Source organism: Legionella quateirensis, assembly GCF_001467955.1.
In the GTDB taxonomy this organism is placed as follows: Bacteria; Pseudomonadota; Gammaproteobacteria; order Legionellales; family Legionellaceae; genus Legionella; species Legionella quateirensis.
The window spans coordinates 270,699-367,530 of sequence record NZ_LNYR01000031.1 but is presented as its reverse complement, the minus strand read 5'-3'; the positions used below and the strand labels follow the sequence as shown (position 1 = coordinate 367,530).

Here is a 96,832-nt window from a genome sequence, read left to right as displayed (position 1 = left end):
ACGCCGGTCCTCAAGGGTTACAAGGATTAAAAGGCGATACTGGACCAGCTGGTCCTCAGGGTATCCGAGGGGAAGCAGGTCTTCAAGGAGCACAGGGACTAAAGGGTGATGCAGGTCCAGCTGGTCCTCAGGGTATGCAAGGGGACGCCGGTCCTCAAGGGTTACAAGGATTAAAAGGCGATACTGGACCAGCTGGTCCTCAGGGTATCCGAGGGGAAGCAGGTATTCAAGGAGTACAGGGATTAAAAGGCGATACTGGAGCAGCAGGACCTCAGGGTATGCAGGGAATAAAGGGAGATGTTGGAGCTACGGGTTCCCAAGGAGTTCAGGGCTCAACTGGCGCTGATGGCCGCGGAGTGCCAACTGGCGGGATATCAGGACAAATATTAGCTAAATCTGATGGTCTTGATTTCAACACCATGTGGATTGATCCGGCAAATTCTGGTATCAGGCGGCAAATAGGCGACACTGTTCTAGGGGGAACGGTAATTTACGTCAACTCCACAGGAATCCATGGGTTAATCGCAGCGAATACCGATCAATCCTTTGCTATAACCTGGTGGGATGCTCCGAACATAGTAACAAACCCTGCAGCTTTTGATAATGATGGTAAATCACAATCCGATTGGCGTTTACCAACACTGTATGAGCTTTCGTTAATCTATGCGATGAGAAATGAATTAGGAAAATTCAACAGCGATAATTATTGGTGTTCAACGGAAAAAACCTCTTCCAATTCCTGGGTGCAAAGTTTTAAAACCGGGACTCAGACAAATATTAGTAAAGGAAAAACTGCTGGAGTCAGGGCAATACGTTCTTTCTGATTCTTATCCACCAGGGAATAAAATCCAATTCGGCATCTCCAAGTCAAAAAGCTATTGATGCCGAATCCCGAATCCGCTAAAACAGCATATGCCAAAGTATTATCCAGTACGCCACTCCACGTCACCTGCAATTGAATCCAATTTATGAATTATTTTTAATCATCTCTGAATTTCACTACTGTTTTTATTTTTTACTGTAATTAATAATTTATTAAGGTTTTTCATGTAAAATAATCACACAATTGTTTTTAATTTGTTCTCATAGCATTCAGGATGTCCAATATGTCAGGTGCCGTAAAAAAACTATATCAATACAATCCTCATGTTCATGTCAAAATTTGGCTTAGTAATAAACCAGGTATTTTTATGAATACTGAGAATCAGATGCGATTAATCACCATGCGTGAAAAGAACCCTACTGATTCAATTAACCTGATTTATGACTCTTCCTTGCTAAATGAACAAGCAATCAAAAATTTACACCGCTTTTGTGCAGAACATAGAATTACTCCCGTTGATGCACATTTATCTCCAGACACCCTGAAATCAGAAAATGAAAAAAAATTATATGAATATTATAAAGATGAAATTTCTCATTTCAATGAAGGAGGAAACCCTGCTCTTGCCAGTGACATTCTCAGATGGTTATCACCAGTTTATACAAAAGGGGCATATACTGATTTTGATGTTCCAGTCGACACGTCAAAACTCCCGGCACGAATCAGTGTACAAGCACCGTTATTATTGAATATTGGCAGTTTAAGAACCCAAAATAAAGACGTAATACTATCAAATAATGATTATATTGCCGTAGTTGACCCAATTGCCGCGCAAGAAGTAATAGAAAAAATTCAACAAGGAATGATAAGTGTCCTAGGTAAATACACGAATGATTTTATAGAAAAAACTGAAGAAGAATTTGGCAGAGACAGTTTTCTAAATAAATACCTGATCAGTTTCATGAAAAATCGTTCCGAGTCAATTTATATAGCACGCTCCAAAAACATATTCGCCGAAGGAGAGGAGCGATCTTCTCGAGAACTGAGGAAGTACATCAATGAAATTATGACTGATCAAGTCAAGTTTCTAGAATTCAATAAGGTTTCTGCCGATGAAACCCATCAATCCGTAGTTCAAAGATTAAAAAGAGAATTAAAAGAGCAACTCGGATTCTTTAAATGGTTATTCTTTAGAAATGAATACTATGAAATTAAAGGGATACTTCAAAAATCTGATGAACAATTATTGGATTATCTCATGAAAAAAGAACGTACCCTGTACTTAAAGTCCATAGTAGTATGCACCACGGGACCAATAGCAATAGCGAAATTCTTATTTAACGGTTATGTTTTTGATTCCAGTTATTTTGATCAAAACATTCAACCTTATTCCTTCAATCATTATGGATTAAAGAAAGCATTTCAATCACAAAATTCCATTTCAATGCATGAAAGCATCTTTGGGATGATGAGTTTCCTAGGCGCAGAAGATGGAAAGTTAAATGATTCCTCTTGGCTGGAAACGGGAGCAAAATTACAAAAATCCCGCGGAGAACTTCTGGAAATTAAAAAAGGTGAATTTGAAAAGAAATTACCCAACATTTTAAATACCACCAAAAAGAACATTGAAGAACACATCAAAAAGCTTGAAACTAGTTTAAAGGGGTTTTGGGGATTGTTTTTTCCACAAAGAAAACAGAACAAAATACAAGCGCTCCAACGGGTTTTAGACTGTTTTCAAAAGGATACATTTGATACGAATCAATTCAGAGAGGCACTAGCGATCATCAGATCAAATAAAAGAGAAGTATATGCTGGCCTCTTTTACAGTCATACACAACACCTCATAGAAACCTTAGAAAACAACTGTCTCACTGCGATCGTTTTTGGTCTGACTACCAACAGAACAATTGCACTTAAAGTTGACCCCACAATTGCTTCTGTTCCATCGCAAGCCACTGTAAATCCATCTGAAACTGAGAGAGAGCCTGTTTACTCTCAAGGACTTGGTTTTTTTGAGACGAAAGACGATTCATCGACCCCCAAACCAACTTTGGGCTCAAACGAATACCGGTTAAAGGTATAAAAATGAATACTGATTCAATCCTGTTTGAGCGTTTTGTAACAGGGTTGTCTAAACTCATAAGAATAAATTACTGTGATTTTAGCAAGGAACAATATCGTGTCATTACATTCTGAAACCCAAAACGAATTAAAACGATTAATAGATAGTTGCAATGAATTCGAAGGCAAATATTATTTATTGCCTCTCTTTGAAAATCTCGCGACATCAGATCGTTCTGCAGAACATCTTGAGCCTATCGCGCGTCAATTAATTTCGCTCATTAAAAATATAAACGACATTAAAAATACTGAATTATCATTAAAAGAGCGATACGAAGCTATAAAACAAATTTCTGTAAATTACAGTGCTCTAACTAAAGAAACCGGGGCAAATGGTATTTTGTATAAATCCAGACAAGCGCTCCTGAACCTGGGCGGATTTATAATTGGCTTAATCACCGGTATTTTTGGCGCTGTGGTAGGTTCCATCTCGCTAACCGTTAGCGATATTATGAATTATCGATTGCCTACCGGTTTATTTATAGGAGCATTCACGGGATTCGTTGTTGGACTGGTTATAGGTAAGCGCGTTCCTCACTCACTACTTAAAGAGGGTGAAACTCGACTGATACGACATACAGTCAGGAAACTGGAAACTTCTTTTGAATCTCTATTGACCTCAATACAGCATGACTACATGGAGGAGATAAAAGATGAGGTACTGAAGGAGTATTTTTCCGGTAATGCGGAGCAATTTAACGCGTTCTTGATAGCAAAACAAAAATATGAAATTTTGGGAATCGAAGCTGAATTTTTAAGTCCCAAATTGAAAGGTTCACTAGGGCACCACAGCTTCATTAAATTTACAATAAATGATGTTGTTGATAAGCCAAAACTGATAGAACTGGGAATACCATCTAATGATGTAACAGAATTCTCCCAACAAGAATCCAGAGAAACTACAGGAGAACAGTTAATCAGGATGCTTGCCATGCACAAAATTTTACAAGAACAATATGAAGTTCGCTTAAGTAATATATTAAAATTTTATAATCTTTATGAAGTAGGCATCAATGATTGTCATACCTATATCGATAAAATTTTAATTTCTGTTGATGAACCCGTGAGTCAAATTAAACGCTTTACTTCATCTGATACCATCTTTGGGTATATGATTGGCAACTTACTGAATTTTTTTAATCCCATACCTGCAAAAAAAGAAAATTCGACCCCTGATTCGGATAAGTCTCAGGATGAGCAGAATAAACCTAAATGAGGCAGTTGATAGCCTACTATCCAGTAGGTTAACCATGAAAATACTGATAAATCCGTATCGCTAAATGTTCACTGATGCCCTGAACCTTGCTGATTTCTTCTATAGATGCCTTGGACAATTCCCGCAAACCACCAAATCGATGCAGTAAAGCCTGTCGGCGTTTTGCGCCTACGCCCTCAATACTCTCAAGGGTAGAATCGAGCCGGGCTTTTTGTCTTTTTTTACGATGAGCCGTAATCGCAAAGCGATGTGCTTCATCTCGAATATGTTGGAGGAGATGCAGGGCTTTCGAATCCTCAGGTAAAGTAAACTCCCGATCTTCATTAACCAAAATCAGTTTTTCCCAACCGGCTTTACGGGATGGTCCTTTTGCAACACCCAACAAAATAATGTCATGAACATTCAAGGACTCTAAAACCCGTTTTACCACGGCAACCTGACCTTTTCCACCATCAATAATTAATACATCAGGTAATGATTGAGCTTCTATTAAACGCTTGAATCTGCGTGTAACGGCTTGATTCATTGCAGCATAATCATCACCAGGTGTTATCCCCTCAATATTAAATCGCCTGTATTCTTTAGTGCATGGCCCTTCTTCATCAAAAACCACACAGGACGCTATAGTTGCCTCTCCCTGGGTATGACTTATATCGAAACATTCCATTCGCCGGATGTGCTTTTCAAGCGATAATAATTTCTCCAACGCCTGATATCTGGATCTAATCGTGGCATGTTGACTGACGTATTCTGCTATAGAAATTCGGAGATTGTTCACAGCAAAATCCATCCATCGGGATTTAATACCGCGCGGATTGATTCGTATCGTACAGGATTTACCCCGTTTATCGGTCAGCGCTTCCTCTAAAGAATGATGGTCCAACAGCGTTTTGTTCGTAATAATTAAAGCAGGGATTCTGTCTATAGAATCCAAATAGTAAAAACCAACAAAGGCTTCAAATGTTTGTTGCCATAAATCCTCAGCGTCCAGCTCCTCATTCAAGCCCCTATTGGGAACTGTAGGAAAAAAACTACGGCTGGCTAATACCTGTCCTTCTCGAATCGTAACGCACTGAATACAGGCAAAACCGGGACGTGCTTCGATGGCGATTACATCGGCATCTCCCTTAAGCTGAACCACAGCTTGCTGCTCCTGTACCAAACGCAGATTTTTAATCTGATCGCGGTATACTGCGGCTGCCTCAAAATTAAGCTGCTCTACGGCTTGTTCCATACGTTCCGTCAGTTCATCCAGGATTACCTGACACTTACCTTGCAAAAATCGCATGGCATCATCAACAGATTGACGATAAGCCTCAGGACTAATATATGCGACACAAGGTGCAGTACAGCGTTTAATCTGATATTGCAAACAAGGGCGTGAACGGGCATTGAAATAACTATCCCGACAATTTCGAATCTTGAATACTTTTTGTATGGTCAGAATGGTATCTTTTACTGCAGTGCCATTGGGATAAGGGCCAAAAAAAAGACCTGATACTGGCTTTTTTTTACTTCGATAACTTTCAATACGAGGAAATTCAGGATGACTCGAGATATGAATGTAGGGATAAGACTTATCATCACGAAGCAATATATTGTATTTTGGTCTCAAAGATTTAATAAGATTACTTTCCAGCAATAAAGCTTCTGTCTCACTTCTGGTGACTGAAATTTCAATTGATGCAATTTGACTTACCAGGGATAGCGTTTTAACCGCCGTATTGTGTTTACTGAAATAACTACTCACTCTCTTTTTAAGATTGGACGCTTTACCTACATATAAAACCGTACCTGCCTCATCAAGCATGCGATAGATTCCTGGATCACCAGGTAATTTACTAAGAAATAGAGTTAACTCAGCGGAAGGCTGCCTAATATTCATAAACTACAAAAATAAGATAATTATATAGCATCATAGCTTATTTTAAGGGGCTTTGTTGCTACTTAAAAACACAATTAAACCGGAACTCCGTTACACAATTTGCTTTGAATTTCCAGTTTAATCATCTTGGATTATATCATTAGGATGTTCAATGACTCTGTGTTTCATCGCCAAATAGGTCAGCTCCACATCGTTTTTTATGCCTAACTTTTCAAACATACGGTATCTGTAACCATTGATGGTTTTACTGCTTAAAAATAATCGATCGGCTATATCCTGCACATTCATACCGCTGGTAATCATGAGCATGACTTGCATTTCCCGCTCTGACAACATATCAAAGGGAGAGTCCTGAGCATCCAGCAGACTATTAATTGCCATTTTTTGAGCAATTTCAGCACTAAGGTATTTTTCACCTTTAGCTACTTTACGAATTGCAGCTGCCATTTCTTCAGCTCCTGACTCTTTAGTCAGATACCCCATGGCTCCTAATTGCAAAACGCGGGTAGGCAGAGGATCAGTACACATTGCAGTCACCGCAATTACCTTTATGTGAGGATTTGATTTTTTTAGGCGACGAGTAACTTCCCATCCGTCAATTCCAGGCATCTTCATATCTAAAAGAACTACATCAGGGTTATGAGTTTTGACAAAAGCCAAGGCCTGCTCACCGCTCTCAGCATCCGCAACTACATCTACATCCGACATGTCTTCAAGCAATCGTCGAATACCCATTCTAACCAATGCATGGTCATCAACAATTAATACTTTAATCAAATGATGCTCCTTGACCAACCAGTCAATGAACAAAGTGTGTTGGTCGATGTTAACAAGACTCTTCTATCATTACAATACATAGACATCCTATTCCTTATGCTTCGTAACCAATACAAAAAGCGTCAGCAAATTCTCAATAAGTCAGGGAACCAGGATCTTGCCGAACATAGTGAAGCAGGAGGGCATCACATTCATGAGCTCCCTCACTGCGTTCGGAATGACGTTTTCCGGGGTTATTAAAAAATTACAACGTTACTCTTCACTCCATGATCATGAACTGAGACGCCTGCTAGCAGGCTCTGATATGAATATTCGGATTATCAGTATCCACATCAAAAAACGGAGGATACTCTCCTAACTGTCGTGTTCGCTCCAATAATTCATTGATATTAGACGATACAAAAGTATATAAAGTCTGATAATCATCAATAACAAAGTAAACCGGTTGTAACATGTCAATTCGATAGGGCATTCGAAATGCAGCAACAGGTTCAAACCGGACACGAAGAGGAATATCGCTTTCTACACTATAAACGGTTTCACTAATGGACGATAAAATTCCTCCGCCGTAAGCTCTTAAACCTTTCGATGTATGAATCAAACCAAACTCAACTGTAAACCAAAACATGCGTTGCAATAAGGGCCAATCAGCTTCTGGAAAGGTTAAAACCTTACAGGCATAATCATGAATAAAATCAGCGTATACCTTGTCAGTTAACATAGGGCAATGACCAAAAATTTCATGGAATATATCGGGTTCCTGTACATAATCCAATTCTTCTTGGCAGCGTATAAAAGTGGCTGCAGGAAAGTATTTATTAGACAAAAGCTCAAAGAACTCTCGTGCTGAAATCAATGCAGCGACCGGAGCTACCTGCCATCCTGTTTGTTCCTTTAATTTTTGGCTCACTTCCGGAAGTTGGGGAATTGCATTCGCAGTGATTCCCAAAGTAGTTAAACCAGCCAAAAACTCATCACAGGCTCTACCTGGTAATAATTTCATTTGTCGTTCAAATAATATATTCCAGATTCTGTTTTCTTCTGCCGAATAATTTACTATACCCTGAGCGTTAGGAACATGTGCAACGTAACGACTTTCAAACTCCATAACTTCTCCTTCACTCATTTATATTTCAACTACACCAAATACTTTTTATTTAATATCTACACAATAAGGCCAAATTCTAGTCTTTAAGAATAATCTCAGTCACACGCTGGAGAAAACCCAAAATGCATTCGGAATGACAACTTAGGGAGATAAATACAGGAAATAAGAAAAAAACCAAGTGCATGATAAAAGAGATTTTTAATAAGGAAGTTTAGATAAACTAAATAACCAAATTAAAAATACCTTTTAACTAGGGTGTGTTGACAATTCATCGATTTATTCTCAACGTCCCGCGACTTGTTCGCGGGATCCAGGAATTCAGTAGCTTTAACGAACATTATGTGTTCATCAAGATAGAACTGGATCCCGCGAACAAGTCGCGGGACGTCGAAATCGGAATTGTCAACACACCTTAGGTGATTGGGAGCTTTTCATCAGTCCTGAAATAAAAATCTTGATTAAGTAATTACCCAACCAGCCCCTAAATGTCAACCTCCTGTTAATAAATATTACTTATTTTTTAAATTCTGCTATAGAATTCTAATTATCAATTTCAACATTGGAAAAATAAATGACCATTGCCATTTTAGCTACAGGAGATGAAATAGTTCATGGTGACACCCTGAATACCAACAGCCGTGATATCGCGCACATCCTGAGCTCAGAAGGTTTATCACTGGGATTACAGATGGCGTGCAGTGATAAAAAAACGGACATTGTAAACTGTTTGGAATTTTTAGCAAAAAACCATGAGATTATTATTATAATTGGTGGACTTGGACCAACAACAGATGATCTGACCCGTTTTGCGTTGGCTAAATACACCGGGGATGTTTTAGTCCAGCATCCTGAGGCTTTGGATCATATCAAGAAGCGGCTGCACTCCTCCCAGGCAGTCATTAACGAAGGTAATTTACAACAATGTCTTTTTCCACCACAAGCCAAAATACTGCCCAACCCTAACGGAAGTGCTGTGGGATGTTATTATCAATGGAATAATAGAATTTTTATCTTGCTGCCTGGACCTCCTCGGGAATGTCTGCCAATGTTCAATAACCATGCCCTTCCTTTCCTTCTTAAAATGGAACGCAGTACCAAACAGATTATTAAATGGCGTATTTTTGGATTGGCAGAAAGCGAAATAGCACAAACTCTGGAAGAGGCTCTGGCTGATATAGATTGTCAAACCGGATACCGCCTGGACGTGCCCTATATCGAATTCAAAGTTCGTTGTACCCGTGATCTGGTTGAGACAATTAAAGGAATTATCGATCCAATTCTGTCCCCGCATATTATTGCTTCCGTTGACAAAAAAGCCTCCGATAATCTAAGAGAACTGATAATAAAAAATAATGAGCCTATAACCATAATTGATGAAGCCACTGAGGGTTTATTACAATCGCTCTTAATAAAACCAGGCAATCAGCACCTAATCAACTTTCACAATCTGAGATCCACACAAGTACATTTTCATCTCAGTGGTCTGGAAGAGTACTGGTTACAACAGCCGCCAAAAGGTACAACGCAATTAACGATTCACTACAGCAATCAAATCCAGGAGGGAGGAGAGACACACCAGATACCTTATCGCAGTCCTCTGGTAGTCTATTATGCAGCTGAGTGGTTAAGCTTCCGACTCTTTCATCTCATCAATCAATTGCATCAATGAGTAACAGAGTTGTTGAGTTCCCTGGCCACTAATCGCTGAAATTGCAAATACTTTGTCTTTCCAATTCAGACCTTTTACGATGGTCTCAACTCGTTCCTGTCTGCTGGCTTCATCAGGTAACATATCGATTTTATTCAAAACCAGCCAGCGAGGTTTATTCAGAAGTTCGGGGCTGTATTCACCTAACTCATTGATTATGGCCTTTGCAGACGCTACCGGATCGCTATCATCGAGAGGAGCAACATCGATTACATGCAATAAAACACAGGTACGAGAAAGATGTTTTAAAAATCGATGCCCCAGTCCTGCGCCCATTGCAGCACCCTCAATAAGTCCGGGAATATCGGCCATCACAAAGCTCTTGTGTGAAGAAACACTAACAACACCTAAACCGGGATGCAATGTAGTAAAAGGATAATCAGCAACTTTAGCTTTTGAACTGGAAACAGCGCGAATTAACGTGGATTTTCCCGCATTTGGAAGTCCTAACAAACCCACATCAGCCAAAACTCGCAATTCCAGCCGTAAATGCCGACACTCTCCCGGACTTCCGGGACTCGATTGTCTTGGCGAACGATTAACACTGCTTTTATATCGCGTATTTCCCAATCCGTGAAATCCACCCTGGGCAATAAGAACGGGCTCTCCGGGTTTATTAATATCGCCCAGCAACTCTCCTGTATCGATATCATAAACCATAGTGCCTACCGGAACCTTGATAATCAGGTCTGCCCCTTTTTTTCCACTGCAGTTACCACCCATCCCTTGTTGACCATTCTCTGCTTTATAATGGCGCATATAGCGAAAATCAACCAAGGTGTTTAAATCACTGCTCGCTTCAAAATAAACACTACCCCCATCCCCACCATCACCACCATCGGGACCACCACGAGGTATAAATTTTTCACGCCTGAAACTGACGCAACCATTTCCACCATTACCGGCGTCTACCTTAATAATTGCTTCATCGACGAATCTCATGACCAACCTTAAAACTAAAAAAAAACCCCGTTACCGGGGTTATAAACTGGATGACAAATATCGTAACGTTTTAGATACCATCAAAAATAGGTACTACAAACAAGCTGCTATATCCTATACATTGAAATCACTTTTTAATACATCTAAAGTTCTGCAATTGTCTTGCAGTTAATGATGTACTGATGCAAATTAACTTGCAGCTTCTTCTTTTTGTTCGGCAACTATAGTGACGTATTTGCGATTCTTTTCACCCTTGACGGTAAATTGTACCAAACCTTCAACCAGGGCATACAAAGTATGATCACGGCCACAACCAACCCCTGTTCCAGGATGGAAACGTGTACCACGTTGTCTTACAATAATTTCACCCGCATTTACAAATTGACCACCGAAACGCTTTACACCAAGAAACTTTGGATTCGAGTCGCGGCCATTACGAGTACTACCACCTGCCTTCTTATGAGCCATTGCTATCCCCTCTTACTTGCTTATCGCAGTAATTTTAACTTGCGAATAATATTGTCTATGCCCCATTTGTTTCATGTGGTGCTTACGACGACGGAATTTAATAATTTTTACTTTCTTGTGACGACCATGATCAAGTACTTCAGCCTTAACTACTGCTTTAGCAATAAATGGAGTGCCGCACACGACTTTATCGCCATCTGCCAACATCAGTACTTCTGAAAATTTGATCTCATTGCCAACATCTTCAGGCAGCAATTCAATTTTTAAAACATCACCTTCTTTTACGGTATATTGCTTACCGCCAGTCTTGATTACCGCATACATAACTATTCTCCAACTCGCCTGATTGGCTATCACAATTTCAATAAAGTGCCATATTCTATGAAATTATGGCTATGACTTCAAGTTCATTTTAAAATATTGTATACTTCTTCACCCTTTCCCGGTTAAATTACTCATTTTTAGTGAGTATTCGGGTATTTAATCTGGTCGCGGATTAAATAAGGGATCCTTAAATTTATTGGAGTATATAATGTCAACAATTCTTTTAGAAGCTGAATCAAGAACGGATATGGGGAAAGGTGCGAGCCGCCGCCTACGTCGTCTTGAGAATAAAGTTCCCGCTGTAATCTATGGCGGCGATAAAAAACCAAAATCAATACACTTTCTACACAATAAAGTTATTAAAGCCTTGGAAACTGAAAGTATTTACTCCAGTGTTTTTGATATTTCTGTTGACGGTAAAGTTGAACACGTGATTTTGAAAGCATTACAACGTCATCCGTACAAGCCAATCGTGATGCATATGGATTTACAACGTGTTTCTGCAAAAGACATTCTTATCAAACTCGTTCCTATTCATTACACTAATGAACAAAAATCTTCTGGCGTAAAAGCTGGTGGTATCATTAACCACACTATGACGCAGGTTGAAATTCGTTGTCAGGCTAAAGACTTACCTGAGTTCATTGAAGTGGATATGACTAATGTAGGTATGAATGATGTAGTCCACTTATCCAATCTGAAACTGCCTAAAGGCGTTCATCTGACTGTTGATGTTACAGACGGAAGTCATGACGCTCCTGTCGTGAGTATTCATGCACCTAAAGTGGGCTCAGTTGAAGAAGAAGAATCATCAGTTCCAGCTTCTGCTGTACCTACTACTGATGAAGAGGAAAGTGCAGAGTAAGATATACTCTGGATTAATTTCTTGCAGATAACCAGAGTTCGTTCAACCTGGTTATCTGTAAAGATACGTACATGAAAACACGTTCTACTGCTACCCGATTAATCCGATAAACCTAATTTAAGAAATTACAGTCTATGGCCATTAAACTTATCATCGGTTTACGCAATCCAGGCTCTGCCTATGAACAAACAAGGCATAATGCCGGTGGTTGGTTGGTTAATTCTCTGGCACAACGGCATAGTGCGCATTATAAACCAGATAAAAAAATGCAGGCAGAAATTGCTGATCTGGAAATCAATAAAAATCAGTGCAAATTGGTTTTACCCTTAACTTTTATGAACCACAGTGGATTGCCAGCCAGGGCAGTCAGCCAATTTTATCGAATTCAACCAGAAGAAATAATGGTCGTGCATGATGAACTGGACTTACCTGTAGGGCGTATAAAATTAAAAACCGGTGGTGGCCATGGTGGTCACAATGGTTTAAGAGACATTATAACGCAGTTAGGAAGTAGTGAGTTTCACCGATTACGAATTGGCATTGGTCATCCTGGACACAGAGACTTGGTACATCAATTTGTACTGAGCAAACCTTCAGTCGATGATAGACAGCAAATTTATGACGCTATAGATAGAGGCATTGCTGTCATGCCTTTGGTATTGTCTGGAGATATAGCCAGAGCAATGAATCATTTAAACACTTAATTCTAAATGAACACATCCAATCTGCACGATTGCAGCTTAATTTAGAACATAGCCAAGAGGTAGTTACACATGGGATTTAAATGCGGTATCGTTGGTTTACCTAACGTTGGAAAGTCAACACTATTCAACGCTCTGACCAAAGCAGGTATAGAAGCGGCTAACTACCCATTTTGTACCATTGAGCCTAATGTGGGCATAGTTACTGTACCTGATCCACGTCTGGATGCATTAAGTGAAATCGTAAAACCACAACAGGCTCTCCCTGCAACCATGCAATTTGTCGATATTGCAGGCTTGGTTAAGGGCGCTTCCAGCGGTGAAGGGCTGGGCAATCAATTTCTGGCGAACATTCGTGAAACTGACGCGATTGCTCATGTAGTTCGTTGCTTTGAAAATTCAGATGTAATACACGTCGAAGGACGCGTTGATCCGCTCAGCGATATAGAAGTGATTAACACGGAACTTGCTTTAGCAGATATGGAAACGCTTGAAAAAGCCATGTTAAAAGCCGGAAAAAACAGCAGAAGCGGAAATAAAGAAGCTATTTTTGAAATGAAGACTCTCGAAAAGATTAAAGCTCATCTGGATGCTGGATATCCCGTTCGAACTTTAGGCCTTTCTTCTGAAGAAGAACAAATTACGCGTCGTCTCTTTTTACTCACAGCAAAACCTGTGCTTTATATCGCTAATGTTGATGATGATGGTTATGAAAATAATCCTTTACTGGAAAAAGTGCAAAAACTTGCTGCTGAGGAAAATGCACGCATCGTAGCATTATGTGCTGCAACTGAATCGGAACTGGTAGAACTGGAAGATGCTGATCGCAAAGAATTCATGGCAGACTTAGGATTAACTGAACCAGGATTAAACAAAGTCATCAGAGCTGGTTATGATCTTTTAGGTTTACAAACCTACTTTACGGCTGGGGTAAAAGAAGTCAGGGCATGGACTATTCATAAGGGAGCAACAGCACCGCAGGCCGCTGGTGTAATTCACACAGACTTTGAAAAAGGCTTTATCCGTGCAGAAGTCATTTCTTATGAAGCGTTCATTAGCTGTCGTGGCGAACAAGGCGCCAAAGAGGCCGGGAAATTACGTCTGGAAGGGAAAGACTATGTTGTATGTGATGGCGATGTCATGCACTTCCGCTTTAACGTGTAACGATTAAAGAGTAACAAAAGAGCCCTTTTTTGAAGCGGTATTTTAAACCCCTAACACGGGACTTAGGAGCTGATGTGAGTCAGTTATTAGCTCCCGTTTGGGGCGCACTGAGCCGACAACCTAAGTGAAGGTCGGTTTTAACATCAATTAAAAAAGTCCTGACTTTAAAAAGCAGCTGCTCTATAAACTCATAATTCAATTCCACTGACCAAAAGCCATACCGTAAATAACACCATACTATACAAATAATATTCTATACTTTACTTATTGATATGAGGTAATTCATCTCTTTTGTATCAAGGATCTGAGGTCATTAAATGATGCCGGGTAAAAAGGAAGTTATCAAACATAAAGTTAAGCTGCCTCTTCCCAGTGAATATGATAGAAAATACCGTCTATTAACTATCATCACTGTTGAACTCTTAATCATTGGCATCAATATCACTGCGCTGAATATTTATTTGCATTTTTGGATTATTGCCTATTTATTATTTTTTGCCAGCTGCATTACTTTGTTCAATTTGATATTACTTAAAAAGAAATTCAACCTCATAATTTGCGGTCATATACTTAACAGCTTATGCCTTTTGGTAATGACTGTTGGAAATTTATATTTAGGGGGCGTATCCAGTTCCTACTTCGGTTGGTTTTACCTGTCGCCCATACTTGCCGCTGCTACAATAGGACTGGAAGGATTAATTTTCTACAGCATCTTATCTGCTTCAATAGTGACAATTTTTATATATCAATTTATTTCGCCTGTTTATCATGTTTCCGCAGCGTATCTTCCCTACATCGAAAATATAAATCATATCTTTATTTTTTTACTCACTTTTACCTTACTATACAATTTATTGAAAGAAAATAAACTGTATGAAACCGTATTAAAAGAACAAAACTTCCTGCTCCATGCAGATAAACAAAAATTTCATTACCTTTCAAATCACGATTCGTTAACCAATTTGCCTAATCGTTCGTATTTTAATACCCAGCTTCAACATATTCTGGATTTATCCCAAAAAACTAAAAACGCAGTAACTTTATTTTATATGGATCTGGATGGATTTAAAAAAATAAATGATGAATACGGCCATGAAATAGGCGATATTCTATTATTACAGGTTGGAAAAAGACTACAGAATTGCTTCAGAAATAATGATATTATTGCCCGTTTAGGCGGAGATGAATTTACCGCGGTTATCAGCTATAAACCAAAGGATTTGATATTGGATGTTATAATCAATCGGATAGAACAGGAATTTTCTCAACCCTTTCACATTAAAAATATGGACTTAAATAGTACGATTAGTATCGGTACAGCGAATTTCCCGGATGAAGCTACTAATGCGGAGAGTTTATTAAATCTTGCTGACAAAAACATGTATAAAAATAAAAAAATGAAATCGAAACACAATAAACATAAACAATAGATCCCTCATTCTTCTTTTAAATTTAAAAAGGACTTAAGTACAAATAGAGTACTTTTCAGGAACGGAGTGATAACACCCAATCCTCTCGTTGATAAAACTACAAGTTCCCTCTTCCACTTGACAATTAACATATCCCACCTTAGCATGCATTGATTAATTGGTAGAGGATATAGAATGACTATTGACCGTATACGCGCCTTGGTTAGTGAAGATTTTGACGCGGTTAATAACTTGATTATTGATAAAATTCAATCACAGATCGTTTTAATTCATGACCTGTCTCATCACATCGTTGAGAGTGGTGGCAAGAGATTACGCCCCTTACTGGTACTTCTGGCCAGCAATGCCTGCGGCTATAAAGGAACAGATCATATATCCCTGGCTGCCATGGTTGAATTTTTCCATACGGCCACTTTACTACATGATGATGTAGTTGATGAATCCACCTTACGAAGAGGTAGAGAAACTGCAAACAGCATTTGGGGCAGTAAAGCCAGTGTATTGGTCGGAGATTATTTGTTTACCCAATCAGTACAATTAATGGTGGAAGTAGGTATTTCGGCGATTCTCAACCTATTAGCCAATACATCGCATCAGATTAGTTGTGGCGAAGTCAAGCAACTTGCAAATCGACATAATCCCTCTTTAAGCCTTGAAGATTATTTTGATGTTATTCGTTCGAAAACCGCTCTACTATTTGCAGCTGCTGCCTGTATAGGACCCATTCTATCTGATTCACCAGTTGAAGTACAAAATAGTCTGTATGCTTATGGCTTGCACTTGGGAAATGCGTTTCAACTTATTGATGATGCTCTAGATTACTGTTCCGATGCAGAGACACTGGGTAAAAATATTGGTGATGATTTAGCGGACGGTAAAGCAACGCTTCCTTTAATTCATGCATTGCAGCATGGTACCCCTACTCAACAGGAACAAATAAAAAACAGCTTGAAAATGGGAAGTCTAGACTATTTACCCGAAATTCTTTTGGCAATTGAACAAACAAATGCCATAGCCTATACCAAACGAATCGCAGCAGAAGAAGTAGACAAGGCACTGTCCTCCCTGACTGTCCTTGCAGATTCAGAGTATAAAACTGCCCTGATTGATCTGGCCAATTTTGCTTTGGAGCGAAATTACTAGAATATCTAAAACCCAATTGTGCAAGACTGGATTTATTAAACGGTTGTGAGAAAAAACGATATTCTGTGGACTGTTTTTGTTATTTCATTTCTTATTCAGGAAATTCTTCAATCTCCTTGCCTATTTTGAGTTGCTATAAAAGCAAGGAAGATTGGAGCAAAATAATGAACACCTTCCCTGGCGAGTTTAGTACAAATGATTCTGTCTCAAAGTAATAGCCCTGATTATTCAGTGCATCTAACCTAATCGAGATAAACCAGGATGTGGTGACCAGTTCTGGTCAACAAAGCCTATTGAATTAATTCCTTAACCACATCCATCTGATAAGAATCCGGTTTCACTCTCAGGTTATAATTCCCCCAACCATGTCCTGCAGACCACAAAGTCCAGCCTACAAAACCATATTCCTTATTTTTAGCTGAGTTATCTTTTAAATAAGTCATAAATTCACTCAATGGGGCTTTACAACTTGCTGCATTTCTTCCTGTACCCAACTCTGTCACTATAGCTTTTAACTGATTCTCATTCAGGTAATCAGCAAATTCATTCAAATTAAAACCATTATCGCCAGTGGTAGTTAAATCCTGCAAACAATCATCATGAGTTCCACTATAATCACTATCTAAATATTGGTGAACATTAATAAGAACTTTTGATAAATCGGTAATACCTGCTTTCGCAAAATGTTCTCGAGTAAATAAAGTTGCATTGGAATATATTTGATTATCACTTCCTTTCCACTGATAACTACTCCAGGAATGAAGACCCGACCAGCTGTTGCCTTCAACCATAATATAACCGGTAAAATTCTGGTTACGTAGCATATTTATTAAAGATGCTTGAATGGTGAATACCTTATCATCAGGAACTGCAACGGGTTCATTAACCAAATCAATTAATAGATAGTCTTTATCTATTAATGGATCGTGTTGCATCAACTCAGCTAATTGACTCCAGACTGATTGATAAGCCTTTTCATCCAGAATCAACGTTCCATCAGGACAAGGACCACTACCACTGCATCCAGAGTATTCTTCACCAAATTTTGAATAGCGCATATAAGCATGCAGGTCAACAATTGTATGTACCTTTGCATGAGTTAACGTTTGTAACAATGGACGTATGTAGTTCGTGTAATAGGCTAAATTGATTGTTCCTTTTCCAGCCCCATCCAATTGTAAGTACCCCCAACTGACGGGTATACGCGCAGTGTTCATGCCTGCGTTAATAAATGATTGCATCTCCTGCAGATCAGAAAAATTACCTGAGCTATCTTGTGTTGAAAGATTAGGAACAACAACAGGATCAATTACTTTTCCAAACTCAAGACCGGATAAATTAATACCTGCAAATTCCCAGGTATTATTTTCTTTAGCCTGTTGTAACTCCAGATTGGTTTCTATTGGAGTATAATTAATCGTGCCAGTAACAACACCGCTACTGTCTATACCAGGATTTGTGTAGGCAATATGAATACCTTCAGGAGGTGTATAACTACTTACCGCATTATTACCGGAAGCATTGATGCTAAAACCAACATAACCAAGATAAGTATTCGCTGGTGTACAACCACCAAATCGTAATGTAGCTCCGGCATAATAGGCGTTACCTGAGGCTTTATTTGCATCACCTGATTGATTGCCCGCCAAAGCCAAAGTGACCGCTCCATTCTGATCCTGAATACAGATATACGGTTTAACACTGCCTTGAGGCCCAACACCTCCAATAGAATTTGTGATAGTGGCGGCACTACAACAACCAGGGATAAGTAAAATAATCGCCCAAAATTTATTCATTAAAAGCCCAATAAGATCAAAAATAAAGGAACATGTATAATACATGAACTAATTGATGGCATCAACTAAAAAATTTCAATGGACTATTTATTAACGCATCGAGGTAGGCATCCTCTCAGGAGCACTGTTAAAAATCATTAGACAGAATTAAATAATATCTCTTTAAAAGTTGACAAATATTCATGTATGATGAATTGCATAAATCATTTGTCTGAGGTTCTCATGACGTTTCAGGAATTCTTAAAAAAATTCAATACTTTTTTATTTGACCAATGCGGCACAACCAATAATCTGTTTGACCATGTCCGATTAGATAAAAAAACACCAATAAAATCACTTTTTTTTAATCCTTATAAATCCCCTAAAGACTTTTTATATCAAGGCGCAAGCATAGTAGCTGCACCTATATGCCTTACAATTATCTCCCTGGAGCTTGCTACAGCATCCTTATACCTGGGATTAAAATCCATTTTTGATTTGACACAATTAAAAACACACGTAGCGAAAATACATATTATAGATGCCGTGGTTCATTTGGTCTTTTCCGTGATAGCGGCCATTGTTGGTTTAGCCAGTCCTGTAATCAATTTAGTTGATTTTGTAGGATCCGGTATTAATACCATGATTCATGGGAATGAATCGCAGCAAGAGATGCATCAATCCTTGAATAATTAGTTTCATTCAATCAAACTGGAGGAAGAGTAAAAGGTTAATCTCTCTCACCAAAATTATCGGAGTGTAGCTCAGCCTGGTAGAGCACTGCCTTCGGGAGGCAGGGGTCGCAAGTTCGATTCTTGTCACTCCGACCATATAAATCAATAGGTTACGAATTTTAACGATCGGGATATCAATTTATAAAGTGCATATAAAGTGCAAATTTATTGTATTAAGGTAAATAAAGTTAATTAAATTAAAATTTGATGACAATACAAAAACGCAGGGAGACACTCATTAAAAACATTTTCTGTCTATAATTAATTAACTATCTCTGCAAGTCATGGATGAGGTATACGCTTAAGGATAGAAGATGAACCTTTTCATAGACACAAATATATTTCTGTCTTTCTTTCATTTTACAAATGATGATCTTGAGGAAATACGAAAATTAGAAGTATTAATCGATAAAAAAGAAGTGGTTTTATGGCTACCTGAGCAAGTCAAAAATGAGTTTTATAGAAATCGTGAAAATAAATTGTTTGATACGATTAAAAAAATTAAAGAATTGAATATCAATCTTCAGTTTCCACAAATATTTAAGGATTACCCAGAATATCAACAAATTAAACAATCCATTAAAGATTATAAATCAATATTTTCCCGTTTAGATCAAAATGTAAGAAATGACATTGAAAATAAAAGTCTCAAAGCAGATCAAATTATAAAAGAGTTATTTTCCAAAGCAACAACTATCGAGACCTCACCAGGGATATTAGAAAGTGCCCAGCAAAGAGTAGTTAAAGGTAATCCTCCAGGAAAAAATGGCTCCTTTGGTGATTCTATAAACTGGGAATGCCTTCTATCTAAAATCCCCTTAGCTGAAGATATATATCTAGTTTCAGAGGATAGGGATTTTTATTCAATCCTAGATGAAAGCAAAAGCAAAATCAAAGATTTCCTTTGTATTGAGTGGGAGACTCACCAACAATCGCGTATCTTTTTATATCGAAGATTATCTCAATTCTTTAAAGAACATTACCCTAATATTAAGCTCGCAACAGAACTTGAAAGAGAATTATCTGTTAAAAAACTTATAAACAGCACATCATTTTCTATGACTCATTCCGCCATATATCAATTAACAAAATATACTGAGTTTAATCCCTCTCAGCTTGATGAAATGATATTGGCAGGATTAAACAATAATCAGATAAGATGGATATTAGATGATAGTGATGTATTCGCATTCTATGAAAAACTTATCATTGAAAATGAAGAGAGTATTGAAGAGCAGTTGTACAGTGAAATAGTATCTGTACTTGAAAGTATAAACTCTCAGTGAGAGGATAGAAATTTTAACTAATCTCTAGCTCCTCTTAAGGACCTAGAGATTAGTTATTTCTCATATAAAACTAATTTTAACTTCGATGTTGATCTAACCAAGAATCCAAATCATCTTTTAAATACCTAATTGATCTACCAATTCTAATATATTTAGGACCTGGAGTTCGGTTTGCCAATGTTCCATATGCCCTATCCTGAGAAAGAAAAGAACGGCTCATGCATATATAGCTTGCTGCCTCAACTTCTTTAAAAACTCTTTTTTCCATAATTGCATCCTTATAAATATAAATTTACTTATCTGTAAGCAACTTCATTATATACCTGTGATGCGTATTGTATCAATATAAAATACATGTATTGCGTATAATTATTTTGAAATATTTTCTTGTACCTCGAAGATCCTTCTTTCTGCAGAAAACTTATTATTAAATAGCTTAATGCCTTCTTCACGCATATCGGGTGCAAATTGAATAAAATACGTCTCTAAAGCGTCTCTATCCTCTAGTTGATATTGTACTGTTAATGCTTCTTGCCCAGAACTTTTGTCTTTTTCCTGTTTTAAAATACTCGCTTTAATAAAACCAGGAAATTGAAGCATTTCTGTAGCATGCTTTTTTAACCATAATTGAAATTGAGGATAAATATCCGCATCAATAGCTAGGTTCACTTCGTAAATAACCATATTTTTTTCCTTTAAAATGGAGCAACATCAAACTTAGTGCAGCACAAATGCTTATTGTAATACCCGGATTTAATTGATTCTCCGAGGTTAGAAATAAATAAGGCATTAATCCTGCAAACAATGTCAAACTAATATTATAAGAAATAGCGAGCGCTTTACCACGTTGTGTTGGTAGAAACTGCAATACTATAAATGCAGGTAACGCCGAATTAAGTAAAGCTTGGATCATTGCAAATAAAATCAATACAATAATGCAGCTTGTACTATTTATGTGAGGTATAACAGCAAATACGATATAAGAAAATAACAAATAGAGTATCGAAGAAATTTTTATCTGCCTAATAACACCTATTTTATCAGCTAAAATACCCCCCAATGGTAACGCGGATAAATAAATCAAAAGAGTAATTAATGTTATCAAAATAGATTGTTGATGAGAGTGCAGATTTAACGATGCCGATAAGTAGGTTGTCATAAGAACAAATGTAATATAAAAAGCAGATGCAGATAAGCTAGAGACTATAAACGTTGTTATCAATTCTTTCTTATGACTTTTGATAAGGCTGTTAAAACCTGAAGTGACAGGAATCATATCTAAGGTCGAATCATTAATTTTATTTCGGATAAACAGCAGAAATAAACATCCTATCAACCCTATCAAAAATGGAATACGCCAAGCAAATTGAATAATTTGATCATGTGGCATTAAATAAAGAAGTATAAAAACACTGAGGTTTGCAAGTAATAACCCTACACTTCCCCCCACAAATGCTAAGCTCCCTAATAAAGCAGGGTATTTTCTTCCCTGTTCAACAGACATAATAATAGCCGATGAAAACTCCCCGGAGATTGCTAATCCTTGAATTACCCTACATATAATAAGACCAGCACCAAAATACATGCCCAATATACTTGGTGGTAATAAACCAATAGCTGAAGTAGCAAGGGTCATTAACACAGTAGTGAACAGCAATACTTTTTTCCGACCATAAATATCTATTAAATATCCAAACCCTATTGTTCCAAATGGTTTAATGGCATAGCTCACAACATAAGCTAAAATAGTGAAATTTATAGCCACATTTTTGGTTTGGGAAGAAAAAAATACTTCAGATAAAATCGGAATCAAAAAAGGAAAAACTGTAAAATCATAGACTTCAATCAAAGTGCCTATAAAAGCAGAAATAATAGTAACTTTTTTCATTTACATCTAAGGAAAGGTTGAGTACATTATTGTAACACTGGATGTAAAGAAGTAGCACTATGGATGTTTGTGCAAGTATGGATGCAAGAAGTCTACATAATATTTTTCCTGAAAAATTTGAATTACAACTCTATCAAGCATTTCGTGCCCTTAAACAATTAGGGTGTGATTATTTCTATTTTTTAGGAATGGATTCAGGAATTACCTACCGATTTTGTACTCATGATGATTGGATCGATTTTTATAAAGATGAAAAATTTATTTTAAATGATCCATTAAAAAGAGTTATTGAAAACACTCCTTTTATAATTTTGCCTTGGGAGCAAATATCGCTTCTTCATGGTAATGAAAAAAAGACAATGTATGGAAGGATTTCATTTGGATTATTTAATGGTTTAACAATATCTAGAGATTATAAAAACAGAAAATATGTTTTTGCCTTAGCAACAGAACTTAAAGAGCATGATTTGGCAAGATATCTTATACTGGAAAAAGCAGACACATTGGAAAAATTTATCCATGCTTGCATGAGATTATTTGACCAGTATCAATTATTGATGATTACACCCACGATTCAAATAATGATGTAATTACAGGCCATCAAGTATTCCCATTTTAGAAGCCATCTAATTTGTGGCAATTACTAACCAATATAAACCAAAAATACTCATCTGCTATAGTGAATTTATAAAAGTTAACTCTCAATATTTAACTCATTTACCCAGATAGTATACATTTTAATCAATTGTGAAATCGAAGGAAAATTATTGTATAATACGCGCCTATTTTACGCATTGCTTTAATGGAAAAACCACACTTATGGTTAACTAAAGAACAAAATAATATTAACTGGATAAATAATAATAATTAAAAGGAGATCTATCATTTGGAAAACTAATCATGAACCAAGAAACTCTTGTTCAAGGATCAAAATGGTTGAGCGATCTTATTCGTTTTTTGCCATTAAAAAGTCAGTTTATACTTTCAGGCAATGTGCATGATCTACAAATTGAGAATAAACAAAGTGGTGCGGTTGTTCGATCACTTAATTCTTCTCTAAATCGTGAGCTTCGAACGTATGGTTACTCCCAAGTATTATGTTATGACTTTGTAAATGGCTTCAAAGGTATTGATCAAGTACCAGGCAATCAAGGTTATGATGCTTTAGAAAATCTAATGAAACGGTTAGGGTTGCAGCCTATAAATGGTTTTGCACCCGCAGGAATTGAACTATTTGGGGAAGTATTAGAGAACCTAATTGCTTGGCCAGGCGAGCCAATTGCTTTAATTATTGATTTTGCATCGCGTCTAATTATTCATCAAAATAATTTTAATGAAAATGAACATCATCTTTTTACAAGGGCGCTGATCCGTTCTTATGAAGCTAGAGGTAATGCACATGGAACTCCGCCAAAACGATTTTTCAATACCATCTTATGGATAGTTGAAAAAGAAAGCGACATACCCGATTGGCTAATTGTTGGAAACTCAAAAGTACGTCATATTTCTATTCCAGCCCCTGATTATCAAGCACGACATGCCCTTGCTAGTTCTCTTGTCAAATCATTAGAAGGAGCAAAGGAAGCACCAATTCATTCTCAAGAAATTGCATGTCGAAATTTTGTAGATAATACAGATGGACTGTTATTGTCAGATCTAATGTTAATTGCACAGTTATGTCGAGAGGAGCAATTAGGCTATGCCAAGATTGGTGAAGCAGTTCGTCGCTATAAAGTAGGTGTTTCCGAAGATCCTTGGCAAAAAATCGATCGCCAAAAAATTCGTGATGGAGAAAGTTTCATCATGCAACGAGTCAAAGGGCAAGATCATGCTGTTGCTCATATGCTCGATATTATTAAACGCTCAATTACAGGCGTGGGAACTCCCCGACGTGGAGGACGTCCAAGAGGTGTGGCATTTTTAGCAGGACCAACTGGAGTAGGAAAAACCGAACTTGCTAAGTCTGTTACAAACCTTTTATTCGGAGATGATAGCGCTTATATCCGTTTTGATATGTCTGAATTTAGTGCGGAACACTCAGATCAGCGTTTGATTGGAGCACCACCAGGATATATTGGCTATGACTTAGGCGGAGAATTAACAAATGCAATTCGAGAAAAACCTTTTAGCGTAGTGCTATTTGATGAGATTGAAAAGGCACATCCCAAAATTCTAGATAAATTTCTTCAAATACTTGATGACGGTGTTTTAACTTCTGGTAGAGGGGAAAGAGTATATTTTACAGAAGCATTTATTGTTTTCACTTCAAATCTTGGCGTTTATCGAACAGATACATTGGGAGAAAGAAAAGCAACAGTAGCACCAACAGACTCTTTTGAAATAATCCAACAACGTATTCGTGAAGAAATAGATAAACATTTTAAGCTGATGCTTAACCGACCTGAAATTCTCAATCGTATTGGGGATAACATCATTGTTTTTGATTTTATTCGTGATGGAATAGCTGAAAAAATATTTAACAGTATGATTGATAGTGTACTAATGGATTTAAATGAATTTCAAAGTATTGATATTGATATAACCCCGTCGACATTACAAACACTTAAAGAAATTTGTTTAAAAGACTTATCAAATGGTGGCAGAGGAATTAGGAACAAAATAGAAACACATCTGGTTAATCCTCTTTCTAGAGCACTTTTTGATCAAAATATTGAGTCTGGTAGTGCGCTTAGTATCAATAACATAGAGATTGGTGCAATAACAAAGTTGGGGCTTACACATATGAACTCTAATGAGGGTGCGAAGATATGATTCTTTATCTTTCACGAGTTCATTTTCCTGTAACAACATTAGGACCTGGTCGCCGAATCGGTATCTGGTTCCAAGGATGCACTATTCGTTGTTCAGGATGTATATCTGCTGATACATGGAACACCAAAAAAGATGGAATTGAAGTTAAATACTTAATAGAAGGAATTAGTCCATGGCTTTATGAAGCTGATGGAATAACTATTTCTGGTGGTGAGCCATTTGATCAACCTGAAGCGTTGATTTCCCTTCTTAAACAACTTCGATTAGAAACAAGCTCAGATATTTTGGTTTACAGTGGATATGCTTATGAAAAAATCTCTCATTACGTTACGAAATGTGACGGGCTTATTGATGCCCTAATATCTGATCCCTATGAAGAAAATACAAAGCAAACACTTGCCTTACGTGGTAGTGACAATCAACGTCTTCATTATCTTACTCCTTTGGGCGAAATGCGATTTAGTCAATTTGACCGAAAGTTACAAACATCCGATAAGACATTTGACCTTATGTATGAAGAAGAGGAAGAAACAACATGGCTTGCTGGAATCCCAAGGCGTAATGACATGGTCCGATTACAACATATTTTAGCAAAAAAAGGCCACGTTGCGATAACTACACAAGATAAGCGTTCAATGAAAGAGAGGACTTTATGACAATCCAAGTTCGTATGTGTCAGGGATGTAGAGAGATACGCTCTGAAGAGGAAATGCTATGCGGAAACTGTGGATGGGATCTAACTCAAGAACCTCTACTGGTATCGGCCCAAGTTAATATTGCTCAAAAATTAGCTGATAAAGCTTCAATTGTGCGATTTTGTCTCAACGGACATCCTCTTGATGATGGTGATGAATTATGTTTCGTACCAAATTGTGGAGCTACTACTGCGAATGAAACAAACAAAGGAAAAAATAGTCCATCAAAGGAAATTATCGTTGATGGATGGAAAGTTATTAGTCAATTTGAAAATTATAACGAAACTATCGAAAATGCGATTGTTGAACAGCATGGTCATCGTGCACAACTTACGCTCTATTTTCCAGAAATGCAGCCAGACTCATCAATTTATGAAGTCCTTAAAAAGTTACCAAAAGATTATATCTCAGAAATTCTCTCCCATGGTGAATGGGAGGGTCGTCAATATGAGATAACCGATCTTAACTCCAATCCTAATTTATTAGATTTGTTATCTAGTTCGGTAGATCTTGAAGTAATTCGCCAAGTAGTAAAATCTATAGGGAAAATATTACACGCTATTTCGGAACATGGCTTACGGCATGGAGATCTTCGTCCAGAAAATATCATAATTACTCATCGAGATCCGATAAGTCTTATTTTAAGAGGATTTCAATATAGTTTTGTTTCAAATTTTGAGATGGATAGGAATACACAACCTACTTCCGTGTTTTATACAGCACCTGAAGTTATTGCAGGAGGATGTAGCGCAGCTTCTGATTGGTGGAGTTTAGGAATACTTATTTTGCAGCTAATTACAAATGGACAGTACTTTAATGGCATTAACGAAAAAGCATTTCGAATTCATGTTGTAACGAGGGGTATTTCCCTACCTAAAGGCTTGGATCCTCAGATTAATTTATTACTAAGGGGGTTATTAGCACAAGACCCAGATAAACGGTGGCAATGGATTCAGCTTCAGAAATGGCTTGCAGGAGAAGACCTTGAAGTACCCTTCGAGAATATTTCTGAGGATAGACAAACTGGTCCTTTTATTGAACTCAATGAACAATCTTATTTTTGTCCAAAAACTTTTGCCCTTGCAGCAGCGGAACAATTAAATTGGGATCAAGCTAAAGATCTATTAATGAGAGGAGTTGTCGTTACTTGGCTAGAAGAACGCAATACCGAGCCTAGGGTTATAGCTGGAGTTAGAGTTGCTAGTTCATTAGAAAATATATCAGATGATTTTCGACATTCTTTAGCACTGATGTGGATGAATTTTAGCCTTCCGCTTATTTATAGAGGCGAGATTGTCACATCTTCATGGCTACTTCAAAACGCAATTCAAGGATATGAAATTATAACTGGACCTCTTATCACTCATTTACGTCAAATGAATAGAGAGCGTCATCTATGGGAATTACAAGAAAGAAACGAAAAGGCCAGAGAAAGAGCTAGGGTTCTAGATATAGAGCTTAATGAAGAAAATTTTAGACTATTAGTTTTAGCTTCTTCCCGACTAAATTTAGAGCGTCAGTGGATAAATCATCGTCGCTTATTCCCTGGCTCTGATCATAGAGGGTTGAATTCTTTAATAGATCGTCAAAACATCACTGAAGTTGAATTAGCCATTCTATTAGGTGCTGACCTTCATCAATATCAATCAGCTGCACAAATATTAAAGGATGCAAATGCAATTGCTGCACAAGTTAGTCTATCTTCATATACTGAAGATACTGCACAACAATGGTTTAATATTTCAAGAAGAGATTTATATAGAGAAATTGAAGATAGAATAGCAAACTACTCTCGTTGTGAAATTGCACGAGTTGATGAGTGGGCTAATGATTTTAGAATACAAAAAAGAATTTCACTTTCACGAGCTCTAGTTTTGTTATCGATCCCGAAAGAATCATGGAAAGAACCCGATCGTCTTCAATATGTTTCAAGCATTATCGATTTTTTTGAAAAACGCACTGCAGGATTAGCTCAAAGGGGTCCTCTAGTCCGAATGTTAATTTCTAAATCCGGCTCCCGAGTAGATCTTGCCGCTATTGCAGGGAATAAACCAACAGCACCCTATATACTGGAGCATTTGATTAATCGAACAGACTCCACTATAGAATTTGATCGAGTTGCTTTTGAAAAAAATATTGATCTTGAAAAAAAATTAAGACATCTGGTAAATCATGCAAATACCTACAGAAGAGATACAGGAATTGATAGTCTTTACCTCGGTTTCCCTTTTCTTGTTATGCAAGATAGTCAGCCAGAAAATTTACGAAAAAAGCCCAAAATTGCCCCTATTTTACTTTGGCCAATAAAAATTAACATTGAAACTCGAGATAAAGTCTCAATTTTCTTTGATCGGGATCGAGAGGAAGTAAGGTTAAATCCCATTTTTACAAATCTTGTTGGGTTGGAAGAAACCAATAAATGGAAAGAAATAGCTACAGAACTCTTGGGGCGCTCTTCAATTCGAGTTGCCGATGTAATTGATACATTGGGGGCATTAGTTGAGCCACGAGAGCGCTCCTTATGCGAATTGCCAAACAGTGAATATAGTATTAATGTCGGGGCTAGACAGATAATCTGCTCAGCCGTTCTTTTTCATGCGGAATTTATGGGACAAGCACTAGGCGAAGATTTACGTCAAATACGAAAAGAATCACCAATAGGTACGAGTTTAGAAACGGTACTCCGAGTTAATAAAGACCCAATAATATCTCAATCAGCTCCTTTAATTCCTGAAAACGATCGCTATTTCACAATGGAAAGTGATCCCTCTCAAGAAAAAGCAGTATTTGGAGCACGCCAATACCCTGGTATTTTAATTGAAGGTCCGCCTGGAACAGGGAAAAGTCAGACCATAGTAAATATTATTGGAGATTGTATTGGACGCAACAATAGTGTACTTGTTATCTGCCAAAAAGCTGCAGCACTTGAAGTTCTTGCTAAAAGATTAAATGCTGAAGGGCTGCGAGATCGATTTTTCTATATTACTCATGTTAATAAAGATCGCTCTTCTGTAGTACAAAGTATTCGTGGGCAAATTGAGGGTATTGCTCAATCTCAAAGAATTTATCGATCTGAAAATCTAGCACCTGAAAGAAATGAGCTAGCAGAAAAAATTGAGTACCTAGAAAATGAAATTGATAAATATCATGAAGCCATTCATATTGTAGATGAGGGAATTGGTACAAATTACCGTAACATACTTGGACAATTAATTGATCTTGAGGATCGTGAGCCTAAACTAATTAATATACCAGCATTAAGACCAATTTTAGGTAATCTGAGCAACAAACAATTATCTGTGATTGAAGAGATATGTGTTCCAATTGCTGAAACATGGCTTAAATCCTCATATGAAGGGAGTCCTCTAAAAAAACTAAAAATTTTTTCATCTGATGAAGCTTTACTTAATGAATTTAATACTATGCTTATCAGATTTGTGAATAAAGAATATAAACGCAATGAACATAATCCTAAATCAAATCTGTCATTTGAAGTAGACAATCCCACACAGCATCAAGAATGGATTATGTCAAACGATGGATTCTTAAGATCAGTGGATTGGAAAAAAATTCATTCTTGGTTTGATTTATTCTCAAAAGGCGAACATTCTAACGGCAATGAGATTATTAAAAATGTGCAGAGCATTAAGCAACAGTTAGAAACTTTTGAATTAGATAAATACGATTCCATACTAACTAATAAATTAATAGACATTCCTATTTCAACAATTGAGGAATGGCTACATTTAATGAATAAAACCTCCATTTTTAATCCATTAATATTCATGAATAATGATCCACTCAAAAAAAATATTGAGAATATAAAACAACAATTAGTTAGTTTAGATCCAACTAAAAATAATAAAGTACTATCTAGAGCGCTGAGCAGTATTCCTATTCCCATAATAGAAGAGTGGTTATCTTTAATTGATAAAACTACAACACTTAATTCATCTTGCTTTATTCAACATGAAAAATATCAAACGGAGCTTAAAGATTTAAAGAGTCGCTTGGTTTGTTTTGATTTGAATAATCAAGATGAGAAATTCTTACTCAAGCTAATTAATATACCCACACCAACTTTAATAAAATGGCTATCCTTAATAAATAAAACCTACAGTTCTAAAACTTACTTTAGTATTTTAAATCCATTACATCTTCTTAGAAAATCTCGTATAAAAAATATAGTTTCTAGCTTAAATGAAACTCTAACTCTAGAAGTTATCAGTCACTTTAAAAATATGATTGAAGTAGAATTAAAACAACGCCCAATACGTGAGGCCGTTCAATTTTTATTGAAAACAGTCTATATAAATAGTGAAATATCAACACCCCTATTTCCAAAAGATTTAGGTATTGATATTGATCGTATGTTAGAAGATTTAATCACGATTTCTCAACTTCGAAAAATTGTTCTTAGCTTGGGAGAAGACTTATCCTTCGAAAAGGCAAAACAACTGCAAAATGCTGCTGAATTGGAAAGAAATCTGCGTCCAATTAGAGGTAGGATTTTAAGGGCACATGATGAAATTTACCTAGAAAATAATCAACCTGAAGTTATTTACCTAGATGACATGCTTAATCATATTGAGCATGTTTTAGAAGATTTATTCTACCCAATTAAAGTTCAGGCAGTTTTACTTGATTTAGGTCTAGATCAATCTTTTGAAATGGTCACTAAATTTAAATATGACATAGAATTAGAATATAATCTCCGTCCTATCAGAGTTGAAATCTCAAAACTCTTGGAGATGCTTCATCAAGATCATGAAATATTGAAACCTACACTTTTAACAGAGTTGCTCACTATTATAAATCAAATAATGAAGGAGCTACTTTTAACTCAGAAGGCTATTGCTGCACTCCAAGCATGCCCTAGACAAGAAGAACAAATTGCATCAATTGTAACAAAAGGTCTTCCAGCATACCTAGATCTTATTACTAGATATGAAGAATCTTTCGCACGTCATCAAGCTCGAATTAATAGTTTAGAATATTTGGATAAACTATCTCCATTTTTTGGCGAAGATCTTTTTAACTCATGTCAGATTAATATTCTAGAGAACCGTTCGAATCTTACTGAACTTCAATCAATAATTGAATCATTGCCTACTTTAGCATTTTATCAAGAGTTTCGTTTACAATCTGCAAATTTCTCATCACAAACATTGAAAATATTTGCCATATTGAGAGAAAAAGACAAGAGTTTAAGTAATTATAACAAGGATGATTTAGGGGAAATAATACGAAGAATTCTCTATAGAGAAGCTAAATTATACTTAAAAGATATAATAGAACAAAAATATCCAATTTTAAAACTATCTCAAAGAGAGCTCTCTCGCAAAATTCTTACTCTTGATGAATCAAGTGTAAAAATGAGAGGACTAAATCAACAATTTCTAGCTAATATAAATTTAGAAAATAGAAATAATTCTGAAAATTGGGAAGATATTACTCGATTAAGAGGACCAAGAGCTCGTCGTTTACGTGAGATTATTGAACGAGGAATAGATATTGGGCTTATGCGGATTAGACCTGTTTGGTTAATGAATCCAGATACAGCAAGTCAATTGTTGCCGTTAAGAGCTGGTATGTTTGATGTGGTTATTTTCGATGAAGCAAGTCAAATCCCGATTGAGAATGCTCTTCCAACACTATATCGAGCAAAACGTACGGTTATTAGTGGCGATGAAAAGCAAATGCCTCCTAGTAATTTTTTTATAAAACGCTTTGATGATGAAGATGAGGACTATAATTCTGAAGATGATTTCTCAGATGAAGTAATGAGTGATACTGAGCGTGATACTCTTGAGGATTCATGGAATCGACGTGAGATCAAAGACTGTTTTGACCTTCTTACTCTTGGGAAAGCTGTTTTACCAAAATCCATGTTACAAATTCATTATCGATCGAAATATCGTGAGTTAATTTCTTTTTCTAATGCAGCCTTTTATAACAATGAGTTAAACATCCCCGTACGTCATCCAGAGAATGTTATTAGAAATGTCCGTCCAATTGAAGTTATACGAGTAGACAGTATTTATGCTAATCAAACAAATAAAGGTGAAGCTGAAAAGGTAGTGGATCTTCTGTCACAAATATGGGTTTCACATGAAAATAAACCCAGTATTGGTGTTGTTACATTTAATGCCAAACAAGCTGATTTAATAGAAGATCTTTTAGCTGAACGTTCAGCAAAAGATCAAGACTTTAACCAATCACTTTCAACTGAAAGAGAACGACAACAAGGAGGTGAAGACATGAGTTTCTTTGTTAAAAATGTCGAGAATGTTCAAGGTGATGAAAGAGATATAATTATTTTCAGTTCTACTTTTGGACGAGATGAAAAAGGTACATTTAGAAAGCAGTTTGGTCGTCTTGGCCAAAGTGGAGGTGAGCGTCGTTTGAATGTTGCGATCACAAGAGCGCGTGAAAAAATCATCCTTGTTACATCCCTCCCCATTAATGAAATCTCAGAGGCTTTGTCTAAACGACAAGAACCAAAAATTTCTAGAGATTATTTACAAGCCTATTTTGATTATGCTTCTAAAATTAGTGATGGTTCTTTAGAGTCAGCAAATAACTCTTTAAATAGAATGAGTTCTGAAGTCATCAATTCTCAAACATCATTTAATTCTGATAAAGATGGGTTTGTCCGTTCAGTAGCAACATTCATACAAAACCTCGGGCTTAAACCATTAGCAATTAGAGAAAACGATGCTTTTGGACTTGATTTTGTGATTGAAGATCCCAGGAACAAACGATTTGGAATTGGAATCGAATGTGATGCTCACTGCCACTCAATTCTTGCAACAGCAAGAGCCAGAGAAGTATGGCGACCAAAAGTACTCCGAATGGGTATTCCATATGTCCATAGAATATCAAGTTATGCGTGGTATCACTACCGAGAAGAAGAAATGGAACGTTTAAAACAGATATTAGAAAAAGCCATAGGCATTGTGTTTAGAAAAACAAATGTTAAAGCTACTGCAGAAGGATAAAAAATGAGTGGTCCTAAAGTTGTACGTGTTATCACCAAGCAAGAAGTTATTGCAATTTGCCGTGGTCGAATCGACACTCTTCAAGATACGATTGCTCAATGGCGCAAATTTGCTACTAAACATGATGCTCTAACAGCAGAGGAAGAAACTTCTGTAGAAAAAAGACTTAGCGCTATTATTAAGATGTTTGAAAATGAGCAATTTAATGATGTCCAAAAAAAATGCAATGATGAAATTTCATCTCTAAAAAGAGATGTATCTCGTATTCGTGAAGCTGCTATTGTAAAAGCGGTGCAAGAGCGAAGTACACGTCGAAGGTTACAATACTCTGCTGAAACACTTATTAAATTTTTGGAAACTGAAAAGCACCAAATCCCAGAAGAACTATTAAATATTACTTCATCGATTATAACAGCTGATGAAGCAGAACTTACTGCTATAAACTCTACTTTGTGTAGGATATTAAACTTATATATTTTGGGCTCAAATGAAATACAAACTATGACTCCATTACAAAAAGAACTTTCAAAAAAATTGAGCGAGGGAGAAAAACTTCAAACATTAGCAGATTGGAAAATAAATCATAGTATGGAAACAAAGGAAACCGAGGCTAACCAGAGGTTAGATAAATTATTAGCAGAAATAGAATGTCTTAATAATGAAGTCGCTACAAAAAAATTTGTTGAACGTCTTACTTTTATTACAAAAGAACCATCTTCAAATCAACGCTCTCTTTTAACAGACTCCTTAATTATTGACTTAATCGAATACTCAAAAGAACAAAAAGAAATAGATAATGCACTAGAGTCTATGCGAGAAATTCATTCTGAATTGAAGATATTGGATTCATTACCCGCCCAAAATCTTGAGAAAATGTTTGTAAAAGCAATTGAAACCAATGATCTTTCTTTAATCAAAAACCTTACTGAAAAAGGAATTGAATTAATTAAAATAGAATCGAAATATTTGTTGGGAATGGCTCGGAGAGAAGCTGTTTTAAAAGGGTTATCTGAACTAGGTTATGAAATTAGAGAATCAATGGCAACTGCTTGGGTAAAAAACGGTAGACTTATAGTTAAAAAACCTAATGAACAGAATTATGGTGTTGAACTTGGGGCAATTGAAGAAGCTGAACGTATGCAAATTCAACTTGTTTCATTTCAAGAATCAAGTAGTTCTCAAGACATAGAAAAAGAAACCATTTGGTGCTCTGAATTTTCTAGACTTAAATCTCTTCTTGAAAAAGCAGGTTCTTCTTTGCTTATAGAGAAAGCCTTACCAGTAGGATCAAAGCCATTGAAACAAGTCAAAGAACCATCCCAGCTTGCAACCAGAAGTGATAAACAATCAAAAGAGAATGTGCTAAAGAAGGTAATGAAAGATTAACTAATCATGAAAAATACAATAATTAATATTATTATATTATTTTTTAGGCCTACTCTTTACTCTAAAGTTTGTACCAAATAATGTAGATATGAATTTCTCCACCAAGGCCCCTATTTTTCTTTGCCTTCCTGATCTGGTTAGAGGGATTCCAATATATCTTGAAATTCTCGCTTTAAAAGCAGAAATACCAATAAATCTTTTCCAAGAAAAACCACCACGATTCATTATAAAGCCCAAACAACATAACTAGCCGCAGATATTATAGGAATATGAGTGAAAAATAAACAAAATTAGAGTAATTTAATCGCATAATTTAAGAATATAATTTAACCAAGATAAAACGGTTTGGCTTCTACGTTTTATAGTTTCCACCGAAAGAGGAAGATATTTTTCCAAAATTGTGTTTAATATTTCACCATGAGGTAATATCTTATTCTGTAAATAAAATTTACCTACAGAAAAGAATACTGGATAAGAGAAAATTGAAGAACAAAGCAAATCATTACGTCTCGTAGTTGGTAAATTAACGAAGGTATTTCCTTTGTTTGTTAACTGCCAACAGCTTCCATTTCGTTTAATAAATCCTAAATACATTGCCGCATTAGCATAATAGTCTGCCTGCCTCTGATCTACTTGCCAAAAATCTGCAATACTTTTTTTTGAATTGTACCCCCAGGAGATTAAATCCACAGTATCTCTAACTTTTGTAAGATCATCAGCTTGAGGAAAAGGGATATCAAAAGGTTCTTGATCAGATATAGTAATTTTATCAATTATTTCATTTAAAATTAATTTAACTGGCTGTTCCTCAAATGCATAACGAGTGCATTTCACCAATTTAATAGTGGAATAAATCCAAAAATCCTCAAATTCATATTGTGAAATTGAGATTATATTATTCGCATAATTGATTAATATAGGAATTACATCTTTTGAAATATCCTCTTCAAACCACATTCGTAATGGATAATACAATTGTCGAATATTAAAATCCTGAATTTCCCCCATTTTTGCTTCAATTAAATATATTTTATTTCCTTCATATCCAGCATCAATCTCGACTTGGACTCCATCAGCGGTTAATTTTTGTGTTTGAGAATTAAAGTAAAAATCAAATGGCTTTGATCTTAACCTACCTCTAATAGTTAATCTTAATGAAGGATCTTCTAAAAAGTCCTCCAGCAAACCTGTTGCAAAAGCTAAATCGATGACTTGGGATTCTGACCTTGGTATCAACGGTAAAGTTTCATACCATATTCCTTTTGGAGGACTTAAATAATTGATATTTGATGAAGAAACAGACAAATTTTGATATCCATCACCCTCTATTAAAATGTATTTCCCATTTTGAATTGGTAATATGCTCAAATTTTTTTGTTTAAATATCGAAGGCCTAGACTCTCTGCTATCAAATTTACACATTAATCTTGGTTCACGGTTGCCAAATTTCTTTATCTCTTCCGCACTTATATAAGCCAGTCCATTTGATGAAATATCTTTATCAAGTTGGTGGTGTGTATTAAAAATATTTTCCCAAGCTTTATTTGTATAACCCTCAGCCATAGGATTTCCTTAACCAAATTTTTCTAACAAACAATCTAATCTTTTTTGAGTAAAAGCAACGGCATTTGCTTTAATATCAGTTCCTATAAAACTACGTTCATTAATAATTGATGCCTCAGCAACACTACCCGATCCTAAAAATGGATCAGCAATAATATCTCCGGGTAGTGAACTTTGTTGTATTAATATTTCCATTAATTCCACAGGTTTTTCTGTAGGGTAACCATTCATAATCCTTTTACATGTAAGAATATCTGGAATAGAAAGGTTATTTAGTTTTCTTTTTCCCTTTTCGAAAAAAAGAATATTTTCATACCTAGATCTGTAGTGATATCCCATTCCTATATTTACCTTATCCCATATTATTGGTTTCCAAAATTTGAATCCGATTTTTTCTGCAATGGGTTTTATGTAAAACATTGTTTCAGTATCACAAAAAAGATAAAAATGGCTATTGGGTTTTAATATCCTGTAAATTTCTTTAATTACAGTAATTAATTTTTTATTAGAAATTGTAGGAAACCACTCATTACTGGATGCTTTACTGGTTGTTAATCTTGTAGTGGTCCCAATTGCTCTATACTTTTCTAGAGACTCATAGGGAGGATCTGTTATAACTAAATCTAATGAATGGCTTTTAATAGTTTTAAACCAGTGAAATGCATTTAAGTTATCTATTTTGTAGAAATGTGTATTCACTAAATCACCATTCAATTATTATCCCTAAAACAAGTATAGCTTGCGTTTTAAAACTAAATTTGACGGAGTTCATTTGAAGGGGTTAGATTTTGCGAGGATAAAAATATAGCTTGATGATTATAAAAGGACTTACAATTACATAAATACTACTTATCTATAATAAATTATTCAAAAAAACAACTAATTTACCCTCCCTCTGTGGTAGCTAAAAGTTTATCTACTGTCAAAATCCAACACTTATGCTATTTTTATCTCTATGGCCTTTGTTCATGCACTCAAAGTGTATCACCTGACAGATATTTTAGCTGAATGATTCTTTCCATCTAACTGATTTACATAGGACATAAAATGGATATGAAATGGAATATCACATCACCCGAAGAATTCTTTAAAGGTGTTAATTTAACGTCCTTTAAAATAGATCAAGGTATTGTGAAAGCTCGAAATTTAAAAAGTTTTTTGTGGCTTGAAATTCTTCCTGAACTAATAGAATTTGAAGATGGGATTGATAAAGCAATTCTAATGGAAAGTATCAAAAAATCTTTAATTGAATGCATCAATAAAAAAAAATTTGAATCCACTCTTTTTATTGATGAATTAAATAGAATTGTAAAGCCCCTGCACACTAGCCATTATGAAGAAAAAATTTTGTTAACGACTATTACAATTAAGATAACTGAAACAATCAAAAATCTAAATTTTTTTGATTGCGATATAAACATATACAAGCCAGATTTAACTTCATTGCCAAAAGAATTTCTTTTCATTCACGAACAAATGATTTTTAACGACTTACCTACCAATGAAAATTATTCAATAATAGCCATTAAAACTAAAAGTAGATCTAATAGCATAGAATATCATATAAGAAATCTTAATATATTTAGAGCTATTTTATGTGCGTTAAGCATTTATTATATTCGCGTTGATAACTCATCCGATCCTATAAATCAAATACGTCTAGGCAAATCTCTATTGTTGAATCAAAAACATGAGATAATATCTATATTTAGACATGATGAGTTTAATTATTTTCCCCCACATAATATACATACATTTAGCAGGTTCGATAAAGTTTATGAAATTATAAACCAAATACAAAATATCAAGCAGGATAAATATCGGAGTATAGTAAAAGAAAGTTTATTATTATACGTGAATGCACTAGATGATTATCATTCAACTACGGCTTTAACTTTACTTTGGAATTCTCTAGATAAATTAAGTAATTCGTCTAAGGGCAATTATGATCAGGTTTTAAAACGTGTTGCAGCTATAAGTGAAAAGCCTTCTTATGACAAAATTATACTTGAACATATTAAAAATATACGAAACCAATATGTTCATAATGGAGTAGAGAATAAAAAATCAAATTTTTTTTGTTACCTTTTACAATTTTATTATGTTGAATTACTGAATTTCCATTTGCAAAATTCAAATTCATTTGAATCTATAGAGGATGCATATAAATGCCTAACATATTTATCTAAAACAAATGAAATAAAAGAGGATCAAAAACAATTTAATACGCTAAATTTTATAAAGAAAAAAAATTATGTAAATCTATTTGAGCTTGGGTCATGACTATAAATCTAAGTCATTTCCAAATTCACATACGCGCAAATTAAACCGCGCTAACAAAAATAAAAAATCAGGATAAAACTAAAAAAAAGATATCCACCAGAAACAAATTAAAGATTAATACACACACCTTTCGCATGTTGTAATATGCATTATAACCAATTGATTAATATCATGTAATTTACATAAAGAACGAATAATCAGCTAAGAAATGCGGTGAATACATGATGCAGATTATGGTGCAAACAAATATCAGAAGAGGCCTTTAGTTTATTATGATCTAAGCTGGTATTTCAATTAGCTCACCACTAATTGCATCACAGCTGCACCACTTTTAGTTGTAAACTCGAAATCCTATCTAAACTTTCAAAGCGCAGAATAGATGTCTTCGGGTGGTTATTATGATTTTACAAACCTCCACCTTCACAAGAAAGCATGATATCGAATCGATCTGATTGTCGCGGCTCATTGATTCATTAGCTGTAATTATCTACGACTAGTGGTTGCTAAATGTAAATAAATGAGCATTGAATATCTTCCTCAACAGAAGTCGTCAATTGTATCACCTCCAGTCCATTCTAATCCTTGAATGATACAAAATGCTTTGTTGGCACCATCTTTTTCAAAAGATGAGCCTAAGTTAGAATGTACAAAAAAATCATTCTCAAATGTAATTTCAGCAATTGACCATGGTTTAAGATTATCTTTCTGACACATTACCAAAATTGATAAGTTCCCCTGAGTTCCTACAAATTCAACTATTGTTGATTTGGGATAAGAATCATTGTAAGAAAAAACAGCTCCGACTTTAAGATTCTGTAAGTATGCTTCAAGAGGATTTGCTCCTATTTCTTCAGGACAACATGGAAAATAGGAAGGGACTCTCCACCTATATTGTACACACCTTTGTGTTAAAGCCATCACTAACTCAGATTCTCTGCCAAATATTTCCCTTTCTATACTTGGCTCATAGAACCATTCATCCAAGGAACCTTCACTGGTTTTTTTATCTATACTTGCATACTTAGACTCGCGCTGGCTACAGTTTTGAACCTCTTCTAAAGCTATATCTAACTTAGGTTCACTGACAAATATTTTTCTTTCTTTAATCGACTCATAAATCCATTCCCCCCAAGAACCCCCTCTGGGTTCTTTATTAGAACCCGCCCATAGAGACATACGCTCTAAACAATTTTGTGCTTCTTCTGGTGTAACTGTTCTCATCCATGCAAAACTTCGCTCGACTTCAAAACCATTTAACCTTGAAGGATCTTCAAGAAATGCCTCAATACTTCCGCATATGAATTCAATTTTTTTCCTTGTTACAGGATTCATAAGAGCATTCTCTAAGCGAGTTACCCATCTAAGATTTTCTGGACGATTATTTCTGCAGTTTGTATCAATATGATCTACAACATATTGAGGATTGGGTGGCTCCCCATGGAAAGCTGTAGCTACAATTCTGTGTATACGAACTTTTGACAGATGCAAGTAGGGGTTTGTTGAATTTATTTTTCCAAATGTCCATTGGTTATCAATGGTACGTATACGTTTTCCGAGTCGCTGATGTCGAAATACTGCCCCATTATCACGAACGGAATAGCTTTCTCCTTGATAAATACATTCTGTTTCGCGCGTAAAAACATTTACATCAATTAGTTCCATAGCATTCTCTGTTTAGTTATTAACTAAATACTTTCCAATTTCACGCAAAATATCAGGGTGAATTTGTTGAGAAAGTGTGTCCGCAAGTTTTTTAGCGAACCAACGTGGACGCTCGTATATACGATCAATCGTAGCAAGGCACATTGTCGTTGCCTGAGAGCAAGGACTTTCACGATTATTTGTTAAAGTTCTCCCCACAAACCGCATAGCCTCCATTAAGGCGGCTGCTTGATCAGCTTCATTACAATCAGATAATTTAAGTGCAGAGATAATATGTGAAGCTAATGCATTTGTGTTTTCCGCTGCTTTTATTAAATTGGAATTAATCTTGGGTAGGTCAGAAGGGCTTATGGATTTGTTAAAAGCATTTCTACTTTCATGCACATCATTTGAAAGCTGATTAACTGGAGAGACTATTTCCGAATAGACGTGGTAAAGTCTTTTCTCTGCATTCAAATAATCTTCGTCAGTCCAACCAGATGGGAGTTTAATTGCAGCGTCAATAAGATGATGTACCTCCTGCAGACTTTTCAAGTGGTGCTTCCAAGGCTCTAACTGCCATTTACGTACAATTTGATCTGCTTGACGCCTAAGTTGCTCTTTCTTTCTATATCGGGCTTGCTTTTCTGCATTTGAATGCTGGTCCATATAACCCACCTTGGTTATGTTACTTTAATTAAAAGTAACATAACCAAGAATGAGGCACAAGTCAATCATTTATGATCAAACTTTGGGTTAAGCTTGTGAACCATCTAAATTGCAACGGCCATGAGCGTATACTCTCCTCGATAGTACTATTTTAGTATTCTGGTTTCGAAAGAATTCATTTCACATTAAAAATTAGGTTACATCATCACAAATACTTTTTAATTCATTGAATTTACCTACAGCGGCCTGCTGTAACTGCTCAAAATCTTCTTGATTAAACTTAAGCAACTCTACAGACATATTTTTAATAAGGGCATTCATCTGTATGATAAGTTGTTGACAGTGTTGTTCAACGGTCTGGTTGGGTTTAATAGTATTTTTTTGCTGAGCTTCGTTCCAATGATGCATACCTATATGAATCAATTGGTTAATAATATTCGACATTGACTCATTGTTTTTGGTGGCTAAGGATGAAATTCGATTGTGTAAGTTATCTGGCAATGAAACTGTTAATCGTGACATGGTGATCCCCTAGGTTATAATTCTAATTCCTTAATTAATGGTTTTGCTCTTTCAGGAATTACCTGACTATTATTTTTTGTATAATAAAGCTCCCCTATTTTGTTTTGATGGTTTAAGTAGTTGGATGTTTCATTTGCCTCTAATAAGCTTTTTTTATCTATTACAGATTGAATTGATAATTTAGTCTGATTCATGAACCGCTCCCCATGCTTGTTCAACTGGTCACTAGAAATAATATCTAGGGAGGCAGGTTTTTCATCTGAATTTCTTTTAATAGCATCAATAAGATGTTCTTTGTTATCCGTTACTAACGTCATACCATTAATAGCCCTTGAAATTTGAACATAGAAGTTTTTTAATGTTGCACTGAAACGATGATATGACTCCATTAATCCAATAGCATAAGGGGCATCCTTTCCCTGTACTTTGTAATTAGTAAGTACATAACTGTAATCAAGATGTTTAAGTGCTGGATGTGATTTTTCTAGCTTTAATGAACTACCTTCTTTTGTAGTGAAATGAAGTGATTTGTCATTGACTTCACTAAGCACAGCACACAGCCCATTCCTAATACCCAAATCTTTAAAATTACGTGTCCACATCACTTTATCTCCTTTAATTAGCTCTAATGACTTTGGATCATAAAGCTCAATTACCCGCTCAAAAGGAGCGGAGTGTGTCTTATAATTAGGAAGATTTTTGAGAGCAAACTGAACATGTTTTCCATTTTCATTATTAATGAGGGGCAACACATTGTCACGGCGATGATTTGAGGAGATCTGACCAACGGTATAATAATCCCCCTGTTTGAGATCGCCTTTTTTAAAACTCTGGTTAAAACGCACCACATCTCCTTTTTGATAATAATCCACGAATCGTTGTTGAACAGCCTCAATTGTTTTTGCTTTGAGAACAGTTTGCATATAAACATTGCCTTCTAAGACCGCTTCATTTTTAAGACCTTTGCGGAGGATCTCAGTAATGGTTTCTCTGTTTGCATGAGTTGGAGCAAATAATAAAGTTTCTTGTCGACGTTCTGGAGTTAAAGATAACCAATGATTAGCAATCCATTTAATTCGTTCTTCATGTGTAGCCAGGGTTTGAACTTCAAGATTCTCTAATGCTTCTTTGACGTCCCCTTTCGTTGCGGAAATTACGGCATCCTTCACGTTTTTATTTTTCTGCCGAACTATTTCATCCATAACAGTGGTTTCAATACCATAATCTTGAGTCAAACTAAAAATCCGGCCTGTATTTACGCTGGGTAATTGTGCTTTATCTCCAACTAAAACTAGACGTGCACCCGTTCGTTCAATTTGCTTTAGAAGTTCATGACCTTGGTGTGATGAAAGCATAGATGATTCATCAACGATAAATAATGTTTTGGATAATGAACCACTCGGTGATTCTTTGAGTTCCTGGTGCACAATTGGATATACGTCCGAACGAATTCCTGCTTTAGTTTGTAATTCGTTTGCAGCAGAACTGGCAACTGTAATACCGCGAAGTTGATAACCCTGCTCTTGAATTAAAAGTCGTGCTTCAGCCAACATAGAAGTTTTGGCAACGCCTGCATAACCCTGTATTGCTGAAAAGCGATCCCTACTTGTCAACAAGGCGATCATTGACTGCTTTTGAGAGTCAGTCATTGGAAATGGTAATGACTCAGCTCTCTGCTTTTGGAAATCCTCAACACCTTTTTTGCTTGAAATAGCGGGCATCACGCCTTTATTGTTATCAATTCTAGCGATGGTTTCTGCTTCAAGTGTCAATAACCATGGTGTAGTTAGTAATGCTTGTTGGGTCTTGGGACATCTTGATTCATAAAGTGTTTGAGATCTTTTCTCGTGCTGGACAGCTTGAATAATTGTTTTTTTATCGATCGACTGGGGATAAATTAAACTATGTTTCATGGATTCTGCTAATAAAGCTTGCTCACTAAATACTGAAGAACGTTGACTTAAGGTTTCAGTTGCCACCTGGACACATGCATGAGCGGCATCAATTTCTGTAGGATTTTTGTTTTGAGTATTTTTTCTAACTAGCGATAATAGTTTTTCTTTAATCCCAGATAACCAGGTATTTGATTCAAATTGCTGATCGCGATTTTTTATAAATTCATGTGCATCAAACCCCAATGCTTTGGCGCGTTGTTGCCAATCTTCTTCAAAGAAAGCCAGATCCTGCTCCTCCTTTCCATGACGCGTCAAAAGTGTAGCAGCAGATGAGCTTTTTGCTCCTTCCCAACCTTTTTCTTCTAAATGTCGCTCAATATCTATTCGACGTCTTGAGAATTCCCTCAAAACATCTTTGGGTATGCCATCAATTTCAAATAATCCGTCACCTGTTAATTGTAAACGAAATCCTGCTTCTTTGAGTTGATTAGCTAAATGTTGCCGATAGATTAACCCACAATAGTGGGCATTATTTTGTATTTGCTCAATAACTCCATTGTTCCTGGAAGGATCACTCGCCAAAGACCTGGCTTTCCCATTTAGAAAAGTCATATTCATAGTGACGCAATGAGTATGCAATGCAGGATCGTTGGCACGTGAACTAGGCTGCCTAAATGCAGCAACTACCAAATTCCCTGTCTTTTCAAAAACGATTTCCCCATCACGTCGAACCCGTGTTTCTGCAAATTCGTTTTCAATTTGAGCAATCGCATATTTAACAGCTTTATCATGAAAGCCTACTAGTTCAGGTGCTGCACCTAGACCCACCAATATGGAAACACTTTTAGGGGCGGAAAAGGTCATATCAAAACCAGGACGATGTTCTCCTTTAAGGTTTTGAAGTCTCAGGCCATTAGGTAGCTCTCCTTCTAACAGAGTCAACATTTGTTCTTTTTCAACAATCCCTTTTAGTTGTAACTGATCGCTGCCTTTACCCAGCCAAAGCATAGCCGTTGCATCTCCTGAGTAATAATTAAAAGCAGTCGTATAATAATCCGCAGCGCCTTTAGCTGATGAAAGTGGTTGTATACTTAACATGATTCACCTCAATCCATGTAATTAATAAGATGGTTTTCTCTGGCCTTTTTATGGGCTGTGTCAAAACTTTGAAGATTTAATCCTGACGACGACTCGTTGTCCTCTGTAGGACTAATAAATTCCTCTCGAATTACTTCAGGCAAGATTCGTTCGATAAATCCAGGACAGTTAGATTGATAATTAGTTAGGGAAATCGAAAGTTTGGTTACTGGATAAGGACCTGGTAAACGTAAAAAGCAGGTTAGATCTTCCATTTCTAAAATCTCTGGATAAGCAACAATAGGACGTGTAACACGCTGATTACCTAATGAAATTCCATCACGAATACTGTTTGCACCATAAGAATAATTTTCCCGTGACTCCTCTATTTCCTCTTCACCCAATTCATTCGCAACAAGACGCGCCATATCAGCGCTTGGACTTCTAAAGAAAAAACGTGTGTTTAGTAAATCAAAAATTTCTTTTGAACCACTTTGCCCATACACTTTGGTCAACTGGGAAAAACTTTGCATTCCTAACAAGAAGCAACCTCCAAATTTGCGTACTTCAGCTATAGTTTCTCCTAGCAAGGGCAATTTATGCAGGCTGGGCAGCTCATCGCAAATAAACCAGATCCTTCGATTCCTATCCGGTGTTAAACTTAAAAGAGTCAGCGATGCCATAGCCAGCCACATTGACATTAATGGTTTTAGTGCCTTGTGTTGCTCACCATTTGACGAAATAAACAACCAGCCTTTTCTATTTTCATCGAGGATGTAATCTCGGATTGAAAAGGGCGGTTGGTCTTTGTGTGTAAGCCCTGTTAAAGCCTGAAGTGATTTAAGATAGGTAGTGATTACAGAGCGTATAGAAATAGCTGTTTTTTCAATTTTACCGCTAACAAGCGTTGCTGCTGGGGTTCCGCGCAAGTACTCTTCTAAAAATGAAAACTCACCTGTTAACAAAAGTCTTAATAATTTCTCAAGAGAACGGTCACTGTCATTTCTCATAGTTGTTGCAACACTTGAAAACACAGTTCTTGCAGCATTAACCCAAAAAGGATCAGACTCACCATGCATTGGAATTAAACTTTCGGCCATGTTTTCAAAGTCTGAATCTCTAGGTGCCTCTTGCCACATATCCCAATTTGGACAGCGAACATCAAAAGGATTTAATACTACATCTGACTCCTCTCGATAATAGTTCGGAATAAACGAACAACCCTTATCATAAACAATAACCCTATCTCCACGCTCTCTTAGAGCGTTCATAATTTTCATAATGAGTTGGCTTTTTCCTGTGCCTACGGTTCCATGGACAAGTAAATGCTGGACTTCGCTACCTTCAATTAGTGGAAATCCATCAATATGAATGTCAGAGTTCGAACCATCTTGGATAATAATTTTTTTAACACTCTCAGGTGAATCCATTCGACTTCCACGGACAAATTGACTTTCGCTCTGCGCCTTACCACGGCGGATAAAATAAATGACTAAGCCAATTCCCGTAACGAAAGCGATGCCAAAAGCTGCCAGAGCGGATTTACCAAATAACTCAATAACCGCATTAGCATTTCTACTGTAGTAAGGATAATGAAGAATCGTATCAACATTTTGTTGATAATTCTGGCCTTGAAATGGGAGATTAAAAATATGTTTTTGGCCAACAATATTTAAAAATTGCGCATAAAAATAAGCGCATGTATGCTGCAATTTTTCACTGGAGGTAACACCCCAAGTTATAAGTCCAGTTAAAACAATCCAAAGAAAAAGACATATCATGGTCAGAGTTTTCGTAATCTGATCCCACATACGTAGATTATGAAAGCTGATTTGTCCGCCCCGCGTGTAGTGTTTAAAATTAGCTTGATCACTCATTTTTTATTGTCCTTTTAGCCCATTTAGGCAAAGCAGCGGCTACCACTGCCAAATTAAGTGAATATAATTAACGCATTTTGATTATTTTATATTTTGATGGTTTTACCTTTATTAATAAATTGGCTAACCACCGTAAAAAGCGCGCTAATGCCAACTCGATTAAGTTCCATACTAATGATTAAGCAAGTAATTACAGCGCTTACGATAAAAGCACTTCCAACAGCTAAGTAACCCGTAAATGACTCTGCTTGACTAGCAAACATAAGACAAAAAAGAGCAAACAATCCCCAGAAGAGATATGCAGCTTGTTTGAGTTTTATAATCAAAATCTTACCCAGTTTCAGTTGCTTCTCCAGATGATACTTAATCAGGTAGTAATAATTAAAAGCGTGAAATAGCAAAACTATAACGCCTAATGCCATTGAAAAACCGATCAATGCAGATGTGGTAATTTCATTAAAATATGCCTCCCAACCAATCAGCGGATATCTAGGGTTATGTAAACATGCACATAGTATGGCTAAAAAAGAAACCACACCTAGTTTCCAGAATCCTCCCACTACTAGCTTTAAGAGACTTAAGTAATATTCAGTTGCAGGAATAATCCCAACGTCCATATGTTTCATTACCTCAATATCGTTCGCAATCGCCTGTTTTAATTCCTGACTATTCATCTCACTCTCCTTTGTTGTGAAGACCAGAATTTTTTAATAATTTTTCATTTAAAACTGTATTTTTCTGAGCGTTAACCTTCCCTTCTTTTATTTCATTATTTGTTTCATTTTTCAGAGTACTATGTTTGTTATCAATCAATATTCCGCCATTGTTGCTTTGAGTTGTGAATGTATTTATTTGATGTTTCACATCCTGTTGCAAATGTTTGATTTTTTCATCATCAATACCTACCTTAAGCGATTTAGTTTCTTGAGTTATGGCATGGCTATTTTTCTCATACTCTCTACCTAAACTATCTTGCTTGCTGACCAAATGACTTTGTTCACTCTGATAAAAGGAATCAATTTGATTGCTCTGTTGTTTATTACCAAAATCATTGATCAAGTCATCTCTTTTAGAGGATATAAAGTCATCACCCAAGGCTTGTAACTTATGGAGTGCTTGTGTATCCCCTGGATGACTAAATAGTTCGTCCCGTGTAGATTCACCCACACGACTAGCTACATAAGCAGGAAAAGCCTGGTTTAAATCAGTATTAATTTGTGAAGAATGAGATTCAACATAGTTCTTAGCCTGCTGTATTCGCTCTGATTTTGACAGACTTGCATCATAATTATGGCTCGCTGTTTGAGCTTCTCTCAAATCAGCACCTAACTGATTAGAAAGGTGTGCTGCTTGAGAGTGACTATTATCGAAATGGTGCGTTTGAGCAAAATGGCTCACATAATTAAGTGCTTTATTAAAATCTTGAGCTTCTCGTGCTGAGACGGCATTATCAGATCCATTATGATACCTATCACTACTATTAGATGAGCGATCAAATTTCAGGTGGGCATCAACACCACCATTGATACCAGTACCAAGTGCTAGGACTTTTCCTGCAAGGGAGCTATCACTCTTAACACCAATATGAGATCCCCATCCTCCATTTGTCAAATGTGACAGTGCATCTTCAGTACTTACTCCAGTGCGATGTGCTACATCTTTTGCAATATTAGTCATCGTTGATAATGCTTGAGAGTATTGTCCTGATTCACTGGCTGATACTCCATCTCCCAACCGCATGTCATGGCCTTGCAATTGAGATAATTGTAGTGCTCGGTGAGCAAAATTGGAAAGTGAGGTTTGGAAATGCTGCGACTCATTCGATGCTGCCTGTTTTGATGTTTCATAGGCTTGATTGAGAGAACCACTTAACCCCTCAGATGCATTAATAGAAACAGCACCTCTAGACATTCCAGGGCTCACATCAAACACTCTTTCACCGCTTCCTGTAATCGTTTTTAAAACTCCCGTACTTAATTGTTCAGTGTGCATGCCATGCATGTGACTCCAATTAGAGTCGTGTTTATTAGCTGAAAAATTATTAGCATTCGTGTTATAAAAGCTTGTCTGTCCTAAACCAAACGATGCACTCGCAGCCTCCCCTGCTACTGCCATCGTAGAACCTTGGACATGACCAGTCATGCTAGTGGCCAGATTACTAAAAGCCGCTCCCAGATTAGAAACTAATCCATTAGCAAGAAAAGGAATAAGCATCATCATATATCCTGACACCCCTGAAATATCATTATGTAACTCATCAATTTTATCGATATTGACCATAGTAAACTGGCCATACTCTCCAGATTGATGACTTCCATATAAAGCCATACCAGCATTTAAAATTGCGAACATAACCGGCCAAAATTGCAGTGATAAGAAAAACTGAAGGTAACCATAAAGAATACGTGTTCCATCTGGTAAAGTTGTTAGAACTATAATTAGTGGAAATACTCCAAATAAAAGCAAGGTGAGCCAAGTATGTAAAAGAGGTAAGAACCATAGCGCTTTAAGTCCGGCAATTTCCCATGACCAACGATGTTGTACTTGAGATTTTGTAAATTGCTGATTAACAATTCCTGCCGTGGAATCAGTAAATGCCTGATAGTGTGCAACTCCATCCCCAATTGCATTAATCATCATGCTTTGTAGAAAAATATTTCCCGATGCATCTGTTAATCCCTGATAATAATCAAAAGCCGATTTAAGATGCGTTTCAAACAGTCGCTCATAAGTAGTATGTTCGGGTTTACCAAAAAGATTAATTCCAAAAAACGAATATGCCTTTTTAATTTCCGCATCTAGTTTTTTACGCAGACTATACTGTCCGTCAGGCTTGGCAGCTTCCACACAGGGAACTAATTTATTATTTACTCGAGTCATTCGAAGAGGTGATGCGCGAGCAGTAATCAAATCCCAAAGATTGGTTGAATTAGCCAGGTCACCAACGCTGTATTTACGATTCAATCTAATATCACCTACAACACAACTGCGAAAATACTGATCCATCTCTTCTTTTAAAATAGGATCTGTAATTCTAAAATCTGTAGATGCCAAAATCAGGCGAGAACCAAAGAGCGCACCAGTTCGTGTATATTGCAGATCATCTGGCATAGACAGTAGTGCGTCATAACTTTGCGCCAAACCATATCCAATTGTAGTGACTAGGCTTGCACTCAAGGCAAATACCACAGGTACATTATCTACAAGTTTAGGAGTTTGTGATGAGATATCATCAATTAACACGCTCGTTTTAGGCAACAAAACAAGATTCACAAATAACACATAGCCCATAAACCATCGGCCAAAGGCCATTGGATCGCGAGTTTTTAAAAATCCAACCGTGGCCATCACGATACCAATCAGTGCTGTAATTCTTAAAAGCCCTATAAAACTATCCTGTTTCATAAAAGCCGCTATTGCATTCAAAACATGCTGGAATAATTCACCAGCTGCTAAAACATGGATGGTTACCATTTTATTCTCCCTTTAACTGACCGTGCTTCCCATAGTTTGTGCCACTTGTTTTTCAATCCGTGCCATATGTTCTATAAGGGATAATTTTTCCTTTAACTTATGCCCAACTTTGGGATCGAGTGCTGCGACTTTAGTAGTTGCTTCATTAATTCGCTTTTGTATGTCTTTAACTAAATCCTGATTGAGTTCTGATCCTGCGGTAGCATTGGCAACTTCGGCTAGCAACTCAGTTAGATAGTTTGTCAATAAATCATGAGCAATAAGCGAGGCATATTCTTCAATGTCAACCGCACTACTGCCGTATTGGGTGCTGTTTAAAACACTTAAAAATTTCATCACCGGCAATGAAGTCATACTTAAAAAATTGATTTCACGATTACCTGGCTTTTCATCATTGGTCAGTTTGGTATTGATAGTGCGAATGATGTCACGGACTCTATAAGTCAGAGTGGATGTTTCAGGAATGGAAATTTCTTGAAGACTAACTTGTAAACACTGACTGGCTGAGCCCGCATCTTTACAACGCCATATTTTTGCCTGATGACTACCACCACTTGTACCAATCATAGCGTTAATCAAATCTGCCTGACCTGCTAACGAAGGGACATTAGTAACCTTTCCTTCTTTATCAAAAATAAGCGTACCAGTTAAGCTCATCACCATTTCAGCCAGTTCTCTATCCGTACTTAAAAAGGACTTGGTTTGCAAAATTGACCAGACAAGATTTTTATTGAAGACTACCTGCTTTTTGGTGGTTTCATCTTTAGATGCTTTATCCATTGCTCGATCAAACCCATTACCAGAACACTCCATTCGAGCTTTTACATAATCACTGAATAACCCATCCTTACCCATAGTTCCCTGGTCTTTACATATTTTCTGTTGCGATGCAGCTGTTTTAGGCCAAAGTCCGCCGACCAAGTTTTGTGACATTTCACAAGAATTGATACTCGCATGATTTGCAGCTTGCTCTAATTGCTGTAGATAATCTCGAACCTGTTTTAATTCAGGTACAGTGGAGGCTAGCATCACATCTACTGCATAAGCCCCACCATTGCTCATAACAGACTTTCCTAAATCAACGAGTTTTTGTTCGCTTAAAAAACTCATACTTCCAGTAAATAAATCAATACCACCACAACCTGCTCGATAACTTGGTAAATCAAGCTGCACTAGCTGATACTGACGCACTTGGTTTCGGGCATAAAGAGAACCACCGCCAAAAAATCCAGCCGCCTGGGATTCAAAAGCAGCAGGAGAAGTCACGTTGGAAGCATAACCAATTCCATTAAAAAAATTATCTAAATCCTGGCTAACATTAGCTGTTAGTTGACTCGATAATCCCATCATTAAAAGAGTTGCTATAGTTTTTTTCATGCGGAAATCCTTTTATCTTCATAGGCTTTAATTTTGGGAATTAAACTCATCATGCGTATATCCAGCTCAGTACTGGTCATCGAACCTATTGCTACGGGATAAAGCACATGCGTTTCCTTGTTCAACACAAATAGTGCAGGATAACTGATAGATTGACCTGCATAAGCTGCATTTACCCATTCGGTAGTAGCTGGTAAGAAGCTCGGAAAATCAGGTAGAGGTTGATTATCAAAAGATAAAGCCAATACCTCGGCTTGCTGGCGTTCTGCCCATCTTTTAATTTCTGGTGCGAACTGATGGCAGTGGGGACAAGTACTGGCATAAAAAAGCACCAGAACATGCTGGTTAAAAAATCCATCATCAGATTTTTTAAGTTCAGAATGGTTTGAACCTCCCTTCTCTTTGCTTACTATCATCTGATTCAACCACCCTTGACCAGCATAAGAACACATGACTTGCAATGAGAGAACAAGAAGAATAAATAAACGATTTTTCATGCTGATTCTCCTTTGAATTGAGTTGCAACCTGATATAAACGCAACTCCAAAGCATCTTGCGTCGTTAATCCATAAGCTACAGGCATTGTACTTTTGGTATGTGGATTGACGAGCATAAGAGCTGGAAAATAACGAACTCCAAGCTGATTGGCCTGGCCATAATCCTTACGCGATCTGACAAACTCGTTGGAAAGTGTTCCATCGACACTGACAGGGATTAAAGGCAGATTAAACCGCTTACAAAAATCACGAACGATTGGGATTTGCTTTTGATCATATGGATTTGAGCCACGATAGAAAAAAAGAAGGCCATGTGAGTTGGAAAGACGGTTAATCACATTTTTTCTATTTTTTTCCCGCATCTCATCCATCATTTTTGCACCCAAATTTGATGTAGGATGAGTCACCGTGTAATCGTATTCAGGGTAAGTGAGCATTGTTTTTTGAAATACTTCTGAAAATCGGGAAGATTCTTTCAGCCAGTAGTCTTGAAGACTTAAAAAAACTTTCATATCCTCAACAGATTTAGTGTGTCGTGCTTTATGTAAAGCCTCCATGGTGTAAAAACGTAGTACGGCATCTCTATCCGTGAAACTCAAACGTTTAAAAGGAATCCCCGGTTTTTCAATTTTAGGTAATTTTTTAGTAGCTTCTTTCATGTTGTACCAAAGAAATCCGGCTGGCGGCTCATTATCTTGATTGGAAGCCACTGCACAAAAACTAAAACCCACGAAAAAGAGAACAAATATTTTTTTAATCATGGGATCGCCCCTCCCGATTCAATCGCTCTACTTTGGACTGATTATTAGCACCAATTTGACCATTAGCTGGCAAGGTCATACGTGCCATTAGTTCCTGTTGCAGCGGAGACAGATCAAGGGCTGAAAAATTAATACGCTCTAGTTCTTCAGGCGTAAGCCCGCGGCAATTTGGATACTGGGCTGAACCATACGGAATCCCTAATTGACCACCTCGTCCTTGGATTTGTACAATGGCAGCTAGTTTTGAGGGAAAGATGCAATAGGTATAATGCTGGCTTCCAAGCTTATGCTTTTTGTAATTACCCAAATAGACCACTCGGTTTTCTTGTTTAGCGCGTTGGAGTATTTGTAAATCCTGCGGACAGTGTTTTACCCAATCGCCCCAACCAGAGTCGGTGCAACAATCACGAAATCCTAATGGGTATTTTTTACACTCTTGGCTACTTCCGATAAAAATAGCAGCAGCACCATTTTTTACCTGATTAGCACTCACATCTCCCGCGACACCCGCTAGTGCCCCTAATCTTGATAAACCTTCTTGGATATCATCACTTGTTTCTGCAAGAGATGAGTCACATTGCCCATCAGCACAAGCAATCTTGCCAGGGCAAATGGTTTTTTCCGGCATACAAAAATTTTCCATGCACTGAAAGGTTTGAGCAAACCGTTCGCAACGGTTATTTTTAGCCGTCAAACAATTTGATGCAGTTTGCGAGCAACCCTGATTGATAAATGATGCACAAGTACTATTAGTTAAATCGGTGCATTGATAGTGTTTTTCAGAACCCCAGCAAGAGCGTTTAATGGCAATACCATTGATATGCTTAATAACATTCGGTTCTAGACATTGCGCACTTCCTTCTAAAAAACAACTCCCTTGTGAGGCTTGATTTATGATGCGCTGGCAATCCTCATGCATCCATTTATCCTCACTCACAAATTCCGTTATCGAAATTTGAAAAGGAGTTAAAGCACTTCCCCAACCAGATAGTTGCACAGTGATGGTAGTATCACTACATGTAGGTTGTTTAGTGACGAGTAAAGTTTGATTAAGACGACTTACTGTTACCTTTAAGCTTTCACAGGGCTCTGTAAAAACAGCCAGATTATTAGCACTGCATCGCCAATCCTGGGTTGGGCATGTTTTTAAATCAAAAGTCACATACCGCTGATAATGGGAAGGAGTTACTACGCGACTTAAACTTTGAATAATTGGTTTTACATGTACCTCAAGTCGATCTTTGCAAGCTGACAGTTTATAGGAAGCGGTTTCTTCGCAATTTTTAGTCACAGACTTTGACTCACAAACTGCTTTTTCCTTATAACAAGCACCTTCCAAAACGGTATCAGGATTTTCAAGCAAGGTTTCAGCATAATTCATTTCAGGACTATGCGGATTAGCACGTACTTTTTCCCTTGATGTGGCTTTTTGATAAATGTCATTAGCAGATTGATTACTGCCAAGTGCATCAAGCCCTGTACTACTGAGTTGATTATTACCCTCATTAGGCAAAAGGGTTGTCTCCTTAGGATTGGTTGTATAATCTTTCATTGCTGTTGCTGGATTAAATCCTTTTAATGACTGCATCACTTGTTCACGCGCTTTCAATGCGTCATCTCGGGAATCAGCAAAAATTGCACAGGGTAATAATAATAAAAAGATCAGTAGATTTTTACTCACCAGATATTCTCCTAACATCAGCTACTGTTAGCCCGCTATCTCCTCTTCCTGCTATGCGCATTAGTCCTTCTTTTAAAGACAAATGACCATAAATCACATCAAAGGAATTATTGTTCTCAACAACTAATGCAGGAACCTGCTGAATACCAAAACGTTCAAATAAGGTAGGGTCAATTTGTAGATTTAAATCAGGGATTTTTTGACTTAACTCCATTACGCGAATAGCAGTCTCTTGCATGGAATTATGATGCAAACCATTCAGATAAGCGGGGATCTTTAAGCGCATGCAATCTTTAAGCGTTTCTTCCAACAGTTTGTCAGGCATAGAAAAGCTAATAAAAACCGATACATTAGTCGCGTAGGTTAAAGTAGTCATTGCCATACCAATTAATAATCCAAGTCCTTTCTTCCTCATGTCATCTTCCTTCACAAAAAAGTACAGTTGCGTTTTCGCCATACCAAAAATCCATACTGATCAGGCGTATGTGGCTTTATTTTTCCTGCTTCCCAATCCAGCGTGCTATGACCAATCGGATAACAATGCCTACCATCCGCAACCTGATTAACCATTTCATAGCGATAACGTGATTTGGGTGTAACTGGATAAAAATGCTCTCGACAAATCTCGCCTGTCCTTGGGCTTGAATCTGAAATTAAAAATTCACGATGCATTTTGTAATTCATTCGTTCCGTTAACAGCAATGCAGTTTGCACGGGAGACAATGGAGAGTTCACATGCCCTGTTATTGGATAATGCGTACCTTGTGCTCCTGCGCACCAGAAAAGACTGTCTACAGATTTATTGGTCAACGAAGATGAAAGGCTATCAGCTGCGCAGGCACTTGCAGCAATAGGATTACCAAAAAGAGTTGACTCTGGACTTAACACAAAACTCATTTCTGAATCCTGCCAAGTAGGATCAAGTTCCGTGAGATAGGCAATGTCAAAATCACCTTTTTGAAGACAACCAACAGATGTAATCAAATTCAGCCAGTTAATCAGCGGATATTTGTACCAATGCACATGGAAAAAAGCGTGTGTTTGTCCAGTACCTACTACATGACGCCCACCTCTGCCGTGCTTCAAACCTAAATTAAGTTTGGTTCCACCCATATTTATTAAACAATAGGGCGTATCAGTAACATCAGTCAAAGCAAAAGGCTCCCAAAACCCAATGTTCAAACCTATACGCACACCGGTACTTGATGGACAAACACCAATTGGACTTGAAGCATTATCTGTATCGGGTAATGAAGAATTAACCACTTTAGAATTACCAATCGATAACGGAAAAAGACATCGCCAACATACATCTGTCACTGGATTTACAAAGTGACCGGTACATTGTTTACCAAAACTAGAAAAAGTGAGCAGTAAGCACGAAGCCATCAAAAGAGTTCTAAAGTACATCACCATTCTCCTTAATTGCCAGTTCATCAATCCTTAGTTGAATTCCCTCTCGTTGAACTCGTGCTGGAACTGAACTAATTTGTAATTTCCTGGATATTCGACCGGCTTGGTCAAAATAAATGATGTTCTGTAGAATCCTTTCAGCCTTGCTTACAGCACCACCTGTTAAAATCATTTTAGGATTAGGGCACTTAGACATTTCCTTTTGCACCCAATGCAACTGGGCTTCGTCATCAGCGTTAAAAAACAACCAACATGGCAAATAGGAATGTAAATTTTTCAAAGCATTAACGCGTGTTCCTATTGGATACAATATACGTCCGTTAATATCAGTTATTGCCTGCGATAAGACCACTTCTGGCTTATAATGATGAAGTCTGGTTCTCAAAGCGCGAGGCAACTCCAATGGAGTAGGTCGATCAGCGTGATTGGCTACCGTTTTGAGCCATTGCTGATTTAAAGTATTCAGTTCTCCATTGGAAGATAATACTGCTAATCGATCTTCAATCAGTTTCAGAAAACTTTCTTCTGCAATCAAGAATGTTTCACCCACCACACCAAACGATCTAGCAATTGTTTGACTAGATAGAATAAACATAAGAAAAAATATTAATGTCTTTTTCATGATGACTTACTCATAGCAAATGCTAATTCGTTGGCTATCGCCTCAGTCACATCAATACCACCAGCCAAATGAAATTTACTGTCTAAAACAATTATCTTATTTTTTTGACTATAGTTTTGGAGTGTTTTTTGCAAAAGAGATTTAAATTGCAAAGTACTACGAGTCACTTGAGTTTCAGATGCATTATGAGCCGCTAACTGCCGAATAAACTGTCCTTGTATTTTCTGAATATCAAAACAAACTACTGTGTTTTTTGGAGACTTAAGCCATAAACCACAGACGATGAACATAGTTGCAGCCAGGCACATAACAACCACTTGAATTAGTCGCATAATTCTTCCCCATAGTATTTTTGGGCAACTAAACCAATCGCTTCATTTAAAGACACCCCATTAGCAATTAAGGATTCAATTTCACCAAACTCATCGCCTGATGTGGAAAACATCACCCGTGAGAATGGATCGCAAAAATAACGATGGAAGCTGTACATATTGCCAAACTGAATCATCAGGTTCGAAAAACCTTGTGTTTTGGCCTCTCCAAATGATTCAATCATTGCGACCTGCATTGGATTAAAACTGTCTGGATGCTTTTCCATGTAGTCTTTAAAAGCACCTTGGCGCATTATGATTTTGGTATCTGCACTGCTTGCAATGGCCTGCCCTTGTACCGTTTTACTGGTGTCAGCAAGCTGTTGGGTAATAACAGCAAAACCGCCGGTATGCTTTCTCGCAGTTCTAAATCCTTGTTCGATAAATTGAGCAGCAATTTCATTAGAGCCAGCAGCCAAAAAACGCCATGCTTCATCAATAATGCAACGCTTTTCGACTCTTCGGTCAGAGTGATAAAACTGTCCCTGGATAATCACTATCATCACAAACATGACAATAGTCAGAAGCTCTGGATTACTTTCTAATCCACCCATTTCAAGCACAACAAAATTGGAGCCATTTAATAGCGGGGTATCACTATTAAACATTTCTCCGTAAATTCCATCACTGCCATATTTGGAAAGCAGTATAAGTAAATCCTTCAAACGACGATCATTTCTGGACTCTGGCTTGTGCAACAAATCACGAAGTGCATCAAGCATATGATCCATTCGTGCACTTCTTCCATGCTCTTTCCAGCAGGTAAGTACCGCCTCCAAGAGCCACGCCTTTTGTACTTCACCTAATGCCTCATTAGGACTTGCCATTATCGCCAACAAATCTCTAATTTGAATGTAATCGTTGACTCGTTCTCCTTTGATGTCTGTTACTCCATCAAAATCAAACAGCGTAAAAGGATTTAAAGTAAGCCGAGAAGCATCAATATAAGTGCCACCAACTAAATCACACAGATGTTTGTAAGATGCGCCCAAATCAATAACAAAAATTATTTGACCACGAGATAAACCATCAAGGATCTGTGCTTGTTCAAAAAGCGTTTTACCAGCCCCAGGAGAGGCAATGGTTAAACGATTAAAATTGGTTATAGGTAACACCCTGTCATCAAAAGTATTAAGATGAAATAATTGGTGTCGATAGGTCGGCAATAATAAACCCTGTTTAGAGCCTTTAAAATCAGCAACGATAGGCAAAAGATTCGCCACATTGTAGTGGCTTAATTTTTTTGTCATACCAAGCATTTCAAGGCTTGAAAAAAGACCTTCGGTTAACATAAAAGGCAAACTTCCCAAAAACCGCAGCCACTGTTTGCACCTGCTCTGCATAAGAGTAAAACCCATTTGTCGATACGCACTTATCGCTTTAGCCACATGCTCGCGTTCCTGGTCTTTTATCGTAAACAAAATCAGATTATAAAAAGTTGGTATTAAATGCAGGTCACCTCTAGCTGATTCTTCGTGGACAAATCGCCATTCTGATGCTTCATCAGCAATACCTGGATTAATAAAACTTTGAATGGCATTGTTATTAGCAGTTAGTGATTTAGCACGGCTTTTTGCCCGCGCCTTCATTTTTTCCTGGTTAACACCACGAATAGTAAAGCTCAACAAAAAAGGACACTGTACGCCCTGCTCAGGCTTTAATAGATTGGCAAACAGATCTGGTGTCTGCCACAAAGCAAAGGGTTCTTTTGGAAAAGCCGTTACCTCACAACTAATCACGCGAGTGTTTTGCAACAAACCTTGGTCATCAGCCAATGAAATATCAAGCGATGACTCACCTATTTCGTAAACAGTAGAGGCGGCTGGAATTGAATCACTAATGAAAGATTGAGACTCTTCAATTTGAGGCCATTGGACTTCAGTAAAATTGGGTGATACCAATGTTCTCATCAGGACTTTAAAGTCCATTTGATTCAAATGCGCGAAGCCGAATCCAGCAACCTTTAATTCTGATTCAAAGTCAGCACGTAACTGCTTTAACGCATTTTGAACATTCGGGTGATTTATTCTGGACACAAATAAGTAACAGCGATAATCAGATAATTGAGCTGGAACATTACGGCCATTTTTATAGCCTTTTTGAGTGGCTTTTAAATGATAATTCAAGCTCATTCGCGCAAGCTCTGCATAAATGCCGCCTTTTTCAAGAATAGGCGCATAGCTTTGAGTTAAATCATTTGCAAGAAATGAGTGCTTGTATAAAAGAATCGTGCAATCCGTGCCTTCTGATAATTTGTTTTTAAAAAGTTCTGCCAACGTTTTCATCAAAGATTCGTCAGCTCCCGCCTGTGGAGCAATATGCAAACCAAATCCCACAGTCTGACGGTTTACAAATAATCCATCAGCATCATAAGTTTCATAAGGCAACAAGCTTCGGAAAGCTGGCAAATCCATTGATAATGTTTCATTAGCCCTAGACCGCTCATTAAGTGACTGAGGCTTGATTCCCGCAGTTTCCCCGACCCAATTACTTAAATTGTGTAGAGCATCTCTTGTCTTATCACGCCATTGATTAATTACTGTATGCATAGTAATTCCTTATCCTTGTGCATTTTGTTGAAGTCTTCCGGCATATAACTTGCCTGCTTGGTGAGTTTTCCCTGTTTTATCCTTCCAAGGTGCAACCCAAATCGGTTGCTCATCATTTTTACTCAAATAAGGTCGCGTTAATTTTCGAGAGCGTCTTATTTTAGAAATGGTTTTTCTTGGTCTGTATTGCGAGTCCGATCCATCTGCAAAACGAGTCATTGCATCTACCTGTTCAATGGTCAGGCAACTATCACCTGCAGTCACTTTACAACTGAAATCTGAATTCATCGTTCCACATCCAACCAGCAGCGAACAAAAAATAATAGTTAATAAGAGAGAAAGTAATTTCATGGGGCAACTCCACTGTAATTTTGAGTTTGTACATTAGTGCGATCTATACGACCTAATACTTCAGGAGGTACTGAAAAATTCATTTCTTCTGGGGTGTTTTGAGATTCTTCTGTAATTAACTTTTGTGCGACAGTTGAGGATTGATTCATCGCATGTTGTTGCTTGTCTTCATCAGGCTCTAAGTAAAATCCATCTTTAAAGACCACTGTAACCACATTCCCAGCACCAACCTGAATAACAGGATGATACTGCTCTGCACGTTTAACATAATACTGAGACAGCGTATCGGCAGCTTTAGAAGCACCACCATATGCAGCAAAAGGAGCAATGTTACTGGAAGGCACAACTGAAGAGGCACCAAAAGCACCAAATTGTTGTACGCTCTGGGCATATTGGGCAGCTGATGCAATACCTGACAATGCCCCACTCACACCTGCCCATTGCATCACTTTGTTATCTCTCATCAATGGCTGGCCCTTTATACCTACTTTGCCATTAAAAAATACCCACCCCGTCACTTCCTTATCAATGATAGGTTGACCTGGATGAGCACAAGACAAACGATATAAAGTTGCATAGGCTCGCTCACTGGAGATATCACCATATGAATTGGAGCTCACTCGACACCCACGAAGACGGGAACGCTGACCATTAGGTAATGTGCCATCTTCCAAGAACTTGAAGAGCATCACGCCATTGTTTTTTGACTGACCATTGACGGATGCGTCAGCATCAGCACCTCCCAAAATAACAGCCCTGACTGAAGTATTGGAGGGTACATAGTGATTAGGATTTAAATAATTTGTATGTTGAGTCCTGCGTTTTGGCCTAAATGAAACGGTGTGAATCATTGGCCGCGCATCTGACATAGTGATACCACCTGATTGAGGCGAAGTATTCATCGCGTAGGAATTGCTGTGCCACAATTGTGGATTTTGTACATCCTTTAATTCAGGTGGCACCTCATTCAAACTTTCATTATTACCCGCTTTCTCCTGACTCAATTGAGTTAGTGCCGTTATCTGCTTTTGAAAGTCAGTAGTTTGTGCTTGTAGCTGTTTGCTGTGCTCAGCATTCATAGTGGAAATGGTTTTAGCAAGTTCGGCTAATTGATTTTTTAAAGATTCAAGTTCCGTCTGTTGGGAAGTCAAGGCGCTATCTGCATTAGCCTCAGTAAATGACTCATTCACAATACCTGTTAAATCAATATTTTCTTTTGAAGATATTGTCTTTTTGGGGCTCCCATCTACCAACAAAACGATAATCAGTGACATTACAATTAGAATACAAGATCCTGCGGCTGCTAATGCGCGAAACTGTTTCCCTTTAATCAGGCGGTTTAACTGAAAGTTAGCCATGAGCAACTCCTTGAACCCTATAAAGCATTGCAGTCTCTTTGGGAGCTAGGGTAGCTTTAGAAAATTTGATGGCTTTAACACTATCATTGGCAAACCAAGATTCAGAAAGTTTAAGAGGTTCTTTACTACTGTTATAAACCTCAATGATCTCACCCTTCAAATCACTACCTTCCCAGGATTCTTTGGGGAGAAGAGTTAGCCCACCTTTCCAACGTTCTACTCTCCCATATTGATGCTTCACGTTTACACCTTGAATGTATTCACGTCGTTCCATATGGGTAATCAAGGAAACAATCGATTCAGGTATAGCTGCACCTGGAAGCGATACATTTTTAACTGGGTTGGTTTTTTGAACTACCACTTGCAGTGGAACTAGCTCAATTGTTTTACCTAAAGTATCTTCACCATTTAGGGTTACTGAGAAATGCCGACCCGACTCTGTAGTTAAGAACAGGGTAAAGGGATTTGTGGCAGTCAACATGACGTATACACTCCCATCCTGTTCATCTCGTTTTATGCCCATGGCATTAGGTGGAAAAACAGCCTCTACAATTTTATCGTTTTTAACAACTAGTCGATTGTAATTTGCCTGGCTGAGTGTCAAAGCAATATCACTATTGTCTTTAATGGAAATACTAGTTGCAGCAATTGAGGCTTGTGACAATATGACCATTGCACCTGCAAGAAATAGCTTACGCATTGGCTTTCTCCTTTATATGAGTAAATGCAAGAATAGATAACCGACCTTGGTTGTAGTTAAAACGCAAAGCATAGGTGAGGCGATCCTCTTTTAAGGCACGTAGTCCCACGTAACGTTTTAATACACCGGTAACTTCTGCCGTTAAGTCTTTTGGATTGGTTCGAATTTGGATAATCTCAAATACAGATGACATTTTTTTGGAAGTAATTACCTTTTCTTCACTGTCTAAAAGTCTCAACATTTCTGGATAGATCTGACTATCTGCAAACTTAAGTAGACGTTGGTGATTGGCCTCTACGGTTTCCGGAGTGACATTCAAACGAGAATAAATAAAGTTTTCACTCATGAGACTCAAGTAGTTACTATCTACATGGTTTGCACTTTTTAAATATCCGCTGTCACCAAAATAAGGAGTAATTTCAACTGTATGATGTTTCCATACTTGGAAAACTAAGACAGACAAAAGAATATTGGCTGTCAGTAATCCAAACACCAGAAACACCATTAAATTAAAACGGGCTGAAATTTTACTTAAATGGCTTTGGTAAGCTTTAAAATCCATCATAACTCCTTTATGCAATCCACACGCGTTGGTGTGAAGCAGGTAATCTGGGTAAAAAGAATTGAGTAATAGCTTTCGGTAAATACCAATACGCTAAAACCAGCAAAGCTTTCGGACCATCGCCCTTTTTCATATGACGACATCCTGCCAAAAGACTAAAACTTAAAAGCGATACAAGAATTTTCTGATTACTAATAACGAGTAACATAAACCCTGTGATGGCAATCATCAGCTCATCCAGCGTAAGGGTTAAGATACGTTTTGGTGCATCTATATGGCTTAAAAATCGATAGTTCATGTTACTCATCGAATTATCCCTCGCTTAAAACACAAAAGTTTTCAATAAGAACGCAGGTATAAAAGCCACTCCTGCAACACCAACAAACACCATGGGGTTTTTACTTTTAACGGCCATCGCAGTCGCCAGGATGATGTCTACTAGAATAAAGACCTTCCAAAACATCGAACCATTACCCAAGGAGTCCTTCACATCACCATCTAATGCTTTTGCCAAAAGATCATTTGCAAACACGCTGCTAGTAAATAAAGTCATTCCAAGAGAACTAATCATTTTTCGAATTAACTTTGTTTTTTTATTGCCCACTTCCATTGCTATTCTCCTTTTTTAGGTTGTAAAGATCCCTAAGCACCTATTCTGCTCAATTTTTATAATGCTTTGATTATTTTATTCAGCGTGGAACTTCACGCTTTTGCGTCTACATTTTTGCTAGGTTCATCATTGAAATTATCCTCCTTGTCATTTGCTTTCTAAATAATTAGGTTTTAGTTTTTTAACTAACTCCTGAAATTTTAAATATCCAGCTTGATGCTCTTCCCCTCTCAAAACTGGTAATTTTTTCTGAGTGGATACAACACAACCCTGCATCAAGGATGGGGAAACATGTGTCCGATAGCACTTTCTAAACTCCACTGGAGAAGGAGGAAAAGACGGCACGCTATGATGACCAGATAACAGATAATCAATAGTTCCCAGCACTCCTTTTTTCCCTATCTTTGTTACTAAGTCTTGCCATTCCTGACGTATAGCGAAGGCTTCCTCAGGATTATCGCCTTCAAAAATAGAACGGCCATATAGGATCTTGATTTTAAAAATAAGCCATTCTGTTAAATTTATTGCATCCAATTCCGATAATCTTGGGTTATGTATTTCTTGCTCGGTTTCTGAATTCTTCATCAAATCGTCTGATAGCATCTTGCCTGTTGGCGATTGAGCTTGATTTTTCATCTTGGCTTCCAGTAATACGAGATTTGTATTGGCCATCTAAGTAATACTCCCTCTGTTGCTTAATCGTTTGTTTATTTTGAGTTAATCCAGAATTAGTTCTTAATATTTCAGCTTTATAAAACTCTGCATCTAAATGCACTTCATCTTCCCAGCGTGCTTCCAAGAGCCAACTTGAAGGATTTGGCCACTGAGGTACAAACAAATTCAATTTCTGACGTAGAGCTTTTTCTTGCATTTGTTTTTCCAGCGCTTCTAAAATATTGCTTAATAATGGATCCTCTGTACTCATCACCAAATTTGAAAAAATTCCATGGGATTTTCTTTTGTTAATATGCTTGTTAGTCAATGCAACCCACTTGTCCCAAAAAACTTCAAATGCGAACGATGAGTTTTTTTCATCATTCGCCAAAATTATGTGTTTTTGTGTAGGTAATCTTGGTAAGTAATCTTGGTATGTATTCTTTGTATATTGCTTGGTGCAATTCGTCGTTACGGTTGAATCACTTTGCACTAACCGTTGGTCATTTTTGTAATCATCGTTGGTACGATTTGCACCTATCGATTGGTGCAAATCGTCACTATCGATCAGATCATTTTGCACCATCGATAAATCACTTATTGATTCTTCATCAACTACATTCTGATTTTCATCTTTCGGCTTAGACTGGAAACTAGTCTTTTTCAAATAATACTCTTTTAACCAACGACTGATTTCATTAGGGTTAAATAAGAAATGTTTGGTTTTATCAAAAGCATAACGAGGATTTGGATTGCGATGAACTGAAATAAACTTTAAACTTACTAAAGATTCGATTGCACTATGAATTCTTCTTTTGTTAAAAATATTTAACAAAGAAGCTTCTAATTGTTCTGTTGTGTGCCATTGCAATAGAGTTTCAATTTGAGTGCCACTATCTCCATGCCTTTGAGCTACATCATTATAGTTCTTAGCTTGGGAATTATGTTCGAGCTTGATATTGTGCCAATATTCAAATAAATTTAGTAAAGCTGCCGCGCAATCATCTTGTTCGCAAGCCTCTAATTGCCATTTGCGGATTAAAATTAATCTTTCACCCTCAGGATGAGAGATACAGCTTGCTCGAGACATCGCGCTTCTCCATGCGTCATGATACGTATTGAAGCAATATTATACCTATTATACGTATATGTAAATAAGTTTATACCTGAATGTGGTATAATTTAAAAAAGGGCTTATTAGGTTTGTTATGGAACAAAATATTGAAGATCAGAGGACAACTATTGGACGGCGCATTAAAACAGCCAGAAACTTAGCTGGGATCTCACGTAAAGATATAGAAAGCCATGGGATTAGTATGCACACTCTCCAATCTTGGGAGTTAGGTAGAAATCCATTAACTGAAAAAGCCGCATCAAAATTAGTAGAAATATTTCATAGTACAGGTGTAAGTTGTTCAGCAAAGTGGCTTCTGGAAGGCTCCGGAAAAAGCCCCAGTTTGTTAGGCTCAGAGTTCACTCCATATCCTTCTATTGATAAAGACATAGCCCCACTATTTTCTCAAGAAAATACCATCCAAAAAGAAATTGAATTTTTTAAGACAAATAATCCAAATGCTATAGTAATTATGGTTTCTGATGACACAATGGAACCAACATACTCGAAGGGTGATTTTGTAGGAGGTATTCAGTATATGAATGCTTCAGATATAGACGAATGTGTCGGTCATGATTGTGTTATAGAGATTAGCGATGGCATTTTTTTTCGACGCTTAATGAAAAGAAAGAATGGCTATGCTTTAGTCTGTCTAAATGCTCAGACTGAAATTGAAGATCCTGTAATTTTCTCAAAGAAAATTTTAGCAGCAACTCCTATAATCTGGCATCGTTGGAAATTCGTAAAGCCTGATTAATGCTTTATGCGGTTTGATATTAAGGAATAATAACATGATTGACCTTTACTACTGGCCTACCCCAAACGGTCATAAAATTACTATATTCCTAGAAGAAGCTAATCTGCCATATAACCTTATACCGGTTAATATTTTTACAGGTGAACAGTTCTCAGCGGACTTTTTGCGCGTATCACCCAATAACCGGATTCCCGCCATAGTTGATCACAATCCCAAGGGCTCAAATGATCCAGTAGCCATTTTTGAATCAGGCGCGATACTACTTTATCTGGCGGAGAAAACAGGACTGTTTTTACCACAAAATATCCATGCTCGGTATGAAACAGTGCAATGGCTATTTTGGCAAGTTGCAGGATTAGGCCCAATGGCAGGACAAAATCATCATTTTAATATGCATGCGGCTACATTAACTTATGCCGTTGATAGATACGTAAGAGAAACATCTCGTTTATATGCTGTTCTTAATAAGCAACTAACCACTCGAGAATTTATCGCTGATGAATACTCTATAGCTGACATGGCATGTTATCCCTGGATTGTGCCTCATGAAAAGCAACAACAAGATTTAGATGATTATCCATTTTTAAAGCAATGGTATTTAATAATGGAATCACGACCTGCTGTTCAACGTGGTTATAACAAAGGAAAAGATATAAATTTGCCTCAAGTTTTAACGGAAGATGCAAAAAAAATTCTTTTTAACCAAACTAATAAATCTATTTAAAACCTTAACCCAGTTATTTAAAAAATAATATTTAAAATTAATACAGATTGCTTTAAAGTGACGATTTAATAAAAAGCCTGAACTTAACTGGATTATTTAAAATGTTTTACTCCTTATTTGGAAATTTATGGCAGTTTTTAGAAAAACAACAAACCGGCTTAAATATCATACAGGCTATCGTAACAATTATCCTATTTATAATTGCTATTTGGGAAATTCCTAAATGGAAAAAACAATACATCCAACAAAGAGAATCTGATCATTATTTAGATATCATTAAAGAAATAGAAGAGCTTCGTTATCTAATTTTAGAATTAAGAGCACCCAAATTTCTTTACCCCAATAAAGTTGAGGCTATAGAAAGAGAAAAATTACCCCTTGTAAATACAATTAAGAGTAAATCCTATAGCATAACCAAAGAATTGGGCGTTCTGGATAAAATATACGGCTCCGAAAGGAATTTTGCCCAACAATATCAAAATATCATTGGACTGGAGATTATTAAGCCTATCGGAATAGAGGCCTATGTATTTGTTTTTAGTAATGAGAAGGAAAAAAAGAAACTTCCAATTTTATGCCCAAGTGAAGAAGTAGAATATAAACCCGGACTTTTTGAAACTGATCACACAGGTTTAGAAATAATAAAGGATCCTTTCTGGGAAATCATCCATAAAAACTTTGAAAAAATTAATGATATTCTTTATAAAAGGCTAATTAAGTAAATAGAATTATAAATTAATTTAAAAATCTATTTTAGGAGATTTAACACTTAATTATTTGAGAGGAACATTTATAGGCAGAACTGTTTTTCCATCATTAGGTTTATTGCGTTCATCAAAATGTATCGCCAACGAAAGATACATTAATGCATTTCTAGCTAATTTCATCAACTGCATAAGACGAGCCTCAAAATCTCCAATAGAAATAACCAAGTTATGTGAACTGAGCTTAATTTTTTCATCAAGTCTTGATTGAATTTGATTTACCTCATTAATAATTAACTCTTTCTTGTTAATTAATTTCCTGACACTTTTTTCTTTTTTTTGCTTAGTAAGTTTGGAATTGATTATTTCTAAATCATTGTTAAGAGCAATTATTTTATCTTTCATTTCCGTAATGCATTGTTCAAAATAGGTGCTATCTTGAGATAAGCTAAATCCAAAATCATCAACTAACTTTAATGAGCGGTGTTCAAGAGCATTTCTTATATCTTCAAACTTCTTCGCCTCAGGATCGAACCAATAATCAAGCTCTAAATCATCGTTTGTTTTACGCATATCCTTCAATATGAAATATAATGCGTGAAAAAAGTAGTTTTTATTTTCCTTGAAATGAGGATGAGGAATTTTTTTATTATTTTTGTTAATCAAAAATAATTTTGGAAATGTAATATCTTTGTCACTTTTCAAGTCATTCACATTAAAGAAACGATGTATAAAAAAAGATAGTTTATCAAAAAGAGAATACAATATTCTAAAAGAACTCCGGTAATGATTGGATTTTAAGTTAGTAATAGAGAAATCCAAGCTATCAACATGGGAGAAGGTTGAATTAGAAAAATGTGTGACATTGTTAGGTATGTCTTTCGCAGAAAATAACAAATATCTTGCGTAACAATAGTCATTTTTCATTTCATCATAGTGGGAATGATAAACAAGCTCCTCACTTGGAGATAATATTGGATTCAGCTGAAAACAAAATGAGGGTAAAGTCAATACATCCTGATAGACTAACTCTCCAACGGATATATCATTAAGATCGTTGATAAATAATCTATTATGAGCAGCCCATTTTAAATATTGCTCTTGCTTTCGGGAGTTAAATTTTTCTTTATAAGTATTAAGATTATTCAATTTATAATTAGGATAAGCTTTTCTAAACCACTCAGAAAACTCATTCAAAGTTTGATCACTCAGTAATTCTTTTTTTATTTCTGTGGGAAAATCATCTATGCGCTCATATACTTGCTCTATCAAGCGATACGCCTCTTTCCGATGATAAAATTTATGCCCATCATCATAGAGAACCTTTGCAAGAAAAATGAGATGCCTAGCTTTTCCTAGATAGGCTACAGGATTTGAGAGTGCGATAGCATCATCATATAACGGTATTGCATCAAAGGCTCTACCTTGGCTTGATAGGTAATTTGCTAAGTTAGTCTTTATTCTTGACGTCAGTTCTAAAATAGAATACGTCTGACCATCTGATTCAGATTTAACATAATCAGAACCTATTTTTGAAGCCTCATGAAGCGCTTTTCTAAAAAATAAAACCGCTTTACTAATCTGCTCAGAAAACCAATATAGATCCTTTCTTCGTGAAAAAATAGTAGAAAAACCAGTTCCTATTATATAATACAGTTGCGTTGCTACTAATGAGTCTTTAGGGTTAAATTTGCTAAGATGCTCGCATAATTTTTCCAAAGTATCATAATTATTATTATCGATAAGCTCATCAAATCGCTGAGAGAGTAACGAGACTGTTGCCATATCAATTTCGACACGCTCAAAATCCATTTCTTCTTTCAATTTAAAATGACCTCAAATCAATTATCACTACAATACACAATATAAATAATTTTCTACCGCTCCAAGTTTATTCTAAAAAATAATACTATTAATATTAATGAGCCCTTTAAACTCATTACACTTTAAACTAGGTCAGCTTTTATATCTTGAAGCGACCAATCAATTTTTTTAACTGCATTAATTTTAAATTCAGGGGCTAAATGTGCATATCTTAACGTCATTTTAATGTCTGAATGTCCTAATAATTCCCGAGCGGTATTCAAATCAACACCAGCCATAACTAATTTACTAGCAAAATGGTGTCGTAAATCATGCCACCTGAATTGATCAATCTCAGCTTTTTTTAAAATAGAAGCCCAGGATCTTTTAACATGATTAAACGGCTGATTATTTTTACTAGGAAAAACAAGTCCTTTTTTGAGCGCACTCTTCTGGTAAAGTTGATTTAAAAGATTATTAGCTTCATTATTTAATGGTATATAACGTGAACTACTATTTTTGGTAATTTCACCGCCTAAAATAAGCGATCTTTGTGGAAGGTTTATCATTTCCCAAGTTAGATTAAATAACTCACCTCGTCGTAAACCAGTGTTAATGGAAATTAGTACCATCGGCATTAAATAATCAAAAAGCTCACCTTCGGCAAATTCAGGCATCAATGGATATCCTCGAACTTTTCGCCATTGGTTTGCATTTATTCTTTCTTGTTTTAATTGGTTTTCTCTCTCTAACAGTGCCTTCCGCAAACGGGTTTCTTCTTCTACTGATAAGTATCTTACTTTAGGAGAGCGATCGATTTTAAATTGCTTTAAATTTCTTAAAGTGTTTTCTTTTAAAAAGCCCCATTCTACAGCTTTTGTGATAGCTGACTTAAGAACAGTAATATTACGATTAATTGTAGCGTGAGCAGTACCCTCATTTAAACGTTTAACACGCCATTGCTCTAGTACCGCAGGAGTGATTTCTATAAGAGGCTTAGAATACAGTTTTTTAAAACATCGATTGAGTGCCGCAATCGTTTCATCTCCTCTTTTATGATGAGATAAAGCCCAGGGCTTATATTCACTTTCAATAAACTCTTGTAATGTCTTTGGTTTATTTGCCCCTTTTTGGACTGTGGGTTTAATGCCTTTATTATAATTGTTTAATACTTCAATGGCTTTTTCACGGGCTTGAGCAGCCGAAATAACGCCAACTTTCCCAAGATTAACGCGACCACCCCGTGCATATTGGCAAAGGTAGCACATACTCCCAGTAGGATGTACTCTCAACAAGAACCCTTTTAAGCCAATATCTCTAACGTCATATGCTCTTTTTTCATTAGGTACTAATGTTTTTATTAGGGAATTACTAATCTTCGCTAGCATCTGTCACCTTAATAAAGCTCGGCCTCAATCCTGTTATCATATAAGCCAGTATTTATATTATTTTATTAAACCAATCAGTGTGCAATATGTGCTTTGGCTGTAATATCAAGACCAAGAGCTCGCATTACAGTCAACGTTGTTTTCAATGTTGGATTACCTTTTTCGCTAAATGAGCGGTAGAGTTGCTCTCTGGAGAGACCCGTTTCACGCGCTATTTCTGCCATACCTTTTGCGCGAGCAACTACACCAAGTGCTTTTGCAATATAACCTGCATCACCTGTCTCAAATGCATCTACCATAAATATAGCGATAGCTTCTGGGCTATCGAGTGCCGCAGCTGGATCATAATCATAAAGTGCTTCTGTCATATTAAACTCCTAATTCTTTTGCAAGGTTTTTCGCAACCTCAATATCTCGGCCTTGAGTACCCTTATCTCCGCCACACAATAATAGGATAATTTCATTTCCCTTTTGTTTGAAGTATATTCGATAACCAGGTCCATAATGAATCCTAAGCTCACTGATACCCTGTCCAACTGGCGCTACATCACCTGCAAGACCATTTGCTAAACGAAATACTCGCGCAGCTATCATTGCTTTTGCTTTACTATCTCTAAGTTTCTGTTCCCATTTTCTATAGGTATCAGTTTGTTTTATTTCAATCATTTATTCATACTTATTATTGTAGTTTATAAATCACAATTTTACCACTATTATTTTTTACCGACAAGGCTTTAAAAATTATAAAGTGCATATAAAGTGCTAATTTTTTGTAGAGTGTAACATGGCGATGAAGCTCAATGCATCAATAATATTTATAACATCATGAAATAACAGTATATTTTATTCATGGGGATACATGGAGATACATTGAGAAACTATCGGATTCCCCTTCGGGAGGCAGGGGTCGCAGGTTCAATTCCTGTCACTCCGACCACTATGTTACGAAATTCACCAAGATAGGAATAAAATGCGGTCGCTCCGGTCCGCTGTTATGGCGGCTATTTTAAAACCCGCTGATTGATATGAATTGTGCCATGGTTTGCATACAATAATCTGAGGTCACATCCTCGGCCCACCACTCTTTTGTATTTTCGGATCCTCTGGCCTGGCTTTCTCAACTTCGGGCTCTGTTCTAGAGAAAAAGGTAGCGGTGCTTTTATTAGTACCTAAAGCAGGATTGATAATTCTTTGAGCTTGTTCAAATAACTTTTTAGCCTGCATTTTTTCAACTGGATTTGCTTCTTTAATGTAGTCCTGAACAACTTCCTGCAGTTGAGCAACAGAAGCTGATTTCTCGTCATTCGTTTTACCGGGAGAATAATAGTTATTTAAAAGATTAAAGTATTTATCGGCAAATGTTTTTAAAGCGGCATTATCTTTCAAATTTTTAAAGTCAGACATAATCTGGTTAAATAGAGCAACATGCTTACAAAATTGATCGTTTTCTAATCCTCTAAAGTACGACTCAAATGAATTAGTTAATTGCGCTAATGAAATTAATGCGCTAGCGCGCTGCTCAGTCATTGGTACCATGGAATATGATGTAAACGTAGCAATTTTCAGTATTACTGGATACTCTGTTGATAAAAGAAAATTATAAAGCTCTTTACTCTTACACTCTTGATCAACAAGATTTTTTAATAAATTTGATAGCCTGTCATCATCATTATCAAGCAATTTAATTAATTTATCTGGCGTTATATCTACACCGATATTATTAAACCAGGAAAATAATTTCTGACTATCATTAGTTAGGTTATCTAACCTATTTTTAATGAGATCTATTTGAACTGGGTTATTAGTTAAAGAAGTAAAAAAGCGCTCATCTAAATTGAGCGATGCACCATCAAGTTTTTGAAGTAAATAATGATCTTCTTTACTTTTTAAGAATCTACTTGATGTTTCCTTAGTTATCTGCCATTTGTTTAATAGGGTTTCGCTTATGTGCTCTAAACGATTAAACTCTGCCTTTACATCTTTTAATTCTTGCATCACTTTTGTATAAACATCTCGACCCTTTAACGATACGCATTGTGATAAAGCTCTGTTAATAGTCGGTAAATCCTCTTTGGTTATTACTTTATGGTGGTTAAAAATTAAATTAGCGGCGGCGGCTAGAATAATAATTTCTTTTTCAATAGGTAGTGAGCTTTGCTGACTAAGCTCCTGTAATAACCCACTGTATATATGTTTATTTGAAGCATTTACTTTATGAGCCAAATAAATCTGTGTACTTTGAATCAAACTATCTAAAGCATCAGAAGCACCAGGACTTAAACGCATTATTGTGCCATAGGCACTCGATATACTCGTCACAGAAGAATGAAAGTGACCAAAACTATCCCGATCTTCTACTAATTTACTGTTAAATGGCAGCGCGTCATCCATGCCCATCGGTTGCCATACTAAAAAATAAGGCAATGAATTAAGTTCCAGTTCTGATCTTTGATGGTTTACGACTTCCCACAACAAATCGGCAGCTAGAATATCATGGAATATTGTACCGTTATCAAATTGCCGCTCTTTAATCTTCTCTATCAAATCAGCACAGTACGTATGCAGATAGGCTGCAATCCTCATATCAACATGCTGTTTAAAATCCTGTCGTGTATTCTGCTCCCATAGAGCTAAATCCTCACTTAAGAAATGTTTTTTAGAGCAATACGCTACCATCCTACCTGCCTGAGCTTGATCAGTATGAAGCAAACCAAATTTTTGCAGGCTTTCAAACACAATGATTGATAACTGCCCTTCACTTATCAGCTTCTTAACCTGATCGTTTAGTGCTATATCCTTATAAAGTGCCGAAGTAGTATCCAGGATCAGCACGACAGGGTCTTTCCTATCAGGTTTAATGATAAACTCTTCCACAAATTTGTTAGGATCAGTCCCTAAAGTAAGACCCGTATTTTGCATCACAGCGCCGGGAGTAATAATAAAAACATTGGCATCAGCTGCGTTTTCAGCATTGGCTATAATAGCTTGCGTCTCATAATATAAATCGACAGGATAATAAAGTTGCTTGTCTGTGTACGATTGCATTTTTTCTGCTAGTGTTTGCGCCAGATAATAAGCATTACATCCTGAGAGTGCTGGAGAATGGACAGTCTGCACTGCGTCTAACTCATGCTCCCCAAGAGTTAGAGCGTCCGTCATGGTCTTAGTAGTAGATTGTGTAAATAGCTCAAAACTTTGATCCATTTCTGCCGGAGTTTGATTTAATGAAAACTCCAGTGACATTTCATGTACTATCATGTAGACAAAAAAAGCATAACGAGGATAATTATAGCGGTAAAATGTATTCACTAAATCAAGCATTAAAGCAATCCGCCTTATTGTTTGTGCATTTAAATTATCCGGCAAATTCTTAATAAGATTTTGTAGGGATTGAGCTAACAATTGGGTTGGATATTTAGATTTATCAGCGGTTCCTGATAGCTTCAAAAACACACGGCTTCGTAATAAATCACTTTTAGTGGTAGGTAGATCTGCTGGTAAATTTTTACTGTTTATCTGCTCAGGCTTAGGTATTTCACCTTTAATAAATTCAGCTATTTCCCAAGGCGAGGCAATTAAACCAGCAGAGGCGATATACTGTTTTAATGATTCGGCGTCATCATCTTTACGAACAATTAAAACGCCAAGATTACCCTCTTCAACCATTTTTAATTCTATATCGCTATCGGGAAATTTATCCAGAATTGAATCAATAGCCAGATTTCTTGAGAGTGCGATCGGCAAATAAATATTATAATCCATCATTTCTTCATTAAATCGCTCACAAAAAAGTTTCATTACCTCGCCCTCATGCGTATCGGAACGATGGTAAAGACCACTAGCTGGAATAAAAGGATTAGGAATGTGCTCGTTAGATTGTTTTCTAATTTCTGCTACATGGCGGCCAAACATAAGCGCCGATAGCATTAGTTTTTCTTCATCATTAGGGTCAATTAAAGACAAGTACGCGGTATATGGATTATTAACAATAGTTTCTTTAACTTTATGCCCGCGCCAGGCACGTTGAATTACTCGAGCCGCACTATTTTTGGCAATACTGTTTAGTTTTTTATTTCTTTCAGAAGTATCGTCTTCCGCTTCTTTCTGATTTTCAGACGATGCTTCGCGCGCTATAGGAGGTGTAGCAACGGGTAAAATATTAGTTAAGGTAACGGTTTTTTCACTGAGAATAGTTGCTAATTCGTCTATTAATTCAACAGCTGGATTGTTTTCATTAGTCAAAAGGGGTTCTTTTTCATCTGAGTTAGTTAATGTTTTAGTCATAATGTACTACTTAGGCTTACTCTCATTTTTTAAAGTATAGTTAACTTTAAAAAAAATGATCTAAATTTATACACATTTCTTCTTGAGTTATCGTGTTAACTCAAGAATCAATTCATTATTTTGATATTAAGGCAAGCGTACTTGACCTAAGTTATTCTCTTCATCTTTATCTGGGCTTAAACTACTTTTTTGTTTATCAAAAAAGCGGTGTTTTACTTGCGACGAATCAACCGGATCACTAGTTGATTTTTTTAAAATTGAATCAATAGCCTTTTTTACTTTAAGGAGCTCTTCTTCATTATCGGATGACTGATTTAACGTTGCTAAATATTGATTCAGCTCTTGGTCCAGATTTTTAAATTCAGAAGATAACAGTACGTTGTAAAATTCAAGAGATTCAAAACCGTCTTTAATAAATTGTTTAATATACTTAAAAAGATCGTTTTCAAATAAATGAATCAATTTTTTTGTGTTAAATTCCACACCTAAATCGACTAGATTCCGTACCAATTTTTGATGTTGCTTTAAATCAGGTAAAATTTTATTTAAGCCATTCATTACATTGGGATTTTTCAAAATTTCATTAAAAAATTCTGCAGGTAACGCTACTAATTTATAATCTATAGCGAGCCATTTTTTGCTTAAATGCCGATCAAGTAATTCTTCAGCATCAAGAGGGAATAAATCTGCGTCCTCACATAAATACCATAATTGGGTAAGGCGTTGGTGAGTTTGTTTAAAATCTTCGAAGTGACGAGTAACCTTGTTGTAAAATTCACGTCCTTTTAATTGTATGCAAGAAGCCAATAATTGTGCTAAAAGAGATACATGGTAATTGCGCAACTCCCTCTTACCTTTTACCAAGATCTGGGCTAGAGCGGAGATAATAACTACCTGCTGACTTAAGGTTGGCTTATCTCCCCAGTTTGTTGCCTCACTCTCTAAAGAATCTAAAAGAGATAAATGAGCAGGCCACTGCTGCTCTAAGTAGATTTGACTCGATTTCATAAGCGCATCGATAGGATCAGAGGCATTTGGGCTAAGACGCGCAATTGTATCAATGGTAACCGTTGAATCGGCAAAATGGCCAAAGCTATCACGGCTCTCTAAAATTTCTTTAAAAACTAGTGTTCTTTGAGCTGTTTTCCAGGCCAAAAAATAATTTTGCGATTCCAAGACTAGATCGTGAGGGATTACTAGCTCAGAAATTACAGCTGTTTTCGCTAAGATAGTGCGAAAAATCTCGCCATTATTAAAATGTTTACGTTTTATGTCTTCTACGATAGATGCACAATAACGATGCAAGTACGCGGCAATGCGCATATCGAGGTGTGTTGCAAAATCAGATTTAGCATTTGCAATCCATTGTTCCAGATTCTTTTGTAAATAATGTTTTTTTGAACAGAACGCGACTACACGGCCTACTTGTGCTTGATCTGTATGCAGTAAGCCAAATTTTTGGAAACTTTCAAAAATAATGATAGACAACTGACCCTCTTGAATCAGTTGCTTCACTTTGTCACTTAAGGCCAAATCTTTATTTAAAGCGCTGGTCGTATCAATAAGTAAGGTTATAGGGTCTTTGCGCTGTAGTTCAACAATGTGTTTCTCTACAAATTTGTTAATATCTGTTCCTGGATGTAAACCTTTATTACTCACAATCGGCCCTGGACTTAAGAGCATGATATTTGCTGTTTCAAAGTTGGTGTTTGAGATCAGATATTGAATTTCATAATATTCAAACAGAGCAGAAGCAGTAGAATGAGCCTGAGCAACCATCATGTTCTTTGCAAGTTCTTGTGCTAAATAGAAGGCATTTGTACCTGATAAAGCAGGGAAACTGATTGTGTAAACAGCATTTAATTCATTCTGGCTTAAACCAAGTGCCTCCTGAAAAACGTGTTGAGAAACATTAGAAAAAGCATTGAAATTGGTCTCTAAGGTAACTTCATCTTGCTGACTAACCGCAAACTCCACCGATAATTCATGCATAATAACTGAAACGAAAAAGGCATAGCGCTCATAATTATAAGCATAAAAAGTATTGGCTAAATCAATCATCAAGGCAATACGTTGAATCGTGCGTGAATCTAAATCCTCAGGAATGTTCTTTATTAGCTTAAACAGGGCTTTTGCTAATAAATGAGTGGGATATTTTTCCTTAACTGAGATGGTGATTAACTTACGGAATAATTTACTTTTTAGCAGCTCGCTTTTATTAGTTGGCAAATCGGGCATTAGCGGCGCTTCATTCATTTCAGGCGGACGACTTACACTATCTTTAGTTAGTGTTGTTGCAACTGCTTCGGCAAGTTGCCAGGGACTCGCAATAAATCCGCTGCCTTCGATAAAACGACGTAAGGCTCCCCCTACCTTATCATTTTTAAAAATTAAAACCCCAACTTGCTGATTTGCGTCATTTATATATTGATAGTCTAATCTTATATAGTCCTTAGGAAATTTCTTTTGAACAACTTTCTTCGCCTCATCCATAAGATCTTGAATTGGGAAAATTTTTAATATACTAATGGGGAGATAAATTTTATCTTTAGTCAGTGTTATTCCCTGTTTTTTACAGAACAACTCCATTAATTTAGTTACGACTTGCTCAGTACGATGATAAGTTGAATACTTTGAAATAAGTGGATTATTAATCTGATAGTTAAAAGTCGGGTTAGTAATCTCGGCAATATGCCTTCCAAACATAATAATAGACAGTAAAAGCTTTGTTTCTTGTTGAGGATCTAAAAATGAAAGATAGGAAAAATAAGGGTTAGAAGTAATAAATTCTTTTATTTTATAACCACGCCAGGCACGTTGAATGACTTTAGCTGCACCATTTTTTTCTTCCTCGCTAAACGTTCTAGGCTGCTGGTATTCAGTTAAAGGCTTATCTCGTTCAGCAACTGCCATCAAGTTGACATATCTAGCAACAACTTCTTCTAAGCTTTTAAGTACAGATAATTGAGTAATCATCACAACATTCCGCTTTTCTTTATACAACAATACACATAGTATATCAATTAGCACATAATTTGACCATCCCTGCCTGTTGGTGCTGCTGCAATGAGTAGACGCAAGAAATTGGCTGGACTCTAAAAGCGGCTCATTTCATTCAGTTTCTAGTTTAAGGCGATTGGAATTTATCAATTGAGATATCCTTGTCTGGCTCTTTTTCTGGAGAAACTTCTTTATTTTTCTCTCCAAAAAAAGTTATATTGCTTTTATGTAATGACGTGATGTTCAACTTCTCTAAAACAAAATTCACAGCTTTTCGAGCTTGAGGAATTTGATTTGTATCATCAGATGAGGCGAGTGCATTAACATAGGTCTTAAGATGTTCTTCTAATTCTTGTTTTAATTTATCATTATCTTTATCGTCAGCCTTATAATATTTATTTAAAGACATGACACAGGCAATTAGAAAATATCTACCTGGCAATGGATTATTATTACTTTCAATGTAAGGCTTAACAGCATTGCCAAGAGCGATTATTTGTTCGCAATAAGTCCCATTATGGAACGTTTCATCTATTCCAAAATATTCCTGCATCATAGTGCCTATGATCGTAATAGCCTGTGCCTGTTTTTCATTTAAAGACTTAAAAAAATCCATATGATCTAAAAATAGACTGGCCGCCTGTTGATACGTTCCTGATAATAGAAAATTGTAGAAATCACTTGAGCGTACGCCTGATTTAAAGAGAGCACTAAGCTTGTTAAATAGATTTTCTTGAGCAAATTTCTCTAAATTAGTTGGTGTAAAATTAACGTTTAAATTAGCTAAATTAGTTAATAAATCTTGATAGTTTTTCAGATAAGGCATGATCTTTTTTAAGTTTTCATACGCGTTTGGATTATCATCAATTTCTTTAAAAAAATCAGGACCCGGCCTCAGAAACCTATACTCTACGGCAATTTTGGCAAGACTAAAATTACTAATAATTTGCTCTGCCCGATCGGCACTTGCTCCACGTTTCACTAGCTCACTTTTTAGCTGCTCTTTATGACTGTTAATATAATTAAAATCTTGTTTTAACTTCTCGAGATCTTGATAAATTTTGGTATAAATTTGGCGACCCTTGAATTGTGGACATGCGGCAAGCAGTGCTTCCAATAAGGGTAATTCTTTTTCTTCTACTAAATCTTTATGTTTTGCCAAATAAATAGCCAAAACAGCCATAATAATGATTCGATGTTCTAGCTTTAAATTTAATTTATCCCAGGTTGCCGCTGCATTTAAAATTGTTAGCAACGGATCTTTATCGCGAAATCCCACCCTGTCTAAATAAAGTTGGCTAGCTGTTATTAGCGCATCGAGCGCGTCAGAAGCACCGGGACTTAATCTGGCCATACCTAGTATTAGGCTTGTAGTTTCAGCAAAGTGGCCAAAGCTATCGCGAAAATCAAGAATTGATTTGAAGTTTTGCTCTGTTTCATCATTTCTCCATGCAACAAAATAATTTTGCGTATTTAGATTGGACGTATCGGAAGTTATCTGTTCATTGATAACTGCGGTTTGCGCTAAAATAGTACGAAAAATCTCGCCATTATCAAAATGCTTATGCTTAATCTCTTCTAGAATAGGTGCGCAATAAATATGTAAATAAGCGGCAATGCGCATATCCAGATGAGTTGAAAAATCCTTTTTAGCATTAGCCATCCATCGAGCCAACTCTTCTTGCGAATAGTGTTTTTTAGAACAAAATGCAACTAAACGACCCACTTGAGCTTGATCGCTATGTAATAAGCCAAATTTTTGAAAACTTTCAAATACAATAATAGAGAGTTGACCAGATTCAATTAACTTTTTGACCTCTGGTGATAAATTTAAATCTTTATTTAACGCTGTTGTAGTATCAACTATTAAAGTAAGAGGTTCTGTTCTTTGCGGATCAATAACGTAATTTTGTACAAATTTATTAATATCTTTTCCGGGATTTAATCCATGGCCATCGACAATAGGTCCCGCACTTAATAATAGAATAGTCGGCTGAGTTGATGTATCTTCAGGAATTAAATTGTTTATTTCGAAATACTCATGCGGTGCAGCAGCAATAACAGGATCACTAACACTAGTAATTTTCTTAGCAATTTCCTGAGCCAGGAAATAAGCATTTGTTCCAGATAGAGCAGGCATGCTCACTACCGAGACGGCTTCAAGCTCTGTCTTGCCCAGCCCGAGCGCCTCTTGGAACACGGTTTGAGAAACATGAGTAAACGCTGTGAAATCTTCTTCTAACGCTTCAGGAGATTGGTTATCCAAAGCTAGTTTTAAGGATACTTCATGAATAATCGTTGCAACAAAAAATGCGTAGCGTGTGTAATTAAAAGCATAAAATGCATTGGCAAGTTCAGTCATTAAAGCAATACGTTGAATTGTTTTTTCATCGGTATCCTCTGGTAAATTTTTTAGTAATTCAACAAGTGACTTGGCAAGTAAATGAGTTGGGTATTTCTCATTACTAGATACTCTAAGCAGCTGGTTAAACATTTTACTTTTTAGTAACAGCTCTTTGCTACCAGGTAAATCAGGCATAATAGGAATTGCGACATTGCTTATAGCAGGTCGTTCTGCCATATCCCCAACTGTTTCTGCAAGCTGCCATGGACTAGCGATAAATCCACTACTTTCCATAAAAGTTTTTATTTTTTCACTTTCATAGTGCTGATATGGATCTAACACAAGCACGCCTACTTGTTGATTTGGATGAACAATAATTTCATGGTCCAAATGTTCCAATTGAAACCAATCTGATTCTTGTTGTATAAATTTAATTGCACTATCCATTAGTTGGTCCTTAGTGCAATTTTCTAACAAGCTAATCGGAATATATAATTTATAAGGATTTACGCTTTCTATACCCAGCTTTTGACAAAACAACTCCATGATTCTGCCAACTTTATTATCGTTACGATGGTATTTGGCTCCTGTAGGAATAAAGGGATTATTAATGTAGTATTCAGACTGACTGGCAATCTCTGCTACGTGCCTGCCATACATAAGTGCTGAAAGCATGAGTCTCTTTTCATCTTGAGGATCTAGCATTGAAAGGTATGAAAAATAAGGACTAGAAGTTATAGATTGCGTTATTTTATTGCCGCGCCATGCTCTTAGGATAACTTTCGCCGCTGCTTTCCGCTTCTCTTTGTCTTCGCTATATTGACTCTCTTTAGGTTTATCGTCAGCAGGCTTGTCATCCAGATTCACTGGCAGGTTCTTGGTATAAGGAGTAAGAACATTAATTAATACATCAAGTTTCTCCTTTTTCTCAAAGTTTGCCTGGTCTAATAAAAAATTCTCGGTAGTCATATAGAAACGGCTGTTACGTACACATGATAATTAGTATAGCAAATAATATACTGAGTGATTAATTAAATGGCATATTCGTAGCTTATGAAAAACCTCTTCATCAGGTGAGAAGATCAAGCAAATTTAAGAAATTTCTCAATAAGAAGATGTCGAAAAGTTAATTCACAGGTTGGATTAACTATGAAAAATGATGGTGATCTCTACGAGTAAGCTTACCTTCCACGTTCTTCTCTTTTGGTGACAAAGTCTTAAAAAAAGATGCAGGAGCTATTTGAGATGGTTTATAAATAAAATCAGGGGGATTATCTGCATCCAACTGAAAAGAACTTTTCGCCCAAAATGCATCTGCATTTTGCGATGTTGTTCGGATAGTCAGATTTTTTTTATTAGCGAAACTCTGTATTTCCCGGACTAAAAATGCTCCGGAACCTTTAGCTTGCACATCAAAGACATTAGAAAGAAGAAAACGAATAATTAATTCATTTTTACTGTCATCACCAATTAATACTGCACACAGTTGTTCATCTCGTTTCGCTATCCATAAATAACCATGACGTTCATTTAATGATTCAACTATCTGATTAAAAATAGATTTCGCATTATGCTCAATCTTGCTCATCTTTCTCTTTTTTGAAAAAACTGAGTTCCATTTTTGAAGCTGTTCTAACAGTGTTTCTGCATTTATTTTTTCTAGTACAAAAGTCATAATTAATAAAACATATAGATATTATTTTGGCATTTTAGCACAAAATAAAACCACTTAAAACAATTAAAGTAAACTTTTACGCGGGTATATCAAAATTAGCTTATTAAGCAAATCTTAAGGAATGTTCGGTTATACTGTTATTAATTATTATTATTCAGATTAAAATGATGTATTTAGATTTTCAACGAATGGATGACTTAGATAGAAAGAAAAATTTCTTAAAAGTCTTTGAACATTCTATATCCATACCGGTCACTACGATTAACCCGGAAGAATTTACAACTAGAAAGAGTTCTGATCCCTATCATCCTGTTGATATTGCAGAACAAATTGCAGCCAACATAGCAGATTTCTTCAATACACATACCTCTCTAAAAATTCCCATAGGTTTTGATATTTGGTTAGGTGAGGTAGTTGAAAATTCTTATGATGCATATGCAAAAAAAGGATTAACTATTGGACAGTGTTTACTGTTAAAAATAGTAATAAAAAAATCGGATAACAATTTGATTGTTAGCATCAAAGACAATGCTGGCGGTTTTATTGATAAAGTGCCTGGTCAACAATTTGGCATCGATGACATTAAATCCGAAGGAAAAGAGGACAGCTTTTACATTGGTGGGGTTGGCATAGGTCTTACTAATCTGAATACTTACTTATTAAAACATAACATCCATTTATTCTTTAAAAATAGAGGAAAAGAGAATGGAACGACAGTTTCAATGTTTTTTAATCCAACTCCGTTACCCCCCTTCTGAAAAAACATAGTGTTATAAATAATGTGCCCGTTTGACACGAGGTTAAGCCTGTTCCATTCAGTTAAGATTCAGAGATAGGCCATTCATCAAGTTTTTTTTGAAAAAGGTCCTGCACTTCAGCAATATGGTGATCGAGATCCTCTACCTTCCAGTTCGTCACATCGATAGGCGGCAACACACAAACCTGCACCGTTCCGGGTCGAAATAGTAACGATTTTCGCACCATGACCTCGTAATCATTGCGAATAACCACTGGCACAATGGGCACACCGGCTTGCATTGCAATATGAAAAGCTCCTTTCTTGAATCGACCCAACTTTGGTGTAAGACTTCGTGTTCCTTCCGGAGCTATAGCGATACTTAACCCAGCCCGTAGCCTATCAACGGCCGGCTGCATCGCTTCTATGGCGCTGCAGGTATTACTGCGATCAATGAATGCAAAGTCCAACCCACGCAAGAGCCTTCCGATGAGTGGAGTATTAACGATTTCTTGCTTGGCAACACCAGTAATACCCTGCCGCAGAAGACTAAAGAGAATGTAACCATCAACAAAACTTTGATGATTAAACACGAATACTGACGGACGATGCTCCCACAGATGTCGTTCACCCAAAACCTCAATGTGAATACCCGCTATAGCCAACATGGCATCGCTGCTTGTCGTACAGATCCATTCTGCAGCCTTACGTTTTTTTCCTGTCGTCACGCCGTACAAGAGACCAATCAACGACGTGAGCATCAGCGCATAATATGCTCCCAAGCTGCGTAAACGCGTCACTACTGATGCCTTACGTCGCGCCGCAAAGCGCAACACCTGCCAGTGTTCATTTTGAGCAACCTCAAGCAGTGATTGCTTCGGATTTACAGCGGTCGCATGTCCCACGGTCTTCAGGAATGCAATATCTTCCTTACCGTTTGCATAACCATAGCTCCGCGACAGATCTAAGCTATGTTCCTTTGCGAAATCTCGCACAGCGTCTGCCTTACCTGCTCCCCAGAACGGCGCCCCCTCAATACCCCCCGTCAGAGTACCATCACGTACCATCACCCGAGTACACAGTAGATGCTTGACCCCTAACTCTTCAGCAAGTGGCGCTATCTGGTAACGCGTAGCAGAAGATGCGATTACCACTGTATGCCCCATTTTTTGATGTGTTTTCACAAGGAGCCAAGCCTCAGGAAAAAGCAGCCCGGCGATCTTGTTCTTGAACAAACGAGCCCAGAGTTCCGCCATCTCCTGTTCTGGATGACCAGCCCATTCAGCAATGCTCTTGCCAATAAAAGAAGCGAATTCGTTTTCATTGATGTTTCTGCGCAAGGCCATCCTGATGATGTCCGATGCCTCATCCAGCCCCATTTGACGGCGCTTAATCCTGTCTGAATAATAAGGTACCGCGGAATAACCATCTATTAACGTACCATCGAAATCAAAGAAAGCGCCGATTTCGGGTCCTTTTGGACCTTCTTCAACTGCAGCAATGGCTTTGCTTATAGACATCAGTGCAACTCCTCTTCATGATGATGCAACCTATAATCAAGTTCGCCAATCGCTGCTACAGCAGCCACGGCAGTTGTTGTTTCTTCGGCAAACTGACGCCGCCTATCCATAATTCCCTCTGATCCCGATTGCAACAAACCGCGCTTAGCTGCCAATGCGAGTGCATTTCGAAAGAGCTCAAGACTGACACACTCAGGGTTTCGCAACCGCTTCTGCAAAACATATTGCTTGCCGATCGCAATGCAACGCGCAAGAAAGAGTTCTTCATCTACAGGCACATCGGCTGGTTGCGCAGCCAATTGATCCGCAACAATGAAATAAGCCTCAAGAAATGCTGGTAACACACGATGCGCAATCAAAAAAGGAGCCTTTTCGAGAACCGATGAACTAACAGCCTTACCTGGAACCAGATGACGCAAATCAGGATCGATCAGCTTTGCTTCAATCTTGATTTCCTCTTGAAAAACAGATTTCTCACTAAAAATGAATTCGAATTTCAACAAGTCGCGAATAGCGAAGGCCTGCTCAAGTCCACACTCAATGGCATCACATGTTCCTTCGCGTGAAGCTGCCATCACGCCAAGCTCGACAATAGCACGATTGACAAACCAGTGAATTGCACTATTACGGTAAAATGCAGCGACTGAATGCTTGCCTGGCTCGATATAGAATACTGATACCATACCACCGTCATACCGACCAATTACTCCCGATTGAATAAGAGTATTTAACACTTCCTCTACTCCATGCGCGCTGCGCAAATGACCAAGAGCAGTGAGCGGCAAGTCGCGCTGAGCAACATACTCCAATAAAGGATCGATCACGTTCTGAACCTCCTTTAAAGTGAGCGCATGATCGTGAACGCTGAGCAGTGCAATAGTCACCAGCGCTTGCGCCGTCACAGGCGTTACTTGATTAATTCGCTGGAAAATCTCAAAGGCAATCTTGTCAATTGTCCATCGGAGAGACTGATTGTTTCCACTTGGAATTGCCTCGCGCAAAGAAAATGGTTGACCGAATCGAACATAGACTGTGCCATTTTTTCTTTTTTGTGCCTTTACATAGTTGGCGAACCAACGGAAATTCTCCTTTTCCTTGGCAACGCCCATTTCCTCGGCTGCCAACTTTCCCACTTCCTGTAACTGGTCATATGTCGTTGATACAGGTACAAGCAAAATGTCTTCGACCGCGTCATCGTTTAATGCACTGAGGAGGTAACTGAGAAGTCCATACCTTGGGGGTCTTAGCTTACCCGTTCGTGACCGGCCGCCTTCCATATACCACTCCAGATTGGCTCCGGAGTTTACGAGGTATCGCATGTATTCACGCACCACCAACTTATAGATTTCGTCGTCTTTGAAACTGCGACGAATGAACACGCCCCCTGCTCGACGACCAATAGTGCCTATCGGGAAGAAACGAAGATTTTCACCACCTAAAACGTAATTACGCGGCATCCCAATCGATTGCAGAACCTTCGCCAGAATGAAATTGTCGGCATACGAACGATGCGTCGGAAGAAAAACCAGGGATTTGTTAGCATTCTCATGCTGCAAGCTCTTCAGTGCCTCCCAATCCACATCTAGAGACCAAGCCCGCGTGTATAACGCCCCTAATGCTCTATCCATTAGGAAGCCAAAAAATGGACTCTGGATGCTCACCACTGATCGAAGTGCGCGATATGCTTCCCTGCGTGCTTCATTCAGTGGTTTACCTGTCTTCATGGCAACGATGACAAGCTCAGCCTCAAATTTCTTGCTGTTCAACACGTCAAATGCGACCGCCTTACGTGTCAAAAACGCCATGTTGTGCCCCTTCACCTGACATGCTTCCGGCTATACAAGGTTCCACCACTTCACACGGCACCACCTAAAAAAACAGGATATAGTACCGCAGCTTCGATCTGTTGACCCAGTTCAAAACATTAAGAGCGTATGTTGCAAACAGGATACTGTCTTTCATCATATCAATTCGCCACAAATTCAGTATATAACTGATTAAGTTTATATTCCAATCAGGCATAATGAATCACAAGAACTGGCTCGTATTGCAGGAAATTGAAATAGGCAGGAATTCAGTTAGATAAATGCTTTCACAGGATTTTGGCGATAAAACAAAACTAACAAATCATATAGTGCTGGATAATAATCCCTGATTATTACCGGTTTTTCAAAAAATAACTCAGTGAATACAGCGAAAAACTCCGCTGCTGATTCAATAGCGTAATGATCTATCGGAATAGGATTGTGTTGCTGGATACGAAGTCCAAAATCAATATAGGCATTATTAAATTCTTTTGCCCATTGTTGAGCAGACATGCCTTTATGGAGAGGAGGAAAACCATTTGCTCGACCATTACGCATATCCAGCTTATGCGCAAACTCATGAATCACCACATTGTGTCCATCAATTTCGCCATGGTGTAATGCATCATTCCAGGACAAAATGACTGGGCCACGCTGCCAGGACTCACCACTCAGATTGGTTCTGCCCAGATGTTCGATACCAAACTCGTCCACCTCTCTGCTCTGCCTTGAAAAGGCACCAGGATAGATCACTACTGAGACCCATCCATCATACCAATGTAATCCAAGGTTTAAAATGAGTAAACAAGCCTGCAAAGCAATAGATAACTGCATGGCGGTGGTGATTTTCAGCTCTCCAACGCCTTCCAAAGATTTGTAATAAAGAAATAAAATAGCTAACCGTTTTAATCTGTCTTTTTCCTGAACACTCAAGCGATGGAGCAATGGCAAATTTTGAAATGCAACATTCCATTCATCATTGGTTATGAGTGAACGTCGCACAATGCGTTCCTGCCACCATTCTTTTAGCCATTGAACCATGAGATAGCCTTTTGAAATTGTGAATTAAGATTTACGAAAAACACCCAATCTCTTCACTAAAAGTGAATTTTGCCTCGACCTTGGAGTTTTTCATAAATCCTGCGAATAGAACAATCCATTAATCTATTCCAGAATATCCGATCTCAACAGGTGTTGAAACGTAAATAGATGAAATTCAATCAGCTTAAGTTATACCGCCATGCCACATGAGTTCCTTTGCATAGTCTGTTGGTGCTTGGCTACCTCTTCACAGCATTCTCTGACCGCAGGCTCGAAACTTTTAAGATCTGCTGCAGTTTTCTTTTTATGATTCACAATAGAGCTGTCAACACGTTCATCCTGCAGTAATCGCTTAACGCAACTTAAATGCCCCCGCTCAACAGCATCATGCAAGGCGGTATATCCGACATTATCTTGCTGGTTAGGATCCAGTTTGGGATCAGCAAGGAACAACTCAAGTACTGAAAGATCATTAATGGATGTAGCCATGAACAGGATTGGTTCCGAACTCGCCATACACGCATTGATATCAATACCTGGAGTTTTCAGGAGTAATTGGACAATTTCAAATGCATCTGCATAGTCTTTGTCTTTTAACTTAGCCAAATTTTGTATGGCTGCTGTCAATGGAGTGGTGCAATAGAGTTTGCTATTATTAACAACTTTAATATCCGGGTATGCGAGTAAACATCCACGAATAGCACGGACATCTTTAAAATGGATTGCTAGAAGGAGATAATCAATATCCTCCTGAACGACACCTGGATTGCTTTTTTTGAAGGTCTCAAAATGTTTTTTATCGGCCTTCTTTTCGTGTTTCATACGTTTAATCGTGTCCTGCAGATCAACGTCTTTGGCCATATTGACAACAGAATCGCCACGATGTGGTGACTTGAATAACGTACCGGGATATTGAAGCAATAACCGTGCGGTATCATTGTGTCCATTTTTAAGGGCTAATTGAATGGGCGTAATCCCATTCACATCCCTCGCAGCAGGATTTGCCCCACCATAATAGACCAGGTTACGGAGATTTTCATTATGGCCACTTCGCGCGGCAGCATGAATAGCACTGCTGTGATTGTGAGTAGGTTTTGTTATAGTAGCGGGAAAATATTCCATTAAAGACTGTAAAATCTTTGGATCCTTATTGGCAGCATAATAAGCACTGTATTCACTGGGTTGAGCACCATTTTTAACTAAAGCACTGACCAGATCGGCTCTGTTCGCTTTAATGGCGTAGTCTAATGCATTATCGTCATCAGTCCTGGCGGTACTGGCTCCTGCCTTAATTAATATATCAATCATTTCAACCGATTGTACCAGGCACAATGGCTCTTGATCGTACCAGTTTGTTTGATTAACAGATGATGGAAACATCTGTATCAACTGAGTAACAAGTGCTGTATTGTTATTCATGATGGCAATGTGCAATAAATGATAACCCTGGAACGTGTGCTGATTTGCAGGCCATGCTCTCAATTCATCCAAATCATCACCAGTCACTTCATCGTTCAGAAAACGCTCCAACACGTGTAGTCGTCTATTCATCTCAGGCTTTAGTTCCACACCCAGCGCGTGTAGTTGCGTATCAAATCGTTCTGTAGATCCGCTATTAAAACGCAGCTTCCATTGGTTAATCATGAATTCAATGTGCATGATTTCCTGATTTGCTTGAGAAACAAAATGATCCTTTAATAAGGTACCTGCTAACTCAAGTTGTCCCTCTGGCATTAACTTCTGAATGATTAACCGCATTAATAAATGAGGTAAAGTTGAATTATTGGGATACTGAGACAGGTATTCTGCCAAATAAAACTGTTCGAAAAATCTCACTGTGTCTGAAAATAATTCGTCAGCTAGGTGTTCAGGAAAAAACAATCGATATTTTATTTTCAAAGCGATTATCAGGCTTTCAAGACTGCAATTGCCGACCGTTTGAAATTTACCGGCAATCATCCCTTCAAATATCAAACCCAGAATGACATGCAAATCACGTTGAATGTAGGTTTTATTTGATTCTTGATGGCTCTTGCTGTAGATCTCTTCAATCACGGCTGGGGTTAAATTCTCAGGTTTGGATATTTTGTAATGTTCTGTCGTGGCATCAGTACTGCATCCACCGCCATTATTGCGATATAAGTTATCCTGTTTGATGATGAGGTTAACCGCATGCCCAGACCATCCGGTGATCAGTTCCACACCTGAATTTTTACTGTCCTCTATCATAGAGGACACAACACTGTCCCTTGAACCGTTCATCGAGGGATAATAATTCAGCCATGACTTGGACAGAAAATAAAAACGTACTGCTTTTACTGTCATGTTTCGTACTTGCCGAATACCCTCCAGATGTTCACTATGAGCGCCACTTGTCTCGCAATGTGATACGTAGGCATTCATTAAATGCAGCATAAATGGGGCGGTATCAGAGGAAAAACCGCCAGTAAGCTTGAGTGGATGGTTATTAACAGGAATTGACCCGCTTAATGAAAATAAATGTCCCAACATTTTGGAATCTCTATCAATCCCGGCTTTGGATTTGCTTCGCAGATAGTCTGCTTCCAGAGCGAGCATCTCCTCATCGAAACAATCCAGTTGAAAACCAAACTCAGTAACAACCTTTATTCCCTCTGATCGTTCATCACTGTTATCTTTGGTTAACCGCTTCACATGGCTAATAATAGTGCTTAAATTAATTTTCGGGTCGAGTTTTCTAAGACTATTATAGAGCTCTTCTTTTTGGAAAAAAGAAGGATGAATTGCAATACAAGCGAGGCAATATTCGACGTCTATACCAATATCTGCATCAATAATTGCTTTGCTTAACGAGACTATTGACGCCTCAGGTATCCGTCTTTTATTAAAATCATCAAAACAATCCGATATTATATTTTTAAGTAACTCACTACTGTTTTTTTGTTTTTTGCCTAATTCAAGAAGAGTACCGAATTCTGATGTGATGGTATAATCCTGGCTTCTAAATAATTCTCTCAATATCAGCTGGCCACTTGAGTTTTTTTCAAAAAGTGATGATGGATGGAGCTTGAGAACATCCAGGAGCAGCTTTTTATTTGCATAATCCGATCTGTCGGCTTGATTCTCGATAATGAGATCAAATACAGTTTTTCCTTCATTATTTCTATGTGCAACATCAATTTCTTTCTTGATCAACAGTGATGCAATGTCCTCGCTCTGAAATTTGCAATAAATAATCGCCAGTTGCAGATAGTTATTGCCCTCATTATCTAAAACATTAATATCACATTGCTCATGATCGATTAACGCGGAAATCAAACGCATATTCTTAAATTGAGTATCTGACAAGAGCTGAGCCAAAGCGGTTTGTCCCATTTTATTTTTAATATTGGGATTTGTCTGAACATGTACTGCCATTCCATAAACATGTTCTCGATGCTGATACACAGGCTCTGAGAGCATATGCAACAGTACGGAATTATGTTTAGAGGTTTGTTGATTAGGGTTGAAATTTTTATGTGCCACTAATTTTGGAAATAGTTCCCTTAAATGATATTCATTTAAACTGTAGAGAAGTTCAAACAATGATTGGCCATGTTCAGGAGTTTGATTGATATCAAAAGCGTTACTTTCCAACAACAGATCGAAGGTTGTATACACATCATACATCCTTGCATACTTTAAATAGTCGTGTAAAAAACTATTACCTTGTTTATCGATCGCATTTGCATCAGCTCCGGCGGTCATCAACACATTAAGATAATCCGAAAAACTACTACTTTTAGCCAGATTTGACTTAGCCAGTATATGAAGTACCGAATCACCTTCGTCCGTAAATTCAGTGACTGCAAAAGGGGCTTCGGAAAGTCGAATTAACAGTTCATCAGGTTGCTTTACTTCATTGAAAATTTCCAGCAGCTTCTCACGTATCATCTTTTATACTCACTTGATGTTTTGCGCGCAGTATGACAGGCAAACATTAATAAAATATTAAGAAATGAAGACTCAGTTCAGCTCTAAATAGCTCCATACCAGCTTCCTCACGGAATTATGAACAATCCCGTAAAACCGACGATAAAAAATTCAAGAGCACAAAATACAAGACCTGTTCCTGATGTGTTGTTTTCCCTACCTTAATCAATTGCCGCATCAATTCAATACGGACGCTCATGAATCACCGGTTCAATACAGCACCAGTCCGATTAAAATTAGTCTAATATTTTAAGTATGTATTAAGTAAATGAGATACATCATGAATGATTTAACTGGAGCATCAACGCTCAGTGCCATCCAGATAATAACAGTTCCCAGATCGACCAATCCTATTGATTGGATTAAGGAGAAACGTACCTTTAGTGGCCATACTGCCATAAATGTTGTTTATAATGGGGAAAATATAATAACAGAAGGCTTCTCTCCGAATAATGATCTGGATATGGTTCTTCCAGTTGCCAGTTATTGGCTGGAAAACATACTTCATCATTCAATTGCTCAAAAGCTTAAAGGATCCAAGGAAGCATCTTGGCAAGATGATAGTCCTATGTTAATGCACCCAAAACTAGACTCGCTCAGCTTTGAGATGTCCTCAGATATGGTAAACAAATTCCTGGAATATTTTAAAGAAGTTAAAATCGACAGCCAAAAAAAATATACTCTGATGCCCGGATTGCGTGAAACAGCAAATGACTTAACCGAAAAGAACTGTGTTTTTTCTGCCATTAATGTTTTAAGTGATTTTCTATATGATCATCAAAGTGAATTTTCAGCTGATGAATGGAGCCAGATTGAACCAAAATTAAACGCACTTATAGAGGATACCTCTAAAAATTTGAATACTCGACAAGGCCATCTCAATAGAAACATTGCAAAATGGAAAGAAGGAACTATTACTATACGTAAAATGCTCGCGAAAACGGAAAATATTATCCTGGAAAACAACTTAACCATCATTAATCCTAACCAAATGAAATTAAACGAAAAATTCATCGATTTTATACGCGGAATGTCCGTTCTTTTTGATGAAAAAAAACCCGTTTCAGGACAAGCTGTTGATATGACAGAGCTGTTTATCAACATTCTGGACGACACAGAAGAAACAAAGGCTATTAAAAAGGAATGGGCTGAAATTAAAGGTAAATACGGACTATCCGCAAGTCAATTAACGCAAATTATCGAGAACAATATTAGTGATTTTGGTCCTATTTTAAGTACTAAAGTTCAAGATTTAATCGAAAAATCAGGTAGGATTTTATTTTTCAATAAAAATTCACTGGATAAAAACAGCGAGGAATATCAAGAAAATGAGCAGCTCTATGAATTAAATGAAGGGATAACGCTATTACTTAATAGCACGGATCATTCAACATCTGCATTCATTGATTTAGCAGAACTTTATATAAGCAGTTTGGATAACAGTCCAGAAATGACAGCGATTAAGCATGAATGGAGTGAATATAAGAATAAATTTGGAATATCTCCTGGACCGAAAGATCCTACCGATCTGGATTTAATGACGAAACAAGTAACCCAACCGGATAACAGGTACAATCTGGAATTATGTTCCATTTTGCAAAGTGGCCACTTTGTCGAGCCTGGGGTATCTTTAAAAGCGCAGCTCTATCCTAATTTGGCTAATTTAATCAAAGCATTAAAAGCGAATGATGATTTTACAGTGATTAAAGCAATTGCTGAGAATGGCATCGAGAAAAACACTCAAATAAAAGAACAAAATCCCACTAGAAATACAGAACATCTGGACAAACGCTTAACTGTATTTAAAGCAATTTCACAAGCAAATTCACTTGAAGAAGCGCTTGCTACGATAAAACACGAGTTGCCTGAATTCAATAAAGAACATGATTCTGGATTGCAACTCTAATGAGGGCTTTTATATCTTGATGCATCAAAGCTCATACCCTCAATGCTCAGTAACTGGAACTTGAGCTCATCTCCTATCTCAAGATTAAAACAATTAAAAGAACTGATCTCCAGATTCATCAGCAATATCATTACCAGCAGGTGAACTAGTGGGATCAACTGGGTCTCCAGGAATTTTTCGTGTTTCGTTGGCCCACTCGCCCAAATCTATCAGTTTACATCGTTCAGAGCAAAAAGGTCTGTAGGTATTTTCAGAATGCCAGGTATTTTGTTTACCGCAGATGGGACAAGAGATTTTCTGTAGTTTATTCATTACGATCTTTGTGTGTTGATGTCAGGAGTGAAGTATGCAATACAGAATAGTAGTTTTTCAACATAGTAAATGAAACGCTCTCATAAATAATGAATCAAACCACACTAAAATCCAGTATCCTGGATTAAAAAATCCCAAAACATCACATTTTATTAAGGCATGTTCACTACTCGCTCAGGTGACGCACACCAAGCTCGCCCACGAAACGCAGCATATATCCATCCGGATCTAAAACTATAAATTGACGATTTCCAATCTCTACGTTACCTGCTCGATACCACTTATCTTCGATAGGTAAAAAAATAGTAGCTTCTGATTCTTCGCAAACTTGATACAGCTGTTCAACCTGGGTAGTTTTAATCTCCAGATTAATTCCTCTGCCAAATGGTCTTTCCATAGGCGCTGTAATCCATACCCGTTTATTCCCCATAACTGTATTCGCTCTTATTTCATCCAGCATAATACGTGAACCTTGTCGTTCAAGCATTGCAAATCCTTCATGTTCTCGCTGATATTGAATTTTAAATCCAAGCAATTCAACGTAAAAAGAAAGACTGGATTTAAAATTGGAACAACAAAGCTCTGGTGTCATCGATGTGGTCAGGAAAGTGCCTGTCATAGTGATCTCAGTAATTGATTTATTAACTGCCCGATGATATCCATTATTACCTTGACTGAGCAACCAACCACGTCCCAATTTAGTCATTATTGAACCGCTCAATATGCATCGTTTGGCATCAAGAACAACACATCCGGTTTCTCAATTTTTATTCCTGAGTAAAATAGAATGTTTAATGAACATGAGTTCCATAGTATTCTGTCATGAACTCAATAGATAAAAGGCTGATGTTCATGTCTATTTTCAAGAAATTTTTAAAATATTATCGCTCATCCTCAGAAAATCGAACTCAGATACATTTATTTCTTGGTTTTGTAATTATTCCAGTTATAGGAATGTCTCTATTGTACCTCTGGGTTCGATTATTCTGGTTATAAGACGGAATTAGAGTAAATCAACAGGATGGTGATTATTCATGTTCCATGATTAAAATGCCTCTAATTGCCAAACTTCATATGAAGGCGTTTCATAGGGATGACTGCTTTTTAAGGCTTCAATAACCTCCTTGATACATGCATGTTCACAAACAGTCTCAACTTTATATTCCGCTACTGTTTCTAATTGGTTTAGTTCGCCGATAAATGCATTACTCCCAGCTAAGGGCATAAACTGGCCTTCCCCTAATACTTGCCATGAACATTTGCAATAATTACCAATAACTCCTGCCCCAGCGGCAAAAATCGCTTCTTTAACTAGTTCAAGATGTGTTTCAGGAACATTGAAACAAAGTTTATACATAAGGTAAAACTCCTACAGTAGGGGATCAGAATAAATGAGCTTGATCATAATACAAAATACCTCCGTATCACTAATTCAGTCGAAGGGGCCTTAAGTACGGCTATCAATGCTGTCTTTTTTGTATTTTGGAGGTGAGTGGATACATCCCAATCCTTTAATAGATATGCATCCAATAGTTCATTATTGAAAGCTCAAGATCAAATCCTTAGCTCCATACCCGTTGCAGAGAATAAAATGAACGAAACAACAGACATTATGAATGATGCTCTATTACCTCAAAGAGTACAGGAAATTGCTGAATTCATGCATTCATCCTTGCGTTCCCTATGCAAAATATAAAGGGAAAGAACGATACCCAAAGCCATGAAACCCAAAGCCATGCTTGACAGAGTAACTCCCAGTACAAATTGACCAAAAAAACCTATTGGCACTCCAATCATTCCACAAGCTAAACCCACACCAAAACCGACATTAAGTGCGAACAGCGCATTTTCTTTCCTTAAAGTATGCGCTGATTTCTTATGCCCTTCATTTGAAACCTGTTTTTGCTTTGTTTGTCCTGTAGGTAATGATGAGGTAAAAAATGCAGCTTGTTGTTGCATTATCCTACTGTTATTTTTTAAATCATGATCCAGATATTCCGAAGAATCAACAGATTGGGTATTCGCACTGGATTCAGATTCCTGCGGTATTAAAGTTGTTTGATTAGGCCAGGTGAATTCTTTAATTAATCGTTCCAGTTTATCATTAACCTCATTATTGAATACACTACTCTGCAAACTGGTTTGACCTAGATTTATCTGAGATTCTTGTCCGGCATTCACAAGATGCTCAGAACTTACTGTGAGTATGTCATCCATCACATCAGGACTCCAAGGTAACAACGGACAGTGATTATATTGAGTGATCAAAATCACAGCAATCAGACTTGAGGTGACGAAGACAGGTTAACATTCAAATTTCTCTATGGGTAAATTTAAAAAACATTTAAAATCAATAATATACAATTTATATTCTTCTAAATTCCTATGGAATGAGACTCGCTATATGAAATATAAATAACCACTATTCTATTTTCGAATACTGTTTATAATCTCCTCGGCTTGTCCAAACCACGAGTTCCTAGCCAAGGCGTCTTTATAATTTGATTGAATGTACTTGAATCGGGACCAATTTGCACAACTCACTTCGGAGAATCTTATTCCGATTGCTGCGCGGAATACTGGTCACAAAATACAATTGATTGGGAATTTTATAATCGGTCAGATGATCTTTAAGTAATCGAATAATGCTTTCAACGACGTCAGCTTGCAATGCAGTGACGACTACATAAGCAATAATTTGATTGCTCGCAGAATTGTGTTCTTGACGGGCCCCACATGCGGAATCTACTACTTGTGGATGTAAATTAAGTACATGTTCAATTTCTAAAGGTGAAACTCGAAAGCCACTGTTTACCTTTATGATTAAATCAGCCCTTCCTAAATATTCGATATACCCCTCCTTATCCATGCTGACAATGTCTTGAGTAAGGAACCAGTCACCGCGAAAATGTCGTTCGGGATCTGTATCATTCAAATAACCAATCATTAACCCTAACTCATCACGATGAATAGCCAACATGCCCGGTGTATCTGCGGGAACGGGTTGCTCTTTGCACTCTATCGGCACTATAGCTACTTTTCTACCCGGTTGAATGATCCCAAGTTTATTTTTACGATAAGGAATATTGGGTCCCGTACTGATAAATGTTGAAATTTCTGACATGCCTAATGCGATATATATGGGAAAATGACACTGATTTATCCACAAATCCTGAGTGTTTTCCATCATCAAAGATCCTGCTGCCCCCACCTGCCTTAATTTCAGATTTGGATAATTAGAAAGCAAATTGGAGGCGGCAATAGAATGCAGAATATCAGGAGTAGATGCAAGAATACTGACCTGATAATAATCAATCATTCTTAACCAGTGATCAGGAGTAATATGACTTTCTGCAAGAGAAGTAGTGTTTGAGGCCTTAATTATTACTGCTGTAGCCCCAACCATAAGCGGATCCAGTAGACCGGTATACATGGAATAGGTCCAACACAGATTATCTGTCTGCATCACCCGATCATCAGCCTTTAATGTCAACCAGCTTTTTATATTAAGCTCTCTTGCCAGAATGGCATGTTGCGCATGCAATACTCCTTTTGGCTGTCCTGAGCTGCCTGATGTATAAAAAAGAAAAGCCGGGTCGTTAAAATGTGTTTGTGGTACAAAAGGTTCACGTGGAGCTGCTTTTAACTCCTGAAACTCTCTTTGCATTACCATTCGTGTTGCTACAGGATTAGTTATCGGAGTAGTTTCTGTTTTTAAGCAAAAAAATAATGCGGCTTGAGTGTCCTGTAGGATGTAATCGGTTTCATCATCACTCAAATTATTCAACAACAAGCAGGGAATCCAGCCCAATCCATTGCAGGCCAAAAACAACAAAATTAAATCGTACACATCATCTGCCTGAATACATACGATACTTTTATCCGCAACGCCTAACCCCTTCAATCCGGCAATTAAACAGCATACATCGTGATATAATTGAGAATAGCTGATCGATTGATAAAGGCCAACATCATCCACAAGCAACAACGCAGGATGGTTCTGACGTTGTTGATGATGGCGCAAAACATATTCTGTCACATTGAGTTTCATCTCTACTCAACCTTTTGAATATAAATTATTGTCACCGAATACTCATCTCAGATCATTGAACGGCGACACCATGATTATTCTGATTGCGAACACACTTCGAACAATAAAAGTATAGTAGGTAATGTCCCTAAAGTTGTGTGAAGTCTCCCGACGTTACGCTAAGCTATCCCATATTAATAGTTTTTAATTTGACCAGAGATTATAAACACTGGCACTGCACTGTGTGACCGGAACATAGGTAACATAAATGTCCGGACACATCGGTAACATTAAATTAACATAATTTGGTTACTTTGAGTAATTTTTCATTAAAAATAGCAATAGGTAAAAAGGAAAAAAATACTTTCCATTCATTTTCAGCGTGAGGCTTCATTCCTACTGTTTCCCCAATGAGTGTTTCCGAAAGAAAAATCTCTTTCCCTAGCCATTTCATTGTTCCATTGGTACGGACTCTTCTTGTTTTCTCAACAGAAGAATCATATTCAACTGGTGCTATACGGGAAGGAAGAGTGCGTGATGATTGATTATATAGCCATGCAGGCCTTTTAAATTCGATTCCCTCATGAGGCCTTTCTTCATTAAACATTTTTTTAAACAAATCAAAAGTGTATTGTTGCTCTTTTTGATCCCATTTGGGTGGTGATGCGGTTTCTTTTTTAAGTGTCAGATGCATGCGTTCATGACGTCCATTTTCCTCAGGGTGTCCTGGCCTAATTCGCTCAGGAACGATTCCAAGCTTAATAAGCCATACCGAAAGCCTGCTTAATCCTCCTACTCCAGTGCCAGCAAATGGTGGGCCATTATCACTGCGTATTCCTAAAGGTAAACCAAACTCTGTAAACAATCGAGTAAGTACTTCTTTAGTACTCACTCCAGAAATACGCTCTGAGCCTTCAACAGCCAATAAATATCTGCTGAAGTTATCCGTCACAGTTAATGGATAGCATAATTGGTTATTACCCAATCGAAATTGTCCTTTATAATCGATACTCCAA

At 37.2% G+C, this 96,832-nt stretch carries 76 protein-coding genes and 1 tRNA gene; 23 read left to right on the top strand and 54 right to left on the bottom strand.

Features of this window, described 5'->3' with window-relative positions; all coding sequences use genetic code 11:
• The 3 genes from Lqua_RS18770 to Lqua_RS11250 all read left to right on the top strand — a co-directional run.
• Nucleotides 1-824, top strand: an 824-nt coding sequence (locus Lqua_RS18770) for an Lcl domain-containing protein (RefSeq protein WP_238585567.1), incomplete at its 5' end; no start/stop codon positions are given.
• A gap of 282 nt (nucleotides 825-1,106) precedes the next feature.
• Nucleotides 1,107-2,909, top strand: coding sequence for a glycosyltransferase family 88 protein (locus tag Lqua_RS11255; RefSeq protein WP_065240170.1), 1,803 nt, complete (start codon nucleotides 1,107-1,109; stop codon nucleotides 2,907-2,909).
• 96 nt (nucleotides 2,910-3,005) lie between these two features.
• A complete protein-coding gene (locus tag Lqua_RS11250; protein WP_058474364.1) occupies nucleotides 3,006-4,163 on the top strand; it encodes a hypothetical protein in 1,158 nt (385 codons plus the stop codon).
• Between the two features lie 28 nt (nucleotides 4,164-4,191).
• On the opposite strand, the gene uvrC is transcribed toward Lqua_RS11250, so the two are convergent.
• From uvrC to phhA, 3 genes are all read right to left on the bottom strand, one after another.
• Nucleotides 4,192-6,048, bottom strand: a complete 1,857-nt coding sequence (gene uvrC, locus Lqua_RS11245; protein WP_058474363.1) for an excinuclease ABC subunit UvrC — start codon at nucleotides 6,046-6,048, stop codon at nucleotides 4,192-4,194.
• A 117-nt stretch (nucleotides 6,049-6,165) separates the two neighbouring features.
• Complete coding sequence (gene letA, locus Lqua_RS11240) at nucleotides 6,166-6,825, bottom strand: two-component system response regulator LetA (protein ID WP_058474362.1); 660 nt, start codon at nucleotides 6,823-6,825, stop codon at nucleotides 6,166-6,168.
• 289 nt (nucleotides 6,826-7,114) lie between these two features.
• Nucleotides 7,115-7,933, bottom strand: a complete 819-nt coding sequence (gene phhA / locus Lqua_RS11230; RefSeq protein WP_058474360.1) for a phenylalanine 4-monooxygenase — start codon at nucleotides 7,931-7,933, stop codon at nucleotides 7,115-7,117.
• 571 nt (nucleotides 7,934-8,504) lie between these two features.
• On the opposite strand from phhA, the gene Lqua_RS11225 reads away from it, so the two are divergent.
• Complete coding sequence (locus Lqua_RS11225; protein ID WP_058474359.1) at nucleotides 8,505-9,602, top strand: competence/damage-inducible protein A; 1,098 nt, start codon at nucleotides 8,505-8,507, stop codon at nucleotides 9,600-9,602.
• Here Lqua_RS11225 and cgtA read toward each other — a convergent pair.
• The 3 genes from cgtA to rplU all read right to left on the bottom strand — a co-directional run bounded on the left by cgtA (nucleotide 9,558) and on the right by rplU (nucleotide 11,375).
• A complete protein-coding gene (cgtA, locus tag Lqua_RS11220) occupies nucleotides 9,558-10,583 on the bottom strand; it encodes an Obg family GTPase CgtA (RefSeq protein WP_058474358.1) in 1,026 nt (341 codons plus the stop codon). The two genes, Lqua_RS11225 and cgtA, sit on opposite strands and share 45 nt — an antisense overlap.
• Before the next feature lie 189 nt (nucleotides 10,584-10,772).
• Nucleotides 10,773-11,051 carry a 50S ribosomal protein L27 gene (gene rpmA / locus Lqua_RS11215; RefSeq protein WP_058474357.1) on the bottom strand — a complete coding sequence of 93 codons (279 nt, stop codon included), beginning with the start codon at nucleotides 11,049-11,051 and terminating at the stop codon, nucleotides 10,773-10,775.
• Between the two features lie 12 nt (nucleotides 11,052-11,063).
• Nucleotides 11,064-11,375, bottom strand: coding sequence for a 50S ribosomal protein L21 (gene rplU / locus Lqua_RS11210; RefSeq protein ID WP_058474356.1), 312 nt, complete (start codon nucleotides 11,373-11,375; stop codon nucleotides 11,064-11,066).
• 208 nt (nucleotides 11,376-11,583) lie between these two features.
• On the opposite strand from rplU, the gene Lqua_RS11205 reads away from it, so the two are divergent.
• From Lqua_RS11205 to Lqua_RS11185, 5 genes are all read left to right on the top strand, one after another.
• Nucleotides 11,584-12,240: a 50S ribosomal protein L25/general stress protein Ctc gene (locus Lqua_RS11205; RefSeq protein WP_058474355.1), complete on the top strand. Its 657-nt coding sequence runs from the start codon at nucleotides 11,584-11,586 to the stop codon at nucleotides 12,238-12,240.
• Between the two features lie 134 nt (nucleotides 12,241-12,374).
• Nucleotides 12,375-12,944 carry an aminoacyl-tRNA hydrolase gene (gene pth, locus Lqua_RS11200; RefSeq protein WP_058474354.1) on the top strand — a complete coding sequence of 190 codons (570 nt, stop codon included), beginning with the start codon at nucleotides 12,375-12,377 and terminating at the stop codon, nucleotides 12,942-12,944.
• Nucleotides 12,945-13,013: 69 nt separating this feature from the next.
• Nucleotides 13,014-14,105, top strand: a complete 1,092-nt coding sequence (ychF, locus tag Lqua_RS11195; protein ID WP_058474353.1) for a redox-regulated ATPase YchF — start codon at nucleotides 13,014-13,016, stop codon at nucleotides 14,103-14,105.
• A 317-nt stretch (nucleotides 14,106-14,422) separates the two neighbouring features.
• Nucleotides 14,423-15,535: a GGDEF domain-containing protein gene (locus Lqua_RS11190; protein WP_115148661.1), complete on the top strand. Its 1,113-nt coding sequence runs from the start codon at nucleotides 14,423-14,425 to the stop codon at nucleotides 15,533-15,535.
• Nucleotides 15,536-15,709: 174 nt separating this feature from the next.
• On the top strand, nucleotides 15,710-16,678 hold the full coding sequence (locus Lqua_RS11185; RefSeq protein ID WP_058474352.1) for a polyprenyl synthetase family protein: 969 nt from the start codon (nucleotides 15,710-15,712) through the stop codon (nucleotides 16,676-16,678).
• Nucleotides 16,679-16,968: 290 nt separating this feature from the next.
• Here the strand turns inward: Lqua_RS11185 and Lqua_RS11180 are convergent, their stop codons facing one another.
• On the bottom strand, nucleotides 16,969-18,474 hold the full coding sequence (locus tag Lqua_RS11180) for a glycoside hydrolase family 5 protein (RefSeq protein ID WP_058474351.1): 1,506 nt from the start codon (nucleotides 18,472-18,474) through the stop codon (nucleotides 16,969-16,971).
• Between the two features lie 222 nt (nucleotides 18,475-18,696).
• Between Lqua_RS11180 and Lqua_RS11175 the strand changes: the two genes are divergently transcribed.
• From Lqua_RS11175 to Lqua_RS11165, 3 genes are all read left to right on the top strand, one after another.
• The gene (locus Lqua_RS11175) at nucleotides 18,697-19,149 is read left to right on the top strand and encodes a hypothetical protein (RefSeq protein ID WP_058474350.1); all 453 of its coding nucleotides are present in this window, start codon (nucleotides 18,697-18,699) and stop codon (nucleotides 19,147-19,149) included.
• Between the two features lie 57 nt (nucleotides 19,150-19,206).
• Nucleotides 19,207-19,283 (top strand) — tRNA-Pro (locus tag Lqua_RS11170).
• Between the two features lie 218 nt (nucleotides 19,284-19,501).
• Nucleotides 19,502-20,473: a PIN domain-containing protein gene (locus Lqua_RS11165; protein WP_058474349.1), complete on the top strand. Its 972-nt coding sequence runs from the start codon at nucleotides 19,502-19,504 to the stop codon at nucleotides 20,471-20,473.
• Between the two features lie 76 nt (nucleotides 20,474-20,549).
• Here the strand turns inward: Lqua_RS11165 and Lqua_RS11160 are convergent, their stop codons facing one another.
• From Lqua_RS11160 to Lqua_RS11150, 3 genes are all read right to left on the bottom strand, one after another.
• Nucleotides 20,550-20,741, bottom strand: a complete 192-nt coding sequence (locus Lqua_RS11160) for a hypothetical protein (RefSeq protein WP_058474348.1) — start codon at nucleotides 20,739-20,741, stop codon at nucleotides 20,550-20,552.
• Between the two features lie 101 nt (nucleotides 20,742-20,842).
• Nucleotides 20,843-21,157 (bottom strand): DUF4286 family protein, encoded by a 315-nt coding sequence (locus tag Lqua_RS11155; protein ID WP_058474347.1) that lies wholly within the window; start codon nucleotides 21,155-21,157, stop codon nucleotides 20,843-20,845.
• On the bottom strand, nucleotides 21,126-22,361 hold the full coding sequence (locus tag Lqua_RS11150) for an MFS transporter (RefSeq protein ID WP_058474346.1): 1,236 nt from the start codon (nucleotides 22,359-22,361) through the stop codon (nucleotides 21,126-21,128). The genes Lqua_RS11155 and Lqua_RS11150 overlap by 32 nt, the downstream gene beginning before the upstream one ends.
• A gap of 59 nt (nucleotides 22,362-22,420) precedes the next feature.
• Here Lqua_RS11150 and Lqua_RS11145 point away from each other — a divergent pair, with 59 nt between their 5' ends.
• The 5 genes from Lqua_RS11145 to Lqua_RS11125 all read left to right on the top strand — a co-directional run bounded on the left by Lqua_RS11145 (nucleotide 22,421) and on the right by Lqua_RS11125 (nucleotide 34,215).
• On the top strand, nucleotides 22,421-22,951 hold the full coding sequence (locus Lqua_RS11145; protein ID WP_058474345.1) for an autoinducer binding domain-containing protein: 531 nt from the start codon (nucleotides 22,421-22,423) through the stop codon (nucleotides 22,949-22,951).
• Between the two features lie 310 nt (nucleotides 22,952-23,261).
• Nucleotides 23,262-25,133, top strand: a complete 1,872-nt coding sequence (locus Lqua_RS11140) for an AAA family ATPase (protein ID WP_058474344.1) — start codon at nucleotides 23,262-23,264, stop codon at nucleotides 25,131-25,133.
• Nucleotides 25,130-25,789, top strand: coding sequence for a 4Fe-4S single cluster domain-containing protein (locus tag Lqua_RS11135; RefSeq protein WP_058474343.1), 660 nt, complete (start codon nucleotides 25,130-25,132; stop codon nucleotides 25,787-25,789). Before Lqua_RS11140 ends, Lqua_RS11135 begins: the two co-directional genes overlap by 4 nt.
• The gene (locus tag Lqua_RS11130) at nucleotides 25,786-32,829 is read left to right on the top strand and encodes an AAA domain-containing protein (protein ID WP_058474342.1); all 7,044 of its coding nucleotides are present in this window, start codon (nucleotides 25,786-25,788) and stop codon (nucleotides 32,827-32,829) included. Before Lqua_RS11135 ends, Lqua_RS11130 begins: the two co-directional genes overlap by 4 nt.
• 3 nt (nucleotides 32,830-32,832) lie before the next feature.
• Nucleotides 32,833-34,215: a hypothetical protein gene (locus Lqua_RS11125; RefSeq protein WP_058474341.1), complete on the top strand. Its 1,383-nt coding sequence runs from the start codon at nucleotides 32,833-32,835 to the stop codon at nucleotides 34,213-34,215.
• Nucleotides 34,216-34,515: 300 nt separating this feature from the next.
• Here Lqua_RS11125 and Lqua_RS11120 read toward each other — a convergent pair whose 3' ends face one another.
• Both Lqua_RS11120 and Lqua_RS11115 read right to left on the bottom strand, forming a co-directional pair.
• On the bottom strand, nucleotides 34,516-35,778 hold the full coding sequence (locus tag Lqua_RS11120) for a type II restriction enzyme (protein WP_058474340.1): 1,263 nt from the start codon (nucleotides 35,776-35,778) through the stop codon (nucleotides 34,516-34,518).
• A 9-nt stretch (nucleotides 35,779-35,787) separates the two neighbouring features.
• Complete coding sequence (locus Lqua_RS11115) at nucleotides 35,788-36,477, bottom strand: DNA-methyltransferase (RefSeq protein ID WP_115148810.1); 690 nt, start codon at nucleotides 36,475-36,477, stop codon at nucleotides 35,788-35,790.
• 348 nt (nucleotides 36,478-36,825) lie between these two features.
• On the opposite strand from Lqua_RS11115, the gene Lqua_RS11110 reads away from it, so the two are divergent.
• Entirely contained in the window at nucleotides 36,826-38,061 is a 1,236-nt protein-coding gene (locus Lqua_RS11110; protein ID WP_058474339.1) for a hypothetical protein, read from the top strand.
• Between the two features lie 537 nt (nucleotides 38,062-38,598).
• Here the strand turns inward: Lqua_RS11110 and Lqua_RS18590 are convergent.
• The 24 genes from Lqua_RS18590 to Lqua_RS10990 all read right to left on the bottom strand — a co-directional run bounded on the left by Lqua_RS18590 (nucleotide 38,599) and on the right by Lqua_RS10990 (nucleotide 63,812).
• Nucleotides 38,599-39,723, bottom strand: coding sequence for an HNH endonuclease signature motif containing protein (locus Lqua_RS18590; protein WP_065240169.1), 1,125 nt, complete (start codon nucleotides 39,721-39,723; stop codon nucleotides 38,599-38,601).
• 12 nt (nucleotides 39,724-39,735) lie between these two features.
• Nucleotides 39,736-40,371: a hypothetical protein gene (locus Lqua_RS11100; protein WP_058474338.1), complete on the bottom strand. Its 636-nt coding sequence runs from the start codon at nucleotides 40,369-40,371 to the stop codon at nucleotides 39,736-39,738.
• A 192-nt stretch (nucleotides 40,372-40,563) separates the two neighbouring features.
• Nucleotides 40,564-40,893, bottom strand: a complete 330-nt coding sequence (locus Lqua_RS11095) for a hypothetical protein (RefSeq protein ID WP_058474337.1) — start codon at nucleotides 40,891-40,893, stop codon at nucleotides 40,564-40,566.
• 14 nt (nucleotides 40,894-40,907) lie between these two features.
• Entirely contained in the window at nucleotides 40,908-43,886 is a 2,979-nt protein-coding gene (mobF, locus tag Lqua_RS11090; RefSeq protein WP_058474336.1) for a MobF family relaxase, read from the bottom strand.
• A gap of 8 nt (nucleotides 43,887-43,894) precedes the next feature.
• Nucleotides 43,895-45,742: a type IV conjugative transfer system coupling protein TraD gene (gene traD / locus Lqua_RS11085; RefSeq protein WP_083501311.1), complete on the bottom strand. Its 1,848-nt coding sequence runs from the start codon at nucleotides 45,740-45,742 to the stop codon at nucleotides 43,895-43,897.
• Nucleotides 45,743-45,828: 86 nt separating this feature from the next.
• Nucleotides 45,829-46,416: a hypothetical protein gene (locus tag Lqua_RS11080; RefSeq protein WP_058474335.1), complete on the bottom strand. Its 588-nt coding sequence runs from the start codon at nucleotides 46,414-46,416 to the stop codon at nucleotides 45,829-45,831.
• Between the two features lies 1 nt (nucleotide 46,417).
• On the bottom strand, nucleotides 46,418-49,216 hold the full coding sequence (traG, locus tag Lqua_RS11075) for a conjugal transfer mating-pair stabilization protein TraG (RefSeq protein WP_058474334.1): 2,799 nt from the start codon (nucleotides 49,214-49,216) through the stop codon (nucleotides 46,418-46,420).
• Nucleotides 49,217-49,228: 12 nt separating this feature from the next.
• Nucleotides 49,229-50,593, bottom strand: a complete 1,365-nt coding sequence (locus Lqua_RS11070) for a conjugal transfer protein TraH (protein ID WP_058474333.1) — start codon at nucleotides 50,591-50,593, stop codon at nucleotides 49,229-49,231.
• Nucleotides 50,590-51,090, bottom strand: coding sequence for a type-F conjugative transfer system pilin assembly thiol-disulfide isomerase TrbB (trbB, locus tag Lqua_RS11065; protein ID WP_058474332.1), 501 nt, complete (start codon nucleotides 51,088-51,090; stop codon nucleotides 50,590-50,592). Before trbB ends, Lqua_RS11070 begins: the two co-directional genes overlap by 4 nt.
• A complete protein-coding gene (traF, locus tag Lqua_RS11060) occupies nucleotides 51,087-51,851 on the bottom strand; it encodes a type-F conjugative transfer system pilin assembly protein TraF (RefSeq protein ID WP_058474331.1) in 765 nt (254 codons plus the stop codon). Before traF ends, trbB begins: the two co-directional genes overlap by 4 nt.
• On the bottom strand, nucleotides 51,844-53,532 hold the full coding sequence (traN, locus tag Lqua_RS11055) for a type-F conjugative transfer system mating-pair stabilization protein TraN (RefSeq protein ID WP_058474409.1): 1,689 nt from the start codon (nucleotides 53,530-53,532) through the stop codon (nucleotides 51,844-51,846). Before traN ends, traF begins: the two co-directional genes overlap by 8 nt.
• Nucleotides 53,525-53,947: a type-F conjugative transfer system pilin assembly protein TrbC gene (trbC, locus tag Lqua_RS11050; protein ID WP_058474408.1), complete on the bottom strand. Its 423-nt coding sequence runs from the start codon at nucleotides 53,945-53,947 to the stop codon at nucleotides 53,525-53,527. Before trbC ends, traN begins: the two co-directional genes overlap by 8 nt.
• Nucleotides 53,948-53,958: 11 nt before the next feature.
• A complete protein-coding gene (gene traU, locus Lqua_RS11045) occupies nucleotides 53,959-54,942 on the bottom strand; it encodes a conjugal transfer pilus assembly protein TraU (RefSeq protein WP_058474330.1) in 984 nt (327 codons plus the stop codon).
• Nucleotides 54,932-55,567 carry a type-F conjugative transfer system protein TraW gene (traW, locus tag Lqua_RS11040; protein ID WP_058474329.1) on the bottom strand — a complete coding sequence of 212 codons (636 nt, stop codon included), beginning with the start codon at nucleotides 55,565-55,567 and terminating at the stop codon, nucleotides 54,932-54,934. The genes traU and traW overlap by 11 nt, the downstream gene beginning before the upstream one ends.
• Nucleotides 55,564-55,899: a TrbI F-type domain-containing protein gene (locus tag Lqua_RS11035; protein WP_058474328.1), complete on the bottom strand. Its 336-nt coding sequence runs from the start codon at nucleotides 55,897-55,899 to the stop codon at nucleotides 55,564-55,566. The genes traW and Lqua_RS11035 overlap by 4 nt, the downstream gene beginning before the upstream one ends.
• A complete protein-coding gene (traC, locus tag Lqua_RS11030; RefSeq protein WP_058474327.1) occupies nucleotides 55,890-58,487 on the bottom strand; it encodes a type IV secretion system protein TraC in 2,598 nt (865 codons plus the stop codon). Before traC ends, Lqua_RS11035 begins: the two co-directional genes overlap by 10 nt.
• A 9-nt stretch (nucleotides 58,488-58,496) precedes the next feature.
• Complete coding sequence (locus Lqua_RS18765) at nucleotides 58,497-58,838, bottom strand: hypothetical protein (protein ID WP_065240168.1); 342 nt, start codon at nucleotides 58,836-58,838, stop codon at nucleotides 58,497-58,499.
• Complete coding sequence (locus Lqua_RS11020; RefSeq protein ID WP_058474326.1) at nucleotides 58,835-60,196, bottom strand: TraB/TrbI/VirB10 family type IV secretion system protein; 1,362 nt, start codon at nucleotides 60,194-60,196, stop codon at nucleotides 58,835-58,837. Before Lqua_RS11020 ends, Lqua_RS18765 begins: the two co-directional genes overlap by 4 nt.
• Nucleotides 60,189-60,896, bottom strand: a complete 708-nt coding sequence (gene traK / locus Lqua_RS11015; protein WP_058474325.1) for a type-F conjugative transfer system secretin TraK — start codon at nucleotides 60,894-60,896, stop codon at nucleotides 60,189-60,191. The genes Lqua_RS11020 and traK overlap by 8 nt, the downstream gene beginning before the upstream one ends.
• Nucleotides 60,889-61,461, bottom strand: a complete 573-nt coding sequence (gene traE, locus Lqua_RS11010) for a type IV conjugative transfer system protein TraE (RefSeq protein WP_238585566.1) — start codon at nucleotides 61,459-61,461, stop codon at nucleotides 60,889-60,891. The genes traK and traE overlap by 8 nt, the downstream gene beginning before the upstream one ends.
• A 7-nt stretch (nucleotides 61,462-61,468) precedes the next feature.
• Nucleotides 61,469-61,765 (bottom strand): type IV conjugative transfer system protein TraL, encoded by a 297-nt coding sequence (gene traL / locus Lqua_RS11005; protein WP_058474323.1) that lies wholly within the window; start codon nucleotides 61,763-61,765, stop codon nucleotides 61,469-61,471.
• A gap of 15 nt (nucleotides 61,766-61,780) precedes the next feature.
• A complete protein-coding gene (locus Lqua_RS11000; protein ID WP_058474322.1) occupies nucleotides 61,781-62,068 on the bottom strand; it encodes a hypothetical protein in 288 nt (95 codons plus the stop codon).
• 147 nt (nucleotides 62,069-62,215) lie between these two features.
• Nucleotides 62,216-62,704, bottom strand: coding sequence for a hypothetical protein (locus tag Lqua_RS10995; RefSeq protein WP_133141066.1), 489 nt, complete (start codon nucleotides 62,702-62,704; stop codon nucleotides 62,216-62,218).
• The gene (locus tag Lqua_RS10990; RefSeq protein WP_058474320.1) at nucleotides 62,619-63,812 is read right to left on the bottom strand and encodes a hypothetical protein; all 1,194 of its coding nucleotides are present in this window, start codon (nucleotides 63,810-63,812) and stop codon (nucleotides 62,619-62,621) included. Before Lqua_RS10990 ends, Lqua_RS10995 begins: the two co-directional genes overlap by 86 nt.
• 118 nt (nucleotides 63,813-63,930) lie before the next feature.
• Between Lqua_RS10990 and Lqua_RS10985 the strand changes: the two genes are divergently transcribed.
• The 3 genes from Lqua_RS10985 (at nucleotide 63,931) to Lqua_RS10975 (ending at nucleotide 66,039) form a co-directional block, all read left to right on the top strand.
• Complete coding sequence (locus tag Lqua_RS10985; RefSeq protein WP_058474319.1) at nucleotides 63,931-64,593, top strand: XRE family transcriptional regulator; 663 nt, start codon at nucleotides 63,931-63,933, stop codon at nucleotides 64,591-64,593.
• A 34-nt stretch (nucleotides 64,594-64,627) separates the two neighbouring features.
• The gene (locus tag Lqua_RS10980; protein ID WP_058474318.1) at nucleotides 64,628-65,317 is read left to right on the top strand and encodes a glutathione S-transferase N-terminal domain-containing protein; all 690 of its coding nucleotides are present in this window, start codon (nucleotides 64,628-64,630) and stop codon (nucleotides 65,315-65,317) included.
• Nucleotides 65,318-65,418: 101 nt separating this feature from the next.
• Nucleotides 65,419-66,039 carry a hypothetical protein gene (locus Lqua_RS10975; RefSeq protein ID WP_058474317.1) on the top strand — a complete coding sequence of 207 codons (621 nt, stop codon included), beginning with the start codon at nucleotides 65,419-65,421 and terminating at the stop codon, nucleotides 66,037-66,039.
• A gap of 51 nt (nucleotides 66,040-66,090) precedes the next feature.
• On the opposite strand, the gene Lqua_RS10970 is transcribed toward Lqua_RS10975, so the two are convergent.
• The 8 genes from Lqua_RS10970 to Lqua_RS10935 form a co-directional block, all read right to left on the bottom strand.
• Nucleotides 66,091-67,845 (bottom strand): LA2681 family HEPN domain-containing protein, encoded by a 1,755-nt coding sequence (locus Lqua_RS10970; RefSeq protein WP_133141065.1) that lies wholly within the window; start codon nucleotides 67,843-67,845, stop codon nucleotides 66,091-66,093.
• Nucleotides 67,846-67,967: 122 nt separating this feature from the next.
• The gene (locus Lqua_RS10965) at nucleotides 67,968-69,212 is read right to left on the bottom strand and encodes a site-specific integrase (protein ID WP_058474315.1); all 1,245 of its coding nucleotides are present in this window, start codon (nucleotides 69,210-69,212) and stop codon (nucleotides 67,968-67,970) included.
• 74 nt (nucleotides 69,213-69,286) lie between these two features.
• Entirely contained in the window at nucleotides 69,287-69,580 is a 294-nt protein-coding gene (locus Lqua_RS10960) for an addiction module antidote protein (RefSeq protein WP_058474314.1), read from the bottom strand.
• Between the two features lies 1 nt (nucleotide 69,581).
• The gene (locus Lqua_RS10955) at nucleotides 69,582-69,878 is read right to left on the bottom strand and encodes a type II toxin-antitoxin system RelE/ParE family toxin (RefSeq protein WP_058474313.1); all 297 of its coding nucleotides are present in this window, start codon (nucleotides 69,876-69,878) and stop codon (nucleotides 69,582-69,584) included.
• 396 nt (nucleotides 69,879-70,274) lie between these two features.
• Nucleotides 70,275-73,496 (bottom strand): IQ calmodulin-binding motif-containing protein, encoded by a 3,222-nt coding sequence (locus Lqua_RS10950; protein ID WP_058474312.1) that lies wholly within the window; start codon nucleotides 73,494-73,496, stop codon nucleotides 70,275-70,277.
• 126 nt (nucleotides 73,497-73,622) lie between these two features.
• Nucleotides 73,623-76,472: a hypothetical protein gene (locus Lqua_RS10945; RefSeq protein ID WP_058474311.1), complete on the bottom strand. Its 2,850-nt coding sequence runs from the start codon at nucleotides 76,470-76,472 to the stop codon at nucleotides 73,623-73,625.
• 151 nt (nucleotides 76,473-76,623) lie between these two features.
• Entirely contained in the window at nucleotides 76,624-79,809 is a 3,186-nt protein-coding gene (locus tag Lqua_RS10940; RefSeq protein ID WP_058474310.1) for a hypothetical protein, read from the bottom strand.
• A 178-nt stretch (nucleotides 79,810-79,987) separates the two neighbouring features.
• A complete protein-coding gene (locus tag Lqua_RS10935; RefSeq protein WP_058474309.1) occupies nucleotides 79,988-80,515 on the bottom strand; it encodes a hypothetical protein in 528 nt (175 codons plus the stop codon).
• A gap of 164 nt (nucleotides 80,516-80,679) precedes the next feature.
• On the opposite strand from Lqua_RS10935, the gene Lqua_RS10930 reads away from it, so the two are divergent.
• Nucleotides 80,680-81,273 carry an ATP-binding protein gene (locus tag Lqua_RS10930; RefSeq protein ID WP_058474308.1) on the top strand — a complete coding sequence of 198 codons (594 nt, stop codon included), beginning with the start codon at nucleotides 80,680-80,682 and terminating at the stop codon, nucleotides 81,271-81,273.
• Between the two features lie 61 nt (nucleotides 81,274-81,334).
• On the opposite strand, the gene Lqua_RS10925 is transcribed toward Lqua_RS10930, so the two are convergent.
• The 4 genes from Lqua_RS10925 to Lqua_RS10910 form a co-directional block, all read right to left on the bottom strand.
• Complete coding sequence (locus Lqua_RS10925) at nucleotides 81,335-82,771, bottom strand: HAD-IB family hydrolase (protein ID WP_058474307.1); 1,437 nt, start codon at nucleotides 82,769-82,771, stop codon at nucleotides 81,335-81,337.
• Complete coding sequence (locus Lqua_RS10920) at nucleotides 82,771-84,576, bottom strand: 1-acyl-sn-glycerol-3-phosphate acyltransferase (protein ID WP_058474306.1); 1,806 nt, start codon at nucleotides 84,574-84,576, stop codon at nucleotides 82,771-82,773. Before Lqua_RS10920 ends, Lqua_RS10925 begins: the two co-directional genes overlap by 1 nt.
• A 273-nt stretch (nucleotides 84,577-84,849) precedes the next feature.
• On the bottom strand, nucleotides 84,850-85,617 hold the full coding sequence (locus tag Lqua_RS10915; protein ID WP_058474305.1) for a M90 family metallopeptidase: 768 nt from the start codon (nucleotides 85,615-85,617) through the stop codon (nucleotides 84,850-84,852).
• Between the two features lie 189 nt (nucleotides 85,618-85,806).
• Entirely contained in the window at nucleotides 85,807-89,529 is a 3,723-nt protein-coding gene (locus Lqua_RS10910; RefSeq protein ID WP_058474304.1) for an ankyrin repeat domain-containing protein, read from the bottom strand.
• 319 nt (nucleotides 89,530-89,848) lie between these two features.
• Between Lqua_RS10910 and Lqua_RS10905 the strand changes: the two genes are divergently transcribed.
• Complete coding sequence (locus tag Lqua_RS10905) at nucleotides 89,849-91,474, top strand: hypothetical protein (protein ID WP_058474303.1); 1,626 nt, start codon at nucleotides 89,849-89,851, stop codon at nucleotides 91,472-91,474.
• A gap of 93 nt (nucleotides 91,475-91,567) precedes the next feature.
• Here the strand turns inward: Lqua_RS10905 and yacG are convergent, their stop codons facing one another.
• From yacG to Lqua_RS10875, 6 genes are all read right to left on the bottom strand, one after another.
• On the bottom strand, nucleotides 91,568-91,786 hold the full coding sequence (gene yacG / locus Lqua_RS10900; RefSeq protein WP_058474302.1) for a DNA gyrase inhibitor YacG: 219 nt from the start codon (nucleotides 91,784-91,786) through the stop codon (nucleotides 91,568-91,570).
• Between the two features lie 166 nt (nucleotides 91,787-91,952).
• Nucleotides 91,953-92,492, bottom strand: coding sequence for a bleomycin resistance protein (locus Lqua_RS10895; protein ID WP_058474301.1), 540 nt, complete (start codon nucleotides 92,490-92,492; stop codon nucleotides 91,953-91,955).
• A 339-nt stretch (nucleotides 92,493-92,831) separates the two neighbouring features.
• Nucleotides 92,832-93,143, bottom strand: coding sequence for a YqfO family protein (locus tag Lqua_RS10890; protein ID WP_058474300.1), 312 nt, complete (start codon nucleotides 93,141-93,143; stop codon nucleotides 92,832-92,834).
• Between the two features lie 275 nt (nucleotides 93,144-93,418).
• On the bottom strand, nucleotides 93,419-94,003 hold the full coding sequence (locus Lqua_RS10885) for a hypothetical protein (protein WP_058474299.1): 585 nt from the start codon (nucleotides 94,001-94,003) through the stop codon (nucleotides 93,419-93,421).
• A 277-nt stretch (nucleotides 94,004-94,280) separates the two neighbouring features.
• Nucleotides 94,281-95,837, bottom strand: a complete 1,557-nt coding sequence (locus Lqua_RS10880) for a class I adenylate-forming enzyme family protein (protein ID WP_058474298.1) — start codon at nucleotides 95,835-95,837, stop codon at nucleotides 94,281-94,283.
• 274 nt (nucleotides 95,838-96,111) lie between these two features.
• The coding region (locus Lqua_RS10875; RefSeq protein ID WP_169792351.1) for a DDE-type integrase/transposase/recombinase at nucleotides 96,112-96,832 on the bottom strand (721 nt) is incomplete at its 5' end.

Coding starts and splice junctions, on each gene's coding strand:
- Lqua_RS11255 (WP_065240170.1), top strand. CDS start 1,107: ATGTCAGGTGCCGTAAAAAAACTATATCAATACAATCCTCATGTTCAT.
- uvrC (WP_058474363.1), bottom strand. CDS start 6,048: ATGAATATTAGGCAGCCTTCCGCTGAGTTAACTCTATTTCTTAGTAAA.
- phhA (WP_058474360.1), bottom strand. CDS start 7,933: ATGGAGTTTGAAAGTCGTTACGTTGCACATGTTCCTAACGCTCAGGGT.
- Lqua_RS11225 (WP_058474359.1), top strand. CDS start 8,505: ATGACCATTGCCATTTTAGCTACAGGAGATGAAATAGTTCATGGTGAC.
- cgtA (WP_058474358.1), bottom strand. CDS start 10,583: ATGAGATTCGTCGATGAAGCAATTATTAAGGTAGACGCCGGTAATGGT.
- rpmA (WP_058474357.1), bottom strand. CDS start 11,051: ATGGCTCATAAGAAGGCAGGTGGTAGTACTCGTAATGGCCGCGACTCG.
- rplU (WP_058474356.1), bottom strand. CDS start 11,375: ATGTATGCGGTAATCAAGACTGGCGGTAAGCAATATACCGTAAAAGAA.
- Lqua_RS11205 (WP_058474355.1), top strand. CDS start 11,584: ATGTCAACAATTCTTTTAGAAGCTGAATCAAGAACGGATATGGGGAAA.
- pth (WP_058474354.1), top strand. CDS start 12,375: ATGGCCATTAAACTTATCATCGGTTTACGCAATCCAGGCTCTGCCTAT.
- ychF (WP_058474353.1), top strand. CDS start 13,014: ATGGGATTTAAATGCGGTATCGTTGGTTTACCTAACGTTGGAAAGTCA.
- Lqua_RS11190 (WP_115148661.1), top strand. CDS start 14,423: ATGATGCCGGGTAAAAAGGAAGTTATCAAACATAAAGTTAAGCTGCCT.
- Lqua_RS11185 (WP_058474352.1), top strand. CDS start 15,710: ATGACTATTGACCGTATACGCGCCTTGGTTAGTGAAGATTTTGACGCG.
- Lqua_RS11180 (WP_058474351.1), bottom strand. CDS start 18,474: ATGAATAAATTTTGGGCGATTATTTTACTTATCCCTGGTTGTTGTAGT.
- Lqua_RS11175 (WP_058474350.1), top strand. CDS start 18,697: ATGACGTTTCAGGAATTCTTAAAAAAATTCAATACTTTTTTATTTGAC.
- Lqua_RS11165 (WP_058474349.1), top strand. CDS start 19,502: ATGAACCTTTTCATAGACACAAATATATTTCTGTCTTTCTTTCATTTT.
- Lqua_RS11160 (WP_058474348.1), bottom strand. CDS start 20,741: ATGGAAAAAAGAGTTTTTAAAGAAGTTGAGGCAGCAAGCTATATATGC.
- Lqua_RS11155 (WP_058474347.1), bottom strand. CDS start 21,157: ATGGTTATTTACGAAGTGAACCTAGCTATTGATGCGGATATTTATCCT.
- Lqua_RS11150 (WP_058474346.1), bottom strand. CDS start 22,361: ATGAAAAAAGTTACTATTATTTCTGCTTTTATAGGCACTTTGATTGAA.
- Lqua_RS11145 (WP_058474345.1), top strand. CDS start 22,421: ATGGATGTTTGTGCAAGTATGGATGCAAGAAGTCTACATAATATTTTT.
- Lqua_RS11140 (WP_058474344.1), top strand. CDS start 23,262: ATGAACCAAGAAACTCTTGTTCAAGGATCAAAATGGTTGAGCGATCTT.
- Lqua_RS11135 (WP_058474343.1), top strand. CDS start 25,130: ATGATTCTTTATCTTTCACGAGTTCATTTTCCTGTAACAACATTAGGA.
- Lqua_RS11130 (WP_058474342.1), top strand. CDS start 25,786: ATGACAATCCAAGTTCGTATGTGTCAGGGATGTAGAGAGATACGCTCT.
- Lqua_RS11125 (WP_058474341.1), top strand. CDS start 32,833: ATGAGTGGTCCTAAAGTTGTACGTGTTATCACCAAGCAAGAAGTTATT.
- Lqua_RS11120 (WP_058474340.1), bottom strand. CDS start 35,778: ATGGCTGAGGGTTATACAAATAAAGCTTGGGAAAATATTTTTAATACA.
- Lqua_RS11110 (WP_058474339.1), top strand. CDS start 36,826: ATGGATATGAAATGGAATATCACATCACCCGAAGAATTCTTTAAAGGT.
- Lqua_RS18590 (WP_065240169.1), bottom strand. CDS start 39,723: ATGGAACTAATTGATGTAAATGTTTTTACGCGCGAAACAGAATGTATT.
- Lqua_RS11100 (WP_058474338.1), bottom strand. CDS start 40,371: ATGGACCAGCATTCAAATGCAGAAAAGCAAGCCCGATATAGAAAGAAA.
- Lqua_RS11095 (WP_058474337.1), bottom strand. CDS start 40,893: ATGTCACGATTAACAGTTTCATTGCCAGATAACTTACACAATCGAATT.
- mobF (WP_058474336.1), bottom strand. CDS start 43,886: ATGTTAAGTATACAACCACTTTCATCAGCTAAAGGCGCTGCGGATTAT.
- traD (WP_083501311.1), bottom strand. CDS start 45,742: ATGAGTGATCAAGCTAATTTTAAACACTACACGCGGGGCGGACAAATC.
- Lqua_RS11080 (WP_058474335.1), bottom strand. CDS start 46,416: ATGAATAGTCAGGAATTAAAACAGGCGATTGCGAACGATATTGAGGTA.
- traG (WP_058474334.1), bottom strand. CDS start 49,216: ATGGTAACCATCCATGTTTTAGCAGCTGGTGAATTATTCCAGCATGTT.
- Lqua_RS11070 (WP_058474333.1), bottom strand. CDS start 50,593: ATGAAAAAAACTATAGCAACTCTTTTAATGATGGGATTATCGAGTCAA.
- trbB (WP_058474332.1), bottom strand. CDS start 51,090: ATGAAAAATCGTTTATTTATTCTTCTTGTTCTCTCATTGCAAGTCATG.
- traF (WP_058474331.1), bottom strand. CDS start 51,851: ATGATTAAAAAAATATTTGTTCTCTTTTTCGTGGGTTTTAGTTTTTGT.
- trbC (WP_058474408.1), bottom strand. CDS start 53,947: ATGAGGAAGAAAGGACTTGGATTATTAATTGGTATGGCAATGACTACT.
- traU (WP_058474330.1), bottom strand. CDS start 54,942: ATGTACTTTAGAACTCTTTTGATGGCTTCGTGCTTACTGCTCACTTTT.
- traW (WP_058474329.1), bottom strand. CDS start 55,567: ATGAAAAAGACATTAATATTTTTTCTTATGTTTATTCTATCTAGTCAA.
- Lqua_RS11035 (WP_058474328.1), bottom strand. CDS start 55,899: ATGCGACTAATTCAAGTGGTTGTTATGTGCCTGGCTGCAACTATGTTC.
- traC (WP_058474327.1), bottom strand. CDS start 58,487: ATGCATACAGTAATTAATCAATGGCGTGATAAGACAAGAGATGCTCTA.
- Lqua_RS18765 (WP_065240168.1), bottom strand. CDS start 58,838: ATGAAATTACTTTCTCTCTTATTAACTATTATTTTTTGTTCGCTGCTG.
- Lqua_RS11020 (WP_058474326.1), bottom strand. CDS start 60,196: ATGGCTAACTTTCAGTTAAACCGCCTGATTAAAGGGAAACAGTTTCGC.
- traK (WP_058474325.1), bottom strand. CDS start 60,896: ATGCGTAAGCTATTTCTTGCAGGTGCAATGGTCATATTGTCACAAGCC.
- traE (WP_238585566.1), bottom strand. CDS start 61,461: ATGATGGATTTTAAAGCTTACCAAAGCCATTTAAGTAAAATTTCAGCC.
- traL (WP_058474323.1), bottom strand. CDS start 61,765: ATGAGTAACATGAACTATCGATTTTTAAGCCATATAGATGCACCAAAA.
- Lqua_RS11000 (WP_058474322.1), bottom strand. CDS start 62,068: ATGGAAGTGGGCAATAAAAAAACAAAGTTAATTCGAAAAATGATTAGT.
- Lqua_RS10995 (WP_133141066.1), bottom strand. CDS start 62,704: ATGAAAAATCAAGCTCAATCGCCAACAGGCAAGATGCTATCAGACGAT.
- Lqua_RS10990 (WP_058474320.1), bottom strand. CDS start 63,812: ATGTCTCGAGCAAGCTGTATCTCTCATCCTGAGGGTGAAAGATTAATT.
- Lqua_RS10985 (WP_058474319.1), top strand. CDS start 63,931: ATGGAACAAAATATTGAAGATCAGAGGACAACTATTGGACGGCGCATT.
- Lqua_RS10980 (WP_058474318.1), top strand. CDS start 64,628: ATGATTGACCTTTACTACTGGCCTACCCCAAACGGTCATAAAATTACT.
- Lqua_RS10975 (WP_058474317.1), top strand. CDS start 65,419: ATGTTTTACTCCTTATTTGGAAATTTATGGCAGTTTTTAGAAAAACAA.
- Lqua_RS10965 (WP_058474315.1), bottom strand. CDS start 69,212: ATGCTAGCGAAGATTAGTAATTCCCTAATAAAAACATTAGTACCTAAT.
- Lqua_RS10960 (WP_058474314.1), bottom strand. CDS start 69,580: ATGACAGAAGCACTTTATGATTATGATCCAGCTGCGGCACTCGATAGC.
- Lqua_RS10955 (WP_058474313.1), bottom strand. CDS start 69,878: ATGATTGAAATAAAACAAACTGATACCTATAGAAAATGGGAACAGAAA.
- Lqua_RS10950 (WP_058474312.1), bottom strand. CDS start 73,496: ATGACTAAAACATTAACTAACTCAGATGAAAAAGAACCCCTTTTGACT.
- Lqua_RS10945 (WP_058474311.1), bottom strand. CDS start 76,472: ATGATTACTCAATTATCTGTACTTAAAAGCTTAGAAGAAGTTGTTGCT.
- Lqua_RS10940 (WP_058474310.1), bottom strand. CDS start 79,809: ATGACTACCGAGAATTTTTTATTAGACCAGGCAAACTTTGAGAAAAAG.
- Lqua_RS10935 (WP_058474309.1), bottom strand. CDS start 80,515: ATGACTTTTGTACTAGAAAAAATAAATGCAGAAACACTGTTAGAACAG.
- Lqua_RS10930 (WP_058474308.1), top strand. CDS start 80,680: ATGATGTATTTAGATTTTCAACGAATGGATGACTTAGATAGAAAGAAA.
- Lqua_RS10925 (WP_058474307.1), bottom strand. CDS start 82,771: ATGTCTATAAGCAAAGCCATTGCTGCAGTTGAAGAAGGTCCAAAAGGA.
- Lqua_RS10920 (WP_058474306.1), bottom strand. CDS start 84,576: ATGGCGTTTTTGACACGTAAGGCGGTCGCATTTGACGTGTTGAACAGC.
- Lqua_RS10915 (WP_058474305.1), bottom strand. CDS start 85,617: ATGGTTCAATGGCTAAAAGAATGGTGGCAGGAACGCATTGTGCGACGT.
- Lqua_RS10910 (WP_058474304.1), bottom strand. CDS start 89,529: ATGATACGTGAGAAGCTGCTGGAAATTTTCAATGAAGTAAAGCAACCT.
- Lqua_RS10905 (WP_058474303.1), top strand. CDS start 89,849: ATGAATGATTTAACTGGAGCATCAACGCTCAGTGCCATCCAGATAATA.
- yacG (WP_058474302.1), bottom strand. CDS start 91,786: ATGAATAAACTACAGAAAATCTCTTGTCCCATCTGCGGTAAACAAAAT.
- Lqua_RS10895 (WP_058474301.1), bottom strand. CDS start 92,492: ATGACTAAATTGGGACGTGGTTGGTTGCTCAGTCAAGGTAATAATGGA.
- Lqua_RS10890 (WP_058474300.1), bottom strand. CDS start 93,143: ATGTATAAACTTTGTTTCAATGTTCCTGAAACACATCTTGAACTAGTT.
- Lqua_RS10885 (WP_058474299.1), bottom strand. CDS start 94,003: ATGGATGACATACTCACAGTAAGTTCTGAGCATCTTGTGAATGCCGGA.
- Lqua_RS10880 (WP_058474298.1), bottom strand. CDS start 95,837: ATGAAACTCAATGTGACAGAATATGTTTTGCGCCATCATCAACAACGT.